The following is a 109,012-nucleotide window of genomic DNA, read 5'->3' on the forward strand; positions in this document are numbered from 1 at the left end:
GCACCGCGGTGAGCGCACCGAGCGTCACGATGAAAGGCGGCAGCTTCACGAAGGCCACGAGCACGCCGTTGATCAGGCCGAAGAGCAGCCCGCACCCCAGGCCCGCGGCAATGCCGAGCATGCCGAACTGCGGCACGTTCGACACCAGCATCGCGACCACGGCGGATGCAGCGAGGATCGAGCCCACCGACAGGTCGATGCCGCCGGTGAGGATCACGAAGGTCATGCCCGCCGCGAGCACGATGTTGATCGACGCCTGCTGCGTCATGATCGAAAAGTTCTGCAGGCTGAAGAAGTTCTCGGTTGCCAGGCTGAACCCGATGCACAGCAGGATCAGCACCGGCAGCATGCCGAGCGCGCGGATGATCTCCTTGCCCGTGGCACCGCGCAGTGCGGGCGGCAGGGCGGCGTTGTCTGCCGCTGCGATGGCGGGCGAGGTCTGCTTGGTCATGGCTTGTGTCTCCTTCGTGGGCAACTGCGGCTTCAGTGCAGCGTCGGCGTGTGGGCGGGGACCGCGCCGGTGGCAAGCGCGACGATGTTTTCCTGCGTGATGGCCAGTCCGCTGCCACCGCCGACCTCGCCAACCAGATGACCTTCCCGCATGACGATCACCCGGTCGCAGATGCCGACCACTTCGGCCAGTTCGCTCGAAATCACCAGCACCGCGACACCGCGGCGCGCGAGTTCGTCGATGAGGCGGTAGATCTCGCTCTTGGCCCCGATGTCCACGCCGCGCGTCGGCTCGTCGAGGATCAGCACGCGCGGCGCGAGTTCGAGCAGTCGTGCGAGCAGCACCTTCTGCTGGTTGCCTCCAGAGAGCGAGCCGACATTGACGCGCGCCGACGGCACGCGGATCGATAGCTGCGAGATCGCGTCGCGTGCGCGCTGCGTCGCACGCTTCGCATCCATCACGCCGCCAGCGCTTGCGTCGCGGGGGCAGACCATCACGTTGATGTTGTCCTTCACCGAAAGATCAAGGAAGAGGCCCTGGCCCTTGCGGTCTTCGGTCAGGTAGAGGATGCCGCAGCGGATCGCATCGATCGGCTTTGAGATCTTCAGCACTTCGCCCGCGCCGTTGAGCGAGACCTCGCCCGCAGTGCGCGGATCGGCACCGAAGATCAGCCGTGCCAACTCGGTGCGGCCCGCGCCGACGAGACCTGCGAGGCCCAGCACTTCGCCCGAATGCAGTTCGAAGCTGCAGTCGCGCACGCGCTTGCCGTCACCCAGGTGGCGCACCGACAGCGCCTTGGCACCAGTGTGCAGCCCGTGGTGTTCCTTGCGATAGAAGCCGGAGAGGTCACGGCCCACCATCATCTTCACGAGCTTGTCACGCGACAGATCGGCGCGCTCCAGCGTGCCGACGTAGGTGCCGTCGCGCAGCACCGTGACCTCGTCGGCCAGCTCGTCGATCTCGTCCATCCGGTGGCTGATGTAGAGGATCGCCAGGCCTTCGCTGCGCAGGCGCTTGATGAGCGCGAACAGGCGGCCGGTCTCGTGCGTGGAGAGCGGGGTGGTCGGTTCGTCCATCACCAGGATGCGGCAGTCGAAGTGAACCGCGCGAGCGATCTCGACGAGTTGCCGCTGCGCGATCGACAGCTCCGCGACACGCGTGGACGGGCCGAAATCCGCGCCGAGGCGCTGCAGGGTGGCCTCGCACGCAGATGACATCGCGCCGCGGTCGACGAGGCTGCCCTTGCGCAGTGGCCGGCCCATGTAGATGTTCTCAGCCACCGTGAGGTTGGGCGCGAGGCTCAGCTCCTGGTAGATCACCGACACGCCGAGGTTCTTCGCGGCCAGCGGACCGTCGATGTGCACTATCTGGCCGTCGATCAGGATCTCGGCACCGGGGTCGGGCATGTACGCGCCCGAGAGCACCTTCATCAGCGTCGACTTGCCGGCGCCGTTCTCTCCCATCAGTGCGTGCACATGGCCGGCTCGCGCGCTGAGGCGAACGTCCTGCAGCGCTTTCACGCCCGGAAAGGTTTTCGAGATCTTGCGCAGCTCGAGCAGTGCCGTCGCGCCTTGTCCTTGTGAATCAGACATTGGCCGTCTCCAGGGAAGTGGGGTGTGAGCGACCGCGCAGCACGTCGGCGCGCGGCGAGAAGTTGAAGAACATCGGCAGGCTCGCCGCGCCGATCGCGCCCGCGTCCGCGCGGAAACTGCCGCGCAGCAGGCGAGGGGTCTGGCGCGCTTCGGGGGCGATCTGGCGCAGGCCCGAATCGATACGTGTCGTCAGGTCGTCGATCAGGCCGTTGTCGATGTCGCAGTCGATGACCACCGCCGGCAGGTCGAGCACCGCGAGTGCTGCGCGCAGCGAAGGCACCAGCGCATCCGCGCAGTCGTCGAGCCATTCGCGCACGGCTCCGTTGCCGGACTTCACGCTGGCTTCGAGGTCGGTGTGGTTGCGCACGGCGGCGCCGTGATGGCGCAGGTGCCGCGCGAGCGAGTTGAGCGACGCGCGGGACAGCAGGATGTCCCAGCGCCGGTCCAGCACCGGCGCCGAGGCGAGGCGGCTCGGCGGCACCGGCATCAGGCCGAGGTCGGCTGCATTGCCGCTGCTGCCGCGCAGGCTTTCGCCGCCGATCACTGCCCCTGCGCCGAGCGCCGCGCCGATGAAGACATAGAGGAAGTCGCTTTCCTCGCGGCCGACGCCGAAGAACAGCTCGGCGATCGCGGCGGCGTTGCCGTCGTTTTCCTTGAACACCGGCTGCTCGACGGCCTGCGAGAGCATGGCGCCGAAATCCACCTCGTCCCAGATGCGGAAGTCGGCCTTCAGGTCGAGCTCGCGCAGCCAGCTTCCGAGGTTGTAGGGCTGCGCGAGCCCCACGCCCATGAGCCGGCGGCGTTGTCCGCGGTCGAGCGCGGAGACCATGTGCGCGACGTCCTTCTTGACGAGGGCGAGTGCGCGCTCGGGCTGCGGCAGGAGGAGGTCGTGTGCTTCGCGGGCGAGGATGCGGCCGCCCAGGTCGATCAGCACTGTTTCGATGCTCGTGCGGTCCAGTCGTACGCCGATGCCGTAGGCGCCTTCCGGATTGATGCGGTAGAGGCTCGCGGGCTGCCCGCGCTGGCCTTCCTGCCGACGGCCCGCCGTCTCGATGAGCCGCGATTCCTCGAGCGACTGCACGATGCTGCCGACGGCGGTGTTCGTGAGCTGCGCCCAGCGCGCCAGATCGGCCTTCGATGCCTCGCCCGCCCGGCGAAGACGCTGGAGCAGCGTCCGCTCGTTGTAGAGGCGGAGGTTCACAGAGTTCGTGCCTCGACCAGGGCCGGATGGCTTCACTGCGTTGTCTCCTCGTGAGCTTTGCGGGTCATTAATTAATTCAAGTTGAATAAAGAGTAGAGAGAAGGCTCTTGCCCGTCTTCGAGGGTTAACCCCGAAAAATGCAAGAAAGTATGTGGGAGCTGCAAGATTCAGGAGAAACCCGGAGAGCGTTCGATCATCGATCGCGCCGGTACGATCATTGATCTGCGTCGCCAGATTTCACTGGGCTCAGCCAGGGGCCGCGCCATACATTCACCGTGCGCACCGCGAACTGCGCGATAGCCGAACGAAGCCGGCCGGACCCGGTCCCAAGTCCGCCGCCCATCGAACCACCATCCGGAGAGACACATGAGCAACCCCTCGGAACCGAAAGGCCGACACCAATCCAAGAAGGCGGCCGCCAGCGGCTGGATCGGCTCGGCATTGGAGTACTACGACTTCTTCATCTATGCGACCGCCGCGTCGCTGATCTTTCCCCAGATCTTTTTCCCCAAGGGCAATCCGACGATCGCCATCGTGGCGTCGCTCGCGACCTACGGCGTCGGCTATATCGCGCGGCCGATTGGCGCCTTCGTGCTCGGCCACTGGGGCGACACCAAGGGGCGCAAGCACATGCTCCTGATCTGCATGTTCCTCATGGGCTTTTCGACCATCGCGGTCGGCCTGCTGCCGACCTATGACCAGGTTGGTCTGCTGGCGCCGGTGCTGCTGGTGCTCCTGCGACTGATCCAGGGCTTCGCGGTGGCGGGCGAGATCTCCGGCGCGAGTTCGATGATCCTCGAGCACGCGCCGTTTGGCCGACGTGGCTTCTTCGCCTCCTTCACGCTGCAGGGCGTGCAGGCTGGCCAGATCCTTGCCGCCGCCGTGTTCCTGCCACTTGCGCACTACATGCCCGACGACGCCTTCCTGAGCTGGGGCTGGCGCATTCCGTTTCTGTTGAGCTTCGTCGTCATCGTGGCTGGCTACATCATCCGCCGTGAAGTCGACGAGACGCCTGCGTTCACCGAGGAAGTCAGTGAGGGCCAAGCCGCACCGAAGGCCCCCGTCATCGAGGCCTTCACGCAGAGCTGGAGGGACATGATCCGCGTGGTCTGCGCCTCGCTGATGAACGTGATCCCGGTCGTCGCCACCGTCTTCGGTGCGGCGTATGCGGTGCAGCCGGCCTATGGCATCGGCTTCCAGAAGGACATCTACCTGTGGATTCCGGTGCTCGGCAACATCCTCGCGGTGGTCGTGATCCCGATGGTCGGCAACCTCTCGGACAAGGTCGGGCGCAAGCCGCCGATCGTGATCGGTGCGCTCGGTGCGGGTCTGCTGTCCTTCGGCTACCTCTATGCGATCAGCATTCACAACGTGCCGCTGGCGATCGTCATGTCGCTGCTGATGTGGGGCATCGTCTACCAGGGCTACAACGCGGTCTTCCCGAGCTTCTACCCGGAACTGTTCCCGACCCGCACCCGCTGCTCGGCCATGGCCATCTCGCAGAACCTCGGTACCGCCGCGACCGCGATGCTGCCGGCGCTGTTCGTTGCTGTGGCGCCTCCCGGTGCGGCCAACATCCCGATGATCATCGGCGCGCTGACCCTCGGCATCACCGCCATCGCCGCCATCGCCGTGATGAGCGCCCGCGAAACCTATCGCATCCACCTCAACGATCTGGGCAAGCCGAATGCGGTGCCCGTTCCGAAAGACGAATACGACCGCCTTCGCGCCCAAACGCTGGCCGAGGCTTCCTTGACCAAGGCCGTTGCTTGAGGTGAAGTGAACCCAGGAACCCCACGGAACCGGCTTTGCCGGGCCGTCGGGGTTGCCCCCTGAAAGGGGGTGGAGAGCGACACGAAGTGCGCGAGCCTGGGGGTTAGATCAAATTCCGCATAGCTTGCGCGGTCTCGCGCAGAACAGGGAGGACGCGGGTGACCGCGTCCTCGCTGCTTTCGTGGCCCATGGGCATCGTGATGTTCAGCGCGCCGACCAGTTCCCCGTGACGATCCCGCAGCGGCACGGCGATGCCGCGTGAATTCAGATCCAGTTGCTGCTCCGACAGCGCCCACCCCTGCGCCCGGATGCGCGCCAACTCCAGCTTCATGCGTTCCTTGCTCGAAATGGTGTGCGATGTGAACACCGCCAGTTCGTGCGTTTCGAGCCATGCGCTCAACTCCTCGTCGCTGCGCATGGCCAGCATCAGCATGCCCGACGCCGTCACCTGCGCCGGTACCCGCGCGCCGAGCACGTAGCCGGTGCTCATGCTCCGGTTCGGTCCGTTGCGCGCGATGTAGACCACCTCGTCCCCGTCCATCACGCTGAGGTAGGCGATCTCGTGCGTGCCGGCGGCGACCCGCTGCAGGAAGGGCTGCACGATGCGCGGCAGCCGCGCCGATTCCAGGTACGACTGCCCCAGGCGCAGCACGCGCGGCGTGAGCCAGAAGAGCTTGCCGTCGCTGGCCACATAGCCCATGTGCTGCAGGGTGAGCAGGTAGCGCCGCGCCGCGGTGCGTGTCATGCCGGTGCGCTGGCCGGCCTCGCTGGCGGTCATGCGCTGGTGCGCGTCGTCGAAGGCTTCGATGATGGAAACGCCGCGCTCGAGACCCGCGATCCAGTCGCGCTTGTCGAGGCCGGTCGGTGCAGGGGAGTTGTCGTTGTCCATGGTGTTTTTGGGACAAACCCTGAAATCGTTCGATGATCGATCAGTGTAGTTCGATAATCGGTTTTTCCATACATCCCTGGCTACGTTCGGTTCACATCGGCCGCTACATTAGCGGCGCCTCCTCGGTGATTCGGTCGATAGTCGAACAACTTGAAGCGAGACACCCGTATGTTCCCTTCCATCGTCGGCAGCACTTCCCTCTACCTCCTTCCGGGCGACCCGGTCACGAACGTGCGCCTGCCGCGAATGTTCAACGCGGTGTTCGAACGCTTTGGCATCGATGCGGTGATGGCGCCGGTGCAAGTCGGGCGGCGCGACCTGGCGGTCTTCGTCAAGGCGGCCTTCCTGGCTCGGAACGTGCGCGGCATGGTGATCGCCCCCCCGCACAAGCCGTCTTTGGTGGATCTGCTCGACGGCTGCGGCCTCTTCGGCCGGGTCGCGGGTTCTGCCAACGTGGTGCGCCGGATCGAGAACGGCGAGCTCGAAGGCGATCTTTTCGATGGCGAGGGCCTGATCGGCGCGCTCGACCGCTACAACATCCCCTTCCGCGGCAAGCGCGTGCTGGTGCTCGGCGCGGGCGTGAGCGCGGCGGCCATCGGCGTCGCCCTGGCTGAAGGCGGCACGGTCAACGGCGCCGAGCACATCGCCTTCTACGACCTCGCCGCCGGCAAGGCGGCCGGTGTCGCGGCCAAGCTCGACGCCTTCTTCGACGCGACGACCGTGGCGGTGGACAGCAACGATCCCGCTGGCTACGACCTCGTCATCAACGCCACCTCGCTCGGCCTCAAGCCCGAGGACCCGCTGCCCGTGGACGTCGCCCGCATGGATTCGCATGCCGCGCTGTTCGACATCCTCCTGCGCGGCCAACCCACACCCATCGTTCGTGCGGCGCGCGGACGCGGCCTCAATGCGCAGGCCGGTTTCGAGATGCTGATCCAGCAGATGCCGCACTACCTCGATTTCTTCGGCCACAAGGACGCCGCCAACGCGGTGCGCCACGACGCCAATTTCTTGCGCGAGCTGATCTATCCGGCTTCCATGGCCGACGAGATCCATACGCCTCTGCGCTATCACTCGGCCAGCGTGGCCTGAAAGACTTCCATGGCGATCGCCCTCGACCGTTTCGGCTTCAACACCGTCACCATGGGGGGCGAGCTCGGCCACAAGCTGGAATGCATGAAGGCGGCCGGCTTCTCCGGCGTCGAACTCTGGGCGCGCGACCTCATCAACCACCCCGCCGGTGTCGAGAAGGCCGCGGAACTCGTGAAGCAGAGCGGCCTCAAGGTCACTGACTTCCAGCCGCTGCGCGACTTCGAGTGCGCGCCTGACGCGATGCGGCCGCACCGGCTCGAAATGGCGCGCGAGCAGCTTCGCCAGATGGCGCTGGTCGGCACCGATCTGCTGCTTTGCTGCTCGACGACTTCGCCGCTCGCGATCGACGACCCCGACCGCGCAGCCGAAGACCTGCGCACGCTCGCCACGCTCGCGACGCCGCTGGGCATCCGCATCTGCTACGAGGCGCTTTCGTGGGGCCGCCACACCAACCGCTGGCACCAGGCGTGGGACATCGTCCGCCGCTGCGACCGCGAGAACGTGGGCCTCAATCTCGACTTCTTCCACATGTCGGTGCACGGCGACGACACGCCCGAGACGCTCAAGCAGCTTGCAGAGGTGCCGGTGGAAAAGATCTTCCTCGTGCAGCTCGCCGACTACTTCTTTGAATACAGCGACCGCCAGTCCGACATGATCGAACTCGCGCGCCACCAGCGCCTCTTTCCGGGCGAAGGCCTGCATGACGTGCGCGACCTCGTGCAGCTTCTGGAGGACAAGGGCTATCGCGGCCACTACACCTTCGAGGTGTTCAACGACGACTACGTCAACTCCGACCCGATGGTGGTCGGACAGCGCGCGATGAAGAGCGCGCGCTGGCTCAGCGAATCGCATGTGGCGGGCGGCGAGCCGGCCCGCGTGCCCCAGCACTGAGCCGCCCACAAGAATCACGACAAACCATCAACCACCAAAGAGGAGACTTCCGATGACCATTCTTCAACCCCGCCGATTCGCGATCCGTCTGGCAGCAGCGTGCGCGCTGGCCGCTTGCGCGAGTGGCGCCTTCGCCCAGGACACCATCAAGGTGGCCAACATCCAGGAGCTGTCGGGCACGGGCGCCACGGCGGGCACGAACTTCAGGAATGGCGTCGAGCTTGCGATCAAGGAGATCAACGCTTCCGGCGGCATCCTCGGCAAGAAGATCGAAAGCGCGATCAGCGACACGCAATCGAACCCCGGCGTCGCGAAGGCGATGGCTGCCAAGGCGGTCGACAACGGCGTAGTCGCTGTCTTCGGTCCGGGCTTCTCGGGCTCGATGATCGTCAGCATGGCCGAGACGCGCCGCGGCGAGACGCCGAACTTCACCGGCGCCGAGGCGACCGCGATCACCGCGCAGGGCAATCCCTTCGTCTTCCGCACGAGCTTCTCGCAGGTCAACGCAATGCCCAAGCTGGCGCGCTACGTGGCTGCGAACCTCAAGGCCAAGACCATTGCGGTGATCTTCGTCAACAACGACTTCGGCAAGGGCGGGCGCGATGCGTTCATGAAGTCCGCCGAAGCGAACGGCATCAAGATCGTGGCCGACATCTCGACCGAGCCGGGCCAGGTCGACTGGTCGGCGCCTGTGCTCAAGGCCAAGCAGAGCAACCCGGATGCCGTGTTCGTCTACACCAACGAGGAAGAGTCGGCACGCGCGCTGCGCGAACTGCGCAAGCAGGGCTGGAGCAAGCCGATCCTAGGAGAGACGGTGCTGCCGAGCCAGAAGGTCATCGAGCTCGCCGGTGATTCCGCCAACGGCATCCTGGCGCACGTGGGCCTCACGGTCGACGCGCCGATCCCGACCATGCGCGCCTTCCGCGCGAAGTTCGAGAAGGAATACAAGTACATCCCCGACCACAACGGCATCAAGGGCTACACCAGCGTCTACATGTTCAAGGCCGGTGTTGAGAAGGCTGGCAAGCTCGACCGCATCGCGATCGCCAAGGCGCTGCACGGGCTGACGATCCCGGTCGCGAAGGAACCCGGCGTGCTGATGGATGTGACCATCGACGAGAAGGGCGACCTCGACCGCGAGAGCTTCATCGTCGAGGTGAAGAACGGCAAGCAGGAAGTGAAGGAAATCCTGCCTGCACTGGGCAAGAAGCAGTGACCGACTTCCTGCAGCTTTTCTTCTCCGGGCTCGCCACCGGCTCGATCTACGCGCTGGCGGCGCTCGGTTTCACGCTGCTCTGGCAGGCCAGCGGCACCATCAACTTCGCCCAGGGCGAGTTCGTGATGCTGCCGGCCTTCGCCATGCTGGCGTTCATGTCCTTCGGCGCGCCGCTGGCGGTGGGCTTCGTGCTCACCATCGCGGTGGCGGTGGTAGTGCTCGGCTGGGCCTTCAAGCGCGGCATCGTCGATCCGCTGCTCAAGTACGGAATGATGCCGATCGTGGTTGCGAGCATCGGTCTCTCGATCGCGATGCGCAACGGCGTGCGCGCGGCCTACAGCGCCGAGGCGCAGCCCTTTCCGAGCCTGTTCCCGGACAAGCTCTTCAACGTCGCCGGCGTGACGATCACGATGGCCGACCTCGGCACCTTCGCACTCGCAGTGGCGATCGTGCTGGCGACGCAGGCCTTCCTCGCGAAGACCGTGACCGGCCGCGCGATGCAGGCGGTGGCGCAGAACACCGAAAGCGCCAGTGTGCTGGGCATCAACGTGCCTCGCATGGTGTTCTATACCTTCGCGATCAACGCCGCGCTCGCCGTGGCGGCGGCCTTGCTGGTCACGCCGACCTACCTCGCCAAGTTCGACATGGGCGAAAGCCTCGGCAGCAAGGCGTTCTTCGCGGCCATCATCGGCGGCTTCAACAACTCGCGTGGCGCGCTGGTGGGCGGCTTGATCGTCGGAGTGGCCGAGAACCTCGCCGCCGCCTACATCTCGCCGGCCTACAAGGACGCGGTGGCACTGGTGATCTTCATGGTCGTCATCCTGTTCAAGCCGCAAGGCCTCCTCGGAAAGAAAGAGGAGCGGAAGGTATGAAAAAGCTCAATGCCTTCTTTATCGTCGCCGCGCTGGCCGCGATGCTCATCGCGCCGCAGTTCCTCAAGAACTACGGGGTGTACCTGCTGAGCTACTGGCTGATCTTCATCATCGCGACGATGGGGCTGAACCTCACCGTCGGCTATGCGGGGCAGAAGTCGCTCGGGCATGCAGCCTTTCTCGGCATCGGCGCGTACACCGTGGCGCTGATGCTCAAGGCGGGCTTCAGCTTCTGGCTCGGGCTGCCGCTTGCCGCCGTGCTGTGCTTCGTCGTTGGGCTGGCGCTCGGCTTTCCGGCGTTGCGCGTGCAGACCATCTATCTCGCCTTCGCGACGCTGGGTTTCAACACCGCGATCTGGCTCGTGATGCGCAATGAGGAATGGCTCACGGGTGGCACCTTCGGCATCAACAACGTGGCGCGCCCGTCGCTCTTCGGGATCTCGCTGGAGGGCAACCGGCCGTACTACTACCTGGTGCTGGCGGTCGCGGTGCTGCTCGCGATTGCGCTGTGGGGCCTGCTCCGCTCGCCGTGGGGCAAGGCCTTTACCGCGCTGCGCGACAACCCGATCCGCGCGGAGAGCCTGGGCATCAGCGTGCGTGGCTACACGTTGCTGAGCTTCGCCATCGGCGCCGCCTACGCGGGCGTGGCGGGCGGCTTGTTCGCTTCGCTGGTGCAGTTCATCGAGCCGGCGCCGTTCACCGTGGCGGCCTCGATCATGATGTACCTCATGGTCGTGGTCGGCGGGCCCGGCTACTTCTGGGGGCCGGTGCTGGGTGCGGCGGTCGGCGTGGTGCTGCCGGAATGGCTGCGCGACGTGCCGGGCGTTTCCGATTGGTACCTGCCGTTGTTCGGCGCGGCCGTCGTGCTGCTGATGGTGTGGCTGCCTGACGGCTTGCTCTCGATCCCCGATCGCATCCGCGCGCGCCGTGAATCGCGCGAAGCATCGGTGGCTCGCGCTGCCATGGCGCAGAAGGTGGGGGTGGTTCAATGAGCGCGCCCGTTCTTCGCGTGACCGATCTGCGCAAGTCCTACGGTGCGATCCAGGCCGTTGGCGGCGTGAGCTTCGAGGTCCGCCCCGGCGAGATCTTCGGCGTGATCGGCCCCAATGGCTCCGGCAAGACCACGCTGTTCAACTGCATGCTCGGTCAGATCACGCCCGATGCCGGACGCATCGAGCTCAACGGGGACGACGTCACCAAGCTCGGGCCACTGGAGCTCAACCGGCGCGGTGTCGGCCGCACGTTCCAGACGCTGCAGGTCTTCGGAAAGATGACCGTGCGCGAGAACCTCATCGTTGCCGCGCAGGAGCATCAGGGCACGATGTGGAGCCGCATGTTCGCGCCCGGCGATTCCGGCCTCGGCCCCAAGGCCGATGCGCTGATCGACCAGTTCCGCATCCGCCACGTCGCAGACAAGAAGGCCGGCACGCTGTCCTATGGCCAGCAGAAGCTGGTGGACATCGGCATGGCTTTCATGAGCGATCCGGAGCTCGTGCTGCTCGACGAGCCTTGCGCCGGCGTGAACCCGAGCCTCGTGAGCGGCCTCTCGTCGCTGCTGAAGGACCTCAACCGCACACGCCGCGGCAGCTTCGTCGTGATCGAGCACAACATGGATTTCGTGATGGACCTGTGCCACCGGATCATGGTGATGGTCGAAGGCAAGGTGATGGCTGTCGGCACGCCGGCCGAAATCCGCGCCAACAAACAGGTGCTCGACGCCTACCTTGGGAACTGAGATGAGCGCGATGAACAACGACACCTGCATCGAGTTCGACAACGTCGTCGCGGGCTACAAGGATTTCATGATCCTCAACAACCTGTCGTTCAAGGCGAAGCGCGGCAGGATCACGCTGCTGCTCGGGCCCAACGGCGCGGGCAAGTCCACGGTGCTGAAGACGATGTTCGGCCTGCTCAAGGTGCGGCAGGGCGCGATCCGCCTCGACGGGCAGGACATCACCGGTGCCAGTGCGCGCGACTTGCTTGTAAAGCATGGCGTCGCCTTCGTCCCGCAGGGACGCAACCTGTTCGGCCAGCTCACCGCCTTCGAGAACCTGGAGCTCGGTGGCATCACGCTGGGCATGAAGACCACCCACGAGCGCATCCCCGAAGTGCTGGAGTTCTTCCCGCGCGTCAAGGAGCGCATGCACAGCGCGGCGTCGTCGCTTTCGGGCGGCGAGCAGAAGCAGCTCGAGGTCGGCCGCGCGCTGCTGCTCCGGCCGAAGGTGATCCTGATCGACGAGCCTTCCATCGGCTTGTCGCCGATCGTGGTTCAGGACGTCTTCAAGCTGCTGCGCCGGCTGGCCGACGGCGGCACCACGGTGCTGATGGTCGAGCAGAACGTGAAGAGCGCGCTGCGCATGGCGGACGAGGCGATCGCCCTCGAATCGGGCCGCCTCGTGCTGCACAAGCGGGCCGACGAACTGCTGGCCGACCCCAACATCGAGCGACTTTTCCTCGGCGGCGCCCATGCGGCAGCAGCGGTGACCGCCTGATTCATCCATAGGACCACTGCAATGATTTCCGGCAAGACGACCCTCATCGCCCACCTGGGCTATCCGACGGAGAGCTTCAAGGCTCCCATGATCTACAACCCCTGGTTCGACAAGCAGGGCATCGACGCCGTCGTCATTCCGATGGGTGTGAAGCCCGAGGACTATCCCGAAGCGTTCGCGTCGATCTTCAGGTTCACCAACCTGCGCGGCGCGCTGGTGACCATGCCGCACAAGATCACGACGATGTCGCTGGTCGACGAGACCACGCCGACCGCCAAGATCGCGGGCGCCTGCAACGCGGTGCTCAAGCGGGCCGACGGCAAGCTGATCGGCGACCAGTTCGACGGTGCCGGCTTCGTGCGCGGCGTGCAGCGCAAGGGCCGTTCGCTCGACGGCACGTGCGTGCTGGTGTCGGGCAGCGGCGGCGTCGGCTCGGCCATCGCGGCCTCGCTCGCGGCGGCCAATGTCGCGGAAATGGCACTGTTCGACATGAACGGGGCATCCGCCGACGCGCTCGCGGAGCGGCTGCGCACGCATTACCCGAAGCTCAAGGTCACCACCGGTTCCAAAGACCCGGCTGGGTTCGATCTCGTGGTCAACGCCACGCCGCTCGGCATGAAGGAAGGCGATCCGCTGCCCTTCGACATCGACCGCATCGCGCCGACCACTTTTGTCGGCGAGGTGGTGATGAAGAGCGAATACACGCCGCTCCTGCGCGCCGCCAAGGAAAAGGGCTGCTCGGTGCAGGTCGGCACCGACATGCTCTTCGAGATGATTCCGGCCTATCTCGAATTCTTCGGCTACGGGAGCGCCACGGCCGAGGAACTGCGCGCCGTCGCCACCCTGGCTTACTGAACAGCCGAGCGCCATGAGCGTCTTCGAAGGATTCCTCTCCAGCTCCGAAACGCTGGCAGCCTTCAGCGACCACAACTTCGTCGATGCGATGTTGCGCTTCGAGGCCGCGCTGGCGCGCGCGCAGGCGCAGGTCGGGCTCATCCCCGAATCGGCCGCGCATTCGATCGTTGGAAGCTGCAAAGTCGAGCTCTTCGATGTCGCGAAGATCGTGCGCGACAGCGGCCGGGCCGGCAGCATCGCCATCCCGCTCGTGAAGAGCCTGAAAGAGGCGGTGGGCCTCTTCAACGCCGACGCGGTGCCGTACGTGCATTTCGGCAGCACCAGCCAGGACGTGATCGACACCGCCATGGCGCTGGTCACGCGCGAGGCGGTGTCGCTGATCCAGGCTGATCTCACCAAGGCCGCGCAGGCGTTGCTGCGGCATGCCGAGCAGCATGCGACTACGCCGATCCTGGCGCGTACGCTGATGCAGCCGGCCTCGGTCACCAGCTTCGGCCTCAAGTGCGTCGGATGGGCAGCGCCATTGGTGCGCAGTCGTGATCGCATTGCGCGGGCCGCGCGCAGTGCGCTGAACGTTCAGCTCGGCGGCGCGGTTGGAACGCTGGCGCAGATGAAAGGGCAGGGCCCGCAGGTGCGGCGGCGCATGGCCGAGGCGCTGGGGCTCGGCGATCCGGGCGCGACCTGGCACACGCAGCGCGACGAATGGATTGCACTGGGCTGCGAGCTCGGCATCATGGTCGGCAGCCTCGGCAAGATCGCGAAGGACATCTCCTTGATGGGCCAGTACGAGGTCGGCGAACTGACCGAGCCGAATGAACCCGGTCGCGGCGGTTCTTCGGCGATGCCGCACAAGCGAAACCCGGTGGCGTCGATGGTCGCCATTGCTGCTGCCGAACGCGCGCCGCAGCGCGTCGCCGCGCTTCTCCAGGCGATGCCGCAGGAACATGAGCGCGCCCTCGGCGCATGGCAGGCCGAGCTTGGGGAATGGCCGCAATTGCTGATGTCGGCGCACGGCAGCGTGCGTGCGCTTGCAGGGGCATTGCCGGGACTTCAGGTGGACGCGGCGCGGATGCGGTCCAATATCGACCGCCTGCGCGCCGAGCTTCCGCGCGAAGCGGCCGACGAATGGTTCGATCCGGCGCTCGCCGCGCCCGCGGGCGAAATGGCACTGGCGCAGGCGTTGGTGCTGCAAGCCCAACTCAACCCACCCCAACTGGCCAAATGACTTCCGCTTCGACACCGCCGCAGGACGAATCCAACAACTCGTACGAAAGCGGCCTTCTCAATCGCCGCCGTGTGCTGGGCGATGCCTGGGTCGACAAATCGCTCGCCAACCGCAACGCCTTCAACAGCGAGTTCCAGGAACTCATCACCCGTCACGCCTGGAACGACATCTGGGGCCGCCCTGCACTGGGCGACAAGACACGCCGCTTCATGGTGCTGTCGATGCTGCTCGGAATCCATGCCTACGACGAGTTCGCGCTGCATGTGCGCGCGGCGCTCGATGGCCCACCGGACTCGCGCCTTTCGCCTGAAGAGATCAAGGAAGTGATCATGATGGCCGCCATCTACTGCGGCGTGCCGGCTGCCAACCACGCCTTCGTCATTGCCACGGGGATCCTGCGCGAAAAGGGCCTGCTCGCGGACGCACCCAAGTGAGTGGGCGACATCAGAGAAAGGAGACAACATGACCCATCTGAATGTCCTCCGCGAAGGCAACGGCCCCATCGTCGTGCTGAGCCACGCACTGGGCTGCGACCTGCACATGTGGGATGGCGTGGCCGAGCAACTTGCCCGCGCGCACACGGTGCTGCGCTACGACCACCGCAATCACGGCAAGTCCGAAGTGGTGGCAGGTCTCACGATGCAGACACTGGCCGACGATGTCGCGGGACTCATCACGCGCGAAGCGGGTGGCGAACCCGTGCATTTCGTCGGGCTCTCGATGGGCGGCATGACCGCACAGGCGCTGGCACCGAAGCACCCGAAGCTGCTCAGGAGTGTGGTGATCGCGAATTCGTCTTCGCACTATCCCGACCAGGCGCCGTGGCGCACGCGCGTCGAGACCGTGCAGGCCCAGGGCGTCGCCGCGATCGCGCCCGGCGCGGTGGGGCGCTGGCTCACGCCGGAATACGCCTCGACACCGGAAGGCGCCGAAGCCGCCCGCAAGCTCACCGAAACACTCGTCGCCAACGATGCCGGCAGCTACATCGCGAGTTGCAATGCGGTGGCGGCGATCGATTTCCGCGAGAGCAATCGCTCCATCGCCGTGCCGACGCTGGTCATCGCCGGCAAGCGCGACGAAGCGACGCCGCCAGCCATGTCCGAAGCCATGGTGGCGGCGATCCCGGGTTCGCGCCTGGCCACCATCGACGCCGCGCACCTGACCGCGGTGGAGCGTCCGGTGGAGTTCAGCCAGCTATTGGTGGACTTCTGGCGCAGCCTCTGAAGCCTCAGCTGCCTCGATAGGTCGAGCAGCTCCACGGCGTGCACAGCATCGGCACGTGGTAGTGCTGCTGCGTATCGAAGATCGCGAATCGCACCGGCACCGTGTCGAGGAAAGGCGGATCGCTTTCGCCGCCTGGCTGTTTGCGGAAATAGTCGCCGACGTGGAAGAGCAGCTCGTACTGTCCGACCTTCGCGGCGTCGGGCGCGAGCACCGGCTGGTCGGTGCGCCCGTCGGCGTTGGTGGTGACGGTCTTCACCAGCTTCCAGCCGTCGCCGTCGCGCACCGAGAAATCGATGCGCATGCCCGCGCCGGGGCGCCCGGTGCCGCTGTTGAGTACATGGGTGGAAATGCCGGCCATGTCTTGTCTCCTTGATATGTGTGATCTGCCGGTCTAGCTGCCGCGGTAGTACGAGTAGCCCCAGGGCGTAAAAAGGATTGCCAGGTGGATGCGCTCCGCCGGGTTGCTGATGCGGAAGCGCACTGGCACTTGCGAGAGGAAGTTCGGCTTCGGCAACTGCGTGCCGCGTGCGTTGAAGTAGTCCTCGAACATCAGCAGCAACTCGTAGCGGCCTGGCTGATACGTTGCATCGACCAGCAACGGCTCATCCGTGCGGCCGCCCTTGTTCGTCTCGAAGCGACGCAAGACGCGCAGGTCGTCGCCGTCGTACTTCGAAAGCTGCACTTTCATACCCGCGCCGGGCGAGCCGTTGTGCGTGTCGATTGCATGCATCGTGAGGCGCGGGCTCAGGTTGAGCTGCGATACCGGTGCGGTGGTCAGTGCGGCCGGCGCGTTCTGGGCGACTGCGCTGCCGGCGGCGATGCTGCCGAGTGCGAGTCCTGCAGGCAGGAACGCACGGCGGGTGAGGGTGGGCGAAGTCATGGTTGTCGATCCGGCGATGTGTTCAGTGGGCCAGGAGCCTGCCGAGACGCAGGCGCGTGATGATCGAGATCTGCTCGATGGCGGCCTCGAGCTCGGTGTCCGTATCGCGCTGGATGCGCGTGCGCAGGGCGTCGAAGATCTGCGAGCGTGTGTTCTTGAGCACCGCGATGATGAAAGGGAAGCCGTGCTTCTCTGCGTACTCTGCGTTGAGCCGGCGCAGGGCCAGGAGCTCGTCGCGTGTCAGCGCATTGAGGCCCGCCTGCTCGGCGGTCGAATGGTTCGTCATCGTGCCGGCCTGCGCTTCCTTGCCGGCGAGCTCGGGGTGCATGCGCAGGAAGTCGATGCGCACCTCGCGGGACGTCGATCGCACCACGCCGATCATCGTGCGATGCAGGTGGTCGATGCTCGCGAAAGGCCGCTCGGCCCACGCCTGGGTCGCGACCCACGGCGAATGCTCGAACACACCACCCAGCGCGGCGACGAAGCGCACGCGGTCGAGCCGGTTGATGTCGGCCAGCGTGAGAGCCGCGGGCACTTCTGAAGTGGAAAGTACAGCGCTCATCACTTCACCGCCTTCTTCGTGAAGCGGGGGATGAAGGCAATGATCAGCACCGTCGCGAGGATTTCGATCCCCGCCACGATGAAGAGGCCCGGCGAAAGCAGTCCGGTCGACGTCTTGATCGCGCCGAGCATGGATGGTGCTCCGAAGCCAGCGAGGTTGGCGATCGAATTGATCAGCGCCACGCCGCCCGCAGCCGCCGCACCGGCGAGGAATCGGCCGGGCATCTGCCAGAAGACGGGGATCGCGCTCATCGTGCCGACGATGGCAAGCGTCTGTGCCGCCAGCGCGAGCATCGGGCTCTGCTTCATGAAGAGCGCTGTCAGCGCGAGGCCGGCTGCACCGAGTGCCGCCGCGAAGGCGCAATGCAGGCGGCTTTCCTGGTGACGGTCCGAATGCAGGCCGTTGTAGATCATGCCGACTGCGCCGCAGAGGTACGAGAAGGCCATGATCCAGCCGACCGTCGCGGGATTGGTGAAGCCGACTTCCTTGACCACCGAGGGGCCGAAGAAAGTCAATGAGGAGTTGGCCGCGATGATGCAGAAGAAGATCAGGATCAGCAGCCACATGCGGCTGTCCTTCAGCGAAGCGAGCAGGCTCTCTTCGCGATGGCCGAGCGCCTTGGCGTCGCGGGCCATGTCTTCATGCACGAGGCGGCGCTGTTCGGCGGTGAGCCACTTGGCCTGCTCGGGACGGTCGGTCAGGTAGAACCAGGTCACGAGGCCTGCGAGCACGGAGGGAATGCCTTCGATCAGGAACACCCACTGCCAGCCCGACCAGCCGTTCACGCCGTGCATGTTGTTCATGATCGTGCCGGCCAGCGGACCGCCGATCACGCCGGCGATTGCAGAGGCCGACATGAACATGCCGAAGGCCTTCGCGCGCCGCTCGCTCGGGTACCAGTAGGTGAGGTACAGGATGATCCCGGGATAGAAGCCCGCCTCGAACACCCCCATCAGGAAGCGCAGGAAGTAGAACATCCCGGCCGTCTTCACGAACATCGTCGCGATGCAGACGATGCCCCAGCCGATCGTGATGCGCATGATGGTCTTCTTCGCGCCGATCTTCTGCAGCAGCAGGTTCGAGGGCACTTCGAAGAAGAAGTAGCCGAGGAAGAAGATGCCGGCACCGAGGCCGTAGATCGCTTCGCTCCAGCCGAGCTCGTCGAGCATCGTGAGCTTGACGAAGCCGACGTTCACGCGGTCGACCCAGGCCAGGACCCAGAGCACGAAGATGAACGGAATGATGCGCCACGTGATGCGGCTGTAGGCCGCATCGAGCGCGCTGGCCGCTGGCGCATTGGGCGCGACGGCTGTTTGAGGGACTTCCAGGGTGGCCATACAACAAACTCCTTGGCGGTTCACGGGGGTGTCATCGAAAGGGTGGTTGGATTGGGCCAGCCGAGCCCCTGCGCTGTCGATACCGGCGCGGCATGTGAATCGCTATAGACTGCATCGGGCATAGCGATAGGACTAGGGTTAACACCAGAAAAACACCATGCAACGTGGCGCCGATCTGCTCGACGGACACCTGCTGCGCGTGCTCGCGACCTTGGTGGAGGAGCGCAGCGTCTCGCGCGCCGCGGCACGCCTGCGGCAGACACAGCCCGCGGTGAGCGGCTCCCTCAAGCGGCTGCGCGAGATCTTCGGCGACGCACTTCTGGTGCGAGATGGCACGACCATGGTGCCCACCGCGCGTGCTGCCGGCCTCGCGGTCCAGGCGCGGCGCGCGCTCGGCGAGATCGAGGCGCTGCTGGTCGAGCCGGAAACCTTCGTCGCCGCGAATGCGGAGCAACGGTTTCGCATCGCATCGCCCGACTACATCGCCCCCTCATGGATCGCCCGGCTCGCGCAGCATGTGAGCCTCGAGGCGCCGCGCTGCCGCATCGAACTGCGTGCACTCGGCCCCACCTTCGACTTCGAACGCGCGCTGGCCGACGACGAACTCGACCTCGTCATCGGCAACTGGCCTTCGCCGCCGGAGCATCTGCACATCTCTCTGCTGCTGGAGGACGAGCTGGTCTGCGTGATGGCGCGAGACCATCCTCTGGCCCAGGAGGGTGCGACGCAAGTCGACGAGGCGGACTACCTTGCGGCCGGGCATGTCGTGCCGGTGCCCTACGCGATGGGCCAGCGCGGCGTGGTCGAAACCTACCTGGGCGAGCGCCGCCTGGCACGCGATGCGCGCATGCAGGTGCCTTACTTCGGGCTCGCGCCTTCGATTGCCGCGAGCACGGAGCTGATCTTCACCACGGCGCGCCACTTTGCCGAATACCACGCCGGACTGCTTCCCCTTGCGGTGCTTCAGGCGCCGGAGGGCTTCCCGCGTATGCGCTTCTACCAGCTATGGCACGACCGGGTGCACCATTCGGCCGCGCACCGGTGGCTGCGCGCGCTGGTGGCGCAGCTCGGACGCAAGCTGGCGGAGCCGCGATGACATGGCGCGCGTGGGGTGATCGGGCGCGCACGGGTTGAAAGTGACGCATCCGGCCCCATGATGCGGGTCATGCCTACCCGACTCCACATCGATTTCGTATCCGACGTGTCGTGCCCCTGGTGCGCCGTCGGCCTTGGCTCGCTCGAAGCCGCATTGAAGAATCTCGCGCCGGACATCACCGCCGAGCTTCGCTTCCAGCCTTTCGAGCTGAACCCCGCCATGCCGCCCGAAGGCCAGGACGCCTTCGAGCATCTCAACGAGAAGTACGGCAGCACGCGCGAGCAGCAGGCCCAGGCCCGTGAAGCCATTCGCGCCCGCGGCGCTTCGGTCGGCTTCGAGTTCCGCCGCGAAGGCCGCTCGCGCGTCTACAACACCTTCGACGCGCACCGGCTGCTGCATTGGGCCGAGCAAGAGGATGTCGCCAAGCAGGTCGCGCTGAAGAAGGCGCTGCTCAAGGCCTGCCACACCGATGGCGAGAACCCTTCGGACCACGAAGTGCTGGTGCGCCTCGCGACCGAAGCGGGGCTCGATGCGCAGCGTGCGCGCGAAATTCTCGACAGCAACGAATTCGCCGCCGAGACCCGCGCGCGTGAACGGCTCTACACCGAAGCGGGCATTCATTCGGTGCCGGCCATCATCATCGACAACAAGCACCTGATCTCGGGTGGGCAGCCGGTCGAAGTGTTCGAGCGCGCGCTGCGGCAGATCGCCGGCGCCGCGCCGCCGACCGTGGCGGTGGCCTGAGCGGCGCCTGACCGTCGTGTAAAGACCGTCAACCGGCAGAGGCGCTGGCCGGTTGAGTGGGGCAGTCCCGGCGGTGCTCCGGGGCGAGGAAGACCCGATGAGAACCCCATGTCGCTCTGCGGTGCCCGGACTCCTGCTGGCTTCGTCGCTGCTGTTCGTCGCCTGCATGGCATCGGCCGGGCAGGGATCGCTCCCGAAGGTCGCGGCACCTGACGAAACCACTCAGCTTCATTGGCTCGACCGGGTCACCTGGGGAGCCGACGCCTCCAGCGCCCAGGACCTGAAGCGCCTCGGCCTGCCCGAATGGCTGCGCGAGCAGTTGCATCCGCGGCCCGCCGCGCTGCCGCCTGCAGCCCAGTCGCAGATCGACGCGATGACCATTTCGCGGACACCTGTGGAGACCATCGTCACGGAGCTTCGCGCGCAGCGGCGGGCCATGAACGACGTGGCCGACGAGGAACAGAAGAAAGAGGCGAGGAAGACCCTCCAGCAGGACCTGACCCGCCTCACCCGCGAGGCGCAGCAGCGCTTCGTGCTGCGCGCGCTCTATTCGCCGAACCAGCTCGAAGAGCAGATGACGTGGTTCTGGATGAACCACTTCAACGTGAACGCACGCAAGGCCAACCTTCGCGCGCTCGTTGGCGACTACGAGGAAACCGCGATCCGTCCGCATGCGCTGGGCAAGTTCCGCGACCTGCTCGGTGCCACGCTGCACCACCCGGCGATGCTGCTGTACCTCGACAACGCGCAGAACGCTGCCGACCGGATCAACGAGAACTACGCGCGTGAGCTGATGGAGCTCCATACCCTGGGCGTCGGCAGCGGCTATTCGCAGGCCGATGTGCAGGAGCTGGCCCGGGTGCTCACGGGCGTGGGGATCCGCGTGCGCGGCCCCGATGCGCCGCCGCCCCGCATGCAGCCGGATGTGCGAGGCGACTATGTGGAGCAGGGCCTGTTCGTCTTCAATCCGACCCGCCACGACTACGGTCCGAAGACCCTGCTGGGCCAGCCGATGACACAGCGCGGCCTCGCCGAAGTGGATGAGGCGCTCGACCGGCTGGCGCGCGCACCGGCGACCGCGCGATTCATTTCGCGCAAGCTCGCGGTGTACTTCGTGGCGGACGATCCATCGCCTGCCCTGGTGGGCCGCATGGCCGACACCTTCCGCAAGTCCGACGGCGACATTGCCGCGACGCTGCAGACGATGTTCGAGTCGCGTGAATTCGCCGCATCGCTCGGCAGCAAGTTCCGCGACCCGGTGCACTACGTGATTGCGAGCGTCCGGCTCGCGGACGATGGCCGCATCGTCACCAACGTGAATCCGATGCTGCAGTGGATGGGCCGCATGGGCGAGCCGCTCTACGGCCATGAGACGCCCGATGGCTATCCGATGACGCAGGAAGCCTGGGCCAGCGCAGGGCAGATGACCACCCGCTTCGAGATCGCCCGCGCCATCGGGACGAACGGCGGCGTGCTGTATCGCCGCGACGATGGTGTGCCGGGTGAGCGTCCTGCGCCGCCCGCGTTGGCCGATTCGCCCGTCGTGCGTGTGAGCCTGCCGTCGATGAGCGCCGACACGCGCGAGGCGCTCGCGCAGGCGAAGTCGCCACAGGACTGGAACATCTTCCTGCTCGCGTCGCCCGAGTGGATGCATCGTTGAAGGAGGCTCTCATGCAACGACGCGATGTACTCCGACTCCTTGGCGCGACCGCTGCTTCGGGCGCGGCCGGCCACCTCGTCGCCGCACCGGCTGCTGGTGGTTCGAAGCTGCTCGTGGTCTTCCTGCGCGGCGCGTATGACTGCGCGAATGTGCTCGTTCCCACGTCGAGCGACTTCTACTACGCCGCGCGGCCGAATATCGCGATCGCGCGCCCCGGTGCACCGGACGGTGCGCTCGCGCTCGACGGGTCGTGGGGCCTGCACCCCGTGCTTGCGCCGAGCGTGATGCCCCTGTTCCAGCAGCGGCAGGCCGCCTTCATCGCTTTCGCGGGCACAGACGATCTCACCCGCAGCCATTTCGAGACGCAGGACTCGATCGAGCTCGGTCAGGCGCTCGACAAGCGGCGCGACTACCGGACGGGCTTCCTCAACCGGCTCGCGACGGTGCTGGGCGCGGGTCCGCGCGTCGACGTGTTGCCGATCGCCTTCACGAACCAGTTGCCGATCATGCTGCGCGGCGATGCGAAGGCGGCCAACATGGCGCTCGCCGGCGTCGGGCGTCCCGGCATCGACGAGCGGCAGAGCCAGGTGATCCAGTCGATGTATCGCAACACATCGCTCGCGCAGCCGGTCTCGGAGGGCTTCCAGGTGCGCGATGACGTGATGCGCTCGATGCAGTCCGAGATGGACGCCGCGAGTCGCGATGCGATGAGCGCCAAGGGCTTCGAGCTCGTCGCGCGCCGCATGGCGCGCCTCATGCGCGATCGTTTCGATCTGGCCTTCGTCGACATCGGCGGCTGGGACACGCATGTGGGGCAGGGCGGCGCGACCGGTTATCTCGCGAACCGGCTCGACGAGCTGGGGCGCGGGCTTTCAGGCTTCGCCGCGGAGATCGGTCCCGACAGCTGGCGCAACACCGTGGTGGTGGTCATCAGCGAATTCGGCCGCACCTTCCGCGAGAACGGCAATCGGGGCACCGACCACGGCCACGGCACGGTCTACTGGGTGCTCGGCGGCGGGCTCGCCGCGCAGGCCGGAGGACGGGTGATCGGCGAGCAGGTCGCGGTCACGCAGGAGAGCCTCTTCCAGAACCGCGACTACCCGGTGCTCAACGAATACCGGGCGGTGTTCGGCGGCCTGTTCAAGCGCATGTACGGGCTTTCGCCCGCGCAGCTCGGCCGCGTGTTCGACGGCGTGACGCCGAAGGACCTCGGGGTGATCTAGGCCGAGAGTTCGACTTCGCCCTCGATCTCCACCGGAATGTCGAATGGCAGTTCGGCCACGCCGATCGCACTGCGTGCGTGCGCGCCGGCATCGGGGCCGTAGAGCTGCAGGATCAGGTCCGAGAAACCATTGATGACCGCGGGCGTGCGGTTGAAGCCCGGCGCCACGTTCACCATGCCGAACACGCGCACCCAGGCGGTGATGCGGTCCAGGTCGCCGATGGCGCGCTGCAGGCTCGCGAGGATGCCCAATGCCGTGAGTCGCGCGGCCTCGTAGCCCTGTTCCACGGTGAGCTCGCGGCCCACCTTGCCGCGCGGCTGCGGGATGCTGCCGTCGCTTGCCTGCGGCCCGTGCCCCGAGATCAGCGCGCGCCGGCCGACCACGCGCACCCAGGGAAACGGGAGCACCGCGCCGGGCGGCATGGCGAGTTGCGGCGGCAGCACGAGGCCGAGGGATTGGAGCTTGCTTTCGATGCGTGACATAGGCGTTCAGGGCATGGCGGCCAGTTCGGCTTCGAGGCGGTCGAGGTTCTGTTCGTTGGCTGGTTCGATGAACGGGCGAACGCGTTCGCATTCCTCTGCCTCGTCGAAGACCTGTCGCCAACCGATGCGTGTGCCTGCGCCTTCGGCATCGAGCGAAATCGTGAGCGTGAACCGGTGACCCGAGAGGTGCCGGACGACGACCCGCTCCGGCCCGACTTCGATGAATTCGCTCTCGTTCGGATAGTCCTTGCCGTCCGGTCCGTGCATCGTGAAGCGCCAGTCACCGCCGGGGCGCACATCGATTTCGCGGAAGCTGTTGGTGAAGCCCGCAGGGCCCCACCAGCGGGCGAGGTGCGTCGGATCGGTGATTGCGCGAAGCACCTTCGACGGCGCATGGCTGACGACACGCGTCGTGAAAGCCTCGGGGCTGGGTGCGGGCGCTGCGTTGCTCATGGTTGCTTCTCTTTTGCGGGCGCTGCCGTGACTGCCGTGGCATCAGCCACCACGCGCGCATAGCGCTGGAAGCTCCAGTAGGCACTGGCCCAGTCCATCAGCACCACGAAGCGGTTGCGGAAGCCGATCAGGAAGTAGACGTGCGCGAACAGCCAGAACAGCCACGCCGACTTGCCCGAGAAGCGCAGGTGGCCGAAGGGTGTCTCCAGGTCCACCACTGCCGAGTTGCGGCCGATGGTCGCCAGGTTGCCGTAGTCGCGGTAGCGGAAGGGTTCGGTCGCGTGGCCCGCGATGCGGCGCAGGATGTTCGTGGCCGCGGCGCGGCCCATCTGCTTGGCGCCGGGTGACACGCCGGGGACCGGCTTGGGGTCGTGACCCGGCCTGTGGCTCATGGCGGCCGCGAGATCGCCCACCACACTGATGTTCGGGTAGCCCGGCAGGCTGAGGTCGGGCAGCACCTTCACGCGGCCGGCACGGTCGGTCTCGGCGCCGGTGACGCTCGCCAGCATCTTTCCCAACGGCGATGCGGCGACACCGGCTGCCCACACCACGCAGTTGCAAGGAATGTGGTGGGTGCCGACGCCCGCCCCGCCGTCGCTGAAGGGCGATTCGACCTGCAGACCGTGGGCCTCGACGTTGGTGACCCGCGCATTCAGCCGCACCTGCACGCCGAGCTTCTGCAACTGCTCCAGCGCGCGCTGGCTGAGCGATTCGGGCATGGCTTGAAGCACCCGCGGGCCGCCCTCGATCAGCAGCACTTCGGCGCTTGCAGGATCGATGCGCCGGAATTCACCGGACAACGTATGCCGTGCGATCTCCGCCAGCGTGCCTGCCATCTCGACGCCGGTCGGGCCGCCGCCGATCACCGCGAAGGTCAGCAGCGCGCGGCGCCTGGCCGGATCGGTCTCGACCTCCGCCTGCTCGAAGCTCAGCAGCACGCGGCGGCGGATCTCGAAGGCGTCCGCCAGCGTCTTGAGGCCGGGCGCGGCCTCTGCCCACTGGTCGTTGCCGAAGTAGCTGTGCGTTGCACCGGCAGCGACGATCAGGTGGTCCCACGAGATCAGGGTGCCGTCGGCCAGTCGCACCTGCTGCGCCTTCGGGTCGATGGCGGCGACTTCACCGAGCAGCGTGGTGATGTTGGCACGGCCCCGGAACAGCACCCGCACCGGCGCCGCGATGGCCGGCGCCGCAAGCCCGGCGGTCGCCACCTGGTAGAGCAAGGGCTGGAAGAGGTGGTGATTGGTCTTGTCGATGACGGTGACATCGACGTCGGCACTCTGCAGCTTGCGCGCCGCTTCGAGGCCGCCGAAACCGCAGCCGACGATGACGATATGCGGGCGGCCGGAAGAGGTGGGCGTGCTCATTCGCCGGATGATACGCAGGGTCATGGCAGCCTCCAGCGACTTGTGACACAGTGCCACGTTCCGCCGCGCCGGCGTTCCGGTTGCCCTGTCCGTCAACGGGCGGGGTCTTGTCCTACGGCGTCCCGTTGTGTGCATGGGCTAAAAAACCACCAACCAACACTGGAGTCCCCATGAACCTGATCCGGCCGGCCGCGCCCGCGGCGGAGGAACTGCGCGAGCGTTTCCAGGCGGTGCGCGCCCACTCGCTCGAACTGGCAGCGCCTCTTTCGGCCGAAGACCAGTGCATCCAGTCCATGCCCGACGCCAGCCCCACCAAGTGGCACCTGGCGCACACCACGTGGTTCTTCGAGACGGTGTTGCTCCAGCCGCACGCCAGTGGTTACCGGTTGTTCGACGAACGGTTTCCTTATCTCTTCAATTCCTATTACGAGGCGCTGGGCCCGCGTCATCCGAGGCCGCAGCGCGGTTTGCTCACGCGGCCTTCGCTCGATGAAGTGCACGCCTACCGCCAGCACGTGGATGAAGCGGTGCTCGCATTGCTCGGCACCGTGGGCGAAGGCGACTGGCCGGCGATCGAACCCATCGTCACACTGGGCTTGAATCACGAACAGCAGCATCAGGAGCTGATCCTCACTGACATCCTGCATGCGCTGTCCTGCAATCCGGTGTTGCCGGCGTATCGCCCCACGTCGGGGCCGGCGTTGCGTCTTGCATCGGTCGCGCCGCCGATGCAATGGATCGAACGTCACGGCGGCGTCATGGAAGCGGGCCACGCTGGCCCCGGCTTTGCCTTCGACAACGAAACCCCTCGACATGCGACCCTGCTGCATCCCCACGCGATTGCGGATCGCCTCGTGAACTGCGGCGAATACGCGCAGTTCATCGCCGACGGCGGCTACCAGCGTCCCGACCTGTGGTTGTCCGATGGCTGGGCCACGGTGCAGGCGCAGGGCTGGCGATGCCCGGCGTACTGGCTCGCGCCCGACGATCCACGGCTCGCGCACCACGGTGCGGCAGCCGGCTGGCAAGTGTTCGGCCTGCATGGCGTGCGGCCCATGGAGCCCGAAGCACCCGTCGCGCAACTGAGCTTCTACGAAGCTGCTGCCTACGCGGAATGGGCCGGCGCGCGCCTGCCCACCGAATTCGAATGGGAAGCCGCGCACGACGTGCCCGGCATCACCCAGATGCACGGCCATGTGTGGCAATGGACGCGCTCGTCCTACGACCCGTACCCAGGCTTCCGTCCATTGGCGGGCGTCGCGGCCGAATACAACGGCAAGTTTATGGTCGGCCAGATCGTGCTGCGCGGCAGCAGCGTCGCGACGCCTCAAGGGCATGCGCGGCCGAGCTACCGCAACTTCTTCCCGCCGGCGGCACGCTGGCAGTTCTCGGGGCTGCGGCTCGCGAAGGATCTCTGATGCGCACACATGCATTCAACGTCCACGCCTTTCGCGCGGCGCAGCGCGCGGCGCCGCTGTCCGACTTTGCACGCGAGCTGCATGCGGGGCTGAACCAGCCGCAGCGCAGCATCTCGCCGAAGTTCTTTTACGACGCAGCGGGCTCGGCGCTGTTCGACCGCATCTGTGAGCTGCCCGAGTACTACCCCACGCGCACCGAGGTGCGCATCCTCACCGAATGCGCGCCCGAGATCGCGGCGCAGATCGGGCCCGACGCGGAGATCGTCGAATTCGGCGCGGGCTCGCTCACCAAGGTGCGACTGCTGCTCGATGCGCTCGAATCGCCGCGCCGCTACGTGCCGATCGATATCTCCGGCGAGCACCTCGAGGCTGCCGCCGACCGCCTTCGCGCTGACTACCCGCGACTCGCCGTGCAGCCCATGGTGGCCGACTACACCATGCCGCTGGTCTTGCCTTCGCGAGAGAAGGGCTTGGGGCAGCGCGTCGGCTTCTTCCCTGGCTCGACGCTAGGCAACTTCAGCCCCGAAGAGGCGCTGGCCTTTCTCCAGCTCGCGTGCCGGCTGCTGCGTGGCGGTGGGCTGTTGCTGGGGGTCGATCTCGTCAAGGATCCGGCCTTGCTGCACGCCGCGTACAACGATGCGCAGGGTGTGACTGCAGCCTTCAACCTCAACCTCCTGGAGCGCGCCAATCGCGAGCTCGACACCGACTTCGAGCCCGACGCCTTCACCCACGCGGCGTTCTACAACGCGCCGCTGCAGCGCATCGAGATGCACCTTGTGAGCCGCTGCGCGCAGACCGTTGCGCTCGACGGCCAGCGCTTCGCCTTCGAGGAAGGCGAGACGATCCACACCGAGAACTCGTACAAGTTCACCGTCGACAGCCTGCGTGCACTGGCGGTCGAGGCAGGCTTCCGGCCCGCCGCAGTGTGGACCGATCCGGATCGGCTCTTCAGCGTGCATTGGTTGCAAGCGAGGGATTGAGCAGGGCTTTCTCAAGTTGCGTCAATGGCGCTCAGAGGAAGATGATTGCTGCCCAGGCTGCGCCAAACACGACAAAAAAAGCGTAGATCGCGCGATAGAGGATTGGATTCGCTGTCGGTGACACGGAAGAACCGTCTCGAACCTTGATCGGCTTCCGGTCTAGGTAGCACTGCAATAGGAACGAAAAGTACGCGATCGCTATGCCGGCTTTCAATGTGACGGTGAGTTGATGCACTCCGAACGCCCAGACGCCCAGCAGAGAGACCAGCGACGCGATCAGGCCGACCAAACCGATCGCCAATAGGGGGCGACGAAGAACATGAGGCAATTTCAACGCTTTTCCTCCTCAGAGACAGGCGCTGGGTGAACCCTTCCAAGCACGTTGCCTAGGGGCTGGCTCGCATACGTGCTGGACGTTGAGACACCGATTCCGGCCGCTGCTCCGTACCCAACCCCGGGGATAGCTTTCAGTGGAACTCCAAGTGAGCCGCTGCTGATCTTCGCTCCTTCGTCAATGGAGCCGGCGATCCCGCCTGACATACCCCAACCGGCGTCGGCTTCGAAGTACCCGGAAGTTGATGTGGTCCACCCCTTCCCGGGTGACGCCTCGGACCGGGAAACACCGGGGGCAAGGCCAATGCCCGCAAACGCGCCGACTCCAACCATCGCATTGGCTTGGACTTGCCCAAACAGTGAGGTGCCAGGCACGGAACCGTCTGTCGAAATACCAATTGAAGCACCTCCACCGATACCGATTGCTGGTATGCCGATAGGGGTTATCGGCACGAAGATCGTCCCGGAAATTCCGATTGAGTACTGCGTCTCAGGGCGAGGGCCGGTGCGTGAAATACGGAGCGGTTCCAGCGAATACGCTGTGAGCGTTTGCATCCGAATCTGAGTCGTCTCCGCACCCGTGCTCCATTCGTAATAGCTCCGACCCTGAGCATTCGTCCCGACGCCAACGATCTTTGGTTCAACTGCGGCGTCGGACTCATTCGCGTTGGCAATCGCCCTCGTTTCCGCAGGAGCGCCTCGCGTTTTCGAGAACGACGTATTGCTGAGGTCCGACCACTCGTGGAGCTTGATGTAGTCGAGGGCGGCGTTGCTGTGGCCGGGCGCTCCTTGGAGGCGGCGGCCGGTCATGAGCTGCCCTTCGCTCTCACCGATTGGGTTCGAAGAACGCTTGGTGTGATCTGCCATCACCGCTGCACGCCGCGAATGACTTGCATATCCGGCAGCCTGCGTCCCCCGCCCGATCATCCCGAACGCGGAGAAAACCTGGAACTGCCCCAGCACGCCCCGGAAGAACGCCGCCGCCATCGGCGGGGTGCTGACGATGAGCGTGGTGAGCACCAGCCCGATGCCGCCTTGCTGCATCGCCAGCGATGTGATGCCTTCTCCCGCTGTGGAAGCATCTCCGAGGGAGCCGGGATCGGCCAGAAGCACCGCAAACCTTGCCAGGAAGGACATCGCCACCGCCTGCACGATGTTGTTGGCAAGGCCAACCATGAAGCTGAGCACGGCCAGCGAGAAAACCGTGCCGATGCCATACAGCAGCCACTTCTCGAACAACGCCCTCGTCTTCTGGAACAGCAGGCAAAGGACGAACAAAGGTCCGAAGCCGACGAACAGCGCAAGAGCAATCTTGTTGAGCAGCAGGAGCGACCCGCCGATCACGCCCGGGCCGGCAATGCCAATGCCGGAGAACCACAAGGCCCGGCTCTTGGCGGACTCGACGGAAGGATCACCGCCACTCGCGAGCGAATCGATCGCCGAGAACATACCTTGCATGTACGCGAGGTTCTTGTCGATGTTCGCGTAGGGGCTGTCGGCGTGCTGCGAGACGAGTGCTGTGATACCGCTGGCGGTGCCGTCGGTGAGCGCCCAGTAGAGGTTGGAAGAGACGCCCGCCGCACCGGTGGCAATGCCCAGGATGAGCACGGCGCGAAGCGAGTCGCCCACCAGCGCCATCATGGGTTGCCGAGAACGGCCCGTGACGACGCGAAAGCCCTGGAGTGCGATCCAGACGGACAGCAGCATCAGGCCAATGGCTCCGATGAACTGGGCCGTGCTGGTCAGCAGGTTCCACTGGAAGGTGTTGATCTCGTCCCGAAGGTAGTCGTTGATCAGTTGGAAGAAAACGAAATTGCTGACGTCCGTGATGGGCATCGGCATCCCCCTGTCTATGGTTCTAGTTCTCACAGTCCGTGCGCGGACAGCTGGGCGACTATACGCAGGGACTGACGCAGACCCTGGGGCACGTGCGGCCGCATCCTCCGAAAGTGCGATGTTCGCCGACGAAACGCTTGTCAATAATCGCAAGAGCCGGAAACCGCCCAACGTCGGGTGGGATCCGAGACAACAGGCGGCCGACCGGGGCATGTGACCGGCGGCGAAGCCGATACAAGCCGAGCTGCTGCTGCGCCGCAACAGGCGCTCCAGATGTCGAGCAAACGGATGGAGGCACCATGAACGAGCTTCGCGACGAGAAGTCGCCGGTGGCAGGCCACCTGACACGGGGCGCGACCCTGACGGGCTACGACGCGCTGGCCCGCTCGGTCGGGCTCGATCCTGTGCGCATGATGAAGCTGGCTGGCCTGCCGCCCTCAATGCTCTCCGACAAGGACACGCTGATCAGCGTCGATTCGGTGGCCACGCTGCTGGAGGCATCGGCGCGCGAATCGGGCCAGGAGGCCTTCGGGCTGCTGCTTGCGGAGACTCGCCGGATCAGCAACCTCGGCGTCCTCGCCGCGGTGGTGCGCGAGGAGCCGACGCTGCGTGCCGCGCTCGAATCGCTGGCCCGCTACCAATGCGTGCAGAACGGCGGCCTGCGCCTGTGGACGGAAGACATGGGCCAGTTCGCGATGGTCTTCCTGCAGCTCAGGTTGCAGAGGCACGGCACTTCGCGCCAGGGGATCGAGATGGCGGCCGGCATCACGCTGCGTACGCTGCGCGCGTTGACGCACGACGACTTCGATCCGGTCAGCATCTGCTTCAGCCATGGGCGGCCGAACAGTCTCGACGTCCACAGTCGGGTGCTGGGGGTACCCATCGATTTCCTGCATCCCTTCAATGCCATCGTCTGCCGCAGCCGCGATCTCGACAGGCCGATTCCCCAGGCCGATCCCGAGTTGGGCCACGCGCTCAAGCGATGGCTGGACCAGCAACTCACCGAATCGAAGGACGAACCGCTCGACCGGGTCCGGCAGGTTGCCCGCGTGCTGATCCCCAGTGGAACCTGCTCGGTCGAGCGTGTCGCGGAGCACCTCGGGACGCACCGCCGAACGCTGAACCGGCAACTGTCGGTCTCGGGTGAAAGCGTGTCGACGGTCATTGAGGGCGTGCGCGCAGAAATGGCGCAGTCGTATCTCACCGGTGGCGCGCGGACCTGCTACGAGGTCGGGCAATTGCTCGGCTTCGCATCGGGTGCCGAGTTCTCGCGCTGGTTTCGCGCGCATTTCGGCATGACGGCCTCGGAATGGATGGCGGTGCGGGGTCTCGGCCGCACGCATCACGCAGCGCACAACGAACAGGCGAAGACGTCGTAGACGCACCCGTACTGATAGCTGCTTTCATTGCGCAGGGCGCTGTCCCAATTCGCCAACAAATTGTCCCGCCGCGCTAATGACGGCCGGATCGCGATTCCTATCATCGCAACCGATCAGCGCTGGTCGATAGCGAGCTGTCAACTCCACACTAGAGGGGGTGTCATGAGGAGATCGCTTTGGACTCTGGCGGTCGTCGGAAGCATGCAGGCCTTGCCCACGGCCCATGCGGCCGACCCGCAGGTCGATGAACTGAAGGCGCAGCTTCAGCAAGCCTTGAAGACGATCGAGGACATGCAGCGGCGTGTCGAGGCGCTGGAGCGGCAGCAGCAGGCTCAGCCTGCGCAGGCGGCGCAACCGGCGGCGGCAGCGGCGGGCGCGCCGGTCGGCGCCGTGGTGATTGCGCCGCGCTCGGTCGCTGACGACAACGCGCCGGACAAGGACAAGGCGCGCGTCGAGTTCTACGGGCAGGTGATGCTTGATGCGATCTACGACGCCAAGCGCATGAACCCGCAGTGGAGCGCGACGCTGAGGCCTTCGCAGATCCCGGTCAACTGCCCGGGCGATCCGGGCTGCGGCAAGGACGGCGCGACCACCTTCAGCGTGCGGCAGTCGAGCCTCGGCTTCAAGAGCTTCATCCCGACCACCTACGGCCAGATCAAGACCGACGTGAGCTTCGACCTCTTCGGCACGGACGGTGGCACTCACGTGCACTGGCTGAACGTGTGGGGCGAACTCGGCGCGATCGGCGTCGGGCAGTACTACTCGAACTTCATGGACATCGACGTGTTCCCCAACACGATCGACTACTGGGGACCGAGCGGCATGATGTTCCTGCGCAACCCGCAGTTGCGCTATACGGCGCTGGATCGTGACGGCATGAAGGTCGCGCTGTCGCTCGAGGCGCCGAACTCGGTGCTCGATACGGGCAAGCTCACGGAAGTCGACCCGGCCTTCGGTGTCGGCGTGCAGCCCTGGAACCGCACACCGGACGCGATCGCATCGTTCCGGCTCGATCGCGACTGGGGCCATGTGCGAGCGGCCGGCATGGTACGCCAGGTGGGCTACCAGTTCGCGAACACGCCGGGTGGCAACCCCTCGGGCCATCAGACCGGCTACGGGGTGAACCTCTCGGGCGCCTTCAAGTTCTTCGGCGGCAAGGATTCGCTGACCTGGCAGGCTGCGTACGGCCATGCGATCGCAAGCTATGCGAACGACGGCGGCGTGGACCTCGCACCGAACGCCACCCTGCGCGCCGAGACCGTGCCGTCGACCGCCTGGCTGCTCTACTACAACCACGCGTGGAACGCGCAGTGGACCAGCGCGATCGGCTACAGCGAGCATCGGCAGAGCAACACGGAGGGCCAACTTGGCAACGCCTTCCGCAAGGGCAGCTACGCGTCTGCCAACCTCCTCTACAACCTGCAGAAGAACATCACGACCGGCCTCGAGTACCTCTGGGGCCGACGAGAGAACAAGGACGGCGCGTCGGAACCCGACTCGCGCCTGCAGTTCTCGACCAAGGTCACGTTCTAGCGGCAGGAACACAGGGAGCAGGGAGGAATTCAGATGGGCACTCGAGTACTCGATCCGATTGACCGCAATTCCGAGATCCTCTTCGGCCTGTTCATGGTCCTGAGCTTCACGGGCACCTTGAGCGTGGCCACCGCCGGCGAGAAAGAGGTGCGCGAGATGCTCATCGCTGCAATCGGCTGCAATCTCGCCTGGGGTTTCGTCGATGCCGTGATGTACGTGTTGCGCAACCTCGTCACGCGGGCGCGGCAGGCCCGCCTCTGGCGCGAGGTGATCGAGGCGCGCGGGACCGAACCGGCCCATCAGCTGATCGCGCAGGAGCTGGGTCCGCTCGCAAGTGCGCTCGGGCCCTCCGATCTCGAACGCACGCGGCAGTGGATGGTCGCGCAGCCCGAGCATGTGGCGCCGGTTGCCGAACTGACACGTCAGGATCTGGTGGGCGGCGTCGGTGTCTTTCTGCTGGTCTTCGCATCGACCTTTCCGCCGGTGCTGCCGTTCTTCTTCTTCACCGAGGTGCGCCCCGCGATGCGCGTGTCGGCAGCCATCGGGATCGCGATGATGTTCCTGTGCGGCCATGAATGGGGGCGCTACGCAGGCCTGAGGCCATGGCGGGCGGCGTTCGTGATGGCGGCGCTCGGGGCCGGCATCCAGGCCGTCATCATCGCGCTGGGCGGTTGAAGCCAACGGGAGACGAGCATGCAGATGCCTGAAGGATCCAACGACGAACTCGTCTCTCGCGGTGCGTCCGCGCTGATGGATGTGCTGATTCGCGCGGGCCTCGTGGTCGTGCTCGCGTTGCTGTGCTACCGCGTCTTCTCGCCGTTCCTGACGCTGATCGCGTGGTCGCTGATCCTTGCGATCACGCTCTACCCGGCGCAGCAGTCGCTGGCGCGACGCATGGGCGGGCGGCAGGGGCTCGCCGCGACCGTGCTGGTGCTCGCGGGCATCGTGCTGATCATCGTCCCGACCGCAGTGCTCCTGAGCTCCATGGGCGATTCGGTGCGGCAACTGATCGCCAACGTGCAGAGCAACTCGCTGCAACTGCCTGCGCCGCGCGAGAGCGTCGCGCAATGGCCGATCGTCGGCAAGAAAGTCTTCGCCATCTGGACGCAGGCCCACGACGACCTGCCGGCGCTGGTGCAGAGCATGCAGCCGAAGATCGGCAACCTTGCGCGCACAGCGCTCGGCGCGGTCGCTGGCATCGGCGGTGCGATGTTGATGTTCCTCGCGGCAATCATCATCGCGGGCATCGTGATGGCCTTCGGCGAGGCCGGCAGCAGGGCCATGCACGCGATCTTCGTGCGCGTCATCGGGCCCGCGCGCGGCGTCGAGTTCGCGAAGCTTTCGACCGCGACGGTCCGCGCAGTGGCACAGGGCGTGATCGGCGTGGCCTTCATCCAGGCCATCATCGTCGGGGTGTGCCTGCTGATCGCGGGCATTCCGTGGGCGGGCGTGCTTTCGGTGATCGTGCTGGTGCTCGGCATCGCGCAGGTGCCGGCGATCATCGTGAGCCTGCCCGCGATCATCTGGCTCTGGACGCGCGGCGACCAAAGCACCACCGCCGGCATCGCCTACACCGTGCTGCTGCTGGTTGCGGGCATGGCCGACAACGTGCTCAAGCCGCTGATGCTCGGCCGCGGCGTCGATGCGCCGATGCCGGTGATCCTGATCGGCGCGCTCGGCGGCATGGCGACTGCAGGCATCCTAGGCATGTTCGTCGGTGCCACCTTGCTCGCGCTCGGCTACCAGATCTTCATGGGCTGGGTTGCGGCGAGTCCGAAGCCGGCCGACTGAAGGCATGCCGGCCACGATCCAGCGTTGGCCCGTTGCGACCCTGATTTGGTCCGCGTGCCTGGCGCTGGGCGGCTGCACCATGCTCGGGCCGGATTTCGCCCGGCCCACGGTGCCGTGGGCGCAAGACTGGTCGGGCGATGCCACGCGCACGCTCTCCACCAACGCGCAGCCACGTGCGAGGCTCGTGGAAGACGACTGGTGGCGCAGCTTCGACGACCCCGTGCTCGACGATCTCGTGGCCGAGGCCCATCGCCGCAATCCCGGCGTGAGACTCGCGGCGATGCGCATCCTCGAGTCGCGCGCGCAGCTCGGCATTGCGGGCAGCGGCCTCTATCCGCAGGTGCAACAGGTCAACGCCAATGCGCTGCGCGCGGGCCAGCGTCAGTCGCGCGGCACGAGCACCGCCTTCTGGAGCGCCAGCGCGGGCTTCAACATTGCCTGGGAGGTGGACTTCTGGGGCAAATACCGGCGTGGCATCGAGTCGGCTGACGCGGCCTATTTCGCGAGCATTGCGCAGTACGACGATGTGCAGGTGTTGGTCGCGGCACAGGCGGCCAGCCTCTACGGCAGCATCCGCACGACGGAATTGCGCCTTCGCATCGCGCACGAGAACGCCGAGATCCAGAAGCGCAGCCTCCAGATCACCGAGCGGCTGTTCAAGAGCGGCAACGAGTCCGAGCTCGATGTGCAGCAGGCGCGCTCGCTGTATCTCGGCACGCTGGCGACCGTTCCTGAGTTCGAGGGCATCTTGCGGCAGACGCAGAACGCACTCGCAGTGCTGCTCGGACGGCCGCCGGGGCCTCTGCCGGAGATGCAGGCAGGGCAGGGCCGCATCCCGCGCGCGGAGCTCGGGCTGATCGTCGACGTGCCCGCCGACCTGCTGCGTCGGCGCCCCGACGTGCGCACGGCCGAGATGCAGCTCGCAGCGCAGTCCGCGCTGATCGGCGTGAGCGAGGCGGCGCTCTATCCCTCGATCGCACTCGGCGGCACGCTCGGCCTCTCGGCGACATCGCTCGCGGGTTCGTCGAACACCGCGAGCTGGGCGATCGGCCCGGTGCTGGTGTGGAACGTGTTCGATCACGGCAACCTCAAGAACCAGGTGCTGGTGCAGGACGCACGCTTCCGCGAGTTGCAGGAGCAGTACCAGAACACGGTGCTGACCGCCGCGCGCGAGATGGACGATGCCGCGGTTGGCTTCGCGAGCAATCGCGCGCAGATCGATCTCCTCCAGGGTGCGGTGCAGGCCGCGCGCCGCTCGCTCGACATCGCGACGATCCAGTACCGGGAAGGGCTGGTCGACTTCCAGCGCGTGCTCGATTCGCAACGCACGCTCTTCAGCCAGCAGGAGCAGCTTGTGAGCACGCAGGGCAGTGTGGTGCAGAGCCTCGTCGATCTCTACAAGGCCCTCGGCGGCGGCTGGCAGGCCGGCCGCGATCGCCCGCTGCCGATCGACGACGAAACGCGCCGTGCGATGACCCAGCGCAGCGATTGGACGCCACTTCTGAACGATCCCCTGCCGCCCCCCGGGGCAGAGCCGCCCTCGCGGCAACGGAGCGATACGCCATGAGCCAGCAACCCGCCACGCCCGAAGCACACGCACCGAAGACCGGAACCGGCTCGCGCATCGCCGCGCTGGTGCTGATCGTGCTCATCCTCGGAAGTCTGGTCATCTACTTCGTCGGCGACCGTCTCACGCCCAGTACCTCTCAAGCGCGCGTGCAGGCCTTCGTGGTCCCTGTAGCAGCGGAGGTCGCAGGCAAGGTGCTGGCAGTGCACGTGCGCGACAACGACGAAGTGCAGCCGGGGCAGCTCTTGCTCGACATCGACCCCGAGCCCTTCCGCATTGCGCTTCGTCGTTCGCAAGCCGACTACGAATCGGTGCGGCGGTCCGTGCAGGGCTCGGTTGCCGCCGTCGATGCAGCACGTGCCGCATTAGGTGCCGCACAGGCCGGCCGCGAGATGGCCGAGCGCGATGCCAGCCGGCAGGAGCGGCTGCACGACGAAGACGCGGGCGCTATCTCCGTACGGCGCCTGGAGATCGCGCAGTCCACGCGCGACCAGGCGCGCAGCCAGGCCAAGCGCGCGGAGGCGGACCTGCGCAAGGCGCAGGAAGCTGCCGGCGGCAGCGGGGACGACAACGCGCAACTGCAAAGCGCACGGGCCGCGATGGAGAAAGCACAACTCGACCTGGCCCGCACCACCATAGTTGCGCCCGCGCGCGGCAGGGTCACCGACCTGACCACCGACGTCGGCCTCTTCGCGCAGCCCGGCGCGCCGCTGCTGACACTGATCGCAATGCACGACCTCTGGATCAGCGCCGAGATGACGGAGAACAACCTCGGCAACATCCAGCCCGGCAATGAAGCCGTCATCGCACTCGACCTGCTGCCCGGGCAGGTGCTCAAGGGACGCGTGCGCAGCGTGGGCCGAGGCGTGAGCAGCGGCAAGCAGGGTTCGCCCGGCGCACTGCCCACGGTGGAGAACAACCGCGACTGGCTGCGGCAGGCCCAGCGCTTTCCGGTGGTGGTGGAGTTCGACCCGTCCGAACTCGATCGCCTGCGCGGCGTCCAGGTGGGTGGCCAGGCCGAAGTGCTCGTCTACACCGGCGACCACCCGGTGATGAATGCCCTCGGCGCGTTCTACATGCGCGTCGTGAGCTGGCTGTCGTACCTCTACTGAGGCGGAGCCATCCATGACACGCGGCGACAAGGCAAGCCTGCGCCTGACCATCGGACTGGGTCTCGCCACGGGGCTGGCCTACGGGTTCGCGGCCAAGCTGCCGTTCGTGGTCTGCGTGATGGCGGTGCTGGTGCTTTGCAAGCCCGGCCCGCCGATGCCGCTGGTGAAGGGCGTCGTCGTGGCGCTGATCCTCGCGGGGCTGGTGGCGGCCGGCGTCGTGATGGTCCCGCTGCTCGAACACTACGCGGTGGCCGGCGTGTTGCTGACGGCCGTGGTGCTCTATGCGGTGTTCTTCGCCGGGCAGGTGCGGGGTGGTCCGGTGACGACCTTGCTGGTGATTTCGTTCGCGATGATGCCCGTGGCCGGCGTGGCGGAGCAATCGCTGATCGCGGTGCTCAGCGTCACGCTCGCGGTCGGACTCGGCGTCGGCACGCTGGTGAGCGGTCTGTCCAGTGCGCTCTTTCCCGATCCGCCGCAGCAGGCGAGGGCGCCTGCGCCGCGTGCCGGCGCCGCGTCTGCCAACTGGATCGCGCTGCGCGGGACGATCATCGTGATGCCGGTGTTCGTGCTGGCCCTGACCAACCCTTCGTTCTACCTCGCCGCCGTCATGAAGACCGCGACGCTGGCACAACAGGCGGGCGAAGCACAGGCGGGCGCTGCCAGCCGTGAACTCGTGGGCTCGACCCTCATGGGTTCCTTCATCGGCATGGTGGTGTGGATGGGCCTGTCGCTGTGGCCCAGCCTCTGGATGCTGGTGCTGTGGCTCATGGCAGCGGCACTGTGGGCTGGCTCGGCCATGTTCGGCGTGCGGCGCACGCGCTTCGGCCCTTCGTTTTGGGCCAATGCGCTGGTGACCGCGCTGATCCTGCTCGGCCCCGCGATCGAAGACAGCGCGAGCGGCAAGAGCGTCCTCAAAGGCTCCGTCATGCGCGTGTGCCTTTTCGTGGGGGTGGCGTTCTACGCGTCCGCCACGGTGTGGGTGTTGGAGCGCTGGAGAAGCCGCGCGCCCCAGCCCGTCTCTCAACCTGATGTTCATCGAGCGAGTACCAAATGAACGCATCCAGGATCATCCGGCGCAGGTTCTTTCGTGAGCTTTGGCGGGGGCTGACCATCGTCTGGCCCGCGCTCTCGGGCTTGCTGGTATTGATGCCGCTGGTTGGCCTGCTCGTCGCCAAGGTGGAGGGGTGGCCGCTGACCGACGGGCTGTACTTCTCGTTCGTCACCGGGCTGACGGTTGGCTACGGCGACCTCGTGCCCAAGTCGGGGCTCGCCCGCGTGCTGGCCATGTTGCTTGGCGTTGGAGGAATCGTCCTGACCGGCCTCGTGGTGGCCGTTGCGGTAGAGGCGCTGCGTGCGGCGTTGAATAGCGAGGAGCGCGGATGACCTGCCTGATGAGGCAGGCCATGGATGCGCTTCAGCAGGGCTTCGGCGGTGGGGTAGGGAGCATCCGTTCGGTCGTTGCCATGACGGCGTCCGAACGCCGCATGAACTCTGTCGTGACCACCGAGATGAGTGCGTTCAGATCGGCCGCACCGACACGGCGCTCCTCGCGATCGCGCGGGAGGTGGCGCATGAGGCTGTCGATGCAGGTGATGGCCGTGTAGGCATCTTGCAATGCTTCGATTTCGGTGATGACTTGAGCGGCGAGATTGGCTTGAGGAAGTGGGCTCTCGCCGCTGGGATGTACGTGAGGGTGGCGCGCGGGCGCGCAGGTAGGGTGTGCCATGAATGGCCTCCAGGGAGTGTGATTGCTGAAACTACCGCTCTCACTTCCACATGAAGGCGGCAGCCCGAACGGGGTGGAAGACCGGTACACCCCTGAGGAAACCGGCAGGGCGCGAGCCCTCCCGCTCGGGCCGCCAAAAAATTGGCGCGAACGAAAAAGCCGCAAGTCCTGCGGAGTCCCTGCGGCTTTCGTCGCAGGGGTGTTGGGCCGGGCTTCCACACCCGATCACGCTTTGTCAACGTGACGCGGGCCAGTATATCGGGCGGTCTGATGACCCTGTCAGAGGCTGGTGTGCGCCCCCATTGCAGATATTGGGCCCTCCTGAAAGCGCTCACTCGACCCCCACAGATTCAAGCTGCGCGTTAGCGAGATCTCCAAGACTCCTGATAGCCCCTTCCAGGCGCGGGTCGTCGAGATACCCGTAGTTGATGCGCAGATGCCGGGTGTATCGGCGGTCGGCTGAAAACAAATGGCCGGGCGCTACGCCTATGCCGAGCCGAAGAGCGTCCTTGTGCAGTGCGAGCGTGTCGACACCTTCTGGCAGCGCGAGCCACAGGAAATAGCCGCCCTCGGGGCGCGTGACCCGCGTTCCAGTCGGAAAGTATCGATCGATAAGTCGCAAGCAGGCAGCCTGCTGGCGGCTGAACGAATGCCGCAGGGCGCGCAAGTGACGATCGAAACTCTTGTGTTGCAGGTACTCCTGCAACGCCAGTTGCGAGGGAAGTGCCGTCGCCAGCGAACTCATCAACTTGTTCCGACCCAAAGTGGCTGCGAAGCGACCGCCCGCTACCCAACCGATGCGATATCCGGGTGCCAGGGATTTCGAGAAAGAACTGCAGTGCAGCACCCAGCCAGCCCGGTCCCAAGCCTTGGCCGGTGGCGGTCTCCGAGGCCCATGCGCGAGCTCGCCGTACACGTCGTCTTCGATCAGCGGTATGCCGCGAGCGGCGAGCATGCTGACCAGTTGCTCTTTGGCTGCGTCGCTCATGGTGCAGCCCATTGGGTTCTGGAAGGTCGGCATGAACCAGCAGGCCTTCACCGGATGCTGGTCGATCACGCGAGCAAGAGAGCCGAGATCCACGCCTGTTCGCGGGTGGGTCTCAACCTCGACCGCGCGAAGACCGCGCCGCTCCAGTGCCTGCAACGCAGCATAAAAAGTTGGCGTTTCGATCGCCACGACGTCGCCTGGCTGCGTCACCGATTCGAGCGCGAGATTGAGTGCTTCCATCGCCCCGCTGGTGATGACCAGTTCTGACGCAGGAACATCCATCCCGATGCTGCCGTAACGCAGGGAGATCTGATGGCGTAAAAGGGCGTTTCCTGGTGACAAATCCTCGACGGTCTGCCAAGGATCCATCCGCTTGAGCGCTCGCGTCAGGCCGGCGGCAAGTTGCTCGAAGGGAAACAACTCTGGCGACGGAAAAGCCGAGCCGAGCGGGACCATGTCACGCTCGCGAGCCTGTGCAAGGACCTGAAAGACCAGCGACGACACGTCGACCGACATGGACCGGAGGACAGGCTCGCTGGCGGCGAGTTCGTTGGCCGGCACTTCCGCGCGCGCTCGGACGAAGTAGCCCGACCGCTGCCGCGCTTCGATAAGCCCTTGCGCCTCCAGCAGGTAGTAAGCAGAGAACACTGTGGACGCACTGATGCCCATCTGCGACTTCAGTTCGCGCACGGAGGGAAGGCGATCGTTCGGCTTCAGGCTGCCCGCGCGAATGCGCTGAGCGATGTTGTCGGCAAGCTTCTCGTAGCGGTTCATGGGCATCTCGCTCTGATACGGTCGTCCTGGACCGCTCCCGAGATTTTCGTATCAGATGTCGGCGTGCCCCGGAGCGACTGCCGGTCTGCTTGCATCTGATACGGAGATTTTCAGGAGATCTGGTTCTGTACGTATCAGCCTGGAAGCTGAACACTCGACAGCACGATGAGAGTGCTTCTGTGGTGCCGGCGGACTGCTCCGCCTTAGATTGTTTTCCGTTTCTTTATCGGTCAATTGAGCTATTCGCCGCAATGGGGCATTTCGCCGTGTCGCCATCAATATCCTTTAAACCATGAATTCAATCCCTATCTCTTTTATTATTTTCAAGGTTCTCGTGCTCAGCGTGGGCATGTATTTGGCCGTCAAGTGGCACTACGATCGGGGACAAAAGGAAAAGAATCAAAAGACAGCTACGGTGGTGCTGACATCTATTAAGGTGGGCGCGGCGTTCGTCGCTTCTGCGTTCCTCATGCTGTTCCTCACTTTTGAATTCTGCAATTGGATGGGTCTGGACCTGGCCATGCGGTGATTGGAAGTTTTTCGAGGACGCGGACAGCCGAAGGGCTCGTCGCATCTCAGAGAAGACCCACCATGCAGACTCTCCATTTGCGTGTCCTCGTCACGGCGACGGCGCTGTCCGCGGTGACCGGTTGTGCGCGGGGATGCTCGCTCAAACCGCAAGCATCCAGCGGGTGAGGACGGTCGGAGGTCTCGCACCCGCCGAGCGCTGCAATGCGACGAATGCCGCGCAGATCGCGCGCATGCCATACACGGCCACGTACTACTTCTATCGCGCGGGTCCGTAGGAAGCCAGGATTCTTCTGACGCTGACGAGCGACGAACTCTCGAGGCGCCGCCGATCACGCTTCGCGCTCGACCCACTGAGCGCGCCAAACGGGGGCGTCAAAGGGATCAGCAAAGTACTGAGTCTCGCGGGACACTTTTCCGTCTCGAAACTCCATGATGCTCACGGTGTAGGCCTGCTTGCCTTCGTAGTTGATCATGTACTCGGTTATCCAGAGATTGCCCTCTCCCACGATCCGCCGGACAACAAACTCCGACGGTTTGCCAGGGTGGTGGCTGCGAAGCGCCTGAAGGTTGTGACGGCCACGGATCACCTCGCCGGACTGTGGGTACGCGCACACAACATCGTCGTGATAAATCTCGTGCTCGACGACTTGTTCACCTGCAGCTGATGCAGCCCAATGTCGATCAATCGCCGTTCGAATGTTCTGCGCTTCCATTTCTCACTTCCCGTCTGCTTGCGTGTGACACAAGCGCAAAACGGAGGACCGTAGCCATCATGGGAAGCTCAAGTCCAAACCGAGCATCCTGCTAAGGCCGAAGGTGAGGAGCGAGAGGCCCAGGAGCGACAGCACGAAGATTGCGGCCACTTTGCCGCCCGCGCGCAGCACTCCGCTCTGCTTCTCCTTCCCCTTCTTCCCTTTCTCGTAGTGCCACTTGATGGCGAAGAACATGCCAGTGACGAACACGAGAACCTTGAACGTAATGAAGACTACAGGGACCCAGTCCATCACTTTGAGTATTTCCAGGCTATTGCTTGACACTATCTATTGTGAGGAGCGCTGCAACCAGTTTCAACGCCGCCGCTTCCAGATCACCCCATCAACCAGATAGTGATGAAAGTTGAGGGTGAAGTGCGTGATGAGCACCATGGGCAGTCCCAGCCAAAGCAATTGCGTACCTGTCCAGTCGGCTGCCTGATAGAGCGCTGCGCCAAGAACCAGACAAACGCCGCCGTACCGGGCTGCATTCCTCCAAAGCCCGGCGACATCGACCTGGGAGGCCATGGCGTCCTGCGCTTGAATGTCGCGGCGAATGTTCTGCATCCAGACAAACAAGAGGTACTGGAGGTTGTGCCAGATGTTGACCACGAGCCATCCCAAAGTGATGTCTGCGATCCAGATGTAGGCGACGAAGGACACACCAAGGTGGGACGCTACAAAGGCGTCGTGCCGCCAGTTGATCTTCCCAGTCAGCGCAGCGCGGCACTGCCTTTGCAGCCACCACACGCCGCAAACGAGGGTCGCAATCCCCGTTGCGTCGACAACCTGAGCCGAGATCGCAGGCAGTTGGATGGGATAGCCCAGAAAGGCTTGAGGGGCATCGGCGCATCGCGCGAGCAATCCCCACGCCGGGAAAAGATAGACGAGCGCTTCAGCCACGCGATCCGGGCGGAACGGGCCTGATTCCGTTCGCCGATAGGCCCTGGCAACACCGAAGGACTGACGTGCGACGTGGTAGGTCTGCGCAACAAAATAAAGGGTGAACAAGCCCGCCACTTCGTACGCCAGGGCCGTGGCCACGACACCCGCCAGGACAATCGCCGGCAGAAAGAAAATCAGGAACCAGTGCCGTCTCACGTCGGCGGCACAAGCACCGATCCGGGTGTAGGTCGCCACTACATGGGGATTGGCGAAGAGCCAGACATCGATCAAGACCATGGCAATCAGCATCGCGGGCGACGTGGACGCCATCATCCCTAGACCAAGGGCCAACGTCAGCGGCCCCAAGATGAGAACCCAGTCGAACCTGGGGCGCGACGCCAGCAGGCCGCCCGGAACCATCAGGCCGTTCACGTGACCACGGGCGGGACGGGACGCGGACGAGGCGACCCTAGTGGCGCAGGCTTTGACGGCACAAAAAACACGGTTCTTGGCCGCAAGTGGCGCTCGGTAGCCCCCTTCAATTGATCAAAAGCGAGACTGCGCGCCGCCGCAAATCGGGGCTCAAGCGACAGTCGGTTCGACATGCCGGAGAGGCCTGCCGCGGGGAGCTGCTGGTAGGGATCGTAGGCTTCCCTCATTTCACAAGGGAAGCAAGCGCCGCGCTCGTCGAGTTGGCTCACAAGCAGGATCTTGTAGACGACCCCAGCGGCCTGATCGGGATCGATGGGAAAAGAGAAAACCAGTTCCGAGCGACCCATGGCCGGGTCTTTCTGGTCGTCGCCCACGAACGTGAAGCCTGCGGCGCGGTAGGAAGCGATGGTTGCGGCTTTCAGGTCGGGCAGGTCAATCCCAACGAATGAGTTCTCGTACAAATTTCGCTCTCCTCGCCACTGATCTCGGTAGTTGAACCCAAAGCGCGCGTCCATAGCGGATTGCCCGTCCGCACGAATCTTGGCAAACGCGCGATCGATCGCCGGAAAGATATGACCGGCTACCTCATACTGGTCCATCCAGGGAAGCTCCTGCAAGGTGGCAAGGTCGGGTAACTCAGCCAACCGCAAGAAACAGTTGGCACATCTCTTGTTCCGGTCCTGGTTCTCGTTCACCCTGACCACGAGTTCGGCGCTCCGGACCTTTTTTCCCACGGGCACGGAATAGGAAAACTTGTACTGAGTTGCCTCATCCTTCGTCTTCGCAATGGTGGTCAGCGAAAACCCGGAATCCTCGAAGGCGCCTATCACCAGCCTTCTGAAATCGTCGACCTTGATGTTCTGGTAAATCGCCACTGGGAGAGTGTTCAACGCATAGCTGGAATGCAACAAGATCGGCGCATTGCCAGATTGGCCAGAAGCGCTTCCGAGCAAGACCATGCCCAAGAAGATGGGTAGCACGAAGCTTCTTATAGATCTCAACATGAGCACTGGTTCCTCCTTCACGACTGCCTCTGAGTTTCTTGTCGGGAATGTAGCCGCGAAAAAAAACGGAGCCGCATCCCTGCATGATCGCAAGGGCGCGCCATCGAAGACTGGGCGCCGAGAACGTTCGCTACCTATTCGGGACGTGCTCGCAGCACCTCGTCAAAAAAATGAAGCAGGTGTCGCGCAAACATGTCCATGTTCGCGGCCCGATCAACATCCCCTGTTTCGATGGTTTTAGCCACAGACGTTGCGCCGACGACCGCGAGGCACACCCGACCGGGTGGGTCTCCGTACGGACTGGCAGAAGGGCCTGACGCGCCACTCTCGCTGAGCCCCCAAGTTGCGCGGTGACTATCGCGCATCCGTCCGGCGACGAGCAGTGCATAGGGCTCGGTTTCACCACGCATGCCCTTGAGATCGGCGGCAGTCAGCCCTAGAAGCGCCCGACCAGCTCGCCTCGAATACACGACGGCACCTCCCAGGTAGAAGGCAGAGGCCCCGGGTATCGCAAGAAGCGATGCGGACACGAGCCCTCCTGCAGAAGATTCAACGACTGCAACCGACTCTCCCCGCCTGCGCAAGGATGCACCCACGCGTTCCGCGAGAACTGCAAGTGATGGAGGGTCAGTTCCGAGAGGAAGCATGCTCAAGCCTTCATTGCTCGGACTGCTCGCTCCAGATTGGCCCGAACAATCAAACGATGAAATGGCGCAATCGTTGCAAGATAGACGCGCCCCAGCCGGTTGTGGCAATGCACCACCGTACTCGTGACCAGCTCGCGCTCATTCTCAGCATCGGCGCGAAGTTGGATGGTGGCGCGGAAGTCTAGGTGCCGGTCATCCGCGCCCACTACCAACTCGGTTGCGGTCTTTGACAGCACCGGCAAGTAGCCGATAACCGGCCCCCGCGCCGCGCCAGCAAGGCCGACGGCGCGCGACGATGTGACGCCGACCGTCATCATCACCACGTCGCGTATGAAGGTGAGCACACGAATCCACCACGCCTGTCGCTCGAATGCGGCGCGTGCCAGCACTTCGACGTCATTGCTGGCCTCCGCCGGCAGTCGAATTGCAAAGGCGTCCAAGAGGTCTGCGCCCGTGTAGAGCGGCGCGAGAACGCTGTTGCTAGGCATGGGCACAGCGCGTGCTTTGGTCAAGGCAGTGTTCCGGGGGGTCTTGGTATGCAGCAGTCTAGGCGAAGCGCGTCAGCCGGCGCGTGAGTGGCTCTCTGTGCTCATTCCGCAGGAAACAGCCACACGCGTTCGATGAGCCCGTTTGCCACGTGGTAGACCGCCACGACGTCGAACGGCTGCTCTCGCAGCCCGAACACACGTTCGTGATCGACGACTTTGGTCCCGCACGCCATTCGACCGAGAAGGTCGGCGGCAACATTGACTGCTCCTTCTGCGGCGGCCTTGTGGCCGCGTGCCATCTACCGCGGCGTGGACCAACGGACCGTGAGTATGCATGCCGGCTGGACGCCAAACGCGCGATGAAACACGCCGGGGCCCCATATGACAAAGTCGCCGTGGGAGCGAAGGGTGTACGACAGGGTGTCTTCCGATGCGAAGTCGGCGGTGGTCGAGAACTCAATCCTGAATTCGCTGGCCGGGCTTACGAGGACCGACATCGTCCGCCCCACGCTCAACGGCTTGGGTTCGCCGTTGGGGTCTCCGGCTGCATGCGAGAACCACTTGACGCACAGCCCAGCGGCAAGCTCCTCGGGCGGAACATGACGAAGGTGCGCTGGCGGGTTCTTGGTCCAATCGCTGAACCCGACAAACCAGCCGGTTCCATTGGTGTCCAGGGTGCCTGCGTTACCGAATTCGACGTTCTGCGCGAGAAGCTGTTTCGATTGCATGCGGAATTCTGCCCTCGGAAGTATTCAATCTTGCTGCCTGGCTGCCGTTATTCAGGGTGCCATGTCAAATCCTCAGCATCCGGCGGAATCCGAGCTCCCAGACCACCCGAACCTCGGTGACCGAGTCGTCCAGGACGACGGGGAATACATGCTCGTTTCGCTGGTCGGAGTGCCTGGCAGCAAAGCCAAGGGGCTGCTCCTGCGTCGAATGTCGCGCAGCTCAAGATCGCCCTATGGCCTCGAATGCCTGGGCCACCACCTGCTGCTCGCCGATGGGAAGTGGTACGCGTCACGGATCGTTGGCGGCGACGGCGAACATGCGAAAAAGACCACCACCGGAATCTTCCAGACGGAGCTCGATGCATTGGTCAATCTCTGGGCCAGCCGGCGTTCTCCAGGCCTCGCGCTGATGGTCTGAGCACAGACGGTCGACACGCGGGCAAGTCGCGACCAGAGGTACGTCAACGTCGGAAGAATCGCCGCCGTTGAGGAGGGGTCGCACCTCGACACCTCAAGGAGTCCAGATGACCAAGTTTCTCGCGATCGCAATTGCAAGCCTGTTCGCAGCGGGCGCCTATGCGCAGAATCCGCCCGGAGCATCTTCGGAGCAACAACCGGTCACAAACACCAAGCCGCAGAACCGCGCCGAATCCAAGGCGGAGGCGCGCCCCCAAGGTATGGTGAAGACGCCAACCGGCGACTCGGCGAACAACACTGAAGTCAACCCACTGGCGACTGGAAAGGCCGGCAGCAAGGCCCAACAGCGCCTCGACTCACGGCCCCAAGGCATGGTGAAGGCGCCGACCGGTGACTCGGCCAACAATGCTGAAGTCAATCCTGTCGGGAGTGGCAAGTCTGCGAATGCCGGGCAGGCGCGCGTCGAAGCACGCAACGCCAAGGCGGCCAAGAAGGCGGCACCGCAGGGAACTACGCCGAACTGAGCGCTGAGTCTCGGCGTGGCGAGAGGCTTTTCTTCATGAGCGCCAGGTAGAAATCGGGAGCGTAGTCGTCAATGCGCGAGTACTCCTCGTAGCCGTGCCTCCGGTAGAACCCTGGCGCCTGCCACTCGAAGGTTTCGAGCTTTGCATGCTTCGCACCCAACTCGATGGCTTGCCGCTCGGCTTCAGCGAGAAGACGACTGCCCAACCCCGAGCCACGCATATCGGCTTCGACGAACAGCACTTCGATGTTGAGCCAGTAGAGAAACACGAAGCCTCTCAGCCCGCCAAGCACGCGGCCGCGCTCGTCTCTGGCGTTGAGGCGGATGTACTGCTGCTCGGGATACTCGCCGACGAAGCCATAGTTGTAGTGGCGCAGCTTGCGCCCGAGTTCACCAGAACGAAGTTCTTCGGGCGTGGCGGCGGTGATGACGACGTTCTTCATGCGGTGTTTGAAGCCGCATCGGCGACGAGCCCGAGGGTGCGCAAGTTTGCTTGCAACTCTGCGACGGTGCTCCAGGGAAGGATGCGGGAGTTTGCACGCTCGTCGGGCGGATTGGACGGCAGTTCGTCGGACCAACCGCCGCAGCCGACGAGCGGGAGCAATGGCCGCTTGTGAAGCCATGCGAGATGAACCTCGGATTTGGTCCCGGCCCGCCCACCAATCACGATGCAAGCATCCCCCGCAAGGGCCATCAGGAGGTTGCGAGCGTCCCCCATACCGCAGGGCAAGACCACCGTGGCTGGCCAATCCGGCGGAGGCATCTCGGCCGGAGGGACGATGCTCAGAACTAGTCCGCCTGCCTGCACGGCGCGTTCCGCGGCAATCCTCGTTGCAGGACTTCCGCAACCGCTAACGAGCGTTACACCGAGCTTCGCCAAGGCCTCGCCCGCTTCGGCTGCGAGGTCGTACGCTCGCGAACCAGGCTCGGCGCTCCCAAGTACGCAAACTTGAGGTTTTCGATGAGTGTTCATGGGGGGCTTGAAAGTTTGTTCCAGCTTACTATGGGCCGCGAGTCGTGCCTGACAATCGCCGCCCGAAAGGGGTTTCCATGACGTCAATCCAAATCACACCCACGATTCGCTGCGGCAACGACCTGCCATTCGTTCTCTTCGGCGGCATGAACGTGCTGGAGTCGCTCGACCTCGCACTTCATGTTTGCGAACGGTACGTGGAGGTAACCCAGCGCCTCGGCATCCCTTACGTGTTCAAGGGCAGCTTCGACAAGGCCAACCGCTCGTCCATCCACTCCTATCGCGGCCCGGCGTTGGAAGAGGGGCTGAAGATTCTGCGGGCCGTCAAAGAGCGCTTTGGCGTACCAGTGCTCACGGATCTCCACGAACCTTGGCAGGCTCAACCCGTGGCCGAAGTGGCCGACGTATTGCAACTCCCCGCGTTCCTGGCGCGGCAGACGGACTTGGTCGTGGCGATGGCGAAGACTGGCCGCGTCGTCAACATCAAGAAGCCGCAGTTCCTGAGCCCATCGCAGGTCACTCACATCGTCGAGAAGTTCCGGGAGGCCGGCAACGATCAGGTGCTGCTGTGCGAGCGCGGAGCGAGCTTCGGCTATGACAACCTTGTGGTGGACATGCTGGGGTTTGGCGTGATGAAAAGGACAACGGGCAACTTGCCGATCATCTTTGACGTGACACATGCGTTGCAGCAACGCGAGGCGGGTGGCGCGGCCTCCGGCGGACGACGCCAGCAGGTGGTGGATCTGGCACGCGCCGGCATGGCGGTGGGTCTGGGCGGTTTGTTCCTGGAGGCACATCCCGACCCGGCCAATGCGAAGTGCGACGGGCCCAGCGCCTTGCCCTTGGACAAGCTGGAGCCATTCCTGAGGCAGGTGAAGGCGGTGGACGAATTGGTGAAGTCATTTGAGCCGCTGGAGATTCAGTAACCGACTCACGTCCGCCTCGGTCTCAGGCGGGCGGACGCTGCTGCATTCGCCGCTCTTCCCGAAGCATGAACAGATAGAGCCCTTCGACTTTCTCTCGAGCCCAGGGCGTCTTTCGCAGAAATTTCAGGCTGGACTTGACGCTGGGGTCATGCGAGAAACAGCGCACCGGTATCCGCTCTGCAAGGCCGGCCCATCCGTAGCGAGCTTCCAGTGCACGAACGATGGCCTCCAGCGTCACGCCGTGTAGCGGATTTCGCGGCTGAGGGGGGTGTGGTGAAGCTTCGTGCATTGGGAGATTTTGCCGCTGAGGTGCGCGGGCCACCGCGTCTCTTCAGTCCTCCGCGCCGGGCAGATTGGCCGGCGCACTGTCAGGCATGCTGTGCCACCAGATGCGCGCCTCGGAGCAAACGTCGCCAGAGAAGGTGGCATGTATGACCCCGTCAAGGACCATCCGCGGGAGAGGGTCGCCCGGTTTGCGGGCGACGAGGTTCGTGCCTGTCGACTGGGCCCAGATCTGGAAGAGTTCTTCGGACGCCACCTGGTACGTGACGTGCCAATGGGCAATGCCAAAGCCCGCTTCATTGACGAGCACCTGATACGTCACGTGGATGTCTTCCTGGAGCTTGACCCGTTTCCAGTACTCCGCCAACTGGCTTGTTCCTCGCTGCACCGCAAACGGCGTGTTGTGATACCGGCCGTCGGGCGCGAAGAGCGCGGCAAACATGGATTCGTCGCGCTGCTCCCAAGCCGCCTTGTAGCCGTCCATGAACTGCGTAATGTCCACTTGGAATCTCCTGCTCAGTCGGTCGCGATTCAACAAACCAGCAATCCGAGCACGTACTCGTCAACGAAGTGTGGCTCCTCCGCCCGCTTGTAGAACTGGCGCAACGTGCCTTCGTGTTCGAAACCCAGCTTCCGGTAGAAGCGCAGTGCTTGCGCGTTGTCGCTCTCGGCATATAGCTCAATGCGCCTGACACCATCCGCCTTGAGTCGCTCAATCGCATCAGTGAGCATGGCGTGTCCGACTCCTTGCCCATGGCATCGCGGGTCGACTGCCAAGGTTCCAAGCAAGGCGACATGCTGCACTCGCCCCGGATAACGGCTCGCCTTGTAGAAGCCAGCAAGTGCGCCTTCAACTTCCCACACGTAGAAGCAACCGCTGTCGAGAAGCTCTTGATAGATGCCCTTGAACTCGTCGAGCGACATCGGCTCGTAAGTCAGGAAGGGCGCCACCTTCTTGTGCGTATAGATCGAGAAAACGGCATCAATGTCTTGAGGCTTGGCGAGTCGGCGCATTCCGGGTCATCCTTCGGGCTGACGAAACAGACGAGGGCGAGTGTACGCAGCGGACGGCCACTCCTAGTTCAAGGCTGCATGTCGATGTTCTGCGTACGCAGTTGGTCGGAAATCGATAACCGGCACAGTTCGCTCTTCATCGGAAAGGATGACCCGGACGTTGGCCTCATCGCGTACCCAGCAACCAGAGGCTACCTCCCCATTCCAGTTCGCCAGAAAGCAAACCCGACGCGGGGCAGGGCACTCGCCGGGCGCATCGGTCAATTGCAAAAGGCGAAGCGGGCTTCCATCTGCCACGAAGAGGACGTTGGGTGTGAGGTCGCAGCCGGCAACGCAGGAACAGCAGATGAAAGCCACCAGTGCTGGCCACGACGAAAGGTTGCAAGTCTGGCCCGGGTGAACTCGTCGGAGCAGAAGCAACCGCATCAAGGAGTTGAGATTGAACATGATTCAGGTCCAAGAAAGCAAAAAGGCAACGAGGTGAACTCGTTGCCTTTGAAGGGGGCGTCTGGCGAAATGAGCGGGCTAACTGCCCCACATAATTCGCCCGCGCTGCTTAAAGGCAACGAAGGTGCGAAAGCTCGAAATCGACAGGCGCTTGGACACGATGAATGCGTTCAATGTGACTGATGCGGAAGAGTCTAGGCTGGCGATGGGTGCTTGTCTACGTGAATATTGCCGAACGGGTTCGACCCTTTTCAGGGGCTTGGCTCAGACGCGCACGCACCCTCTGAATCCTCGCGCGGCATAGTAGGACTCAGCCCCGTTGTGATACACGAAGACCTTGCCGTAACGTCGGTCGCAAAACAGGGCGCCACCGAGCGCTCTGACATCGGGTGGTGTCGCTATCCAGCTGGACGTCTTCGTATCGAACTCCCCGAGCTGCTGAAGCGCGCGATATTGCGCCTCCGTCAGCAACGAGACGCCTATCTCTGCAGCAATGTCGATGGCGCTGCTTTCCGGCTTGTGCTGTTTCCGTGAATTCAACGCTTCCCCGTCGTAGCACAGGCTCCTGCGTCCCTTCGGGCTCTCGGCGGTGCAATCGCAGAAGAGGTAGCCGCCGCCATCGTCAGCTACGCCAATGACATCGGGTTCGCCTCCGGTTTCTTCCATCACGTAGAGCGACCTCAGCTTGTCGGGATTGCCGCGCAAGCGCTCATGGACATCAGCCCATGCGACGCCGGTGTGCCTGTGCATGTTTTGCTCGAACCGCAACTTCAATGTGTCGATGAGCACATCGCGTTGTTCTGCCTTCATGTTGCTCACTCCTGCGGCATTGCCGTCGAAACTTGATACCGCGCATACGAAGTGGTCCCGATCTGGACGACGCCGTGCAGCGTGAATCCGAAGTCTTCGTAGAGATTCCGCAGCCCTTGGCGGTCCGCGACGCAGTCCAGGCGAAGGTGACCGCGCCCGAGTTGCCGCGCTCGGGTTCGCGCATATGACAGCAACTCGGTCGAGACCCCTTTCTTCGCCCACGCTCGGCGTACGGCGAGCTTGTGAACGAAGGCCGAGGTCCCCGGCTGAATCTCAGGCCAGAAATGGGCGTCCTCCAATTCGAACTTCATGACGCCAGCGAGTTGCTCGCCGTCGCGCGCGACGTGGAAGAGTCCGGCGCTTGTGTCGCGTAGAACGCGTTCAGGGCTGATTTCGGTTGCTGACCAAAGGCCTCTTCCGTCGCCGGCCAGCCATTGGGCCGCCTCATGCAGGACGGATGCAATTGCTGGTGCATCTGACGGGTGCGCTTGCTGAATGTTCATGGTCTGTGATTTTGGCAAGCGCCGTCGGCTCGAACCGCGTCAAGCCCGAGGCAACGTGGCTCGCAGGACATCCCTGAACACGTTGAACTGCACCTGGAACGCGTGCGGGCTGTAGTCCTGGTAGTACCCGGCGGTCACCACGACGACCAGATCAAGCGCCGGGACGATGCGAATCGACTGGCCTCCTCGGCCCAGCGCCCCAATCCATTCGACCTCGCGACGGCCGGCCCGGGATCTACCGAGCCACCAGAGGTACCCGTAGCGTTGATCGTCCGTCGCCTCGATCTTCGAGGTCGTCGAGGTTTCGATCCAGTCCTTGGAAACAATCTGGCGATCGTTCCAACGACCGCTCCACAGGACGAGTTGCCCGATCTTGGCCATTTCGCGCGGACGCAAGCGCAATCCGCCTCCTGCGTCGGTTTCCCCTCGGTACCGCGTCCAATCTCCACCGGCGATGCCCAGAGGTTTGAAGAGGTTCGCGCGCGCGAATTCGTCGAGGGGCTGTCCTGTGGCTTTGTGAACGACGGCCGACACCAGCGCGAGCGCACCGGTGTTGTAGTGAAACGCTTCTCCGGCCGGCGAGACCACCGCACGGCTGAGGACGTAGCGACAGGGATCGTCCGCCAGGCGCATGCGCACCTCGTCGTTGGCAAGTCCTGAGGCTGACGGAGTCGCCTCGATCCATTCCAGCCCCATCGTCATGCCGAGCGCATGCCGCAGCAGGATCCGATCCTTCTCCGGCGTGCGCAGGTCCGACAGTTCGGGGAAGAAGCTGAAGATCGGTTCGTCGATGCTGCGTATCAACCCCCGGTCGATCGCGATTCCGACGGCAAGCGAAGCGACGCTCTTTGAAACCGACTTCACGTCGTGCAAGGTATCGGCGTCGAAGGTGACGTTCGACTCACGACGGCGGAAGAAGAAGCTCGGCACTTCGTCGATGCCGCTGAGGTAGCGCTCGAACACCAGCCTTCCTTCGCGAGCGACGAGTACCGAATGGATGTTGGCTCCCGAAGCCGCAAGCTGGTCAGTCATGCGACAGAGCGCACCGCGGTCGATGAGCTTGTCGTCGTCGATCGTGGCAACTGTCCAGCCATCGTTTCGGTCGTCGGGAACTCCACAGCGTTCCGGCGCGTCCGCGTGCGCAGGCAGGCCGGCGAGAGATGCGAGCGCAGTCCCTCCGAGCAATGAGGTGAATCGGCGGCGTCTCATGTTCGATGAATCGGGGTTGGCACTTTAGCTTGCGCAGGCGGGGTGGTTCGAGTCATTGCTTCCGATGACGCAATGTTGGCGGTATTGGCCTAACTTTGCGCATCGGATCGAACCACCAGGAGGAGCCGCCATGAAAGAGCTGACTTACCGGGCCTATCTTGATGACCCTGCCGCGCGCGCCACGCTGGAGCGCGAAGTTCGGCGGCTGCGGCATGAAGCCTTCGACGAGTTCATCTTTGCGCCTGCCTTTGAACTGCTCGATCGCGTCATCAAGCGTTTGCATCTGAAGCCGACGCCTCGTGCGTTGACTCGGCAGACGTAAAGTCACCGGGCTTTACCTTCCGTTCATCAGAATGCCATCTGGCGAGCCCACGATGGAGGGCTCGAATGAAAGCTGAACGGGAGCTAACGCATGGCAAATCCTCCATCGCCATCCATCGCCGACCCTCAAGCGGCTGCTGAACTCGGCTCGGAAACGGCCATCCCGATCCTCGTCGCAGAGGTTTTCGAAGAGGCGCCCCCGAGCGAGCGCTGCAGCCTTGTCGAAGCGCTGATGCGGCCCCTGGGCGTGTTGTCGCTGGTCGCCATTGCCAACGGCATCTTCGCCAAGATCCGGTTTCGCAATGCCGGGCAGGACCCGCATGTGCGGCTCGAGGACATCCAGAACGTGCACACCACCGACGTCATTGCACTGGTGCAGCACGCGCAGCAGGTCAGCGTGGAGACCGTCGATGGTCTGGCGCAACTGTTGCTTTCGTCGGGCGGCCTCACGGGTTCGGCAGCCGCGACGGTGCTGATTGCGCTGCTCGTCAAACGCGCGCGATCACGCCTTCCCTGAAGCCGTCATCGAAGCGGCAGCTCGATCAAACCGGCAAGCGGCACCGAATCGATTTGCGCGGCGCTTGCGACGACGATGGCCTGATCGGGCTGTTCGGCAAGGGTGGCGAGTTCGCGCCACAGGAAACGAATCGATGCGGCGTCGAGTGCGGCCGTGGGTTCATCGAGCAAGATGAGGGGCCGTCCTGATGCGAGCGCAGCCGCCAGCAGGGCCTTGCGCCTCGATCCGGTGGACAGCATGTACATCGGCTTGGCGAGATGCGGGGTCAAGGAGAAGCCCTCGACAAAGGTTCGCCACCTGGCTTCGCTGAAGCGCGCATCGCCAGCGTTGAGCGACGTGGCGCATTCAAGCGCGGTGACTTTGTGGAACGCGTCGGTGTCCGGGTCGCAGAAGAAGACGTTTCGTTGATAGGCGTCGCGCTCGCGGTCGAGGTGTGCACCTGCTAGGTTGAGGCGGCCCTGGGCGGCCAACTGGCCTGCAAGCACGCGAAGGAGAGTCGACTTTCCGGTGCCCGTGTCGCCGTACAACAGCGTGACGCCGGCGCCGATGCGCGTGCTCCATCCGGCCGCGAGTGGTGGCTGTCCCGGGTGGGCGAAGCGCAAGTCCGCAACGTCGAGGATGGGCGAGAGTGCAGTGGTTTCCATGCCGCAACCGTACAGCAACGGGGCGCCCGGGCGGCTCTCCGGGGTTGACCGCGGTCCATGGCCATCGCATATTCCGCGCTTGCATCGAGGGAGACCCGGAAAGCCATGCCATGCATGGCACCTGCGCTGGAGGAACTCGCGATGTCCACTGAGCGTGTCGAAACCATCGTGATCCGCGGTGGCCAGGCAGGTCTGGCGATGAGCTACTACCTGGGACGCCTGGGCCACGAACACCTCGTGCTCGAGCGAGGCGCGCTTGCGGAACGCTGGCGCAGCGAACGTTGGGATTCGCTTCACTTCCAGTCACCCAACTGGAACATGAATCTTCCAGGTTGGCCGCGCATGACGGTCGAACCCGGAGCAGACCCCGATGCCTTTTCGCCTTTGCGCGAGGTGACCGACTACCTCGAGCGCTATGCGGCGGTCATTCGCGCTCCCGTGCGCACCCACTGCGCAGCGCTCTCACTTGCACGCAGGACGGGGTCGCGAGATTTGCTGGTGCAGACGGACGGCATTCTGTATGTGGCCAACAGCGTCGTGGTGGCCACCGGCCCGTACCAGGTGCCGCGCGCAACGCCGCCGCTTGGCGCGGGTGTGTTCGAGCTCCACTCGACCCTGTACCGCAATCCGATGCAACTGCCCGACGGCGCCGTGCTCGTGGTCGGCAGCGGGAACTCAGGCGTGCAGATTGCCGAGGAGTTGTGCCGCGCAGGACGGCGCGTGTTCCTTTCCGTCAGCTCGCACGAGCGGATCCGGCGGCGCTATCGCGGCAAGGATTGCATCTGGTGGCTGATCGCGACGGGCTCCGCCGATTCAACGCTTCGCGAGTGGAGGGGCGCGCGCCTGTCCCGCTTGATGACCGGCGTGAATGGTGGGCATGACATCGACCTTCGCCGGCTGGCGGCCGAAGGTGTCGTTCTGACGGGGCGCGTCAAGGCCGCGGAGAACGGCAGGCTCGACATCGCCGACGATCTTGCCGCCAGCATCGCCCGTGGCGATGAATCGCTGCTTGCGTTCAACAGCCGTTGCGACGACACGGTTCTCGTCCAGCAACTGGACCTGCCGCCCGAGGATTCGCCGGATGAACCGTTGCCGGATCCACCTGAGCTCGATGCACCCATCCGCACACTCGATCTCGCTCGGGAGGGGATCAGGTCGGTGATCTGGGCCAACGGTGCGCATGCTGATTTCAGCTGGATCGATCTGCCGGTCTTCGGCCAGTCGCCTGAGTCAAAGAGGGCGCCCGTGCACGAACGTGGAGTGACGTCCGAAGCCGGTCTGTTCTTTCTGGGGCTGCCCTGGCTGCACAAATGGAAGTCGGGCTTCCTGTTTGGCGCGGACGAGGATGCGGCCTACCTGGCGGAGCACATCGCTCCGCAGGGGCGCTGATCAGCCGACTGTCACCTGCGTCTCGAACAGAAAGGCCGCCAGTGCTTCCTCGACGGCTGGCGCTGCCGATTGGGCCGCATTGGGAAGACCTACCGTCACTCGCATGCCTCTTCGCCCGCCTTCATCGACACGGATCTGCGCGTCGCGAAGCCCGAGCCGATCGTGGACGATGTGCGTCACCAGGCGCGAGGCCGCGTCGCAGCGCAACTGCGGCTTGTAGATCTTGCCGACGGATGTGAGCGGGATGGCGGCGACTATGCAGATCTGCTTCGGCCATGCGGGACGTTCGCCGATCGTTTGCTCGGCGTGTTCCCGAAGCTCTTCTTCCGTCGCGGTGGCGCCGGGTTTCAGCGCCACGTAGCACACGGGCAGTTCGCCGGCATAGGCGTCCGGCATCGCCACGGCGGCGGCCAATGCCACTGCGGGGTGCGCTGCCATTGCGTTCTCGATCATCAAGGGGTCGATGTTGTGGCCGCTGCGGATGATCAGGTCCTTGGCGCGGCCGGCGATGTAGATGCGACCGCGCGCGTCGGTATAGCCAAGGTCGCCGCTGTTGAGCGTTCCGTCGTCGAAGACGCCCGCGTCATGTTCAGGGTTGCGATAGCCGGGCGAGATATGCGGCCCCCGGGCGGTGATGACGCCGATCTCGCCAGGCGCGCAAACCGGGCCGAGCCGACCGCTGGCTTCCAGCCGCCGGACTTCTACGCGCGTGTAGGGCAGGGCCCAGCCGACCGAGCCTGCGCCGCCCTCGCCGGCAACCGGATCGATCGCAATCAGGCCGGAGGCTTCCGTCATCCCGTACACCTCGAACAGGCCGAGGCCGACGACTTGCCTGAAGCGTTCTCTCACGGCCGATGGCAGCGAGGCGGCGCCACTGAATCCGGCGCGCACGGCGCTGAGGTCCGCGCCGTCAAGCGGCACTTCCAGCACGGCGCCGATGGAAGTGGGCACCGCACCCACCAGCGTTGCCCCGTAGCGCGCTGCCAGTCGCCAGTAGCCTTGCACCATCGCCGGGTTTCGCAGGCCGCCGGGCGACATGACCAGCAGGCCGATCCCCGCCATGAACCCGCTCAATCCACAGAAGATGGTTCCGCCGACATGGAACAGCGGCAGGGTGGCGGTGAGCGTATCGGTCGGTCGCAGGTCGCCCAGGACCGCCCCGCCCAGCGCCGCCACGAGCTGGCTGCGGTGGGTGTGCGCCACGAGCTTGGGTGCGCCGGTCGTGCCGCCCGTGTGGAAGTAGGCCGCGATGTCCCCGTCTCGACCCGGATCGCCGAACACGAGCCGGTCTTCGGGCTGCGCCAGCAAAGCGCTGTGAAAGTCGATCACTTCCGGCTCGACCGGGATGCCGGGAGGCGCCACGCGCACCAGTTGCAGCCCGGGCACCGACTCGCGCAGGGCCAGCGCCTTTTGCCAGATGTCCAGTACCGGGTGCGGACCGAGCGCGACGAGGATGCGGGCGCCGGAGGCTTTCAGCAGTCCCGCGATGTGTTCCGGCTGCAGCAGGAAATTGATGGGGACCGCATAGCCCGCGGTCTCGGCACCCCACAGCGTCGCGTGGGTCTCGACCAGGCTCGGCAGCATGTAGGCGACGCCCGGGCGCGGACCGGCGAGGGTGGCGAACAGGTTGGCGGCGCGACGCACCAGCCCGAGCAGTTCGCGGTAGCTGACGCGTCGGGGCTCTTCGTCGGGTGCACCGGTCATCAGCATCGTGATTGCGGTGCGATCGGGCTGGACCTTCGCGCGGTCGATGAAGACGTCGAGGACGCTGCGCTCGGGCAGGCGCTCCTCCAGCGCCATTTCGTTCTCGAAGCGCCGCAGGTCGTCCAGATCACGGATACCGGTTTGGGGAAGGACCGCCATGGTGGTTGCTCCGCACGTTGACGAGCGCGCGACGTTAGCCGATCGGTTTGCAGCGGGCAATGCGGGCTTTGCGCAATGGTGTCGGTGCAGGGCTCGCAAGTGGTGGGCGGCGTGCTATTGGCGACCCAGCTAGCGTTCCAGTAATTTGTTTTGATCGCTCGCCAGCCGCTCCAGCGTCGCGAGCTGCCAGGATTTCTCCGGCACGAACGACTCCGGGTCGCCGACGGCGCCATATCCGCCTTCACCGTAGACGACTGCATAGGCCGCGTAGTCGGCTGCCTGAATTGCCCGGCCAGCCAGGGCGTTGGCCACCGCATAGCTTGCCGACACGGCCGCGTGGCCCACGCCATCGAGTGAACGCGAGCCCTGGTGGTGATTGGCCAGCGCGCCTGCGTCGGATGCGGCACGATCGAGCACGTCTCGATTTACCTGGCCTGCAACGTAGGCACCCAGCGTATCGAGGCAGCGAATGACAGGCTCATCCTCGAGCAGGTGACGAACCCGCTCGACGCACGCAAGGGCAAAAGCAAACCGCAGCGCGTCGGACTGCGCCAGGCGCTGCTCGTGGGCCGCCAGGGTCACGCGAGCGGCAGTTCACGCATGAGATTGCTGCGCACCCAGGTGAACGCACCCGCCTGAACATTGGAGGCCTGCCACTTCCTGAAGTCCGGATCGGCCGAAAGCGGGTCGGTCACCTTGGCGTATTCGGTGGCATTGTCGAAGCGCAGTTCGAGCACGTAGTTGCCCATCTCGCCAGCGGCGACAACCCACAGCTTGGCATTGGTCGCGCCGTGCCGCTTCCAGAGCGCCGCGCCGTGCTGTATCGCTTCCATGACAGCGCCGAGATCGGCACCCGGATTCGGTCTGAAGACATATCGGGCCTCGTATGCCATGACATCCTCCTGTGGGGTGAAGGGGCAGGGCAGCTATTCAAGCACCACGGCAGGCAAGTGGCAACGGGCGGGGGTAGGCGCATTCCGGCAACGAATTTCGTCGCTTGCCGAGTTGCCGGCCGCGAAAGCCGGGTTAATTTGCTTCCACGGACTCGGCAAGACCCCAAAGGTAATAAGGGACCGCGAAGGCCCTCCGATCGGACACAAGTCGTCGGAGGGCCTTTGTCACTGCACGGTCCCCTGGTGCGACGAATGAAACATCCGCATGGCACACATCATCAAGGCCGCGCCGCCGGCAGCTGCGATCAGCGTCGCGCGCACAGGCTGCTCCGCGATGTTTGCCTTGGTGCGCGCCGCGTAGGTGTCGAGCGTGTGCTTCAGCCCGTGCGGCAGGTTCGCGTCGGAAGCCAGCGGGGCGGTCGCCTCGAGCGCCGCAACATCAGCGTCGGTCAAAGGGGGAATGGTGGTAGTGGCGGTGGTGGGTTCGATGTCCAATTTGCTCTCCTGATGCTGTGCAGAAAAGCATCTCAGCAGGACGGGCGGCCCGGATGTCATCGTCTTGTCGGGTTTCCTGTAGGAGGAGGACCGGGGCCATGATTCGCAGCCCCCTGACGACTCTTTGCGAATCCACTTCGTTGTCATTTGAAACCGAACAGGAGAAAGCAATTGGCCAACAAGAACACGATCTGCCTCTGGTATGACGGCACCGCCCTCGAAGCCGCACAGTTCTACGCTAAGACGTTCCCGGACAGCGCCGTGAAGTCCGTGTATCACGCACCCGGCGACTATCCCGACGGCAAGAAGGGCAATGTGCTGACTGTTGAATTCACCGTCATGGGCATTCCGTGCCTCGGCCTGAACGGAGGCCCGGCGTTCAAGCACACCGAGGCCTTCTCGTTCCAGGTCTCGACAGAGGACCAGGCCGAAACCGACCGGCTGTGGAACGCAATCGTCAGCAACGGCGGCGAGGAAAGTGCCTGCGGCTGGTGCAAGGACAAGTGGGGCCTGTCGTGGCAGATCACGCCGCGCGCCCTCATGGAAGCCATCGCCGACCCGGACCCCGCGGCGGCCAAGCGCGCGTTCGACGCGATGATGCAGATGAAGAAGATCGACATCGCAACCATCGAGGCGGCGCGTCGGGGCTGAGCTGCGGCGGGTCAGGGCTCGGCGGCGACCACGCGCGGCACCTTGCCGCTGCGACCTGCGCGGCCGGGCTCGCCCGCGCGGCATTCGATGTGCACGCCGGTGACACCCTGCGTGCGCAGGAATTCGCTCAGCGCACGGTGCGCCTTGTGCAGCGCCAGCTCCGCCTCGCCGCCCTGCAGTCCGGTGCGCATCAGCAGGTCACGCGGTCCCTGCTGCACCAATTGGAAATCGAAGAGGCCTGCGCCATCTTCGATTGCGGTGCTTAGCGCGAGCGGAAGCAGTTGAACGGAGGCAGCACCGTCGCCCTCGATGCGAAGCGTGTCTTCGCAGCGGCCTTCCACTTCGACGACGGGTAGTCGCGATCCGCAAGCACAGCCATGTGCGTGCAAGGAAACGCGATCGCCGAGGTCGTAGCGGATGAGCGGCTGCAGGTGGTTGGCCAGGTTGGTCAGCAGCACCGTCGCACCGGTCTCGCCGCGCGGCACCGGTCGCTGATGCTCATCCACCGCTTCCAGGATGGCCCAGTCGCTGTTGAGGTGCAGCGAGCCCTTTTCGCATTCGAACGCTAGGGACAGGAATTCGGAGGCGCCATAGCTGTCGGCCAATGCGCAATGGAAAGCGCTCTGGATGTACGCGCGCTTTGCGGGACACAGGTTTTCGCCCCCGGTCCACACCTCGCGGGGCGTCGTGCGCATTCGTCCATGCAGACGTTCTTCGGCCAGCATGACTGCAGCGCTCGGATAGGTTGCGATGACGCTCGGGGCCATCGCGTCGATCGCCCTGACGATGGCTTCCGCCGGCTGCATGAACGAGATGCAGCGCAATCGTTGTGCCAGCGCCGGGTTGAGCCGCCGAAGCCGCTCGATCGACACCGTGCTCGCGAAGTGGCCCTCGGTCGCGCCGACGAAGGCAATCTGCTCGCCCCAGCCCCATGGGTCGAAGAGGCGCCGCGCGGGCCGAAGCATCGGCCGGCGTATCGCTTCGAGCGCGTCGAAGACGGCTAGGGCGAGATCGTCCTGCACGAAGATGCCGGGCTCGCCGCTGCTGCCGGAGCTCTCCCAGACCAGGTAGCTGCCGAGGTAGGGCTCGGCGATGCGGTGGCGGTCCGCCACGAAGCGGCGCAATTCGTCGAGACGGATCGCCGGATCGGTGACCCACTCGTCGAAGCGATGCATCAGCTCGGTCTTGTGGACGACCGGTATCTCATGCAGATGAGCGTGGTCGCAGTCGCAGTTTTCAAGCAGGCGGCCATAGAACGGCGAGTGCGCCTTCGCGGAAGCCAGCAATCGCCCGAGACGCTGCCGCTGGCGCACCGTCAGCGCATCGCCATCGGCATAGGAGGCAACGGCCACGTCCGTGGCTACCGTTCCCCAGAGCCAGCCATCGGGCGTCATGAGGGCGCGTCGTCCAAGTTCACCGCAGCTCTCATCGTCTTCATGATCGCTCCATCGTCGCGAGGAGAAGAGTCATTGTGGTGACGTGCGAGGCGGTCCAGGTAGAAGCGTTTCACGCCGATACAGACTGCCCAGGCTTGGCGCGGCGCGGCATGATCGGGCGCTTCCTGCACCATTTCGCACACATGACTTCGCAGCCTCTCGCCTCCCGGTCTTCGTCTCACGCCAGCGGCCGCGCCGTCGCCACCATGGTCGGCGCCATGGGCTGCTTCGTGTTCAACGACGCGACGGTCAAGCACGTGAGCCAGTCGATGCCTTCGGCACAGCTCATCTTTGTGCGCGGCGTGATCGCGACGGTGCTCGTTCTGCTGGTCGCCTATCGGCTGGGAGCGTTGCGGCAGATCGGTGCGGTGCTGCATCCGCGCGTGGCGCTTCGCGGTGCGATCGATGCCTGCGCGACGATGCTGTACCTGGTGTCGCTGTTCCAGCTGCCGATCGCCAACGCGACGGCCATCAACCTCGCGGCACCGCTCTTCATGACGGTGTTCGCGGTGCTCTTTCTCGGCGAGCGCGCGGGCAGGGCGCGCTGGATCGCCGTGGTGCTGGGCTTTGTCGGCGTGGTGTGCATCGTGCGCCCCAGTGGAGACGGCTTCAACGGCTGGGCGCTGCTGTGCCTGCTCGGCACGCTGTTTCACGCTACGCGCGACCTGATGACCCGTCGCATCGATCCGGCGATCCCGTCGATCATCATCACGCTCGCCACCGCGTTAGCGGTGACCCTGCTGTCCGGGGCGCTGACGGTGGCGAGTGGCTGGAAGCCCTTCGCGCTGCGCGAGCTGGCTCTGCTGGGTGTCGCGGCGGCGTTCCTCGCTTCGGGCTACTTCCTGCTGGTGCAATGCATGCGCGCTGGGGAGGTGTCGCTCACGGCGCCGTTCCGCTACACGGCGGTTCTCTTTGCCACGCTCCTGGGCTATGCGATCTGGGACGAGGTGCCGGGCGGATCGGCATGGGCCGGCATCGCGCTGCTTGTCGGCTCCGGGCTGTACATGCTGCACGACGAACGCGAGCGTCGTCGTGCGGCGGTGCTCGACGCGCAGCCCGAGTGAGCGTGGCCGTCAGTCTCCGCGCGCCGTCGGGCTGATGCGATCGAACCAGGGCCTCGCGCGCTCCAGTTGAGCAGCGAGTGCGAACAGCAGGTCTTCGCGTCCAACCGCCGCAGCGAACTGCACGCCGATCGGCAGGCCATCCGCGTTCCAGTGCAGCGGCACCGACATCGCCGGTTGCCCGCTGGCATTGAAGTAGGGCAGGAAGGCGGTGTAGCGCAGGGTGTCGGTCCGGTGGGTCACGTAGTCGCGGTTGGCTGCATAGCGACCGATCAAGGCGGGCGGTGTGGTGAGCGTGGGTGTCAGCAGCACGTCGTAGTCAGCCATGAAGGCGCCCAGCCGGCGCCCGATGCCATGCATGCGCGCGATGGCGTCGGCGTAGTCGACGGCAGAGTGACGCAGTGCGAAGTCCACCGCGGTGAAGATCGATGTCTCCAGTTGGTCGAGGCTGGGGCGGATGCCTTTCATCGCGCAGCCGGCACGTACGGCCTGGGCGGTCCCGGCCGCGACGGCGAGTTGCATCGCGCGTGTGAATCCGTCGAAGTCCAGGTCCGGAAGTCGTGTGGGTTCGACATGGTGGCCCAGCTGCTCGCACAGCGCGGCTGCATCGACGGCTGCGGCGACGCAGTCCGCATGCACGGGTTCGCCGGAGGGCGAGTCGGTGATCAGTCCGATGCGCAGCGCCGACGGGTCGCGGTCGAGCAATTGCAGATAGCTGCCGTCGAAGTGTGGCGCGGCGTAGGGCGCACCGGTGTCGGCGCCGTGCGTGGCGTCGAGCACTGCGGCGGAGTCGCGCACCGAGCGCGAGATGACGTGCTCGACACCGAGTCCGCCCCAGCCTTCGCCGTTGACCGGGCCCATCGGATTGCGCATGCGCGTCGGCTTGAGACCGAAAAGCCCGCAGCACGACGCCGGGATGCGAATCGAGCCGCCGCCGTCGGAGCCGTGCGCCACCGGCAGGATGCCGGCCGCGACCGCCGCCGCTGCGCCGCCGGACGAGCCGCCCGCCGAGTGCGCGAGGTTCCACGGGTTGCGTGTGGGCTCGCCGTAGACGAGCGCCTCGCTCGTGCAGTTGGCGCCGAACTCCGGCGTGGTGGTGCGTCCGAAGAAGTTGAAGCCAGCGCTGCGCAGCCGGGCTGCCAGTTCGCTGTCCTGCTCGCTGCGCACGCCCTCAAACAGACGAGAGCCATGGGTGAGCTGGAAACCGCGTGCGGCCAGCGCCACATCCTTGAGCAGCATCGGCACACCCGCGAAGCTGCCCTCGGGACGCGCGGGGCCTGCGGCGGCTTCGCGCGCGGTGTCCAGTTCGGGCCAGCAGACCGCGTTGATCTGCGGTTGCACGCGCTCCATCTGCGCGATCGCAGCTTCGAGGAGCTCGCTGGAGCTGACATCGCGGTGACGCACCATCTGTGCGAGCGCGAGGCCGTCGTGCCGGAGGTAGTCGGCGTGTTTCATCGGCATGTCTTTCGTTCCTGTTGATTCGTAGCGATCAGCGATCGACCAGCCGTGCCGGCACCGCAAGGGTCGCGAGGCTGCCCGCGGCAATGCAGGCGGCCAGAATGCTTAGGCCCAGCGTCGCGCTGCCGGTGGTGGTGAAGAGCCAGCCGAACAGCGACGGACTCGCGAAGCCGGCGATCTGGCCGAAGGCGTTGATGAAGGCGATGCCGACCGTGGCGGCCGCGCCGGTCAGCACGGCCGTGGGCAGGTTCCAGTACAGCGCGTTGGCGACCACGTTGCCGCCGATGGCGACCGTGCAGGTCAGCAGGAGCAGCGCCGGATCGTGCAGCGCCCATGGCATGGCCGCGATGCCGGCCGCGCACAGCAGGCCCGGCAGCGCGGTGTGCCAGCGGCGCTCGCCGGTGGCGTCCGACGTGCGGCCGAGCACCAGCATGCCGACGATGGCTACGGCGTAGGGCACTGCGACCATCCAGCCGATCTGCACCGTGTCTTTCACGCCGGCGCCCCGCAGCAGCGAAGGCAGCCAGAACGCCAGCGTGATGCCTGCCAGGAACGCGAAGTTGATGAGCGCGAGCAGCCACACCAGCGGCGACTTGAACGCATCGCTCATGCGGTGGGCGACAGCATGCCGCGAGTCGGCATCGACGCGCTGTTGCAGCATCTGCTTTTCGGCGGACGTGAGCCACTTGGCGTGCGCGATCGTGTCCGGCAGGTACCAGAGCGTGACCACGCCGAGCAGCACCGCGGGCACGCCTTCGATCAGGTACAGCCACTGCCACGCCGACAGATGCTGATGGCCGTCGAAAGCACGCAGGATCCAGCCCGACAGCGGGCCGCCGAAGATGCTCGCCACCGGAATGGCCGCCATGAACAGGGTGATGACGCGGCTGCGTCGTTGTGCCGGATACCACTGCGTGAGGTACAGCATCACGCCCGGGAAGAAGCCCGCCTCGGCCGCGCCGAGGAGGACGCGCAGCACATAGAACTGCGTCGGCGTCTGCACGAAGAGCGTTGCCACGGAAAGCACGCCCCACGAAACCATGATGCGCGCGATCCAGCGCCGGGCGCCGAAGCGCGCCAGCATCATGTTGCTTGGCACTTCCAGCACGAAGTAGCTGAGGAAGAAGATGCCCGCGCCCAGCCCGAAGACCGCCTCGCTGAAGCCGAGGTCGGCCTGCATGCCCATCTTCGCGAAGCCGACGTTGATCCGGTCGAGGAAGGCGAAGACGAAGCAGATGAACAGAAAGCCGACCAGTCGGCGAGTGACCTTGGTGTAGACCGCGTCTTCGGCGCGGGCGGCTCGGGCAGCGGCCGGATCGGGTGGCGCCGCACTGGCGGCCGAGGGCGAATACGTCTGTGAAGGCATGCGGGTTGTCTCCTGGGGATTTGCTGTGGCGCACCGTGCGCTTGCGGGCTGGATCGTAGGAAGAGAGGCCCCAGAGGTGGTAGAGATAAGATTTCATCGTGAAAACATTTGGTGTTCACACGAACCATGAAGAACAACCAGTTGCGAGCCTTCGTCGCCGTGGCCGAGCACGGCACCATCCGTGCCGCGGCACGCTCGCTGGCGCTGTCGCAGACGGCAGTGACGAAATCGCTACGTGAACTCGAACTCGACTTGCAGGTTGGGTTGCTGCATCGCAGCCCGCAGGGCGTGCGGCTGACCACGGCCGGCCTGGAGCTGCTGCGGCGGGCCAAGCTGATCCTCGCCGAGCTGGACGAGGCCCGTGCCTCGATCCAGAGCCTGCGCGGGCAGGGCACGCCGCGCGTCAACGCGGCGATGACGCCGGCTTTCTCGGTGTTGTGCCTGCCCGACGCGCTGGAGCGCTTCCGGGTGCGTTATCCGGACGCGCGGCTCGGCATCCGCGATGCCTTCCTGTCGCAGCTGCTGCCGATGCTGCGCGATGGCACGATCGACCTGGCGATCACCGCGCTCCTGCCCGAGGTGCTCGGCGCCGATCTGTCCTTCGAGCCGCTGGGGCGGCTGACGATCGCGTTGTCCGGCCGGCCCGGCCGCTTCGGGCCGGGTCCGCATCGTCTTGCGGATCTGGGCGACGCGGTGTGGCTGCTGGATGAATCGCGCGGCGGCATCAGCGAGGCGGTGCGGCAATGGCTCATGCGCAACCAGGTTCCCACGCCGCGGCAGGTGATCGAATGCCCGTCATCCATGGCGGCGCTGATTCTCTCCACCAGGGGCGATGCGATCGCCCCGGTGCCGCAGGCGATGCTTTCCCAGTCGTGGCTGATGCCCATGACGCAAGAGATCGCATTGCACGAGCCGCTGCCGACGGTGCCGATCGGCATCGTGGTGCGCAAGGACAGCCGGCTCGATGCCGCAGCCAGCTGGTTCGCCGAATGTGCGCGGCTGGCGATCCGGGCGATACCGACGGCGTCGCCGCAGCAACGCTAGGAACCCTGCGGCACATCGCACTGTTTGCGATGTGCTACTTTCGTCCGTCTGAACGGCGCGCATCGCGCCTTGGAGCCACCTCAATGAAAGCAACCTGGAACGGCGTCACCCTCGCCGAAAGCGACGACACCGTGCTCGTCGAAGGCAACCACTACTTTCCGGCCGCGTCGCTCAACCGCGAGCACGTGACCTTCAGCAATCACAAGACGACCTGCCCCTGGAAGGGCACCGCGAGCTATTACTCGCTGCTGGTCAATGGCGAACTCAATCCCGATGCGGTGTGGTACTACGCCGACCCCAAGCCCGAAGCCGAGATGGTGCGCGACCGCGTCGCCTTCTGGAAGGGCGTGAAGGTGACCGAGTGAGCTCGGCCTTCAGTCCACCATTCACACCGCCCGACCGACTCGTCCCCACGCTGCGCCAGGACGGCTATGCCGTGTTGAGTCCCGAGGGTGTGTCCGAATGGCTTGGCGTGCCGGTCGCGGACCTCGATGCGCTACACGCGGACTGGTTCCACCTGCCACCTGACGAGTACCTGAAGGACGGCGGCCGCTATCGCACGCGGCGTCATGCCTGCTTCACTGTCGATGGCGCCGAGGTCGTGCAAGTGCCGCATCGCGCGCACTGGCAACCGGTCGAATACAACGCGCTGCACGGCGGCATGCAGCGCTGGTTCGCGCCGATGCAGGAAGCCACCGTGGCGCAGCCCGCCTGGCAGCGCTTGATGCATGCGCTCGCCGACGCGGCAAGCGGTCTTCGCGGCGTGCAGCGCTGGTATGTCGAGGCACACCAGTTCCGCATCGACACCGCCGACGGCATCGGTCGCCCGACGCCCGAAGGCGCGCATCGCGATGGCGTGGACCTCGTGGCGGTCGCGCTCGTCGGACGGCACAACATCAAGGGCGGCGAGACGCGTGTCTTCGAGGCTGCAGGCCGGCGCGGCGAGCGCTTCACGTTGACGGAGCCGTGGTCGCTCTTGTTGCTCGACGACGCGCGCGTGATCCACGAGTCGACCCCGATCCAGCCGCTGATCGAAGGCGAAGGAGGCTGGCGCGACACGCTGGTCGTGACCTGCCGGGCAGGCGAATTCCAGGGTGATTGAGCCTCGCTGCAGACAGTAGACGTCCTACATCCGGGAGCCTTGCCTTGGATGTACATTCGGGGCCGGTTCGCCCGCGAACCTGGAATCTCTACTCTCTGTTCAAGAGGTCTGCCATGTTCAATCACATCCTGGTGCCCATCGATGGTTCCGAAACCTCGATGCTGGCGGTCAGCAAGGCCAGCGGGCTGGCGCTTGCATTCGGCAGTCGCATCACGCTCATACACGTGGTGGACAACTATCCCTTCATCGGCGTGGGCGCGGACTACGCGCTCGGCCAGAACGAATACCTTGCCGCGGCTACCAGCAGCGCCAACGCAGCGCTCGCGCGTGGCGTCGCCGCGCTCGCGGCCGAAGGCCTTCATAGCGACCAGCGCGTCATCGACGGCCACGTGGTGCACGAAGGCATCGTCGACACGGCGATCGCGGTCGGCGCGGACCTGATCGTGATGGGCTCGCACGGCCGCACCGGCATCGAGAAGCTGCTGCTCGGCAGCGTGACGCAGCGCGTCCTGCAGGATGCGAAGTGCCCGGTGCTCGTGGTGAAGGGCGAGCTCTAGCCGGTTCTAGCCGAAAGGCGGCGCACTCTCGAAACGGCACATGCGCCCGTCGATGGGATGGGCGAACTCCAGCATCGTCGCGTGCAGCAAGAGCCGTGGCGCACGCGCGCGGATGTCGTCGGTGCCGTAGAGCGCATCGCCCAGGATCGGGTGCCCGATGGAGAGCAGATGCACACGCAGCTGATGGCTGCGGCCGGTGAGCGGCTCGAGCCACACATGCGTCGCGTTGCGTTCGGGTAGCAGCTGCTTCACGCGCCAGTGCGTCTGGCTGGGCTTGCCGGCGGCATCGATCTTCTGCAGCGGGCGACGCGGCCAGTCGGCCATCAGGGGTGCATCGATCAGCGACCACTCGTCGCGCACGGGCATCGATCCATCGACGATGGCTTCGTAGCGCTTCTTCACTTGCCGCCCGGCGAACAGGTCGCCGAGCGCTCGCTGCATCTCGAGGCTCCGCGCCATCAGCACGAGACCGCTGGTGGCCATGTCGAGCCGGTGCACGACCAGCGCATCAGGCCAACGGCGCTGGGCGCGTGCGCTCAGGCAGTCCTGCTTGTCTTCGCCGCGACCGGGCACGCACAGCAGGCCGGCGGGCTTGTCGAGCACGAGCAGGTGAGAGTCCTCGTGGACCACTTGCAGGTCATTCATTGGGCGCTAAGTCTAGAAGAGCGTCGCTCGGCTATCCTCGCCCGGATGTCCGTTGCCGCCGCTCCCGATCGAAGTTCCAGTTTTTCAGACCTGACGCGCGAGCGGCCCTTCATGCGACTGTGGTTCGCGCGCCTGTGTGGCACGGCGGCGAGCCAGATGCTATTGGTCGCGATCGGTTGGCACATGTACGACCTCACGCACAGCGCGTGGGATCTCGGGCTGGTCGGGCTCTATCAGTTCGTGCCTGCTCTGCTACTCGCGCTGTGGGCAGGGCATGTGGTCGACAACCATCATCGGGGTCGCATCGTCGCTGCGTGCTTCGCGGTGCAAGGTGCGGTCGCGCTCGTGCTTCTTCTTGCGGTGTACGGCGGCAAGGATTCGCGCGTGCTGCTGCTGGGGCTCTCGCTGGTGCTCGGCGGGGTACGTGCCTTCCAGATGCCGGCGCAGCAGGCGTTGACGCCGCTGCTGGTGTCGCCCGTGATGCTGCCGCGTGCGATGGCCTTCAGTTCCGCCGGCATGCAGGGCGCGATCATCGGCGGGCCGGCCCTTGGTGGGATGCTGTTCGTGGCAGGCATGGGCGTGGTCTATGGCGCCGCGTTGCTGTTCTTCGTGTTTGCGTCCGCGCTGGTGCTGCAACTGAAGTACCGCTACATCGTCACACCGCGCGAGCCCGTGACCGCGAAGACGCTGCTCGCTGGCGTCGAGTTCATCTGGAAGCGCAAGCCGGTGCTCGGCGCGGTGTCGCTCGACCTGTTCGCGGTACTCCTCGGCGGCGCGGTGGCGCTGCTGCCTATCTATGCGAAGGACATCCTCCATACCGGGCCGTGGGGCTTGGGCCTGCTGCGTGGCGCACCGGCGGTGGGCGCGCTGATCATGTCGATCTACCTCACGCGTCACCCGGTCGAGCGTCGCATCGGGCGCACGCTACTGATGGCGGTGGCGATGTTCGGCGTTTGCATGATCGTCTTCGGGCTGTCGCGCACCTTTGCCGTCTCGCTCGTTGCGCTGGCGGTCTCCGGCGGTGCGGACATGGTCAACGTGGTCATCCGGCAGACGCTGGTGCAGCTCGAGACGCCCGACGCGATGCGTGGCCGGGTGAGCGCGGTGAATTCAATCTTCATCGGCGCAAGCAACCAGTTGGGCGAATTCGAATCGGGCGCGACGGCCGCGTTGCTCGGGCCGGTCGGCTCGGTGGTGGCCGGAGGCATCGGCACGGTGCTCGTGGCGGCCTGCTGGTTCCGCCTCTTTCCGTCGCTCGCGCAGCGCGACCGCCTGACGAGGGCGCACGAAGCCTAGAACACGGCGAATGCGTAGGGCACGTCGAGCGTGACGTCGCCCTCAGGCTCCGCGACGCAGGGCAGGATCCAGCCCTCGGCCTTTTCCTCGGCGCTGACGCCGGGCCATTCGATTCGGTAGCGGATGCGGCCCGACACCAGCTTGCACAGGCAGGTTCGGCAGGTCCCGTTGCGGCACGAGCTGGGCAACTCGATACCGCCGGCTTCGGCGGACTGGAGGAGGGTGCGGTCGGCTTCGAGGTCGAAGTGGAAGCCGCCGGGTTGGACGATCGCTTTCATGGCTGTAATGCCCGCGCAGTTTAGCGACCGCCCCCGGTGCTCCGCGGCCAGCGACAATACGCCCCTTTACCGATTCCGTTTCCCTGCATTCATGTCCGATTTCGAAGTTCGCCCCGCCACCCTGCGCGACGCCAAGGCCGTCGCCGAAGTCCATGCCGCCTCTGCACAGGCCGCCTACGCGGACATCCTCCCCGAAGACCAGCTGCGCGCGCTGACGCCCGCCACCCGCGAGGCCAAGTGGCGAGAGGCGATCGAGTACGCCGAACCGCAGGTGCATGTGGTCGAGCTCGGCGGCGAAGTGGTCGGCTTCGTCGGCTTCGACCGTTCGCGCGACCCCAAGACGCCGTCGACCACCGGCGAGATCTGGTCGATCTACGTCAGGCCCGAGCATTGGGACAAGGGCCTCGGCGTGGCGCTCTGGGACGCCGCGCGCGAGGGTCTCGAGGAAGAAGGCTGCACCGTCGTCACCATCTGGGTGCCGCTGCGCAACGACCGCGCGATCCGCTTCTGCGAACTCGCCGGCTTCAAGCGCGAGATGAAGACCGCCAAGACCACCGCGATCGGTACCGTGAAGATCGAGGAAATCCGTCTGAAACGCAGCGTCTGAGGCTCGCCCCCAGGCTCGCGCACTTCGTGTCGCTCTCCACCCCCGACCGGGGGCGACACCAGCGGCCCGGCGAAGCCGGTTCCGCGGTGTCTCCCGCCCTGGGGCTCGGGGTTTCGTCAACCGTTTCCAGCGAAGAATAGACATGGCCACCAGCCTCCTGCTGCTCCTCGATGACATCGCGACGGTGCTCGACGATGTCTCCGTGCTCACCAAGGTAGCGGCCAAGAAGACGGCGGGCGTGCTGGGCGACGATCTCGCGCTGAATGCGCAACAGGTCGCGGGCGTGCGGGCCAGCCGCGAGCTGCCGGTGGTCTGGGCGGTGTGCAAGGGGTCGTTCGTCAACAAGGCGATCCTGGTTCCGGCGGCCCTGATCATCGGGATGTGGCTGCCCTGGCTGGTCACGCCGCTCCTGATGGTGGGCGGCGCGTTCCTTTGCTTCGAGGGTTTCGAGAAGCTCGCGCACCGGTTCCTTCACAAGGCCGAACACGCGATCGAGACGGAGCGGCACGAGCAGGCCATCGCCAACGAGGCGATCGACGTGGTCGCGGCCGAGAAGGCCAAGGTCAAGGGCGCGATACGCACCGATTTCATTCTGTCGGCGGAGATCATCGCGATCACGCTTGGCACGGTGCAGGGGCAACCTTTCCTGACGCAACTCACCGTCCTGGCGGGCATCGCGATCGTGATGACCATCGGCGTCTATGGCCTGGTCGCCGGCATCGTGCGGCTCGACGATATGGGCTTCTACCTCGCCCAACGCGACAACGCCGCCCTGCAGGCGCTGGGCCGCGCGATGGTCGGCGCGGCGCCCTGGCTCATGAAGGCGCTTTCCGTTCTCGGCACGGTCGCGATGTTCCTCGTGGGCGGGGGCATCCTCGTGCATGGCGTGCCGGCCCTCGGGCACGCGATCCAGGCGTGGGGCGCGCTGGCCTCGATGCTCGGCAATGCGGTGGTCGGCGTGATCGCCGGCGCTATCGTGCTGGCGGTGGTCGAGGGCGTGAAGCGGCTTCGCGGACGGCGCTGAAGCGCCGCCAGTTCTAGCGTCGGCCGCCCGAGCGGAAGCGCCCGACGAGATCCACCGCCACCAAGGCAATCCCCAGAACCAGGGCGAACCAGCCGACCAGATAGGCGCCGCCGACGGTCTCGCGCCAGGTTTGCGACTCCAGGAATTGCGGCGAAATCAACACGGCTGCACCAATCAGGATGCACAGGATGCCGCGCTCGATCATGCGCGGCGCTCGGTTCGGTCGGGAGGGCATCGGGCGAGTTTAAGGCGCGCCATTCGTGTGCCGCGCCGTGCACCAATCGGGGGCTGCGGATATGGCCAAAACCGCCTTTGCACTAAGAAGTAGCTGATTTTTGTAACGCTTTCGTTGCAGATTTGCGATTGCGCACCGCTTCCGTGACTTTCTTCCAACGGAAATGAATACCTCGGCATTACATTCGTAAGTATTCATTTTCATCTTTCGAGACCGTTGAAGGGAAGCAAGCTCGTGAATCGCGTTTTCAGGGTCGTTTGGAACTCATCACAACAAACCTGGGCAGTTGCCTCCGAGCTGGCCGCGACCGCCGGCAAATCGAGCCGGGCCGTTTCGACCGCTTCAGCACTCGTTCTTCTGTCGGGCGTGGCGTCGGCTGCCTGCACCCTGACCGGCACCGACTACGTCTGCACGAGCGCCGGCGGAGCCCAGACCACCACGGTCGGCGCGGGGTACGGAACCCCGTTGGGAACCACGGTCGACGTGCAGCAGAACGCGGTTGTCAGCACCGACGGCCTGCCGGCAATCAGCCTTCAGAGTGGCGGCAGCATCACCGTGCGCAGTGGCGCAACCGCCGAGAACAACGCAGTCGGCCTGACCGATGGTCTGTACACCACTGGCGCAAATACGGTGGAGTTCCTGCACAACAACACGCTGACGATCGAACAGGGCGCGCAAGTGCTCTCGAAGGGCACGGCAGGCAACGCCGAGGCGATCAATCCGATCGGCACCGGCAACACCATCATCAACAACGGCACCATCGACTCGCAAGCCGGTGGCGCTGCGATCTGGTTCGAATCGACCTTCGGCAGCAACACCGTCGTGAACGGTGAGACCGGCGTGATCCGCTACAAGGACGGAACCAACGGCAACATCATTGGCGTCAACGGCACGATGGCGATCAACTTCACGAACAAGGGTCAGATCCTTGGTTCGCTGAACTTCGCCGATGGCGACGACACGCTCAACCTGTACGAGCACGGAACGATCTCCGGCGCCATCAACGGCGGCGGTGGCAACAACCTGCTGACGCTCAACGGCACCGGAACGGGCACTTTCAACCACGCGATCTCGAACTTCCAGTCGCTGGTGAAGAACGACAGCGGCACCTGGAACCTCGGCATCTCGCTGCAGGATTCGGGCTTTACCAATGCACGCGTCGCCGGCGGCACGCTGGTGCTTGCGACGGACACCAGCAACTACACCGGCACCATGACCGTGGACCCGGCCGGCACGTTGCAGACGCCCGCCGAGTTTGCGCCGCTCGCCGTCACGAACAACGGTCTCGTGCGCTTCGCGCAGCCGACCGACGCGACCTACAACGGCCTGCTGAGTGGCACCGGCGGCCTGGAGAAGACGGGCGCCGGCACGCTGACGCTCGCCAAGGCGCAGGCGATCACCGGCACGACCACGGTCACTGCAGGCACGTTGAAGGCCGGTGCAGCCGACACTTTCAGCGCGGGCTCCGCGCATGTGGTCGCTGCGGGCGCGACGCTGGACACCGCGGGTTTCAACCAGACGGTGGCATCGCTCCAGAACGCGGGCACGGTGAGCTTGCTCAGCGCGACCCCGGGCAGCACGTTGACGGTCAACGGCGCCTACGTCGGCCAGGGCGGTGTGCTGAGCCTCGGCACGGTGCTCGGCGGCAGCGGCAGCCTCAGCGACCGATTGGTGCTGAACGGCCCTTCGGCGAGCGCGAGCGGCACGACCACGATTCGCGTCACCAATCTCGGCGGGCTCGGCGCGCAGACCACGGGCAATGGCATCGAAGTGGTGACCGCGCTGAGCGGCGCGACCACCACCGCACAGACCACGAAGAGCGCCTTCACGCTGGCCAACGGTCACGTCGATGCGGGTGCCTTCGAGTACCGCCTGTATGCGGCCGATGCCCAGGGCGCGGGCGAGAACTGGTACCTGCGCACCGATGTGCAGGTCAAGCCCCCGGTGACTCCGCCGGTGCTGCCCGAAGTCACGCCGGACCCCGCGCCCGAGGGAAGCCCGAAGCCGCCGGTGGAGACCGTGCCCGGGCCGACGGTGACGGCCTATCGCGCGGAAGTGCCGCTCTTTGCCGCGTTGCCGGCGCAACTGCGCCAGGCGGACCTCGCAATGCTCGGGAACCTGCATCGCCGGGTGGGTGACGAATCCGCTCCTTCGGCTGCGGTGGCGGGCTCGGGCGATGCAGGGCGTCAGGCTTGGGCGCGTGCGGTCTATGCCGATCTCGACATCCATCAGGACGGCGTGGCCGATGCCAGCAGCAAGGGCCATGTCAGCGGCTTGCAGGCTGGCACCGATCTGTTCGCGGCCGGCCCGTGGCGCGGCGGCGTATATGTGGGCTACCTCGACGGCGGCGCCGACGTGACGGGCAATGCGCGCGGCACCATCGGCCGCGTGGGCAGCAACGACCTGCAATCGCGCTACCTCGGTGGCTATGCGACCTGGATGGACGGCAGCGGCTGGTACGCGGACGCAGTGCTGCAAGGCGGCAGCCATCGCTACACGGTGCGCCCGGACCTGAACCTGAGCGCCTCCGGAAAGGCCGACAGCCTGACCGCCTCGATCGAGACCGGCAAGGCCTTCGCGCTGACCGAGCGCTGGACCATCGAACCGCAGGCCCAGCTCGCCTGGCAGCGCAGCAGCTTCGACAACGTGCTCATCAGCGGCGCGGCGGTGCGCCAGGACGCCGACAGCGGCTGGATCGGTCGCGTCGGCGTTCGGGTCAAGGGCGATTTCGCGACCAGCGCGGGCCGCCTGCAGCCCTACGGCCGCGTGAACCTCTACCACGCGGGCTCCGGCACCGACGTGGCGACCTTTGCTTCGCCCGCGGCGAGCACGGCGATCGCAAGCGCCACCGGCTACACCTCGGCCGAAGTGGCGGGCGGCGCGACGCTGGCTCTGTCGTCGTCGACCACGCTGTACGGCGAAGTCGGCCACGTCTTCGACATCGGTGGCGACGCGCGCGTCAAGTCGTCGGTGCAGGGCTCGATTGGCGTGCGGCTGAGCTGGTAAGCCTTCGCCGGACCCGGGCCGGCTTTCGGTTCAAATACGGGGCGATGTCACCCAACCGAAAGCCCATGGAATCTGCCCGTCACCGCGTCCTTCCGTTCACTGCACGCGTCATTGCGCCGTTGCTGCTGGCGCTGTGTGCGTCCGGCGCGTTCGCGCAGGACGCGCGCGAGTTTCCCGGCGCGGCAATGCGCTTCCTGAACGTCGAACTGCCGCAGATGGAAAACGCGATCAAGGAGCGCGACCGCGACTACTTCGAGGACGCCATGTCGCGCATGCTCGATTTCTCGGAACAGTGGGGCTTCAAGGTGCGCGACAACCCGCAGTTGGCGAGCTACCCGATGTGTACCGAGGCGGTGTCGGATTTCCTGGTGGTTGGCATGTGCCGAATCATGACCACCGCAAGCGCCTGCGAACCCGGAATGCAGGAGCGGTTCAACACCAACCTGCAGAAATGCCGGGCTGTGGCTCAGTAAGTTCGCCCCCAGCCTCGCCCACTTCGTGTGGCTCTGCACCCCCTTCCGGGGGCAACCCCGGCGGCCCGGCTAAGCCGGTTCCGCGGGGTTTCCCGCTTAGGCTGCGGTTAGTGGGGTCAGGCGGTTTTTAGGCCTTCGATCGTCTGGAGCAGCACGACGCGGGACTGGCCGAGGATCATGCCTTTCCACTCGTCGTTGTCGCAATAGAAGGCGTCGCGCAGGCCCTGGCGGATGGTGATCTGCTGCGCTTCGGGCGCCTCGGGGTGGCGGCGCAGCCAGGTGTCGGCGCGCAGGCGGTTCATGACCTCCATGTCGGGCAGGGTGCCGAATTCCAGGCCCATGAGTGCGGCGCTGGCGTTGGGGCACTCGTCGTACACCGTCGAGACGACCGGGCCTGACACATCGGGCGATGCCGATTGGCCGTCGTGCACCGAAAAGACGTCCGCGCCCCACCACGCGCGAGCCAGAGCCAGGTCGGCGGCAGCATTGCGGCCGGCGTAGATCTTTTCGCCATGGCCGTACGGGCCGAGGCCGGTGTGCACGTCGATCCAGCCGATGTGCGTGGCCTCCGAAGCGTATTTGCGCAGGATGCCCCGCATCGTCCGATTGCTCCACGACGGCGCCTTGCCGCCATAGAACAGGCCCTGCGGCGAGGTGTACTGGCCCGATGTCACGGCAGTGCGGAAGGCCCGCATGCCGTTCTTCTCGATGTAGGCGGTCATCGTCGCCACGTCCGCGGCGGTCGGCGGCCAGTTGGCGGGCAGCACGAGGGGTTCGACCTCGGAGTAGGCCGCGTTCACCGGCAGCGGAGCGCTGAAGTCGATGTGGTTGCGGTTGAGGTCGATGTTGTCTTCGTTGGTCCGGTGCAGGTGCGAGAAGCCATGCGGATTGACCGCGTGGATCAGCAGGAGGCCGATGCCGGCCTGCTCGATGCGCGAGAGGAGGTCGGCGTCGTTCAGCGTCGAGATCTGGCAGCCGGAGCCGCAGAAGCCTTCAGGGCCATGCGTGCCGGAGCTGACGATCAGCAGCTTGGCCGCGCCCGGCTTGCCGAGATAGGCGACGTCCGTGGCGAGGGTTTCGCCGAGTGCGCCGCGATGCGCTTCGAGCTCGAAGCTTTCGATCGCCGCGCCGCGCTGGGCCGCGGCATCGAGGAATTTCTGCCGTGCCTCGGCATAGGTGCCGGAGAAGTGGCGGGTGGCGGCGGAGTTGTACATCGTGAGGGTCCTTGGAAAGTGTTTGATCAGGCGGCCGGATGCGCATCGGCCGCGTCGATGTCCTTGCCGGTGTAGTCCCGCATCCACAGCAGGCCGAGGAGCGACACCAGCGACACCGCGAGCAGATACCACGCAGGCGCGAGCTTGTTGCCGGTGGCGTTCAGCAGCCAGGTGCTGATGAAAGGCGAGAAGCCGCCGAACAGCGCCACGCCCACGCTGTAGACCAGCGACATGCCCGTCGCGCGAACATGCTTGGGGAACATCTCCGGCAGCATCGTGATGCCCGGCACCGTCTGCAGCACCAGAGTGATGCTCAGCAGCCCGACCACCGTGTACAGCGCAGCAGGCGTCGGCGATGCGTTGAGCCACAGAAAGCCCGGGTAGATCATCAGTGCCAGCAGCACGCGGCTGTAGACGATCAGCCGCTTGCGTCCGATGCGGTCGGACCACACGCCCACCAGCGGCGCGAGTGCGAACGACAGCAGCCCGGTGAGCGCGGCGCCGAACAGCGCGACCGGTGGCGGCAGGCCGAGCTCGCGGATCGCGTAGGTCGGCATGTAGAACGTGACGACATAGGCTGCGGCGGTGCCGCCGATGATGCTCAGGATGGCGGCGAGCACCGTCTTGCCGTGCTCGCGGCAGACGGCAGACAGGCTGCCATGGCGGCGCGGCGCCGCGGCGGTTGCCGGCGCCTCATGGACGTCGAGGGATTCTTCCAGGTGCCGGCGGATGTACATCCCGACCGGCGCGATCAGCATGCCGAGCACGAAAGGCACGCGCCAGCCCCAGCTTTCCATCGCCTGCGGCGACAGGGCGGTCAGCAGCACGCCGACCACCACCGCACCCAGCAGAATGCCGAGGCCCTGGCTCGCGAACTGCCAGCTCGCCATGTAGCCGCGGTTCTTCGGCGTGGCGTGCTCCACCAGCAACGTGGTGGATGCGCCGACTTCGCCGCCGGCCGAGAAGCCCTGGATCAGCCGCGCCAGCACGATCAGGATGGGCGCCGCGACGCCGATCTGCGCGTAGGTCGGCGCGAAGGCGATCATGGCGCAGCCCAGCGCCATCAGGAAGATGGTGAGCGTCATCGCCTTCTTGCGCCCGGCGCGGTCGGCGTAGCTGCCGATCACGATGCCGCCCAGCGGCCGCATGATGAATCCGACCCCGAAGCTCGCCACCGTCAGCAGCAGTTGGCCGTATGAATTGAAGGTGGGGAAGAAGAGCTTGCCGATCACCAGGGCCAGGAAGCCATAGACGGTGAAATCGAAGAACTCGAGCGCGTTGCCGATGGTGGTGGCGACGATGGTCTGACGGCGGGACAAGCGTGCACGGTCGCCGGGGAGGCTATGGCTCGTGGGAACGCGGCCCGAGAGGCCCGGGAGCCCTGAGAGTTCGGTCATGGGATTTGAAATATTCCTGTTGGTAATCGGGATTTCGCGCCGCGATGCTAGGGATTCGGCTCGATCATGAAAAGACAATAATTGATAACCAACGATAACTTTTGGTTTTCATGAAGATCAATCAGCTCCAGGCCTTCGTCGCGGTCGCCGAGCAGTTGAGCATCCGGGGCGCGGCGCGGGTACTTGGCATTTCGCAGCCAGCGGTCACGAAGATCGTGCGCGAACTGGAACGCGCGCTCGGCGCGCCGCTGGTCGAGCGCAGCGTCAAGGGTGTGCAGCTCACCGCCTACGGGCAGGCTTTCGCGCCCCGCGCGCGCCTGTTGCTGGCGGACATGCAACGGGCGCGCGACGAGATCGCGCAGATCCGCGATGGCGCGACCGGCAGGATCGCGGTGGCGGTCAGCACCTCGGCCGCGCTCACCGTGCTTCCGGCGGCATTCAAGGAATTCCACGCGCGCATGCCCGCGGTGGACGTGCATTTCTCGGAGGCGGTGCTGCCGTGGATGCTGATGCGCATGCGGGACGGCAGCCTGGATTTCGCAGTCGCCCATGTAGCGAGGCAAACGCTCGACCCGGAATTCGAAGGCATCGAGCTTTTTCCGGTGCAACTCGCGGTCGGACTACGCGTGGGCCATCCGTTGCGTCACTGCCGTTCCCTGTCGGACCTGCACGACGCCGAGTGGATCCTGCCGGGCGAAGGCGACCTTGCGCGCGAATCCGTCCTGCCGATCTTCTCGCCGATCGGGCTAGCGCCACCGGCGCGCATCATCTTCGGCAACTCGGTCACCGTGGCGCTGGCGCTGGTCGGGGAGATGGACCTGGTCGGCATGTTCGTCGAGCCGTTGGTGGAGGTGGCCTTCAAGCGCTATGGCGTGCGACGCGTCGAGTTGCGGGAGACGCTGCCCACGCTCAGCATGTGCGTGATCAAGCGACGGGACCAGAAGCTCACGCCGGCCGCGCAGCAGTTCGTGGAGTGCGTGCAGCGGGCCGGTGCGCCGCGCGCCGCAGGGGCCTTTCTGCGGTAACGTCGGGGCCATGTCACTCCCTCCGATCGAAATCGAAACCGGCCCGAATCCGAAGGCCGCCATCATCCTCATGCACGGCCTCGGCGCCGACGGCAACGACTTCGTGCCGATCGCCAGCGAGCTCGATCTTTCGCCGGTGGGTCCGGTGCGCTTCGTGTTCCCCAATGCGCCAGTCATGCCGGTGACCATCAACGGCGGCTACCAAATGCCGGCCTGGTACGACATCCTCGGACCGGGCAACCCCGAAGACGAAGCGGGGCTGCGGCGCTCGCAGGCCGCCATCGAGGCGCTGATTGCCAACGAGAAGTCGCGCGGCATTCCGGCCGATCGCATCGTGATCGCCGGCTTTTCGCAGGGCTGCGCGATGACTTTCATGACCGCGCTGCGCCACCCGGAACGGCTGGCGGGCATCGTGGGCCTTTCAGGCTATCTGCCTGTGGCGCAGACCGTGGCCGCCGAGCGCCATCCGGCCAACCAGGCGACGCCGATCTTCCAGGCGCACGGCAAGCGCGACGGCGTGATTCCGATCGCCCGCGCCGCCCACAGCCGCGACGCACTGGTCGCGCTGGGCTACCAGGTCGAATGGCATGAATACGCCATGGAACATTCCGTCTGCATGGAGGAGATCGCCGACCTCAACCGCTACCTGCTGAAGGTGCTCGCCTAGCATCCGGCCGAACGTTCATGTAGGTTGCCGGCGGAATGAGCCGCCGACACCGGGGACAACCATCCCCGGCCAGCAACAGTCTTTTTGGCGTGCTACCTTCCAGCCCCACGAAGAAAGATGGGTTATATCTACATGAATAATTTGAAGGAGCGCATCGAAGCGCTCTCGGCCGCGCGGCTGAGGGGCGTGCGGCGGGGGATCGAGAAGGAAAGCCTGCGCGCCCAGCCCGACGGCAAGCTGGCGCTGACGCCGCATCCGGGCGCCCTGGGGTCGGCGCTGACCCATCCGCACATCACCACCGATTTCAGCGAGTCGCAGGTCGAGCTGATCACCGGCGCGCACAAGGACGTCGAGACGGTGCTCCAGGAACTGGTGCAGATCCATCAGTTCACCTACCGCGTACTGGACGAGGCCGGCGACGAGCGCCTCTGGGTGTCGAGCATGCCGTGCGGCCTGCCCACCGATGAAACCATTCCGATCGGCCGCTATGGCTCGTCGAACGTGGGCCGCGCCAAGAGCGTCTACCGCATGGGCCTGAGCCACCGCTACGGCCGGCGCATGCAGACGATCTCGGGCATTCACTACAACTGGTCGCTCCCGGAAGTGTCGAGCGAACAGTACTTCGCGCTGATCCGCAATTTCCGGCGCCATGCCTTCCTGCTGCTGTACCTGTTCGGCGCCTCGCCGGCCTTGTGTTCGAGCTTCGTCGACGGCCGGCCGCACGAATTGCAGCCGATCGGCGAAGGCAGCATGCACATGCCGCACGGCACTTCGCTGCGCATGGGCCGGCTCGGCTACCAGAGCGAGGCGCAGGCATCGCTCGCCGTGAGCTACAACAGCCTCGACGGCTATGCCGCGTCGCTCCAGGATGCGTTGACCCGTCCCTGGCCCGCCTACGAGGCCATCGGCATCCGCAACCTGGGTGGCGACTACAACCAGCTCGCCACCACGCTGCTGCAGATTGAGAACGAGTTCTACGGGACCATCCGCCCCAAGCGCGTGATCTACCCCGGGGAGCGTCCGCTCCACGCGCTGCGCGAGCGCGGCGTGGAGTACGTCGAGGTGCGTCTGATGGACCTCGACCCGTTCGAGCCGGTCGGCATCAATGCGCAGACGATGCGCTTCCTCGACGTCTTCCTGCTGCACTGCCTGCTCACCGACAGCCCGCCCGATACGCGTGAGGAGATCGCCGATCTCGCGCACAACCAACACCTCACTGCGGCGCGCGGTCGCGAACCCGGGCTGCAACTGAGCCGCGCCGGAAAGCCGGTGTTGCTCACCGAATGGGGCGGCGAACTGCTGCAGGAATTTGCGCCGGTTGCGGCCGCGCTCGATGCAGCGCATGGCGGCTCGAAGCATGCCGAGGCGATCGAGGCCGCGGCAGCCGCGCTGAAGGACCCGTCGATCCTGCCTTCTGCCCGCGTGCTGGCGGCGATGAAGGCATCGCACAACGACTCCTTCGTGAGCTTCGTGCGCGCGCAGTCGGCCCAGACGCGCGAAACCCTGCTGGCGCTGCCGTTCCCGGCCGAGCAGGGCGTCGAGTTCGAGCGCCTCACGCGCGAATCGCTCGACGAGCAGAAGCGCATCGAGTCCAGCGACACCATGCCGTTCGAGATCTACCGCGAGCAGTACGTGTCGCCGGCTCGACTCGGCTTCAAGAACCATTGGCCGGAACTGGCAACCGGCCCGGTGAGCCAGAGCGCAGCGCTTTGAGCCGCCAGGGCGGCGTCGCCGTCATGGCCGGGTAGGTTCCTGCCTACCCGAAGTGGCCGCCAACGCCCACCCGGGCGAGGCGATCGGTGGGGAAGATGGGCACAAAGGCGGTCAAACCGCCATCTCAACAACCGATTGCCCATGCACGCCATGCCCTTCAAGACCTATCTGGTCGAAGACAACCCCGTCATTCGCGAGAACCTGACAGGGTTCCTCGAGGACATCGCCGATGCAGTCGTGGTGGCCCACGCGAGCGGCGAGGACGAGGCGGTCAGGTGGCTCAAGAAGCATCGCGATGCGTGGGATGTGGCCATCGTCGATCTGTTTCTCGACCAGGGCAACGGCCTCGGCGTGATCGATGCCTGCCGACAGCGGCGCGCGGATCAGAAAGTCGTGGTGCTGAGCAACTACGCCACGCCTGACATGCGCGCGCGCTCCAAGGCGCTGGGCGCCGACGCCTTCTTCGACAAGTCGGCCGAGATCGATCTGCTCCTGGACTACTGCGAGCGCCTGAGTCACACACACGACTGAGCGGGGGATGTCACCGGGCCGGGACATCCGCTTTCTGGGGTAAAACGCACCGCGTCAACGATTTCCTCCGAAAGCACTTCCAGCATGAGCAATCTCGATTTCAAGGGCCGTGTCGCCATCGTCACCGGCGCGGGCAACGGCCTGGGCCGCCAGCATGCGCTGGCCCTCGCGGCGCGCGGCGCCAAGGTTCTGGTCAATGACCTCGGCGGTGCGCGCGACGGTTCCGGCGGCTCCGTGAGCGCGGCGCAGGCAGTGGTCGACGAGATCAAGGCCGCGGGTGGCGAAGCAATCGCCAACGGCGCGTCGGTCACCGACTTCGAGGCCGTGCAGGCCATGGTGCGGCAGGCGGTCGATGCCTGGGGCCGCGTCGACATCCTCGTGAACAACGCCGGCATCCTTCGCGACAAGAGCTTCGTCAAGATGGAACTGGCCGATTTCCGCCTGGTGATGGACGTCCATCTCATGGGCGCGGTGCATTGCACGAAGGCCGTCTGGCCGATCATGAACGAGCAGAAATACGGTCGCATCGTGATGACGACCTCGTCCTCGGGCCTCTACGGCAACTTCGGCCAGAGCAACTATGGCGCTGCCAAACTCGCGCTGGTCGGCCTGATGCAGACCCTGAGCATCGAAGGCGCGAAGAACGACATCCGCGTCAACTGCCTCGCACCGACCGCGGCCACCCGCATGACCGAGGACCTGATGCCGCAGGAAGTGCTCGATGCGCTCAAGCCTGAAGCGGTCGTGCCCGCGATGTTGGTGCTTGCGGCGCAAGATGCGCCGACACGCCAGATCCTTTGCGCAGGCGCGGGCGTCTTCGAGGCCGCGAACATCACGCTCACGCAGGGCGCGTGGATCGGCTTCGGCGCCGATGCGCCCGAACAGCTTGCGGAGCGCCTCGCCGAAGTGACCGACCGCAACGGCGAGATCGTTCCGCAAAGCGGCGCGGCGCAGGGCAGCAACGAAGTCGGCAAGGCGATGGCGAACGCGCGCGGGCGCTGATGGACCGGGCGGCAGGGCCGCCTACCTGCTGAGCAGGATGTATTCGTTGTTCCGGGAATAGCGCGCCGGATTCTTGCCCGTCCTGACGCAGAGCGCCTCGCCGCACTGTGTCAGCGTCCCGGTGCGTGTGGCATCGACGATCGCCGCGCTGAATTCAGCCTGCCGTATCGACGCCTTGGCCTGCCATGTGAGGTAGCCGGCGACACCTGCGGCAAGCACCGCGCCGATCGACAGCGCGAATGCACACATCCACAGTGCGCTGCGTTGCGAGCGCCGCACTGCGGCGCAGTGTTCTTGCAGATGGGTCGTCGTTCGCACGGCTTCCTGCTTGACGTCCTGCAGCGCTGCGCGGCATTGCTCGACGGCTTCGTGCAGCCCGCGCTGGATCGTGCTGCCTGCCTGCGCGCCGATGCTGCGGACAGCCTCCTGGGCCAACTGGCGCCCGTGCAGGCCCAATCCGCTGGCGGTCTGTTGAAGTTCGTCCGTGCTCTGCTCCACCTCTCGCACGGCACGTTCACTGCGTTGTTCCAGCAGGTCGGTCAATGAAGCGAGTCTGACGGCCAGCGCCTTGATGTCTTGGCTCTCCATGTTTTTCTCCCTGATTTGGATGGACGGGCTCACATCGACATAACCGGACCGCTGCGGGACTGAACGGCCTGCTGCATGGTGGCCTGAGCTTCCAGAGCGGCCTGACGATCCTGGTCTGCCTGGTTGTGTTCGCGACCACTGCGCAACCATGAACGGCCTTCATCGGAGTGACGAAATTCCGCTGAGACGGTGCGCATCGCGACCACGTCGCGGTTCATCGCGGCGTTGGTGAGGCGGGTGAAGAGGTCGTCGGCGATGGTTCGTGAGAGCGAGGCGTCGATGTTCGCGAGACGTGTCGCCGTTGTCTCCGGTTGGCCGGCGTCGACGAGCGTGAACGGGCTTCTGGCGATCTCGCGATGCGGGTCGAGTGGATGAAACTGCGTCGCCTTCTCTGCTCGTTCAAGCCGTACGGCACGAGCGTCGTCGAGTTCGGCCAGCGTGCGGGCATCCGTGACGCGCATCCTTGTTGGGAAGCCATCCGGGGTGCTCGTGACCGAGGTCCATGCGCGCGATTGCGCGTCGTAGGTGAAGTGGAGGTTGCTACCGCCGATGGTGTCGGGGTCGACGCAGGGAAGATCCCGCGAGGCCGATGCAGCGGCTGCCGCGAGATCGCTCGTATAGGCGAACGCATCGAACTCTCCGTCGTTGTATTGCCAGGCGACCTTGGCCATTGTTCGGCCGGCTCGCGATAAGCCCCATACGCTGGAGTCGAGCATGTCGTTACGCCAGATGTCTTCTGCGGCGGATTCGCCGCCTTGGCGGCGGGCGGCTTCGAGGAGGCGGCGTGGGGTCCAGGCGTCGGGGTTGAGCCCGACGTTTTCGAAAGCTTGGTCGTGGGCAGTCTGGACGTCTTTGACGGGAAGATTCAGCGCCTCAGCTGGTTGTTGTTGCGCCATGTAGTGTTTTCTCAGTGCGAGGTCCTGCTGGATCAAGTCCTGACCGAACTTCTCCCATTCGCGCTCGCTGAGTTTGCGCTTGTCGTGTTCTCTCGCATGGTGTTGGGCATAGGTATTCGCGATGGCTCCAGACATGTCGCTGTTGCGTACGACACCAAGGGCAAGCAGGCCGTAACTGTCGCCACCGTCACGCTGGGCCAGATAGTTCCAGTAAAGCGAGCGATTCCCTTTGTCTGCATAGTGTTGAAGGACATCCAAGTCCCGTTGATTGAGTTCTGCCATTTCTTTTCTCTCCCTTCAAGAACGTCCCCAGAAGACGGCCGATGAATCACTTCAGCGAACGCGATATTTCGTCAGCAACTCCCGGGCGCGGTCCTCAAAGCGCTTCCAGTCTTTGAGGAAGACCCGGCGGTAATCAATCTGGACCATGGTGCTGACCTCGGGCATCACGATGCTCTGGGTACATCCGGTGCTCCAGTGACCCTGGTTCAGCAGGCGGTTTCCCTCGATGACATACCCGTCCGGCCGCAGATGCGAGTCGCATTTGATCACCGTGGTGAGCCGGCCTTTGGCGTCATGGCCGAGATACCAATCGTCCTGCTTTTCCAAAGGCGCCCCAACGGGGATGCCGAGTTCGCGCTCCCGTTTCATCCCAAACGCCTCGAGTCTCTCGGCATTGACGTAGTACGGTGTCAAGCCGAAGCGTTGCGGCTGCCGGTCCCTCAGATCCAGTTGGGCCGTGGGGTCCTGCCGGTCCTTCTGATAGTCCATGGGTTGAATGGATTTCGCCAGCATGTCGTCGATAGGTACGCGGTCGATGTAGTAGAGACGTGCCTTGACGGTCCTAGCCCACCCCTCCACCCCAAGCTCCGACAGCTTGCCCGGCGCCTGCGGCTGCAGGTGGGGCCAAAGCACCACCATGTAGATGCCGCCCTCAAAGTCCGGCCCCATCTGATCGCGGAAGTAGTTCGCTGGAATCCGGTAGTGGTGCGGCCCGAGGCACGCATCCACAGGCTTGTCGTTGTAGCCCTCCCACCGGTAAGGCTCGTACCGCTTCTCGATGCAGGGCGCGGAAAGCGGCCGCACGAGCCGGTCATCGGTGCTGCCGGGCTCCGCAAGGGCCCCGCCGGCAATCAGGAACGTCAGGGCCACGAGCGCGCGCCCGTGCCTGCCGGAAATTCGAATCGTCATGTTGTTGCACGGGCTCTCCGGCCCGTCCTCCGCTGATGCGCGGGGATCATAGAACAGTGGAACCTTGACGATGACTGCAGAGTCGCCGACCATCCGCTGCGCAGGGAGGGCCCTTCGACCGATTGAGGGAGCCCGGCATCAAACTCGAGCAGCTTGTCACGCGGGTATTGAAGCGGTCACCCTTCTCCGGGCTGGTGCAAAGGGTGGCGCGGGTTCGCGCCTCGGTGCACACCAAGCTGCTGCTGGCTTTCCTGATCATCACGCTGCTGTTCATCGCGATGGCGGTGGCGAGCCTCATGATGCTCGTCAACACCACCGAGCAGAGTCGCCTGCTCGACGAGGCACACGAGCGGGTCAACTGGTCGCAGCAGAGCCAGCATGCGCTGGACCGGCAGATGCACTTCACTGCACTCGCGATGCTGTCGAAGGACGAGGCCGCGATCGAGCGCATCCTGCGGGAGAACAACCGCTTCAACGAATCGCTGGCCAAGCTCGACACTGCGACTGGCTCTGGGCAGAAGGGGCTGATCGACCGCATCCGCGCCTCGCAGGACGACGCCATGGGCGTGGTAGCCGACATCGCGAACGCGATCCGCGACGGCAATCTGGAGCGCATCACTACCGATCTTCTCCAGCGCCAGGAGCGGCTCGACGAACAGATTGCGCTCTACATGGGCCAGCTCGTGGAGATGGAGCAAAACCGCATGGGGCGCCTGCGCGACAGCGTGAGCGCAGCCAACCGCCGCTCGCTGATCCTGACCTCCGCCTTCGCTGTGAGTGCGGTGCTGCTCGCGTGGCTGTGCGGGTTCGTGATCTCGTGGTCCTTCATTCTTCCGGTGCGGGCGGCGCATGTGTTTCTCGACGATGTGGCGGCCGGCAACTTCGGGCGCAAAATCTCGGTGCCCAACCGTGACGAGTTCGGTGCGCTCGCCGACCGGATGAATCACATGAGCCAGCAACTGCAGCGCTTCGACCAGTCGCAGCGGCAGGCTGCCACGAAGCTCGTGGATCTCAACGAGCAGTTGTCCAGCGCGAGCAAGGCCAAGTCGGAGTTCCTCGCGAACATGAGCCACGAACTGCGCACCCCGATGAACGCGATCCTCGGATTCAGCGAAATGATGATGGACGGCATCTACGGCGACGTGCCGTCCGAGCTGAAGGAGCCTCTGGCGGACATCCAGGTGAACGGACGCAATCTGCTGCGCCTCATCAACGACGTGCTCGATCTGTCGAAGATCGAAGCCGGGCGCATGGAACTCGCTCTGGAGGATTACGTGGTGAGCGACGTGGTGCACACGGTGCGCACCGCGCTGCGATCGATCGCCGCCGAGAAGGGGCTGGAGTTCAACGCGCATGTGCCGGACGACTTGCCCACGGCCTACGGCGACAGTGGCAGGCTGACCCAGTGCCTCACCAACCTCGCGGGCAATGCGCTGAAGTTCACGCGCAAGGGCAAGGTGGAGATCGCGGTAGTGCTCGCCGGCGACGAACTGGTCTACAGCGTCTCCGACACCGGCATCGGCATTGCGGAGGAAGAGCTCGACAACATCTTTACCGAGTTCAGGCAGGTGGACACCACCATCACGCGCGAGTTCGGCGGAACCGGCCTGGGTCTGAGCATTTCGAAGAAGTTCGTGGAGCGTCTCGGCGGACGCATCTGGGTCGAGAGCGTCGTCGGGAAGGGCTCCACCTTCAGGTTTTCCGTGCCCCTGCGCGCGGGCGGAGCATCACAATGAGCGAGCGCAAGATCCTTTACGTCGAGGACAACGCATACAACCGAAAGATCGTGCGGCAACTCCTGAGCCGCTCGGCCTGCAAGCTCTTCGAGGCTGCCGATGGCGAGACCGGTGTGGCGCTTGCGCGCAGCGAGCTGCCTGACCTGATCCTCATGGATGTGCAGTTGCCCAGGATGTCCGGTCTCGATGCCACCAAGCTGCTGACGACGGAGGTCGGCACGCGGCACATCCCGGTGATCGTCATCACCTCGTATGCGTTGAGCGGCGATCGCGACAAGGCCATGCAGGCCGGTGCTTCGAGCTACATCGCCAAGCCTTACAGCCCGAGCGAGCTCCTGAAGCTGGTCAAGCAATTCCTGCCGGATGTTTGAATATGCACACCCCCAGCCTCGCCCACATCGCGGCTTTGACGATCGGCCTCGGTTTCTTCTTCCCCGCGCACGCCGAGGAAGACCAGGCGCAGCAGTTCACACCGGAGTTTCGCGAGCTGCACAAGGGCTTCGACGGCAAGCACACCCCGAAGATCACGGCGCCGGATAGCGTCAAGCGGGGGGCCTGGTTCAACGTGACCGTCAGCATCGGGGCGGAGTCGATGCATCCGTCGTTGCAGGAGCACTTCGTGCGCTACATCGCGCTCTACAAGGACACGGTGGAGATCGCGCGTGTCTACCTGCATCCCGTGTATTCCGCGCCGACGGTGACCTTCACCGTGGCGCTGGACGAAGGCGGCATGCTGCGCGCGATCGCCGAGCCGACGCATTCCGCCGCCTGGGAAGCGTCGAAGAAGATCACCGTCGTTCCCTAGCGCATCTTCATCTCGACGCTGACCTGCGCCGGCTGTTGCTGCTCTCCCACGGTGACGCTCGCCGGCATGGTTCCGAGTCGCTCGTGCCAGATCTGCAGCTTGTATTGCCCGGGCGGCAGGTCGTCGAAGGCGAAGCCGCCGTCCGGTCCGGTGACCGCATAGAAGCGGTGCGCCGCGACGACCACCCATGCGGTCATCCACGAATGCAGGTCGCAGTTGATGCGCACGATCTCCGGCTGGGCGAAAGTGATCGGGATGGTGCGGCCCATCGGCTGCGTCCGGTTGAACGACACATTGGCCTTCGGCGTCGCGTGGATGTTGTGGAGCAGGCGGTCGCTGTTGAGAAAGTCCACCGTGCCGCCCGCGGGCACCACCACCACGCGGGGCACGAAGGTACAGCCCTTCTGATCGACTTCCACCTTCTTCGTCGAAGCGGGCGTTGAGTCGGGCGGTGCGTTCTCGATCCAGACGACCGCGTTGCGGATCTCGCGTGCGGAAGAGACCTGCAGGTCGTCCGCCGGCTTCTCGTTGCCACAGAGGTACTGGTCGATGGTCACCGGCACCTTCGCGGCAGGGGGCGCGGCGCCGCTGAAGATCACCTTGCCCTTGATGCTGCCCGCGAACGCGCCCTGCGCGAGGCAAGCCAGCAGGAGGCATGTCAGCGCTGCCGGGGCGCGGGGTCCGCCGCGCAGCCTGTGCCTGAAGGGGCTCAAGGGGCGTTCCCCTCGTCGCCCGCTTCTTCGGAGCCGGTGCGGATCGATTCGCGATCGCGGTGGTTGTAGAGGCGGCCGAGCGCGTTGTCGAGCGAACGCCTGAGCTTGTCCGATGCACCGCGGAAGGCCTCGTCGAGGCTCGGGGCGTGCTGGGTGACAGCCAATGGCTGATGATGGACAAGGCGGGCTTCCATGACGCAGCACTTGTCCATGCCGCCACCCTTGGTGTGGTTCTCGTCGCTGAGATGGACCTCGACGCGCGTCACCGCGTCGACGAAGCGGCTGAGGTTCTGCCGAAGCTGGCCGTCGGCCCATCGTTCCAGTGTTTCCTTGTTCTCGACGCCGTTGCTCGTGTTGACCTGGATCTGCATGTTGTGCGCCTTTCGCTGCAGGTGGGCAGGCCTCTAGCATGCGTGTTGCGGCCCTGCGGTTCAAATGCCCACAATGACGGTGCTTCCATTTCGCGAAGCCTGCTTCGGTGCTTGGCGGGGCAGCCCGAAGAGCGGACGCAGCCAGCGCAGGCGGCGGATCAGGGCGTCTGTTAACGCCCAGCACCCGGCCGCCGTCAGAAAGACGATCACTACAGGCTCAAGTACAGGGCCGAGCCGCAGCGGTGCGAGCGCGACGGCCGCCATGATGATCAGCGTCTGGTGCAGCATGTGCCAGGGGTAGACCGATTCGTTGGCCCAGCGCAGCCACGGCCAAGGGCGATTGAGATACCGGTGTGCGAAGCCGAGGACCGCCACGATCGCGCTCCAGAGGTAAGCGGCGCGCAGTGCTCGGGCGATCCAGGCAGGCGCCGTTGCGCCGATGCCGATATATCGAAGCGAGAGGTAAACGCCGATGCATGCCATCGCGAGCGCCAGCGCCGGGCGGCGCAGCCGTGCCAGTTCGAGCCAGATTTCTTCATGGACGCCCATCCAGTAGCCGTAGAGGAAGACGGTGAAGTACAGCGCGTGCAGGTACCAGTCGTGCACCATGTCGTGCGTCGCCGGGAATCGCGGCGACAGCCAGAGCGTGAAGAGCAGCAGCGGCACTGTCGGCACCGCGATCAGCCGCCAGCCGCGAAGGCGGAGGAACGCTGAGCGGAGCTGCAGGCCGGCGGGTGAGCGCAGGACTGGCAGCAGCAGCGCCAGGATCGCCGTGTAGACGAAGAGATAGGCCAGGTACCAGAGATGGTTCCAGGTCATCGGAAATTCCGACCCGTCGAAGGCGCCCTTGGGCCACGGCCCTCCCGACCAGTAGCGCAGCATGAAGGCCATGAAGCCCGGTGCGACGAGCCCGTTCGCGACGCCTTGCGCGTAGGCCTGGTAGGGCACGACGACGGCCATCCCGAAGACGAGCGGCAGCAGAAGCCGGACGGTGCGGTGGCCGATCAGCGACATCGGCCCGCGACCGCGGCTCAGGAAGCCGAAGGCCACGCCGGAGATCAGGAACACGAGGTCCATCCGCCAGACGTTGACGATCACCATGGGCCATCGCAGCCATTCGGCCTCGTGCGGGCTCTTGATGTGCCAGGGCCAGCCGGCCACGTAGTACATGCCTACGTGGTAGAGGATGAGCAGGGTGAAGGCCAGCGCCCGCAGTGCGTCGATGTCGTGTCGCCGTTCAGTGGTCATGGTGTCGCTCCTTGGTTGCCTCGATGCTGGGAGCGGGCCCTTTGCAAGGGGTGGCCGGGGGGACGACGCGCGGCGGTTTTGTGATGAACGGCGGCCTGGAGGGACGAAAAATGCCGCGACACGGGCGGATTCGTGAGAATCCGGGTCGATGACCGAACCCGGAAAGAACCTGTTCGAGCGCTACCAGCCCTATCGGCGATGGGCCGAGGTTGGCTTCTGGGTCGCGGTCATGGCGTTGCAGGCCGCCATCGGCACCGTGATCGCGGTGATCGACGTTCGCCAGTCCGGGCGCGAGATCGCGACCTGGCAGCCGGTGGCCTGGGAACTGACCAGCCATCTCGCGTTGCTGGCCCTGGTGCCGGCCGTGGTCGCTTTCGAGAGGCGGTTTCCGCTCAGCCGGAGCACCTGGCGTCGCAACATCGGCTGGCATGCGCTGGCCAGCGTGGTGTTCAGCCTGGTGCACGTGGCGCTGATGGTCGGGTTGCGACACCTTGTCTATTTCTGGGCGGGCAGCCGCTACGACTTCGGCGACTGGCTCTCGAAGTGGCCTTACGAGTACCTGAAAGACGCGCGGACCTACGTCCTGATCCTGATCGCGCTTTGGAGCTACCGGGTCTTCATGCTGCGGCTGCAGGGCGAGGCTCGGGTGCTGGATCCGCCCGAAGGTCCGCCGGAGCCCGAACCGGTTGCCGACCCGTCACCCGACACGCCCGGCTCGCCGCCGCAGCGGCCCGACCGCTTTCTCGTGCGGAAGCTGCGCCGCGAATTCCTGATCGCGGCCGCCGACATCGACTGGCTGCAGGCGCAGGGCAACTACGTCGGCCTGCGCGTCAACGGCCATGACTACCTGTTGCGCGCGACATTGACGGATTTCCTCACCCAGCTCGATCCGGCGCGCTTCGTTCGCGTGCACCGGAGTTACGCGGCCAATCTCGACCGCATCGCCGAGATCGAGCCGCTCGACGGTGGCGAGGCCCGGCTGCACATGCGCGATGGCACGCACATCCCGTGCAGCCGGCGCTACCGGTCCGCGCTCGGGGCCTGACCGGGCGCGCGACAATCCGCGCTCCGTTTCACCGACAAAAGAAAGACATTCGCGATGGCCATCCAGTGGTTCCCCGGTCACATGCACCTGACCAAGAAAGCCATCGCCGAGCGCATCAAGGAGATCGACGTGGTCATCGAGCTGCTCGATGCGCGGCTGCCCGGCTCCAGTGCGAATCCGATGCTGGCCGACCTCACCGGGCACAAGCCGGGGCTGAAGCTGCTGAACAAGCAGGACTTGGCGGATCCGGCGCAAACCGAAGCCTGGCTGGCGCACTACAACGCCCAGCCAGCGACCCGCGCGATCGGCCTCGACGCAAGCCTGACCGCCCCGGCGCGGCAGCTCATCGATGCCTGCCACGCACTCGCTCCGAACCGCGGCGGCATGGCCAAGCCGATGCGGGTGCTGATCTGCGGAATTCCCAATGTCGGAAAGTCCACGCTCATCAATACGCTGACCGGCACTCGCAAGGCCAAGACGGGTGATGAGGCAGGCATCACCAAGCTCGAACAGCGCATCGTGCTGGCCGACGATTTCTACCTGTGGGATACGCCGGGCATGCTGTGGCCGCGCATCATCGTCGCCAAGAGCGGCTACAACCTCGCGGCCAGCGGCGCGGTTGGGCGCAATGCCTTCGATGAAGAACTGGTGGCGCTCGAACTGCTGTCGTACCTGAAGCAGCACTACGCCGCATTGGTCGAGGCGCGATTCAAGATCGACCCGATCGCGGGGCTCACCGACGACGAGGTGCTCGACACGATCGGCCGCAAGCGCGGGGCGTTGCTCGGCAAGGGCAAGGTCAACACCCAGAAGGCGGCCGAGGTCGTCATGCATGAATTCCGCAGCGGCAACATGGGCCGCATCACGCTTGAAACGCCAGAGGAGTTCGCGCAGTGGCTCGCAGAAGGGCAGCGGCTCGATGCGGAGCGGCAGGCGAAGAAGGACGCCCGAGCCTCTCGCAAGAAGGGCGCGAAGCCGGCAGTGGATCCGACGCCCTCCGAAGAGTCCTAGTGCAGCCCGGCTGCCTCTGCCACGGCACCTTGTCCGGCGCCGCGCGCAATGTCGAAGGCAGTCATTCCACGGTCGTCGCGCAGATCGACCTTTGCGCCACGCGCGAGCAGCAGGCGCACCGTATCGGCATGTCCTTGCCCCGCGGCCCACATCAGCAGCGTGAGGTTGTGTTCGTACATCGCATTCACGTCGACACCCGCGCCCAGCAGGGCATCGAGTGCGGCGGTGTTGCCTTGAGCCGCCGCATACACCGGCGCTGACTTGTTCATGCGGTCCACCGGATCGGTGCGCGCGCCGGCGGCGAGCAGGCGCTTCACGAGTTCGGCCTCGCCGCTGTAGCTCGCGGCCATCAATGGCGTGACGTGGGCCGTCGACGGAATGTTGACGTCGGCCTTGGCATCGATCAGCACGATGCCGAGCGCGGTGTTGCCCTTCTCGCAGGCGATGAAGAGAGGCGTCTTGCCCACTGGATTGCGCGCGTTGACCGAAGCGCCGCTGGCGAGCAGTTCCTTCACGCGCTCGACCTTGCCTTGGCGGGCCGCGACCAGCAGTTGCGCATGAGGACTCGGGTCGGTTTCGGCCTGTCCTGCGGCATCGCCGATCAACGTGGCGAGCGCTAGTGCGAAGGCCCAGGGCATCAGCGATTGCAGCCCATGGCGAAGCAGTGAGGCGGGTCGATTCATGGCTCTTCCTCCAGTCGTCGAATGCTGCGGTGCACCGAAAGAATCCACTATTCAGTGGACCTGAATGTGGCTACGCTTGCAAGCGAGGCGAGGCAGGGCGACCATCTTTCGAGCGGTCGGAGCCTGTCGCGGGCGTGCATCCACCGTCACCCCACATGCGCCTTGCGACGCCGGCTCCCGGGTCGCCGCGGTGGCAAAAGAGGCTCATCACAAGCCTGAGGAGACCCGCGATGAAGAAGACCAAGTTCCCGCACCATCTGCGCCGTTCGCTCGTTGCCGCGCCTGTGCTCGGCCTCGTCTCTTTCGGTGCCTTCGGTCAGGGCGAAGTGCCCAATCAGGGCGCGACAGGCTCGCCGGTGCCCAAGACGATCTCGGTGCCGCAGCAGAAGCTCGACGCCGCGGACAAGGATGCGAACAACTTCCTGCACTCGAACATGAGCTACGCGCAGACCCGGTTCTATCCGGCGAAGCAGATCAACACGGCCAACGTCTCGAAGCTGCGCCCGGTCTTCACCTTCCAGACCGAAGTGGTCGAGTCGATGGAGACGGCCCCGATCGTCGTCGACGGCGTGATGTTCCTCACCACCTCGTACAACCACGTCTACGCGATCGATGCGGTGACGGGCAAGGAGTTCTGGCACTACAAGCACAAGATGGGTCCGGTCACGACCTTCTGCTGCGGACCGAACAATCGCGGCGTCGCGGTCATGGGTGACAAGCTCTACATGGGCACGCTCGATTCGAAGCTGGTCGCCCTCGACGCGAAGAGCGGCAAGCTGCTGTGGTCGTCGCAGATCGCGGATCCCGAGCAGGGCTACTCCGAAACCATGGCCCCGGTGGCGGTGAACGGCAAGATCCTGATCGGCACCAACGGCGGCGAATATGGCGTGCGCGGCTTCGTGAAGGCCTTCGACGCGAACGACGGCAAGCTGCTATGGACCTTCAACACCGTTCCCGAGAAGGGACACGAAGGCGTGTGGGCGCAGAACGATGCGACGCAGCGCAACATGCTCCGCGACATCGCGGCCGAGAAGGCCCAGTTCGAGAAGGCGGGTGGTGACTTCTACAAGACGCTCGGCGGCGGTGTGTGGATGGCGCCCGCGATCGACAAGGAAACCAACACGGTGATCTTCGTGGTCGGCAACCCGAGCCCGGACCTCTACGGCGCAGAGCGCCCCGGGGACAACCTCTACACCGACTCGATCGTGGCGATCGATCTCAACTCCGGAGCCTACAAGTGGCACTACCAGTACGTGCCGCACGATGTCTGGGACCTCGACGCGGCATCGCCCGTGATCCTGACGGAAGCGAAGGACAAGGACGGCAAGATGCGCAAGGTTGCGATCCATGGCGGCAAGACCGGGCACGTCTACGTGCACGACCGCGCCACCGGAGCGCTCATCCGCTACAGCGAAGCAATGGTGCCGCAGGAGAACATGTGGGTGCTGCCGACCAAGGACGGCGCGCGCATGCTGCCCGGCGCCAACGGCGGCGTCGAGTGGAGCCCGATGGCGGTCAACCCGAACCTGCGCATCGCGTACGCGGCGAACCTGCATCAGCCGATGACCTACCACGTCGAGGAAGCCAAGTACCCCGGTGGCAGCAAGCTGTGGCTCGGTGGCGCGTTCAAGGTGATTCCTTCCGAGAAGCAGTGGGGGCGGCTCGCCGCGGTGAATCTCGACACCGGCAAGCTCGCCTGGAAGTTCGACACGGAGCAGCCCCTGATCGGCGGCGTGCTCGCGACGGGCGGCAACCTGGTCTTCAATGGTGAAGGCAACGGCCTGTTCCGCGCCTTCGATGCCAAGAGCGGCAAGAAGCTGTGGGAGTACCAGTGCGGCGCGGGCGTGAATGCACCGGCGGTGTCATACACCGTGAACGGCAAGCAATACATCGCCGTCGCGGCGGGCGGCAACACGCAGCTTGACTTCAAGCGCGGCAATTCCGTGGTCGTGTTTGGGCTTTGATGAGAACACCCCCAGCCTCGTCCACTTCGTGTGACTCGGACACCCCCTCAAGGGGGCGCACCCGGCGGACCGGCGGAGCCGGTTCCGCGGGTGCTCTGGGTTTTAGGGCGCTGGTTCTCGGGGCTTGGGTGGTCTCTGCTAGCGGTCTTGCAGGGGCGCAGCAAGCGGCGGTGCCTGCGAAGGCGGCGGCGTGTGCTGCATGCCACGGTACGGATGGGCAGCCGATCATGCCGGTCTATCCGATCATCGCGGGACAGACGTCCCGCTATCTCTATCTGCAGTTGCGTGACTTCCAGGAAGGGCGCCGCAAGAACGAAGTCATGGCGCCTCTGGTCACGGGCATGAGCCGGGATGAGATGCGCGAGCTTGCGGACTACTTCTCGGCCCAGAAGCCGCCGCGCCAGAAGTTCGCTGCCAATGCTGACAAGGCAAAGCTCGGCAAGGCCAAGTCCGAAGAGACGCTGTGCACGATGTGCCACCTCGGCGGATTTGCCGGGCAGAACGAGATTCCGCGGGTGGCAGGGCAGAACTACGACTACATCGTCAAGCAGCTCACCGATTTCAAGGCCAGGACGCGCACCAACGATGCCGGCAGCATGACCAGCGTGGCGAACACGCTGAGCCCGCAGGACATCGAGAACCTTGCGCACTTCCTGACCGGTCTTTGAGATGTGCTGGCATGCAATCGAGCGGTATATCATCAGCAAGAACCGCGAGTCCGCGAGTGCTGCCGTCCGCGCGATACACCCGCACTGCCGTCTGGTTCCACTGGCTGCTGGGCATCGCGCTGCTTGGGCAGATCGCCTTCGGTTTTCTGCTGGACGAGATTGCGCCGCGCGCCACGCCAGAGCGTTCGGGCGTGGTCAATCTTCACAAGTCGATCGGGATCGTGCTGGGCCTGTTGATCGTCCTGCGCATCGTCTGGCGGTTGTCGCATGCATCGCCGCCCTGGCCGGCGGTGATGGGCGAGATGGAGCGCCGGGCAGCGCGAACGGTGCATGTGGCGCTCTACGTGTGCATGGTGGTGATGCCACTGTCGGGCTATATCGCGTCGAACTTCAGTCGTTTCGGCATCACCTTCTTCGGATTCGCATGGCCGCCCTGGGGGCCGCCGCTTCCTTCGGTCTATGCGTTCTTCGGCCTTGTGCACGTCACGACGGCCATGGTCTTCACCGTGCTCATCGCTGGGCATGTGCTCGCGGCGCTCAAGCATGCGTTCGACCGCGATGGCGTCTTCGGGCGCATGCTGAACCATTGATCAAAACACTCAGAGAGGAGCTCGCATGAAGTCCAGGCGTCTCTTGCGGTACACGTGGCTCGGATGGGTCTTTGCCGCACCGCTTCTTGCTGCGGCTGCCCCGTTCGCCTATGTGCCCAACGAGGGATCGGGCACGCTGAGCGTGATCGACACGGCCACCGACAAGGTGGTCGCCGACATCGAGGCAGGGAAGAAGCCGCGCGGCACGGCCATCGGTGTGGATGGGCGCATGGCCTATGTGAGCGACCAGCCGAACAACCGGCTGGTGCTGGTCGATCTTCCTCGCCGGCAGATGACGGGCAGCATCGATCTTGGCGAATCGCCGGAGGGCGTCGGCATCTCGCCGGACGGCCGCTGGGTCGTAGCGGCGGTGGAGGAGTCGAACGACGTCGCCTTCGTCGATACACGCAGCAACCGCAAGGCCTTCGTCGTGAAGGTGCGTGGCAAGAATCCGGAGCACGCCGTCTTTTCACCCGACGGCAAGATCGTCTTCGTGAGCGCGGAGGATGGCGGGGCGGTCGACATCATCGACGTGCAGAAGCGCAAGCAGGTCGCGCAGGTGCCCGTGGGGTCGCGGCCGCGTGGCATCGGCTTCTCGCCGGACGGACGTCGCGCCTACGTTGCCGCCGAGAACTCGAACGAGGTCTTCGTCATCGACGCCATCACGTTCGGCGTGTTGAAGAAGATCAGCGCCGGCGTGCGCAGCAACGGCATTGCGGTGCATCCGAACGGCAAGCGCGTCTTCGTGTCGAACGGCGGCGATGCCAGCGTGTCGGTGATCGACACCACGACCGACACGGTCGTCGCGACCATCCCCGTGGGGCAGCGGCCGTGGAACATGGCGCTCACGCCGGATGGAGGCAAGCTGTATGTGGCGTGCGGGCGCTCTGGCAGCGTGTCGGTCATCGATACGGTGACGAACACCAAGGTCGCGGATGTCCCGGTCGGCAAGCTGCCGTGGGGCGTGGCGATCCGCTGATCAGCGCGCCAGCACCAGGGCTGCGTCCTCGGCGATGTATTTCACGTAGCGGTAGTCGCGGATGGCGACCACCTGGCCATCGCGCCACTGGAGCTCGACGAAGTAGCCGGGCCGCGCCGCCCCGGATTCGCGCATCACCGCCAGCACTTCGTGGCCGTCGAGGTGGGCGGGCACCAAGTGCCAATCGCTCACGCTCGCGTAGTTGCCGAAATAGAGGCTCACCTCGCGCCGTCCCGCTGCCTTGCGTCGCGAGACCAGATCCAGACGTACATCGTCCGCGAGCATCGCGCGCAGGCTGTCCCAGTCGTGCGCGTTGAAGAGCGTGGCGTAGCGCTGCAGTTCCGGTGAGATGGGTCGCGCGGCAGGATGTGTCTTCGCTTCCGCTGGTGACAGCTCGCTCAGGACTTGCCGGCCGCGATGCAGCGCCGCCTTGACGGCCTGCACGCTCAACTGGAGTTCCTCGGCAATCTCTTCCAGCGAGTGGTCGAGCACGTCCTTGAGGATCACGCAGCCGCGTTGCGCCGGTGCGAGCTGCATGAAGCAGGAGAGCGCCGCATGCACTGCCTGGTTGCGCGCGAGCGCCTGGTCGGGCTCGTGGTCCTCCCGGTCGGCGAGGTCGAGCGCCAACTCGATCGGCTCCGATGCCCGATGCGACTCATGCCGGATGTGGTCGATGGCGCGGTTGTGCGCGATGCGAAAGAGCCAGGGCCGCAGCGGGGGCAGTTCCTTCAGCTCGGGCAACTGGTAGTACGCCCGCGCGAGCGTGTCCTGCACCACGTCCTCGCCGTCGGCGACCGAGCCGGTCATCCGGGTGCAATAGCGATGCAGCTCCGGGCGGATGTCGCCGACCAGCGCCAGGAAGCGCCGGCGGCCCTCCTCGAGCGCCGCGATGATCGAATCCGGTTCATCGGTCGAAGAAGCCATAGGAGCCGATCTCCTTCAGTTCGGTCGTGACCGGCGGATCTTCGCAGCGATCACGCACACCCGCCGTGAAAGCCTTGAAGGACGCAAGCGAAGTCAGGACATCGGTCGCGGTGTTTTCCTCGTACGAGACGAGGTGGACGAAGCTCACCCCGTCGTCGAGCCGGAATGTGGCGTACCGCAGGCCGGCAGGCTTGATGCTGCGCAGCTCCTCATACACGGCGGCGGCGAGGCGCTCGTTCTCGGCCACGCGATCGGCCTTGAGGCGGTATCGGATCATGCGTTTCATGGTGGTTCCTTTCTCCGGCGATGCCGGGCGGGTGGATGTGACATCCACATGACGATCCAGCCGCCCGAAAGGATGCGGTCGCGCCGCCTGCAGGATTCCGCGCCGGCCCCTATGCTCGCGGATTCGCTTCAAGGAGATCCTTTCCATGCGCTATCTACCACTGGGCCGCACCGGCCTCTTCGTGTCCGAACTCTGCCTCGGGACCATGACTTTCGGTGGGGGCGAGGGCATCTGGACACATATCGGCGACCTGCAGCAGGCAGATGCCGAGCGGCTGGTCGGCTCGGCGCTCGATGCCGGCATCAACTTCATCGACACCGCGGACGTGTACTCGGGTGGCCTCTCGGAGCAGATCACCGGGCAGGCATTGAAGAACCTCAAGGTGCCGCGCGAGAACGTGATCGTCGCGACCAAGGTGTTCAGCGAGATGGGTTCGGGGCCGAACGCGCGCGGCGCATCGCGCGGGCACATCATGGACGGCGTGAAGGCGAGCCTGAAGCGCCTCCAGCTCGACCACATCGACCTCTACCAGATCCACGGCTTCGATCCGGCCACGCCGATCGAGGAAACCGTGCGCGCGCTCGACCAGCTCGTGCGCCAGGGGCATGTGCGCTATGTGGGCGTCTCCAACTGGGCGGCATGGCAGATCGCGAAGGCGCTGGGCGTGGCTGAGCGGCTGGGCCTCTCGCGGTTCGAGTCCCTGCAGGCCTACTACACGATCGCGGGCCGCGATCTCGAACGCGAGCTGGTACCGATGCTCGCCAGCGAAGGCGTCGGCCTCATGGTGTGGAGCCCGCTCGCAGGCGGCCTCCTCAGCGGCAAATACGGACGCGAGCAGCAGGCGGAGGAGGGCAGCCGCCGCACCACCTTCGACTTCCCGCCAGTGAACAAGGACCGTGCGTTCGATTGCGTCGATGCGATGCGTCCGATTGCAAAAGCGCACGGCGTGTCGGTGGCGCAGATCGCGCTGTCGTGGCTGCTCCACCAACCGCAGGTGACGAGCGTGATCATCGGCGCCAAGCGACCGGATCAGCTTGCGGACAACATCGCGGCCACGAAGGTGACGTTGACTGCAGCGGAGCTCGAACAGCTCGACGCGGTGAGTCGCCTGCCGGCCGAGTACCCGGGCTGGATGTTCACGCGGCAGGGCGAGTACCGGCGCAAGCAACTTGCGGACGCGAAGCATAGTTTTCCGCAATGAGACCGGATTCGCGAATCAAGATCATTTTCTTGTAATGAGATTTTTGTCTCATTAGAGTTCACGGCAGGCTCCACAACCCCCAGGAGAACTGCCATGGCACTCACGCGCGCGCAAATGGATAGCAAGATGGACGAGCACTTCGGCTTCGAGGCCCGGGACGATGTCGAAGGCGTGCTCGCCACGCTGTCACCCGATGTGGAGCACGACGTCGTCGGTGCGCCGACCGGACCGACGCGCGGCCATGCCGGCGCGCGACCGTTCTATGAAGCGCTCTTCAACGACCTGTCCGACAGCCGCGTCGAAGCCACGCGTCGCCTCTATGGCGACAACTTCATGGTCGATGAATCGATGTGGCGGGGCAGGGCGCCGGGCCGTCCCTTCGGGCTCGAAGGCCGCGACAGGCCACTCGAATTCCGCCTGCTCCATGTGGTCGAGTTCACCGATGGTGGCGACATCCGGCGCGAGAACGTCTGGCTGGACCTCGCGGCGATCATTCGCCAGCTTCCTCAATGAGCGACGCGGAGACGACCGGCCGCCCTAACCAGCGACGCCGAACCCGAAAGGACCTCCTGCAGGCGGCGGCGCGCCTCATGAAGCAGGGGCGCAAGCCGAGCCTGGAGGAGATTGCCGAAGAGGCAGCGGTGTCGCGCGCGACCGCGTACCGCTACTTTCCGAACGTGGATGCGCTGCATCACGAGGCCTCGCTCGATGTGGCGGTGCCGGAGCCCGTCGAGGTGCTTCGCGACGCACCTGCGCAAGACCCGGTTCAGCGTCTGGAGCGCGTCGACGGTGCGCTCCACGGCATGATCCGCGCCAACGAGGCGGCGCTGCGGCTGCTGCTGGCGCGTTCGATCGAAGGCGCGATGCGGGACGAGCCGGACGGACTTCCTGCGCGGCAGAACCGCCGCACGCCGCTCATCGAGGCGGCGCTGGAGCCGACCCGCGATCAATTCAAGCCCGCCGCTTTCAGGAACCTCAGCCGTGCACTCGCACTCGTGATCGGCACCGAGGCGATGGTCGTCTTCAAGGACGTGCTTCAGCTCGACGATGCCGAAGCGCAGAAGGTCCGGCGGTGGGCCATCCGTGCGCTGGTGGATGCTGCGAAGAAGGCCGGCTGATGCGGCTGATCAGCCAAAGACCTTCGCCAGCAACGACGCCAGCGTGGCTTCGGCTTTCGAGATCATTGCCGCCTCCATTCCTCTCGCGGATGCGGTGAAGTCGGCGTAGCGCGCGAAGGCGGCCTGTTTGTCGAGCGGCGGCAGCATGATCGGCACCGTCCTCAGGTCCTTCTGGTTCAGGCTCGCCTGGTTGACCGCGCGCTTGGCATTGAGTGCGAAGTGCTGCCGCGTCCTTGCCGTCTGCAGTGCCGAGAAGACGTATTGCGGAAACGCACGTTCCGGATCGATGACCAGCCGCATCATGTTCGACTCGAACACGGTGGGCTCCGGCAGCGTGCGGATCATGACGCTCTTGCCCAGATGCTCCGCACTGTTGACGCGATTGACGAGGATGTCGCCCTCGGCCAGCGTGTACTGCGCTGCCTCGTCCTCGTCGAGGCGAAGCCGCTTCAGGCTTGCGGGTTCGCAAAGGGCGCCGTCACGGAAGCTGTCGATCCGCACGATCGGCGTGCCGTCGCCATACGTCGACTTGTGTTTGTACAGGCCGTTCTGCGGTGAAGTCCGCAACAGGCTTTCGAGCGGCACCACGGGCCAGTGCTTTGGATTGGCGAGCGAGTCGCCGAAGGTGTTGGTATGGAGCGCGGGCAGCAGTCGTCCCGTGCGCTCCCGTATTTCGCGACGCATGCGCAGCGCACGTTGCGCACACAGCAGCATGTCGACGATGCGTCGCTGCTTTTCGATCGACGGAAGCGGTATCGCCTGGTCGAACACGCATGCCTCGGTGACGGCCGGATAGAGCGCGCCTTTTGCCAGACGCTCCAGGCCGCGAACGAAGCCTGCGGATTGAACGAAGAAGTAGATGTATTCCGGCAGCACGCGCGGCGTTGCGCGAAGCACGCAGAACGCAGTGCTCGCCACGTTGCCATCGAGCGAATCGGGCACCAGCGCCACCGCGTTGAGATTGGGCCGCACCGTGGAGACCAGCACGTCGCCAGTGCGCAGCAACCTGCGCGCGCGGCTCGGCGCTTCGGCGCCACGCATGGTCCGGGCGCCGCTGATGGACTTGGTCTTGTTGTCGACGGCCGTGACGTCGACGTAGGTGATCGGATCGTCGGGCCAGGCAGTCGGGTTCATCGTGCCCGTTTTCGCCTCGACCACCTCCCGCAGCGCGATCCGGGGCGCTGTCACGGCTTGTACTCCCTGACCATGTCTCGCAGGGTCTCCATCACCTTGACCAGTTCGAGCTCCCGCACGATCACGTCGTCGAGCAGTTCGAGGAAGTCCTGGTGCTCGGCCTCGCTGCTTCCCAGCGGGCGGTAGCGGCTTGCGGTGAGGTTGTAGCTGTTGTCGCGCAGCGCGGCTGCATCGGCGAACCACCACTTCTCGTTCCAGTCCGCATCGGGCTCGCGCGCCTCCCAGCGCGACAGCGAGGCTTCTCGCTGTGCATACGCCATGGCCAGCCGCGGCAGATCGTCGTCCTCGTTGGGCGTGTCGTGGTTGGCGTCGAATTCGTAGCCGTCCTCGTCGACGTGGAGGAACAGCACGCGCCGGGTGGCGCCGCCCTTGCGGAAGAACAGCACCGAGGTCTTCACGCCCGAATAGGGCTGGAAGACGCCACTGGGCAGGCTCAGCACGGCATCGATCTGGTTGCTTTCGACGAGCTGGCGCCGCAGTTCAAGATGGGCGCTCGACGAGCCGAAGAGCACGCCCTCGGGCACGACGACCGCGGCGCGGCCGCCGTCGCGGAGGCTGTCGAGCAGGTACTTGAGGAACAGCAGCTCGGTGCTGCTGGTGGTGCCCACGCGCACCGAATCGACGATGCGTTTCTTGTCGACGCGGCCGGAGAAGGGCGGATTCGCCAGCACGAGGTCGTAGCCTTCGGGCGGCAGGCCGAGCTCTTCCTTGCTGGCTTCGTCGAGGACCGAGGTCAGCACGTTGCGCTGCAGGATGCGCACGTTGTCCAGCCCGCGCAGGCGCAGGTTCATCGTGGCGAGCCGCACCATCTTCGGGTCGACGTCGTTGCCGTAGAAGGTCTTGTTGCGCAGGACGTCGAGGTCCTCGGCCGTGAGCAGATCGCCGAGGCCGCGCCGCTGGGTCTTGCCTTCCACTTCGACCTCGACGATGGTCTCGGGCGACGAACGTCCGAGCCGGATGTGGTTGTACGCCGCCACCAGAAAGCCCGCGGTGCCCGCGGCCGGGTCGTAGATGGTCTCGCCGATGGTCGGGTCCACCATCTCGACGATGCGCCGGATGATGTGGCGCGGCGTGCGGAACTGCCCGAGCTCGCCCGCCTGCTTGATCTGCCGCAGCACATGCTCGAAGAGATCGCCCTTGGTGTCGGAGTCGGCATCGGCAAGGCCCAGTCCGTCCACGAGGCGGACGACCTGCGTCAGCACCGTCGGGTCGTGGATGCCGAGGCGCGCGCTGCGCATGAAGTCGTGCGCGCCGGCCGCACCGATCTCCGCGAAGAACGGGAAGACCTGGTCACCCACGAAATCCACCAGTGCCTGGCCTGACATTTCCCGCGCCCAGACGGTCCAGCGAAAGCGGTCGCGCGGAATCGTCCGCTCTGCGGTCCGCAGCACGGTGGCGATGCGACCACCTTCGCGCGCGGAAGTCTCGGCACTCCGGAGCGTCCATTCGCCATCGAAGATGCCGCCATAGGGCTCTTTCAGGACCTCGGCGCGCCTTCTGTTCTCGTCGTCGATGGTCTCCAGCAGGAAGAAGAAAAAGAGGAACGACAACTGCTCCGCATTGCTGACGGGATCGGGATAGCCGCCGCCAAAGAGGTAATCGCGAATCTGGTCGATCGACCGTCGCATTTCAGCGGTCAGGGGCATGGAAAAGCTTCTTGATGCGGGTACTCATGGATGGCCCGCGAGTCTACGGCCCAATCGGCGGCGCCTCAGGCACTGCCTGCGCGCGGCGCCAAGGTGTAGCAAACTCGCGCAATGACACAGAACCCTGATCTCGAAGTGCTCCCACGCGACATTTCGGCCTATCGCCAAGGCAACACCGGCATCGACTACGTCCACCGCTTCGAATCCGGCAAGCCCGGCCCGCATGTGCTGATCAATGCGCTGACCCATGGCAACGAAATCTGCGGGATGGTGGCGGCGACTCATCTGCTCGATACGGGCGTCCGTCCGCTCATCGGTACGCTCACCGTGAGCTTCGCGCATGTGGAGGCCTACAACGCCTTCGATCCGGCCAAGCCCTTCGACAACCGGCAGATCGTCCATAACCTCAACCGTGTTTGGTCCGACGAGTGGCTCGATGGCCCCGAGGACAGCCCCGAACTGCGCCGCGCACGCGAGCTGCGTCCGGTGGTGGCGGCGGCGGATCACATCCTCGACATTCATTCGACGAGCCAGGACGTGGTGCCCTTCTGGGTGTACCCCGCCTACGAGCGCAACGCGAAGGTGGCGATGGCGATCGGCCTGCCGCCGGTTCATCTGGTGATGCCGGCCGGACTGGGCTCCGGCACGCCATTGATCCAGCATGGGCTGCATGCCGGTGCCGATGCGCCGGGCGCGGCAGTGGTTGTGGAGTGCGGCCAGCACTTCAAGCAGTCAGCGGCCGATCTCGCGACCGAAGTGACGCTGCGTTTCCTTGCGCATTTCGGGTTGATCGAGAGGGCGCCCACCGCTCCGCCGGCACCACAGCGGCGTTACGAGCTGCTGGAGACGCATGTGATCAAGTCGGAGGACTTCCGCTTCGTGCGGCCGTTGATCGGGTTCGAGACCTTTGCCAAGGGCGAGCTCATCGCGAACAACGGCCCCGACGAGATCCGTGCGCCCTGCGATGACTGCACCGTGTTCATGCCGGCGCAGCGTGCGATCGTGGGGCGCGAAGCGGTCTATCTCACCAAGCCGCTCTGACTTATTTGCCCCAGCTGTCCCGCATCCCGGCCGCGCGGTTGAACACGCGCTGGCCGTTTGCGCCCACGTGCGAATCGAGCACGAAGTAGCCGTGGCGCTCGAACTGGTAGGGCGCGCCCGGCGCGGCCGACGCCAGTGACGGCTCGGCGTAGCCCTGCGTCACGACGAGGCTGTCGTTGTTGAGTTCGTCGAGCAGTTCGCCGCTTCCGGGTTGCGCGGCTGCGAAGAGGCGCTCGTAGAGACGCACCTCGGCCGGCAGCGCATCGGCGGCCGCGACCCAGGTGATGTTCCCCTTGACCTTGATCGCGTCGGCGCCGGGTGTGCCGCTCTTCGTGTCGGGCACCAGCTTGGCTTGCACTTCGACGAGCTTGCCGTCGGCATCGCGCGTCGCGCCGGTGCATTCGATCACGTGGCCGTACTTGAGGCGCACCTTGTTGCCGGGGAAGAGGCGGAAGAAGCCCTTGGGCTGCACGTCTTCGTAGTCGGTGCGCTCGATCCACACTGCGCGGCCGAGCTTGAAATTGCGGCGGCCCATCTCGGCGTGGTGCGGATGCACGGGCGCCGTGCATTCGTCGAGCACGTCGTCGCCGCCCATCAACTCGCCCCAGTTGGTGATGACGAGCTTGACCGGGTCGAGCACCACCATCGCACGCGGGGCGACCGGGTCGAGCGTGTCGCGCAAAGCGGCTTCGAGGCTCGCGTAGTCGATCCAGCCACCGGACTTGGTCACGCCGGAGCGTTCGCAGAAGAGCTTGAGTGCTTCAGGCGTGTAGCCGCGGCGGCGCAGCCCGGCGAGCGTGGGCATGCGCGGATCGTCCCAGCCATCGACATGTCCGTCTTCCACCAGTTGGCGCAGCTTGCGCTTGCTGGTGATGACGTGCGTGACGTTGAGCCGCGCGAATTCGTATTGGCGCGGATGCGGCGAAGCGATCAGGCCGCCTTCGGCGAGCCGGTCGAGCAGCCAGTCGTAGAACGGGCGCTGGTCTTCGAATTCCAGCGTGCAGATGCTATGGGTGATCTGCTCCAGCGCGTCCTCGATCGGGTGCGCGAAGGTGTACATCGGATAGATGCACCACTTGTCGCCGGTGTTGTGGTGCGTCGCGCGGCGGATGCGGTAGAGCGCCGGGTCGCGCATGTTGATGTTGGGGCTCGCCATGTCGATCTTCGCGCGGAGCACCGCGGCGCCGTCGGGCAGCTTGCCGTCGCGCATTTCGCGGAAGCGCGCGAGGTTTTCCTCGGGCGTGCGGAAGCGGAAGGGGCTGTCGGTGCCCGGCGTGTTGAAGTCGCCGCGATTGGCCCGGATCTCCTCGGCACTCTGCTCATCGACGTAGGCATGACCGGAGGTGATCAAGTACTCGGCCGCGCGGTACATGAAGTCGAAGTAGTTGCTCGCGAAGTAGACGTGGTCGTTGCGCGCGCCGGGGTGGGCCGGGTCGTCGGCCATCACGGGTTCGTAGCCCATCCATTGCACGGCGTCGCGGATCGCGTCGACGTATTCCTGCTCTTCCTTTTCGGGATTGGTGTCGTCGAAGCGCAGGTGGCACACGCCGCCGTATTCCTTGGCGAGCTCGAAATTCAGCCAGATGCTCTTGGCGTGGCCGATGTGGAGGTAGCCGTTGGGTTCTGGCGGAAAACGCATGCGGACCTTGGCCGGGTCTTGCATGCCTTGGGCGTGGTGAGCGGCATCGCCGGGGTCGCCACCCCATTTGCGGTCGGAATATGTGCCCTGCTCGAGATCGTTTTCGATGACGTGGCGCAAGAAATTGCTAGGCTTGGCGGTATCGTTGTCGGCTGCGGCGGAAGTCATTCACGCATTCTACGTGCCGCTGGAGGCACGTTACCTTTGGCAACCTTCTTCACAGAGCGGCGTACACCGCCTTGACACTTGCCGCGTTGAATACGCACATGGGCGATCGATACGCCCGCTTTAAACAGGAGTCCAGACATGAGCACAACTCGATCCACACTCTTCAAATGGGCCGCTGCAGGCGCTGTCGCCGCAGGTGCGCTCTTTGCCGCAGCGTCCGCGAGCGCAGCCAATGTTGCCTGGTCGGTCGGTGTCAACGTCCCTGGCGTCGCCGTCGGTGTCGCATCGCCGCAACCGTATTACGTCGCCCCGGCGCCGGTCTATTACCCGCCAGCGGCCTATGTGGCTCCGGCACCGGTGTATGTCCGCCCGGCACCCGTTTATTACGCACCGGCGCCGCGTTACTACCGTCCGGCTCCCGTGTACTACCCGGGGCCGTACTACCACGGCCACGGCCACCGTTACTACCGCTGAGCGAACGGCTCACACCTATAAATAGCCTGCTGTCACATGAAAAGGCCGGCCCCGTCAAAAGGGCCGGCCTTTTCTTTGGTCCGTTGGCCTCGTTCTTGCGGTGTCAGAGCCGGACTACATCGCCCTGAATAGATGGGCATACAGGCGGCTGACCGGGATTTTTTCGGTCCGTCCGCGCAGCGTCAGATGCTGCTTGCCCGCCTCGTCGCGGTGGACTGCTTCGATCGCATCGGCGCGCACCACCGCCGCACGGTGAACCTGCCAGAAGGCCTGCGAATCGAGTTGCGGCAGCAATTGCTTGAGCGGTGTGCGAATAAGGTATTCGTTTTGTGCGGTGATCACTCGGACGTACTTGTCGGCCGCTTCGAAGTACTGCACCTCGTCGATCGGCACCATCCGGACCGTGTTGCCTGACGATCCCGCCTCGCTCGCAGGAATCAGCTTGAGCGGTGCGACACCGGTGGATGCGGATTCGGCGGCCCCGAGCACCTTTCGCCATTGCGCGAGCGTGCTGGCGAGCGCATCGTCCGCAGGCAGGGACGACGATGAACGCTGGTCCAGCGCCGCGCGCACGCGGGTCACGGTGCGGCGCAGCCGGTCGGACTGCACCGGCTTGAGCACATAGTCGATCGCCTGCGCATCGAAGGCGCGCGCGGCGTATTCGTCATAGGCGGTCACGAAGACGAGTTGCGGCATGGGCGCCTCGTCCACCGGCCAGGCGTCGGCCAGTTCCGCCGCCGCGCCGAGTCCGTCGAGTCCGGGCATGCGGATGTCGAGAAAGAGCACCTGCGGAAGCTGCTCCAGCGCTTCGCGCACTGCACTGCGTCCGTCGCCGACGGTGGCGACCACCTGCAATTCAGGCCATACGGCGGCCAGTTCGGCGCGAAGGGCTTGTGCGAGCAGCGGCTCGTCTTCGGCGATGAGTGCGGTCGGATTCATTCAGTTCAGGCAGACAGGGGGAAGCTGATGGCTGCACGGGTCCCGCCGGTCGGCAGCGGGGCCATCGTCATGGTGCTTTGCGGGCCGTAGACGGTCTGCAGCCGTTCGCGCACCTGCGCAAGCCCGAAGCCGCCTTCCTTGGACGGCGCAGCCGCTTCGGCATCGATGCCGACGCCGGTGTCCGTCACTTCGATGAGCAGGGTCGTGCCGTTGCGTCGGGCGCGTACGACGATCTCGCCGCCTTCCACGCGGGGCTCGAGGCCGTGGCGAATGCTGTTTTCAACCAGCGGTTGCAGCATCAGCGGCGGCACCGGTACGTCGCGCAGCCCATCGGGCAGGTCGAGCGTATAGCGCAGCCGGTCGCCCATTCGCACGGACATCAGTTCGAGGTAGTCGCGCAGC

At 65.3% G+C, this 109,012-nt stretch carries 123 protein-coding genes (1 of these 123 cut by a window edge); 65 read left to right on the forward strand and 58 right to left on the reverse strand.

The window, feature by feature from the left end; all coding sequences use genetic code 11:
* From FHW64_RS00005 to FHW64_RS00015, 3 genes are all read right to left on the reverse strand, one after another.
* The coding region (locus FHW64_RS00005; RefSeq protein WP_409350581.1) for an ABC transporter permease subunit at positions 1-451 on the reverse strand (451 nt) is incomplete at its 3' end.
* 32 nt (positions 452-483) lie between these two features.
* Positions 484-2,043 carry a sugar ABC transporter ATP-binding protein gene (locus FHW64_RS00010; protein WP_184521658.1) on the reverse strand — a complete coding sequence of 520 codons (1,560 nt, stop codon included), beginning with the start codon at positions 2,041-2,043 and terminating at the stop codon, positions 484-486.
* On the reverse strand, positions 2,036-3,280 hold the full coding sequence (locus FHW64_RS00015; protein WP_184521660.1) for an ROK family protein: 1,245 nt from the start codon (positions 3,278-3,280) through the stop codon (positions 2,036-2,038). Before FHW64_RS00015 ends, FHW64_RS00010 begins: the two co-directional genes overlap by 8 nt.
* A 330-nt stretch (positions 3,281-3,610) precedes the next feature.
* Between FHW64_RS00015 and FHW64_RS00020 the strand changes: the two genes are divergently transcribed.
* On the forward strand, positions 3,611-5,017 hold the full coding sequence (locus tag FHW64_RS00020; RefSeq protein WP_184521663.1) for an MFS transporter: 1,407 nt from the start codon (positions 3,611-3,613) through the stop codon (positions 5,015-5,017).
* Between the two features lie 103 nt (positions 5,018-5,120).
* Here the strand turns inward: FHW64_RS00020 and FHW64_RS00025 are convergent, their stop codons facing one another.
* On the reverse strand, positions 5,121-5,906 hold the full coding sequence (locus FHW64_RS00025) for an IclR family transcriptional regulator C-terminal domain-containing protein (protein ID WP_184521665.1): 786 nt from the start codon (positions 5,904-5,906) through the stop codon (positions 5,121-5,123).
* Positions 5,907-6,074: 168 nt separating this feature from the next.
* Between FHW64_RS00025 and FHW64_RS00030 the strand changes: the two genes are divergently transcribed.
* From FHW64_RS00030 to FHW64_RS00080, 11 genes are read left to right on the forward strand one after another with little or no spacing between them, the layout of a single operon-like run.
* A complete protein-coding gene (locus FHW64_RS00030) occupies positions 6,075-6,998 on the forward strand; it encodes a shikimate dehydrogenase (protein ID WP_184521667.1) in 924 nt (307 codons plus the stop codon).
* A 9-nt stretch (positions 6,999-7,007) separates the two neighbouring features.
* Positions 7,008-7,889 (forward strand): sugar phosphate isomerase/epimerase, encoded by an 882-nt coding sequence (locus tag FHW64_RS00035; protein ID WP_184521670.1) that lies wholly within the window; start codon positions 7,008-7,010, stop codon positions 7,887-7,889.
* A 52-nt stretch (positions 7,890-7,941) separates the two neighbouring features.
* Entirely contained in the window at positions 7,942-9,105 is a 1,164-nt protein-coding gene (locus tag FHW64_RS00040; protein ID WP_184521673.1) for an ABC transporter substrate-binding protein, read from the forward strand.
* Positions 9,102-9,977, forward strand: a complete 876-nt coding sequence (locus FHW64_RS00045; protein ID WP_184521676.1) for a branched-chain amino acid ABC transporter permease — start codon at positions 9,102-9,104, stop codon at positions 9,975-9,977. The genes FHW64_RS00040 and FHW64_RS00045 overlap by 4 nt, the downstream gene beginning before the upstream one ends.
* Positions 9,974-10,969, forward strand: coding sequence for a branched-chain amino acid ABC transporter permease (locus FHW64_RS00050; RefSeq protein ID WP_184521679.1), 996 nt, complete (start codon positions 9,974-9,976; stop codon positions 10,967-10,969). The genes FHW64_RS00045 and FHW64_RS00050 overlap by 4 nt, the downstream gene beginning before the upstream one ends.
* Positions 10,966-11,712, forward strand: a complete 747-nt coding sequence (locus FHW64_RS00055; protein WP_184521682.1) for an ABC transporter ATP-binding protein — start codon at positions 10,966-10,968, stop codon at positions 11,710-11,712. The genes FHW64_RS00050 and FHW64_RS00055 overlap by 4 nt, the downstream gene beginning before the upstream one ends.
* Positions 11,713-11,722: 10 nt before the next feature.
* Positions 11,723-12,469, forward strand: coding sequence for an ABC transporter ATP-binding protein (locus tag FHW64_RS00060; RefSeq protein ID WP_184521684.1), 747 nt, complete (start codon positions 11,723-11,725; stop codon positions 12,467-12,469).
* A 21-nt stretch (positions 12,470-12,490) separates the two neighbouring features.
* The gene (locus FHW64_RS00065; RefSeq protein WP_184521686.1) at positions 12,491-13,324 is read left to right on the forward strand and encodes a shikimate dehydrogenase; all 834 of its coding nucleotides are present in this window, start codon (positions 12,491-12,493) and stop codon (positions 13,322-13,324) included.
* Positions 13,325-13,337: 13 nt separating this feature from the next.
* Entirely contained in the window at positions 13,338-14,549 is a 1,212-nt protein-coding gene (gene pcaB, locus FHW64_RS00070) for a 3-carboxy-cis,cis-muconate cycloisomerase (protein ID WP_184521689.1), read from the forward strand.
* Positions 14,546-14,983: a carboxymuconolactone decarboxylase family protein gene (locus FHW64_RS00075; protein WP_184521692.1), complete on the forward strand. Its 438-nt coding sequence runs from the start codon at positions 14,546-14,548 to the stop codon at positions 14,981-14,983. The genes pcaB and FHW64_RS00075 overlap by 4 nt, the downstream gene beginning before the upstream one ends.
* Before the next feature lie 28 nt (positions 14,984-15,011).
* Positions 15,012-15,773, forward strand: a complete 762-nt coding sequence (locus FHW64_RS00080; protein ID WP_184521695.1) for an alpha/beta fold hydrolase — start codon at positions 15,012-15,014, stop codon at positions 15,771-15,773.
* 4 nt (positions 15,774-15,777) lie between these two features.
* Here FHW64_RS00080 and uraH (FHW64_RS00085) read toward each other — a convergent pair whose 3' ends face one another.
* From uraH (FHW64_RS00085) to FHW64_RS00100, 4 genes are read right to left on the reverse strand one after another with little or no spacing between them, the layout of a single operon-like run.
* The gene (gene uraH / locus FHW64_RS00085; protein WP_184521698.1) at positions 15,778-16,131 is read right to left on the reverse strand and encodes a hydroxyisourate hydrolase; all 354 of its coding nucleotides are present in this window, start codon (positions 16,129-16,131) and stop codon (positions 15,778-15,780) included.
* A gap of 33 nt (positions 16,132-16,164) precedes the next feature.
* On the reverse strand, positions 16,165-16,653 hold the full coding sequence (uraH, locus tag FHW64_RS00090; RefSeq protein ID WP_184521701.1) for a hydroxyisourate hydrolase: 489 nt from the start codon (positions 16,651-16,653) through the stop codon (positions 16,165-16,167).
* Positions 16,654-16,675: 22 nt separating this feature from the next.
* A complete protein-coding gene (gene uraD / locus FHW64_RS00095; RefSeq protein ID WP_184521704.1) occupies positions 16,676-17,215 on the reverse strand; it encodes a 2-oxo-4-hydroxy-4-carboxy-5-ureidoimidazoline decarboxylase in 540 nt (179 codons plus the stop codon).
* Entirely contained in the window at positions 17,215-18,552 is a 1,338-nt protein-coding gene (locus FHW64_RS00100) for an MFS transporter (protein WP_184521707.1), read from the reverse strand. Before FHW64_RS00100 ends, uraD begins: the two co-directional genes overlap by 1 nt.
* 157 nt (positions 18,553-18,709) lie before the next feature.
* On the opposite strand from FHW64_RS00100, the gene FHW64_RS00105 reads away from it, so the two are divergent.
* The 4 genes from FHW64_RS00105 to FHW64_RS00120 all read left to right on the forward strand — a co-directional run bounded on the left by FHW64_RS00105 (position 18,710) and on the right by FHW64_RS00120 (position 23,275).
* Entirely contained in the window at positions 18,710-19,648 is a 939-nt protein-coding gene (locus FHW64_RS00105) for a LysR family transcriptional regulator (RefSeq protein WP_184521710.1), read from the forward strand.
* 69 nt (positions 19,649-19,717) lie between these two features.
* Entirely contained in the window at positions 19,718-20,392 is a 675-nt protein-coding gene (locus FHW64_RS00110) for a DsbA family oxidoreductase (protein ID WP_184521713.1), read from the forward strand.
* A gap of 97 nt (positions 20,393-20,489) precedes the next feature.
* Positions 20,490-22,052, forward strand: coding sequence for a DUF1800 domain-containing protein (locus FHW64_RS00115; RefSeq protein ID WP_184521716.1), 1,563 nt, complete (start codon positions 20,490-20,492; stop codon positions 22,050-22,052).
* An 11-nt stretch (positions 22,053-22,063) separates the two neighbouring features.
* On the forward strand, positions 22,064-23,275 hold the full coding sequence (locus FHW64_RS00120; protein WP_184521719.1) for a DUF1501 domain-containing protein: 1,212 nt from the start codon (positions 22,064-22,066) through the stop codon (positions 23,273-23,275).
* On the opposite strand, the gene FHW64_RS00125 is transcribed toward FHW64_RS00120, so the two are convergent.
* The 3 genes from FHW64_RS00125 to FHW64_RS00135 are packed head-to-tail and all read right to left on the reverse strand — an operon-like array spanning position 23,272 to position 25,598.
* Positions 23,272-23,757 carry a RidA family protein gene (locus FHW64_RS00125; protein WP_184521722.1) on the reverse strand — a complete coding sequence of 162 codons (486 nt, stop codon included), beginning with the start codon at positions 23,755-23,757 and terminating at the stop codon, positions 23,272-23,274. The genes FHW64_RS00120 and FHW64_RS00125 overlap by 4 nt on opposite strands.
* 6 nt (positions 23,758-23,763) lie before the next feature.
* Positions 23,764-24,210: an SRPBCC family protein gene (locus FHW64_RS00130; RefSeq protein ID WP_184521725.1), complete on the reverse strand. Its 447-nt coding sequence runs from the start codon at positions 24,208-24,210 to the stop codon at positions 23,764-23,766.
* Positions 24,207-25,598, reverse strand: coding sequence for an NAD(P)/FAD-dependent oxidoreductase (locus FHW64_RS00135; protein WP_409350582.1), 1,392 nt, complete (start codon positions 25,596-25,598; stop codon positions 24,207-24,209). Before FHW64_RS00135 ends, FHW64_RS00130 begins: the two co-directional genes overlap by 4 nt.
* A 146-nt stretch (positions 25,599-25,744) precedes the next feature.
* On the opposite strand from FHW64_RS00135, the gene egtB reads away from it, so the two are divergent.
* Together egtB and egtD are read left to right on the forward strand one after the other, a co-directional pair.
* The gene (egtB, locus tag FHW64_RS00140) at positions 25,745-26,992 is read left to right on the forward strand and encodes an ergothioneine biosynthesis protein EgtB (protein WP_184521727.1); all 1,248 of its coding nucleotides are present in this window, start codon (positions 25,745-25,747) and stop codon (positions 26,990-26,992) included.
* A complete protein-coding gene (gene egtD, locus FHW64_RS00145) occupies positions 26,992-27,972 on the forward strand; it encodes an L-histidine N(alpha)-methyltransferase (protein ID WP_184521730.1) in 981 nt (326 codons plus the stop codon). The genes egtB and egtD overlap by 1 nt, the downstream gene beginning before the upstream one ends.
* Positions 27,973-28,003: 31 nt before the next feature.
* Here egtD and FHW64_RS00150 read toward each other — a convergent pair whose 3' ends face one another.
* Positions 28,004-28,306, reverse strand: coding sequence for a hypothetical protein (locus FHW64_RS00150; RefSeq protein ID WP_184521733.1), 303 nt, complete (start codon positions 28,304-28,306; stop codon positions 28,004-28,006).
* Positions 28,303-30,141 (reverse strand): type IV secretion system protein, encoded by a 1,839-nt coding sequence (locus tag FHW64_RS00155; RefSeq protein WP_221210189.1) that lies wholly within the window; start codon positions 30,139-30,141, stop codon positions 28,303-28,305. Before FHW64_RS00155 ends, FHW64_RS00150 begins: the two co-directional genes overlap by 4 nt.
* A 299-nt stretch (positions 30,142-30,440) precedes the next feature.
* Here FHW64_RS00155 and FHW64_RS00160 point away from each other — a divergent pair, with 299 nt between their 5' ends.
* From FHW64_RS00160 to FHW64_RS00195, 8 genes are all read left to right on the forward strand, one after another.
* Entirely contained in the window at positions 30,441-31,520 is a 1,080-nt protein-coding gene (locus FHW64_RS00160; protein ID WP_184521738.1) for an AraC family transcriptional regulator, read from the forward strand.
* Positions 31,521-31,682: 162 nt separating this feature from the next.
* A complete protein-coding gene (locus tag FHW64_RS00165; RefSeq protein ID WP_184521741.1) occupies positions 31,683-33,053 on the forward strand; it encodes a DcaP family trimeric outer membrane transporter in 1,371 nt (456 codons plus the stop codon).
* 33 nt (positions 33,054-33,086) lie between these two features.
* Positions 33,087-33,728 carry a VIT1/CCC1 transporter family protein gene (locus tag FHW64_RS00170; protein WP_184521744.1) on the forward strand — a complete coding sequence of 214 codons (642 nt, stop codon included), beginning with the start codon at positions 33,087-33,089 and terminating at the stop codon, positions 33,726-33,728.
* Positions 33,729-33,752: 24 nt separating this feature from the next.
* Entirely contained in the window at positions 33,753-34,844 is a 1,092-nt protein-coding gene (locus tag FHW64_RS00175; RefSeq protein WP_184521747.1) for an AI-2E family transporter, read from the forward strand.
* 4 nt (positions 34,845-34,848) lie between these two features.
* On the forward strand, positions 34,849-36,411 hold the full coding sequence (locus FHW64_RS00180) for an efflux transporter outer membrane subunit (RefSeq protein WP_184521750.1): 1,563 nt from the start codon (positions 34,849-34,851) through the stop codon (positions 36,409-36,411).
* On the forward strand, positions 36,408-37,523 hold the full coding sequence (locus tag FHW64_RS00185) for an HlyD family secretion protein (protein WP_184521753.1): 1,116 nt from the start codon (positions 36,408-36,410) through the stop codon (positions 37,521-37,523). Before FHW64_RS00180 ends, FHW64_RS00185 begins: the two co-directional genes overlap by 4 nt.
* 13 nt (positions 37,524-37,536) lie before the next feature.
* Entirely contained in the window at positions 37,537-38,577 is a 1,041-nt protein-coding gene (locus tag FHW64_RS00190; RefSeq protein ID WP_184521756.1) for a DUF2955 domain-containing protein, read from the forward strand.
* Positions 38,574-38,906 carry a potassium channel family protein gene (locus FHW64_RS00195; RefSeq protein ID WP_221210188.1) on the forward strand — a complete coding sequence of 111 codons (333 nt, stop codon included), beginning with the start codon at positions 38,574-38,576 and terminating at the stop codon, positions 38,904-38,906. Before FHW64_RS00190 ends, FHW64_RS00195 begins: the two co-directional genes overlap by 4 nt.
* A gap of 31 nt (positions 38,907-38,937) precedes the next feature.
* Here FHW64_RS00195 and FHW64_RS00200 read toward each other — a convergent pair whose 3' ends face one another.
* Positions 38,938-39,249 (reverse strand): hypothetical protein, encoded by a 312-nt coding sequence (locus FHW64_RS00200; RefSeq protein WP_184521759.1) that lies wholly within the window; start codon positions 39,247-39,249, stop codon positions 38,938-38,940.
* A 331-nt stretch (positions 39,250-39,580) separates the two neighbouring features.
* Positions 39,581-41,011, reverse strand: a complete 1,431-nt coding sequence (locus FHW64_RS00205) for a PLP-dependent aminotransferase family protein (RefSeq protein ID WP_184521762.1) — start codon at positions 41,009-41,011, stop codon at positions 39,581-39,583.
* Positions 41,012-41,303: 292 nt separating this feature from the next.
* Here FHW64_RS00205 and FHW64_RS00210 point away from each other — a divergent pair, with 292 nt between their 5' ends.
* Positions 41,304-41,540: a hypothetical protein gene (locus FHW64_RS00210; RefSeq protein WP_184521764.1), complete on the forward strand. Its 237-nt coding sequence runs from the start codon at positions 41,304-41,306 to the stop codon at positions 41,538-41,540.
* Positions 41,497-41,817 carry a DUF3455 domain-containing protein gene (locus tag FHW64_RS00215; RefSeq protein WP_184521767.1) on the forward strand — a complete coding sequence of 107 codons (321 nt, stop codon included), beginning with the start codon at positions 41,497-41,499 and terminating at the stop codon, positions 41,815-41,817. Before FHW64_RS00210 ends, FHW64_RS00215 begins: the two co-directional genes overlap by 44 nt.
* A 54-nt stretch (positions 41,818-41,871) precedes the next feature.
* Here the strand turns inward: FHW64_RS00215 and FHW64_RS00220 are convergent, their stop codons facing one another.
* The 8 genes from FHW64_RS00220 to FHW64_RS00255 all read right to left on the reverse strand — a co-directional run bounded on the left by FHW64_RS00220 (position 41,872) and on the right by FHW64_RS00255 (position 46,478).
* A complete protein-coding gene (locus FHW64_RS00220; RefSeq protein ID WP_184521769.1) occupies positions 41,872-42,255 on the reverse strand; it encodes a nuclear transport factor 2 family protein in 384 nt (127 codons plus the stop codon).
* Positions 42,256-42,312: 57 nt separating this feature from the next.
* On the reverse strand, positions 42,313-42,546 hold the full coding sequence (locus FHW64_RS00225; RefSeq protein ID WP_184521772.1) for a hypothetical protein: 234 nt from the start codon (positions 42,544-42,546) through the stop codon (positions 42,313-42,315).
* A gap of 63 nt (positions 42,547-42,609) precedes the next feature.
* Entirely contained in the window at positions 42,610-43,611 is a 1,002-nt protein-coding gene (locus FHW64_RS00230) for a hypothetical protein (protein ID WP_184521775.1), read from the reverse strand.
* Positions 43,608-44,591, reverse strand: coding sequence for a hypothetical protein (locus FHW64_RS00235; protein WP_184521778.1), 984 nt, complete (start codon positions 44,589-44,591; stop codon positions 43,608-43,610). Before FHW64_RS00235 ends, FHW64_RS00230 begins: the two co-directional genes overlap by 4 nt.
* A 158-nt stretch (positions 44,592-44,749) precedes the next feature.
* Positions 44,750-45,262, reverse strand: a complete 513-nt coding sequence (locus tag FHW64_RS00240) for a CinA family protein (protein WP_184521781.1) — start codon at positions 45,260-45,262, stop codon at positions 44,750-44,752.
* Between the two features lie 2 nt (positions 45,263-45,264).
* Entirely contained in the window at positions 45,265-45,774 is a 510-nt protein-coding gene (locus FHW64_RS00245) for a DUF2867 domain-containing protein (protein ID WP_184521784.1), read from the reverse strand.
* Positions 45,775-45,851: 77 nt separating this feature from the next.
* A complete protein-coding gene (locus FHW64_RS00250) occupies positions 45,852-46,049 on the reverse strand; it encodes a hypothetical protein (RefSeq protein ID WP_184521786.1) in 198 nt (65 codons plus the stop codon).
* A complete protein-coding gene (locus FHW64_RS00255; protein WP_184521789.1) occupies positions 46,050-46,478 on the reverse strand; it encodes a hypothetical protein in 429 nt (142 codons plus the stop codon).
* 61 nt (positions 46,479-46,539) lie between these two features.
* On the opposite strand from FHW64_RS00255, the gene FHW64_RS00260 reads away from it, so the two are divergent.
* Together FHW64_RS00260 and FHW64_RS00265 are read left to right on the forward strand one after the other, a co-directional pair.
* Positions 46,540-46,896, forward strand: coding sequence for a hypothetical protein (locus tag FHW64_RS00260; RefSeq protein WP_184521792.1), 357 nt, complete (start codon positions 46,540-46,542; stop codon positions 46,894-46,896).
* Between the two features lie 106 nt (positions 46,897-47,002).
* Entirely contained in the window at positions 47,003-47,419 is a 417-nt protein-coding gene (locus FHW64_RS00265; RefSeq protein WP_184521793.1) for a hypothetical protein, read from the forward strand.
* Here FHW64_RS00265 and FHW64_RS00270 read toward each other — a convergent pair.
* Both FHW64_RS00270 and FHW64_RS00275 read right to left on the reverse strand, forming a co-directional pair.
* The gene (locus tag FHW64_RS00270; RefSeq protein ID WP_184521796.1) at positions 47,406-47,861 is read right to left on the reverse strand and encodes an N-acetyltransferase; all 456 of its coding nucleotides are present in this window, start codon (positions 47,859-47,861) and stop codon (positions 47,406-47,408) included. The genes FHW64_RS00265 and FHW64_RS00270 overlap by 14 nt on opposite strands.
* Positions 47,858-48,391 (reverse strand): Rossmann fold nucleotide-binding protein, encoded by a 534-nt coding sequence (locus FHW64_RS00275; RefSeq protein WP_184521799.1) that lies wholly within the window; start codon positions 48,389-48,391, stop codon positions 47,858-47,860. Before FHW64_RS00275 ends, FHW64_RS00270 begins: the two co-directional genes overlap by 4 nt.
* Before the next feature lie 77 nt (positions 48,392-48,468).
* Here FHW64_RS00275 and kdsA point away from each other — a divergent pair, with 77 nt between their 5' ends.
* Positions 48,469-49,317, forward strand: a complete 849-nt coding sequence (gene kdsA / locus FHW64_RS00280) for a 3-deoxy-8-phosphooctulonate synthase (protein WP_184524135.1) — start codon at positions 48,469-48,471, stop codon at positions 49,315-49,317.
* Positions 49,318-49,339: 22 nt separating this feature from the next.
* Here the strand turns inward: kdsA and FHW64_RS00285 are convergent, their stop codons facing one another.
* The 3 genes from FHW64_RS00285 to FHW64_RS00295 are packed head-to-tail and all read right to left on the reverse strand — an operon-like array spanning position 49,340 to position 50,613.
* Positions 49,340-49,606, reverse strand: coding sequence for a VF530 family DNA-binding protein (locus tag FHW64_RS00285; protein ID WP_184524137.1), 267 nt, complete (start codon positions 49,604-49,606; stop codon positions 49,340-49,342).
* 42 nt (positions 49,607-49,648) lie between these two features.
* Positions 49,649-50,083 carry a nuclear transport factor 2 family protein gene (locus FHW64_RS00290; protein WP_221210187.1) on the reverse strand — a complete coding sequence of 145 codons (435 nt, stop codon included), beginning with the start codon at positions 50,081-50,083 and terminating at the stop codon, positions 49,649-49,651.
* A gap of 47 nt (positions 50,084-50,130) precedes the next feature.
* A complete protein-coding gene (locus tag FHW64_RS00295) occupies positions 50,131-50,613 on the reverse strand; it encodes a GNAT family N-acetyltransferase (protein WP_184521805.1) in 483 nt (160 codons plus the stop codon).
* A 78-nt stretch (positions 50,614-50,691) separates the two neighbouring features.
* Between FHW64_RS00295 and FHW64_RS00300 the strand changes: the two genes are divergently transcribed.
* A complete protein-coding gene (locus FHW64_RS00300) occupies positions 50,692-51,243 on the forward strand; it encodes a hypothetical protein (RefSeq protein WP_184521808.1) in 552 nt (183 codons plus the stop codon).
* Positions 51,244-51,324: 81 nt separating this feature from the next.
* On the opposite strand, the gene FHW64_RS00305 is transcribed toward FHW64_RS00300, so the two are convergent.
* From FHW64_RS00305 to FHW64_RS00315, 3 genes are read right to left on the reverse strand one after another with little or no spacing between them, the layout of a single operon-like run.
* On the reverse strand, positions 51,325-51,870 hold the full coding sequence (locus FHW64_RS00305; RefSeq protein ID WP_184521811.1) for a DUF4256 domain-containing protein: 546 nt from the start codon (positions 51,868-51,870) through the stop codon (positions 51,325-51,327).
* A gap of 5 nt (positions 51,871-51,875) precedes the next feature.
* Positions 51,876-52,373, reverse strand: a complete 498-nt coding sequence (locus tag FHW64_RS00310) for a GNAT family N-acetyltransferase (RefSeq protein WP_184521814.1) — start codon at positions 52,371-52,373, stop codon at positions 51,876-51,878.
* Between the two features lie 39 nt (positions 52,374-52,412).
* Entirely contained in the window at positions 52,413-53,582 is a 1,170-nt protein-coding gene (locus FHW64_RS00315; RefSeq protein WP_184521817.1) for a serine hydrolase, read from the reverse strand.
* A gap of 130 nt (positions 53,583-53,712) precedes the next feature.
* Here FHW64_RS00315 and FHW64_RS00320 point away from each other — a divergent pair, with 130 nt between their 5' ends.
* Both FHW64_RS00320 and FHW64_RS00325 read left to right on the forward strand, forming a co-directional pair.
* The gene (locus FHW64_RS00320) at positions 53,713-53,904 is read left to right on the forward strand and encodes a hypothetical protein (RefSeq protein WP_184521820.1); all 192 of its coding nucleotides are present in this window, start codon (positions 53,713-53,715) and stop codon (positions 53,902-53,904) included.
* A gap of 90 nt (positions 53,905-53,994) precedes the next feature.
* Positions 53,995-54,420, forward strand: coding sequence for a hypothetical protein (locus FHW64_RS00325; protein ID WP_184521822.1), 426 nt, complete (start codon positions 53,995-53,997; stop codon positions 54,418-54,420).
* Positions 54,421-54,425: 5 nt separating this feature from the next.
* Here FHW64_RS00325 and FHW64_RS00330 read toward each other — a convergent pair whose 3' ends face one another.
* Positions 54,426-55,064 carry an ATP-binding cassette domain-containing protein gene (locus FHW64_RS00330; protein WP_184521824.1) on the reverse strand — a complete coding sequence of 213 codons (639 nt, stop codon included), beginning with the start codon at positions 55,062-55,064 and terminating at the stop codon, positions 54,426-54,428.
* Positions 55,065-55,205: 141 nt separating this feature from the next.
* On the opposite strand from FHW64_RS00330, the gene FHW64_RS00335 reads away from it, so the two are divergent.
* Positions 55,206-56,453 carry an NAD(P)-binding domain-containing protein gene (locus FHW64_RS00335; RefSeq protein WP_184521827.1) on the forward strand — a complete coding sequence of 416 codons (1,248 nt, stop codon included), beginning with the start codon at positions 55,206-55,208 and terminating at the stop codon, positions 56,451-56,453.
* Here the strand turns inward: FHW64_RS00335 and FHW64_RS00340 are convergent, their stop codons facing one another.
* The 4 genes from FHW64_RS00340 to FHW64_RS00355 form a co-directional block, all read right to left on the reverse strand.
* On the reverse strand, positions 56,454-58,316 hold the full coding sequence (locus FHW64_RS00340; RefSeq protein ID WP_184521830.1) for an AMP-binding protein: 1,863 nt from the start codon (positions 58,314-58,316) through the stop codon (positions 56,454-56,456).
* Positions 58,317-58,445: 129 nt separating this feature from the next.
* Complete coding sequence (locus FHW64_RS00345) at positions 58,446-58,898, reverse strand: putative immunity protein (RefSeq protein ID WP_184521833.1); 453 nt, start codon at positions 58,896-58,898, stop codon at positions 58,446-58,448.
* Positions 58,895-59,209, reverse strand: a complete 315-nt coding sequence (locus FHW64_RS00350) for a hypothetical protein (protein WP_184521835.1) — start codon at positions 59,207-59,209, stop codon at positions 58,895-58,897. The genes FHW64_RS00345 and FHW64_RS00350 overlap by 4 nt, the downstream gene beginning before the upstream one ends.
* A 225-nt stretch (positions 59,210-59,434) precedes the next feature.
* Positions 59,435-59,704: a hypothetical protein gene (locus FHW64_RS00355; RefSeq protein ID WP_184521838.1), complete on the reverse strand. Its 270-nt coding sequence runs from the start codon at positions 59,702-59,704 to the stop codon at positions 59,435-59,437.
* 171 nt (positions 59,705-59,875) lie between these two features.
* On the opposite strand from FHW64_RS00355, the gene FHW64_RS00360 reads away from it, so the two are divergent.
* Positions 59,876-60,355 carry a VOC family protein gene (locus FHW64_RS00360; protein WP_184521841.1) on the forward strand — a complete coding sequence of 160 codons (480 nt, stop codon included), beginning with the start codon at positions 59,876-59,878 and terminating at the stop codon, positions 60,353-60,355.
* Between the two features lie 11 nt (positions 60,356-60,366).
* On the opposite strand, the gene FHW64_RS00365 is transcribed toward FHW64_RS00360, so the two are convergent.
* Entirely contained in the window at positions 60,367-61,749 is a 1,383-nt protein-coding gene (locus tag FHW64_RS00365; RefSeq protein ID WP_184521844.1) for a phenylacetate--CoA ligase family protein, read from the reverse strand.
* Between the two features lie 185 nt (positions 61,750-61,934).
* Here FHW64_RS00365 and FHW64_RS00370 point away from each other — a divergent pair, with 185 nt between their 5' ends.
* Positions 61,935-62,855 carry a DMT family transporter gene (locus FHW64_RS00370; RefSeq protein WP_184521847.1) on the forward strand — a complete coding sequence of 307 codons (921 nt, stop codon included), beginning with the start codon at positions 61,935-61,937 and terminating at the stop codon, positions 62,853-62,855.
* Between the two features lie 9 nt (positions 62,856-62,864).
* Here FHW64_RS00370 and FHW64_RS00375 read toward each other — a convergent pair whose 3' ends face one another.
* Together FHW64_RS00375 and FHW64_RS00380 are read right to left on the reverse strand one after the other, a co-directional pair.
* Positions 62,865-64,313 (reverse strand): amidase, encoded by a 1,449-nt coding sequence (locus FHW64_RS00375; protein WP_184521850.1) that lies wholly within the window; start codon positions 64,311-64,313, stop codon positions 62,865-62,867.
* Positions 64,314-64,341: 28 nt separating this feature from the next.
* Complete coding sequence (locus FHW64_RS00380) at positions 64,342-65,676, reverse strand: MFS transporter (protein ID WP_184521853.1); 1,335 nt, start codon at positions 65,674-65,676, stop codon at positions 64,342-64,344.
* A gap of 111 nt (positions 65,677-65,787) precedes the next feature.
* Between FHW64_RS00380 and FHW64_RS00385 the strand changes: the two genes are divergently transcribed.
* The 4 genes from FHW64_RS00385 to FHW64_RS00400 all read left to right on the forward strand — a co-directional run bounded on the left by FHW64_RS00385 (position 65,788) and on the right by FHW64_RS00400 (position 68,379).
* Entirely contained in the window at positions 65,788-66,720 is a 933-nt protein-coding gene (locus FHW64_RS00385) for a LysR substrate-binding domain-containing protein (protein ID WP_184521855.1), read from the forward strand.
* An 83-nt stretch (positions 66,721-66,803) separates the two neighbouring features.
* Positions 66,804-67,085 (forward strand): DUF427 domain-containing protein, encoded by a 282-nt coding sequence (locus tag FHW64_RS00390; RefSeq protein ID WP_184521859.1) that lies wholly within the window; start codon positions 66,804-66,806, stop codon positions 67,083-67,085.
* A complete protein-coding gene (locus FHW64_RS00395; RefSeq protein ID WP_184521862.1) occupies positions 67,082-67,822 on the forward strand; it encodes a 2OG-Fe dioxygenase family protein in 741 nt (246 codons plus the stop codon). The genes FHW64_RS00390 and FHW64_RS00395 overlap by 4 nt, the downstream gene beginning before the upstream one ends.
* Before the next feature lie 113 nt (positions 67,823-67,935).
* Positions 67,936-68,379: a universal stress protein gene (locus tag FHW64_RS00400; RefSeq protein ID WP_184521865.1), complete on the forward strand. Its 444-nt coding sequence runs from the start codon at positions 67,936-67,938 to the stop codon at positions 68,377-68,379.
* Between the two features lie 6 nt (positions 68,380-68,385).
* On the opposite strand, the gene FHW64_RS00405 is transcribed toward FHW64_RS00400, so the two are convergent.
* The gene (locus tag FHW64_RS00405) at positions 68,386-69,024 is read right to left on the reverse strand and encodes an RluA family pseudouridine synthase (protein ID WP_184521868.1); all 639 of its coding nucleotides are present in this window, start codon (positions 69,022-69,024) and stop codon (positions 68,386-68,388) included.
* A gap of 111 nt (positions 69,025-69,135) precedes the next feature.
* On the opposite strand from FHW64_RS00405, the gene FHW64_RS00410 reads away from it, so the two are divergent.
* Positions 69,136-70,320, forward strand: a complete 1,185-nt coding sequence (locus tag FHW64_RS00410) for an MFS transporter (RefSeq protein ID WP_409350583.1) — start codon at positions 69,136-69,138, stop codon at positions 70,318-70,320.
* Here the strand turns inward: FHW64_RS00410 and FHW64_RS00415 are convergent.
* Positions 70,317-70,598 carry a 2Fe-2S iron-sulfur cluster-binding protein gene (locus FHW64_RS00415; RefSeq protein WP_184521873.1) on the reverse strand — a complete coding sequence of 94 codons (282 nt, stop codon included), beginning with the start codon at positions 70,596-70,598 and terminating at the stop codon, positions 70,317-70,319. The genes FHW64_RS00410 and FHW64_RS00415 overlap by 4 nt on opposite strands.
* 91 nt (positions 70,599-70,689) lie before the next feature.
* Here FHW64_RS00415 and FHW64_RS00420 point away from each other — a divergent pair, with 91 nt between their 5' ends.
* Complete coding sequence (locus FHW64_RS00420; protein ID WP_184521876.1) at positions 70,690-71,205, forward strand: GNAT family N-acetyltransferase; 516 nt, start codon at positions 70,690-70,692, stop codon at positions 71,203-71,205.
* A 142-nt stretch (positions 71,206-71,347) separates the two neighbouring features.
* Complete coding sequence (locus FHW64_RS00425; RefSeq protein ID WP_184521879.1) at positions 71,348-72,229, forward strand: DUF808 domain-containing protein; 882 nt, start codon at positions 71,348-71,350, stop codon at positions 72,227-72,229.
* A gap of 13 nt (positions 72,230-72,242) precedes the next feature.
* On the opposite strand, the gene FHW64_RS00430 is transcribed toward FHW64_RS00425, so the two are convergent.
* The gene (locus FHW64_RS00430; RefSeq protein WP_260303589.1) at positions 72,243-72,434 is read right to left on the reverse strand and encodes a hypothetical protein; all 192 of its coding nucleotides are present in this window, start codon (positions 72,432-72,434) and stop codon (positions 72,243-72,245) included.
* 264 nt (positions 72,435-72,698) lie between these two features.
* Between FHW64_RS00430 and FHW64_RS00435 the strand changes: the two genes are divergently transcribed.
* Both FHW64_RS00435 and FHW64_RS00440 read left to right on the forward strand, forming a co-directional pair.
* Positions 72,699-75,470, forward strand: a complete 2,772-nt coding sequence (locus FHW64_RS00435) for an autotransporter outer membrane beta-barrel domain-containing protein (RefSeq protein WP_184521886.1) — start codon at positions 72,699-72,701, stop codon at positions 75,468-75,470.
* A 65-nt stretch (positions 75,471-75,535) separates the two neighbouring features.
* Positions 75,536-75,943, forward strand: coding sequence for a hypothetical protein (locus FHW64_RS00440; RefSeq protein ID WP_184521889.1), 408 nt, complete (start codon positions 75,536-75,538; stop codon positions 75,941-75,943).
* Positions 75,944-76,059: 116 nt separating this feature from the next.
* Here FHW64_RS00440 and FHW64_RS00445 read toward each other — a convergent pair whose 3' ends face one another.
* A complete protein-coding gene (locus FHW64_RS00445; RefSeq protein ID WP_184521892.1) occupies positions 76,060-77,157 on the reverse strand; it encodes a M14 family metallopeptidase in 1,098 nt (365 codons plus the stop codon).
* A 26-nt stretch (positions 77,158-77,183) separates the two neighbouring features.
* Complete coding sequence (locus tag FHW64_RS00450) at positions 77,184-78,554, reverse strand: MFS transporter (protein WP_184521895.1); 1,371 nt, start codon at positions 78,552-78,554, stop codon at positions 77,184-77,186.
* A gap of 110 nt (positions 78,555-78,664) precedes the next feature.
* Between FHW64_RS00450 and FHW64_RS00455 the strand changes: the two genes are divergently transcribed.
* The 5 genes from FHW64_RS00455 (at position 78,665) to FHW64_RS00475 (ending at position 83,492) form a co-directional block, all read left to right on the forward strand.
* Positions 78,665-79,579 (forward strand): LysR substrate-binding domain-containing protein, encoded by a 915-nt coding sequence (locus FHW64_RS00455; RefSeq protein ID WP_184521898.1) that lies wholly within the window; start codon positions 78,665-78,667, stop codon positions 79,577-79,579.
* 10 nt (positions 79,580-79,589) lie between these two features.
* Positions 79,590-80,246, forward strand: a complete 657-nt coding sequence (locus FHW64_RS00460) for an alpha/beta hydrolase (protein WP_184521901.1) — start codon at positions 79,590-79,592, stop codon at positions 80,244-80,246.
* Positions 80,247-80,378: 132 nt separating this feature from the next.
* Positions 80,379-81,959, forward strand: a complete 1,581-nt coding sequence (gene gshA, locus FHW64_RS00465; RefSeq protein WP_260303590.1) for a glutamate--cysteine ligase — start codon at positions 80,379-80,381, stop codon at positions 81,957-81,959.
* Positions 81,960-82,109: 150 nt separating this feature from the next.
* Positions 82,110-82,490: a response regulator transcription factor gene (locus tag FHW64_RS00470; RefSeq protein WP_184524139.1), complete on the forward strand. Its 381-nt coding sequence runs from the start codon at positions 82,110-82,112 to the stop codon at positions 82,488-82,490.
* Positions 82,491-82,574: 84 nt separating this feature from the next.
* On the forward strand, positions 82,575-83,492 hold the full coding sequence (locus FHW64_RS00475; protein ID WP_184521910.1) for an SDR family oxidoreductase: 918 nt from the start codon (positions 82,575-82,577) through the stop codon (positions 83,490-83,492).
* 21 nt (positions 83,493-83,513) lie between these two features.
* Here the strand turns inward: FHW64_RS00475 and FHW64_RS00480 are convergent, their stop codons facing one another.
* The 3 genes from FHW64_RS00480 to FHW64_RS00490 are packed head-to-tail and all read right to left on the reverse strand — an operon-like array spanning position 83,514 to position 86,167.
* Complete coding sequence (locus tag FHW64_RS00480) at positions 83,514-84,080, reverse strand: hypothetical protein (RefSeq protein WP_184521912.1); 567 nt, start codon at positions 84,078-84,080, stop codon at positions 83,514-83,516.
* Between the two features lie 29 nt (positions 84,081-84,109).
* A complete protein-coding gene (locus tag FHW64_RS00485; protein WP_184521915.1) occupies positions 84,110-85,258 on the reverse strand; it encodes a hemolysin in 1,149 nt (382 codons plus the stop codon).
* Between the two features lie 51 nt (positions 85,259-85,309).
* Entirely contained in the window at positions 85,310-86,167 is an 858-nt protein-coding gene (locus FHW64_RS00490) for a hypothetical protein (RefSeq protein WP_184521918.1), read from the reverse strand.
* A gap of 203 nt (positions 86,168-86,370) precedes the next feature.
* On the opposite strand from FHW64_RS00490, the gene FHW64_RS00495 reads away from it, so the two are divergent.
* Genes FHW64_RS00495 through FHW64_RS00505 form a run of 3 tightly spaced genes read left to right on the forward strand, consistent with a single transcriptional unit; the run spans position 86,371 to position 88,708 of the window.
* On the forward strand, positions 86,371-87,903 hold the full coding sequence (locus FHW64_RS00495) for an ATP-binding protein (RefSeq protein ID WP_184521921.1): 1,533 nt from the start codon (positions 86,371-86,373) through the stop codon (positions 87,901-87,903).
* The gene (locus tag FHW64_RS00500; RefSeq protein WP_184521924.1) at positions 87,900-88,274 is read left to right on the forward strand and encodes a response regulator; all 375 of its coding nucleotides are present in this window, start codon (positions 87,900-87,902) and stop codon (positions 88,272-88,274) included. Before FHW64_RS00495 ends, FHW64_RS00500 begins: the two co-directional genes overlap by 4 nt.
* Positions 88,275-88,276: 2 nt before the next feature.
* On the forward strand, positions 88,277-88,708 hold the full coding sequence (locus FHW64_RS00505) for a desulfoferrodoxin family protein (RefSeq protein WP_184521927.1): 432 nt from the start codon (positions 88,277-88,279) through the stop codon (positions 88,706-88,708).
* On the opposite strand, the gene FHW64_RS00510 is transcribed toward FHW64_RS00505, so the two are convergent.
* Genes FHW64_RS00510 through FHW64_RS00520 form a run of 3 tightly spaced genes read right to left on the reverse strand, consistent with a single transcriptional unit; the run spans position 88,705 to position 91,040 of the window.
* Positions 88,705-89,421 carry a carboxypeptidase regulatory-like domain-containing protein gene (locus tag FHW64_RS00510; RefSeq protein WP_184521930.1) on the reverse strand — a complete coding sequence of 239 codons (717 nt, stop codon included), beginning with the start codon at positions 89,419-89,421 and terminating at the stop codon, positions 88,705-88,707. The two genes, FHW64_RS00505 and FHW64_RS00510, sit on opposite strands and share 4 nt — an antisense overlap.
* Positions 89,418-89,792, reverse strand: a complete 375-nt coding sequence (locus FHW64_RS00515) for an HPF/RaiA family ribosome-associated protein (RefSeq protein ID WP_184521933.1) — start codon at positions 89,790-89,792, stop codon at positions 89,418-89,420. The genes FHW64_RS00510 and FHW64_RS00515 overlap by 4 nt, the downstream gene beginning before the upstream one ends.
* A 60-nt stretch (positions 89,793-89,852) precedes the next feature.
* On the reverse strand, positions 89,853-91,040 hold the full coding sequence (locus FHW64_RS00520) for an acyltransferase family protein (protein WP_184521936.1): 1,188 nt from the start codon (positions 91,038-91,040) through the stop codon (positions 89,853-89,855).
* 148 nt (positions 91,041-91,188) lie between these two features.
* On the opposite strand from FHW64_RS00520, the gene FHW64_RS00525 reads away from it, so the two are divergent.
* Positions 91,189-92,085 (forward strand): LytTR family DNA-binding domain-containing protein, encoded by an 897-nt coding sequence (locus tag FHW64_RS00525; RefSeq protein ID WP_184521939.1) that lies wholly within the window; start codon positions 91,189-91,191, stop codon positions 92,083-92,085.
* A 54-nt stretch (positions 92,086-92,139) separates the two neighbouring features.
* Positions 92,140-93,096 (forward strand): ribosome biogenesis GTPase YlqF, encoded by a 957-nt coding sequence (gene ylqF / locus FHW64_RS00530; protein WP_184521942.1) that lies wholly within the window; start codon positions 92,140-92,142, stop codon positions 93,094-93,096.
* Here the strand turns inward: ylqF and FHW64_RS00535 are convergent.
* The gene (locus FHW64_RS00535; protein WP_184521945.1) at positions 93,093-93,779 is read right to left on the reverse strand and encodes an ankyrin repeat domain-containing protein; all 687 of its coding nucleotides are present in this window, start codon (positions 93,777-93,779) and stop codon (positions 93,093-93,095) included. The genes ylqF and FHW64_RS00535 overlap by 4 nt on opposite strands.
* A gap of 230 nt (positions 93,780-94,009) precedes the next feature.
* Here FHW64_RS00535 and FHW64_RS00540 point away from each other — a divergent pair, with 230 nt between their 5' ends.
* The 4 genes from FHW64_RS00540 to FHW64_RS00555 all read left to right on the forward strand — a co-directional run bounded on the left by FHW64_RS00540 (position 94,010) and on the right by FHW64_RS00555 (position 97,980).
* Positions 94,010-95,743, forward strand: coding sequence for a PQQ-binding-like beta-propeller repeat protein (locus FHW64_RS00540; RefSeq protein ID WP_184521948.1), 1,734 nt, complete (start codon positions 94,010-94,012; stop codon positions 95,741-95,743).
* A 170-nt stretch (positions 95,744-95,913) separates the two neighbouring features.
* Positions 95,914-96,411 carry a c-type cytochrome gene (locus tag FHW64_RS00545; RefSeq protein WP_311733237.1) on the forward strand — a complete coding sequence of 166 codons (498 nt, stop codon included), beginning with the start codon at positions 95,914-95,916 and terminating at the stop codon, positions 96,409-96,411.
* Positions 96,412-96,467: 56 nt separating this feature from the next.
* The gene (locus tag FHW64_RS00550; protein ID WP_311733238.1) at positions 96,468-97,001 is read left to right on the forward strand and encodes a cytochrome b; all 534 of its coding nucleotides are present in this window, start codon (positions 96,468-96,470) and stop codon (positions 96,999-97,001) included.
* Between the two features lie 25 nt (positions 97,002-97,026).
* On the forward strand, positions 97,027-97,980 hold the full coding sequence (locus FHW64_RS00555) for a beta-propeller fold lactonase family protein (protein WP_184521957.1): 954 nt from the start codon (positions 97,027-97,029) through the stop codon (positions 97,978-97,980).
* Here the strand turns inward: FHW64_RS00555 and FHW64_RS00560 are convergent, their stop codons facing one another.
* Both FHW64_RS00560 and FHW64_RS00565 read right to left on the reverse strand, forming a co-directional pair.
* Entirely contained in the window at positions 97,981-98,904 is a 924-nt protein-coding gene (locus FHW64_RS00560; RefSeq protein WP_184521960.1) for a sigma-70 family RNA polymerase sigma factor, read from the reverse strand.
* On the reverse strand, positions 98,885-99,190 hold the full coding sequence (locus FHW64_RS00565) for a hypothetical protein (RefSeq protein ID WP_184521963.1): 306 nt from the start codon (positions 99,188-99,190) through the stop codon (positions 98,885-98,887). Before FHW64_RS00565 ends, FHW64_RS00560 begins: the two co-directional genes overlap by 20 nt.
* A gap of 145 nt (positions 99,191-99,335) precedes the next feature.
* Here FHW64_RS00565 and FHW64_RS00570 point away from each other — a divergent pair, with 145 nt between their 5' ends.
* From FHW64_RS00570 to FHW64_RS00580, 3 genes are all read left to right on the forward strand, one after another.
* A complete protein-coding gene (locus FHW64_RS00570) occupies positions 99,336-100,391 on the forward strand; it encodes an aldo/keto reductase (protein ID WP_184521966.1) in 1,056 nt (351 codons plus the stop codon).
* 93 nt (positions 100,392-100,484) lie between these two features.
* A complete protein-coding gene (locus FHW64_RS00575) occupies positions 100,485-100,904 on the forward strand; it encodes a nuclear transport factor 2 family protein (protein WP_184521969.1) in 420 nt (139 codons plus the stop codon).
* Positions 100,901-101,509: a TetR/AcrR family transcriptional regulator gene (locus tag FHW64_RS00580; protein ID WP_184521972.1), complete on the forward strand. Its 609-nt coding sequence runs from the start codon at positions 100,901-100,903 to the stop codon at positions 101,507-101,509. The genes FHW64_RS00575 and FHW64_RS00580 overlap by 4 nt, the downstream gene beginning before the upstream one ends.
* Positions 101,510-101,518: 9 nt before the next feature.
* Here the strand turns inward: FHW64_RS00580 and FHW64_RS34670 are convergent, their stop codons facing one another.
* Positions 101,519-102,697 carry a restriction endonuclease subunit S gene (locus FHW64_RS34670; protein ID WP_184521975.1) on the reverse strand — a complete coding sequence of 393 codons (1,179 nt, stop codon included), beginning with the start codon at positions 102,695-102,697 and terminating at the stop codon, positions 101,519-101,521.
* Positions 102,694-104,349, reverse strand: a complete 1,656-nt coding sequence (locus FHW64_RS00590; protein ID WP_184521978.1) for a class I SAM-dependent DNA methyltransferase — start codon at positions 104,347-104,349, stop codon at positions 102,694-102,696. The genes FHW64_RS34670 and FHW64_RS00590 overlap by 4 nt, the downstream gene beginning before the upstream one ends.
* 111 nt (positions 104,350-104,460) lie before the next feature.
* Between FHW64_RS00590 and FHW64_RS00595 the strand changes: the two genes are divergently transcribed.
* Complete coding sequence (locus tag FHW64_RS00595; protein WP_184521981.1) at positions 104,461-105,390, forward strand: succinylglutamate desuccinylase/aspartoacylase family protein; 930 nt, start codon at positions 104,461-104,463, stop codon at positions 105,388-105,390.
* Between the two features lies 1 nt (position 105,391).
* On the opposite strand, the gene FHW64_RS00600 is transcribed toward FHW64_RS00595, so the two are convergent.
* Positions 105,392-107,197, reverse strand: coding sequence for a glutamine--tRNA ligase/YqeY domain fusion protein (locus FHW64_RS00600; protein ID WP_184521984.1), 1,806 nt, complete (start codon positions 107,195-107,197; stop codon positions 105,392-105,394).
* 138 nt (positions 107,198-107,335) lie between these two features.
* Between FHW64_RS00600 and FHW64_RS00605 the strand changes: the two genes are divergently transcribed.
* A complete protein-coding gene (locus tag FHW64_RS00605; protein ID WP_184521987.1) occupies positions 107,336-107,671 on the forward strand; it encodes a hypothetical protein in 336 nt (111 codons plus the stop codon).
* Positions 107,672-107,785: 114 nt separating this feature from the next.
* Here the strand turns inward: FHW64_RS00605 and FHW64_RS00610 are convergent, their stop codons facing one another.
* Together FHW64_RS00610 and FHW64_RS00615 are read right to left on the reverse strand one after the other, a co-directional pair.
* Positions 107,786-108,610: a LytTR family DNA-binding domain-containing protein gene (locus FHW64_RS00610; protein WP_184521990.1), complete on the reverse strand. Its 825-nt coding sequence runs from the start codon at positions 108,608-108,610 to the stop codon at positions 107,786-107,788.
* A 5-nt stretch (positions 108,611-108,615) separates the two neighbouring features.
* On the reverse strand, positions 108,616-109,012 hold the end of the coding sequence (locus tag FHW64_RS00615; protein ID WP_260303591.1) for a sensor histidine kinase. 671 nt of this gene lie beyond the right edge of the window; 397 of the gene's 1,068 nt are visible here — the last part of the coding sequence; the start codon falls outside the window, past its right edge; it ends in the stop codon at positions 108,616-108,618.

The sequence above is a fragment of the Variovorax sp. Sphag1AA genome (assembly GCF_014192575.1).
Taxonomy (GTDB): Bacteria; Pseudomonadota; Gammaproteobacteria; order Burkholderiales; family Burkholderiaceae_C; genus Variovorax.

Coding starts and splice junctions, on each gene's coding strand:
- FHW64_RS00455 (WP_184521898.1), top strand. CDS start 78,665: ATGAAGATCAATCAGCTCCAGGCCTTCGTCGCGGTCGCCGAGCAGTTG.
- FHW64_RS00415 (WP_184521873.1), bottom strand. CDS start 70,598: ATGAAAGCGATCGTCCAACCCGGCGGCTTCCACTTCGACCTCGAAGCC.
- FHW64_RS00565 (WP_184521963.1), bottom strand. CDS start 99,190: ATGAAACGCATGATCCGATACCGCCTCAAGGCCGATCGCGTGGCCGAG.
- FHW64_RS00210 (WP_184521764.1), top strand. CDS start 41,304: ATGAATTCAATCCCTATCTCTTTTATTATTTTCAAGGTTCTCGTGCTC.
- FHW64_RS00310 (WP_184521814.1), bottom strand. CDS start 52,373: ATGAACATTCAGCAAGCGCACCCGTCAGATGCACCAGCAATTGCATCC.
- FHW64_RS00335 (WP_184521827.1), top strand. CDS start 55,206: ATGTCCACTGAGCGTGTCGAAACCATCGTGATCCGCGGTGGCCAGGCA.
- uraH (WP_184521701.1), bottom strand. CDS start 16,653: ATGACTTCGCCCACCCTCACCCGCCGTGCGTTCCTGCCTGCAGGACTC.
- FHW64_RS00605 (WP_184521987.1), top strand. CDS start 107,336: ATGAGCACAACTCGATCCACACTCTTCAAATGGGCCGCTGCAGGCGCT.
- FHW64_RS00580 (WP_184521972.1), top strand. CDS start 100,901: ATGAGCGACGCGGAGACGACCGGCCGCCCTAACCAGCGACGCCGAACC.
- uraD (WP_184521704.1), bottom strand. CDS start 17,215: ATGAGCGCTGTACTTTCCACTTCAGAAGTGCCCGCGGCTCTCACGCTG.
- FHW64_RS00165 (WP_184521741.1), top strand. CDS start 31,683: ATGAGGAGATCGCTTTGGACTCTGGCGGTCGTCGGAAGCATGCAGGCC.
- FHW64_RS00115 (WP_184521716.1), top strand. CDS start 20,490: ATGAGAACCCCATGTCGCTCTGCGGTGCCCGGACTCCTGCTGGCTTCG.
- FHW64_RS00350 (WP_184521835.1), bottom strand. CDS start 59,209: ATGGCATACGAGGCCCGATATGTCTTCAGACCGAATCCGGGTGCCGAT.
- FHW64_RS00400 (WP_184521865.1), top strand. CDS start 67,936: ATGTTCAATCACATCCTGGTGCCCATCGATGGTTCCGAAACCTCGATG.
- FHW64_RS00330 (WP_184521824.1), bottom strand. CDS start 55,064: ATGGAAACCACTGCACTCTCGCCCATCCTCGACGTTGCGGACTTGCGC.
- FHW64_RS00450 (WP_184521895.1), bottom strand. CDS start 78,554: ATGACCGAACTCTCAGGGCTCCCGGGCCTCTCGGGCCGCGTTCCCACG.
- egtD (WP_184521730.1), top strand. CDS start 26,992: ATGCGCACACATGCATTCAACGTCCACGCCTTTCGCGCGGCGCAGCGC.
- FHW64_RS00525 (WP_184521939.1), top strand. CDS start 91,189: ATGACCGAACCCGGAAAGAACCTGTTCGAGCGCTACCAGCCCTATCGG.
- FHW64_RS00100 (WP_184521707.1), bottom strand. CDS start 18,552: ATGGCCACCCTGGAAGTCCCTCAAACAGCCGTCGCGCCCAATGCGCCA.
- FHW64_RS00425 (WP_184521879.1), top strand. CDS start 71,348: ATGGCCACCAGCCTCCTGCTGCTCCTCGATGACATCGCGACGGTGCTC.
- FHW64_RS00570 (WP_184521966.1), top strand. CDS start 99,336: ATGCGCTATCTACCACTGGGCCGCACCGGCCTCTTCGTGTCCGAACTC.
- FHW64_RS00370 (WP_184521847.1), top strand. CDS start 61,935: ATGACTTCGCAGCCTCTCGCCTCCCGGTCTTCGTCTCACGCCAGCGGC.
- FHW64_RS00190 (WP_184521756.1), top strand. CDS start 37,537: ATGACACGCGGCGACAAGGCAAGCCTGCGCCTGACCATCGGACTGGGT.
- FHW64_RS00440 (WP_184521889.1), top strand. CDS start 75,536: ATGGAATCTGCCCGTCACCGCGTCCTTCCGTTCACTGCACGCGTCATT.
- FHW64_RS00260 (WP_184521792.1), top strand. CDS start 46,540: ATGTCAAATCCTCAGCATCCGGCGGAATCCGAGCTCCCAGACCACCCG.
- FHW64_RS00390 (WP_184521859.1), top strand. CDS start 66,804: ATGAAAGCAACCTGGAACGGCGTCACCCTCGCCGAAAGCGACGACACC.
- FHW64_RS00560 (WP_184521960.1), bottom strand. CDS start 98,904: ATGGCTTCTTCGACCGATGAACCGGATTCGATCATCGCGGCGCTCGAG.
- FHW64_RS00380 (WP_184521853.1), bottom strand. CDS start 65,676: ATGCCTTCACAGACGTATTCGCCCTCGGCCGCCAGTGCGGCGCCACCC.
- FHW64_RS00320 (WP_184521820.1), top strand. CDS start 53,713: ATGAAAGAGCTGACTTACCGGGCCTATCTTGATGACCCTGCCGCGCGC.
- FHW64_RS00025 (WP_184521665.1), bottom strand. CDS start 5,906: ATGGACAACGACAACTCCCCTGCACCGACCGGCCTCGACAAGCGCGAC.
- FHW64_RS00195 (WP_221210188.1), top strand. CDS start 38,574: ATGAACGCATCCAGGATCATCCGGCGCAGGTTCTTTCGTGAGCTTTGG.
- FHW64_RS00430 (WP_260303589.1), bottom strand. CDS start 72,434: ATGATCGAGCGCGGCATCCTGTGCATCCTGATTGGTGCAGCCGTGTTG.
- FHW64_RS00315 (WP_184521817.1), bottom strand. CDS start 53,582: ATGAGACGCCGCCGATTCACCTCATTGCTCGGAGGGACTGCGCTCGCA.
- FHW64_RS00445 (WP_184521892.1), bottom strand. CDS start 77,157: ATGTACAACTCCGCCGCCACCCGCCACTTCTCCGGCACCTATGCCGAG.
- FHW64_RS00020 (WP_184521663.1), top strand. CDS start 3,611: ATGAGCAACCCCTCGGAACCGAAAGGCCGACACCAATCCAAGAAGGCG.
- FHW64_RS00535 (WP_184521945.1), bottom strand. CDS start 93,779: ATGAATCGACCCGCCTCACTGCTTCGCCATGGGCTGCAATCGCTGATG.
- FHW64_RS00200 (WP_184521759.1), bottom strand. CDS start 39,249: ATGGCACACCCTACCTGCGCGCCCGCGCGCCACCCTCACGTACATCCC.
- FHW64_RS00410 (WP_409350583.1), top strand. CDS start 69,136: ATGCGACTGTGGTTCGCGCGCCTGTGTGGCACGGCGGCGAGCCAGATG.
- FHW64_RS00250 (WP_184521786.1), bottom strand. CDS start 46,049: ATGGCACGCGGCCACAAGGCCGCCGCAGAAGGAGCAGTCAATGTTGCC.
- gshA (WP_260303590.1), top strand. CDS start 80,379: ATGAATAATTTGAAGGAGCGCATCGAAGCGCTCTCGGCCGCGCGGCTG.
- FHW64_RS00475 (WP_184521910.1), top strand. CDS start 82,575: ATGAGCAATCTCGATTTCAAGGGCCGTGTCGCCATCGTCACCGGCGCG.
- FHW64_RS00555 (WP_184521957.1), top strand. CDS start 97,027: ATGAAGTCCAGGCGTCTCTTGCGGTACACGTGGCTCGGATGGGTCTTT.
- FHW64_RS00175 (WP_184521747.1), top strand. CDS start 33,753: ATGCCTGAAGGATCCAACGACGAACTCGTCTCTCGCGGTGCGTCCGCG.
- FHW64_RS00185 (WP_184521753.1), top strand. CDS start 36,408: ATGAGCCAGCAACCCGCCACGCCCGAAGCACACGCACCGAAGACCGGA.
- FHW64_RS00305 (WP_184521811.1), bottom strand. CDS start 51,870: ATGAAGGCAGAACAACGCGATGTGCTCATCGACACATTGAAGTTGCGG.
- FHW64_RS00160 (WP_184521738.1), top strand. CDS start 30,441: ATGAACGAGCTTCGCGACGAGAAGTCGCCGGTGGCAGGCCACCTGACA.
- FHW64_RS00610 (WP_184521990.1), bottom strand. CDS start 108,610: ATGAATCCGACCGCACTCATCGCCGAAGACGAGCCGCTGCTCGCACAA.
- FHW64_RS00225 (WP_184521772.1), bottom strand. CDS start 42,546: ATGGACTGGGTCCCTGTAGTCTTCATTACGTTCAAGGTTCTCGTGTTC.
- FHW64_RS00375 (WP_184521850.1), bottom strand. CDS start 64,313: ATGCCGATGAAACACGCCGACTACCTCCGGCACGACGGCCTCGCGCTC.
- FHW64_RS00600 (WP_184521984.1), bottom strand. CDS start 107,197: ATGACTTCCGCCGCAGCCGACAACGATACCGCCAAGCCTAGCAATTTC.
- FHW64_RS00265 (WP_184521793.1), top strand. CDS start 47,003: ATGACCAAGTTTCTCGCGATCGCAATTGCAAGCCTGTTCGCAGCGGGC.
- FHW64_RS00595 (WP_184521981.1), top strand. CDS start 104,461: ATGACACAGAACCCTGATCTCGAAGTGCTCCCACGCGACATTTCGGCC.
- FHW64_RS00170 (WP_184521744.1), top strand. CDS start 33,087: ATGGGCACTCGAGTACTCGATCCGATTGACCGCAATTCCGAGATCCTC.
- FHW64_RS00420 (WP_184521876.1), top strand. CDS start 70,690: ATGTCCGATTTCGAAGTTCGCCCCGCCACCCTGCGCGACGCCAAGGCC.
- FHW64_RS00065 (WP_184521686.1), top strand. CDS start 12,491: ATGATTTCCGGCAAGACGACCCTCATCGCCCACCTGGGCTATCCGACG.
- FHW64_RS00490 (WP_184521918.1), bottom strand. CDS start 86,167: ATGACGATTCGAATTTCCGGCAGGCACGGGCGCGCGCTCGTGGCCCTG.
- FHW64_RS00205 (WP_184521762.1), bottom strand. CDS start 41,011: ATGAACCGCTACGAGAAGCTTGCCGACAACATCGCTCAGCGCATTCGC.
- FHW64_RS00035 (WP_184521670.1), top strand. CDS start 7,008: ATGGCGATCGCCCTCGACCGTTTCGGCTTCAACACCGTCACCATGGGG.
- uraH (WP_184521698.1), bottom strand. CDS start 16,131: ATGGCCGGCATTTCCACCCATGTACTCAACAGCGGCACCGGGCGCCCC.
- FHW64_RS00470 (WP_184524139.1), top strand. CDS start 82,110: ATGCCCTTCAAGACCTATCTGGTCGAAGACAACCCCGTCATTCGCGAG.
- FHW64_RS00120 (WP_184521719.1), top strand. CDS start 22,064: ATGCAACGACGCGATGTACTCCGACTCCTTGGCGCGACCGCTGCTTCG.
- pcaB (WP_184521689.1), top strand. CDS start 13,338: ATGAGCGTCTTCGAAGGATTCCTCTCCAGCTCCGAAACGCTGGCAGCC.
- FHW64_RS00155 (WP_221210189.1), bottom strand. CDS start 30,141: ATGCCCATCACGGACGTCAGCAATTTCGTTTTCTTCCAACTGATCAAC.
- FHW64_RS00275 (WP_184521799.1), bottom strand. CDS start 48,391: ATGAACACTCATCGAAAACCTCAAGTTTGCGTACTTGGGAGCGCCGAG.
- FHW64_RS00295 (WP_184521805.1), bottom strand. CDS start 50,613: ATGCGCCGACTCGCCAAGCCTCAAGACATTGATGCCGTTTTCTCGATC.
- FHW64_RS00040 (WP_184521673.1), top strand. CDS start 7,942: ATGACCATTCTTCAACCCCGCCGATTCGCGATCCGTCTGGCAGCAGCG.
- FHW64_RS00365 (WP_184521844.1), bottom strand. CDS start 61,749: ATGACGCCCGATGGCTGGCTCTGGGGAACGGTAGCCACGGACGTGGCC.
- FHW64_RS00485 (WP_184521915.1), bottom strand. CDS start 85,258: ATGGCAGAACTCAATCAACGGGACTTGGATGTCCTTCAACACTATGCA.
- FHW64_RS00300 (WP_184521808.1), top strand. CDS start 50,692: ATGTCGATGTTCTGCGTACGCAGTTGGTCGGAAATCGATAACCGGCAC.
- egtB (WP_184521727.1), top strand. CDS start 25,745: ATGAACCTGATCCGGCCGGCCGCGCCCGCGGCGGAGGAACTGCGCGAG.
- FHW64_RS00080 (WP_184521695.1), top strand. CDS start 15,012: ATGACCCATCTGAATGTCCTCCGCGAAGGCAACGGCCCCATCGTCGTG.
- FHW64_RS00270 (WP_184521796.1), bottom strand. CDS start 47,861: ATGAAGAACGTCGTCATCACCGCCGCCACGCCCGAAGAACTTCGTTCT.
- FHW64_RS00240 (WP_184521781.1), bottom strand. CDS start 45,262: ATGCTTCCTCTCGGAACTGACCCTCCATCACTTGCAGTTCTCGCGGAA.
- FHW64_RS00290 (WP_221210187.1), bottom strand. CDS start 50,083: ATGGACGGCTACAAGGCGGCTTGGGAGCAGCGCGACGAATCCATGTTT.
- FHW64_RS00110 (WP_184521713.1), top strand. CDS start 19,718: ATGCCTACCCGACTCCACATCGATTTCGTATCCGACGTGTCGTGCCCC.
- FHW64_RS00055 (WP_184521682.1), top strand. CDS start 10,966: ATGAGCGCGCCCGTTCTTCGCGTGACCGATCTGCGCAAGTCCTACGGT.
- FHW64_RS00075 (WP_184521692.1), top strand. CDS start 14,546: ATGACTTCCGCTTCGACACCGCCGCAGGACGAATCCAACAACTCGTAC.
- FHW64_RS00340 (WP_184521830.1), bottom strand. CDS start 58,316: ATGGCGGTCCTTCCCCAAACCGGTATCCGTGATCTGGACGACCTGCGG.
- FHW64_RS00030 (WP_184521667.1), top strand. CDS start 6,075: ATGTTCCCTTCCATCGTCGGCAGCACTTCCCTCTACCTCCTTCCGGGC.
- FHW64_RS00515 (WP_184521933.1), bottom strand. CDS start 89,792: ATGCAGATCCAGGTCAACACGAGCAACGGCGTCGAGAACAAGGAAACA.
- FHW64_RS00135 (WP_409350582.1), bottom strand. CDS start 25,598: ATGACCCTGCGTATCATCCGGCGAATGAGCACGCCCACCTCTTCCGGC.
- FHW64_RS00540 (WP_184521948.1), top strand. CDS start 94,010: ATGAAGAAGACCAAGTTCCCGCACCATCTGCGCCGTTCGCTCGTTGCC.
- FHW64_RS00460 (WP_184521901.1), top strand. CDS start 79,590: ATGTCACTCCCTCCGATCGAAATCGAAACCGGCCCGAATCCGAAGGCC.
- FHW64_RS00520 (WP_184521936.1), bottom strand. CDS start 91,040: ATGACCACTGAACGGCGACACGACATCGACGCACTGCGGGCGCTGGCC.
- FHW64_RS00125 (WP_184521722.1), bottom strand. CDS start 23,757: ATGTCACGCATCGAAAGCAAGCTCCAATCCCTCGGCCTCGTGCTGCCG.
- FHW64_RS00255 (WP_184521789.1), bottom strand. CDS start 46,478: ATGCAATCGAAACAGCTTCTCGCGCAGAACGTCGAATTCGGTAACGCA.
- FHW64_RS00010 (WP_184521658.1), bottom strand. CDS start 2,043: ATGTCTGATTCACAAGGACAAGGCGCGACGGCACTGCTCGAGCTGCGC.
- FHW64_RS00590 (WP_184521978.1), bottom strand. CDS start 104,349: ATGCCCCTGACCGCTGAAATGCGACGGTCGATCGACCAGATTCGCGAT.
- ylqF (WP_184521942.1), top strand. CDS start 92,140: ATGGCCATCCAGTGGTTCCCCGGTCACATGCACCTGACCAAGAAAGCC.
- FHW64_RS00325 (WP_184521822.1), top strand. CDS start 53,995: ATGGCAAATCCTCCATCGCCATCCATCGCCGACCCTCAAGCGGCTGCT.
- FHW64_RS00130 (WP_184521725.1), bottom strand. CDS start 24,210: ATGAGCAACGCAGCGCCCGCACCCAGCCCCGAGGCTTTCACGACGCGT.
- FHW64_RS00285 (WP_184524137.1), bottom strand. CDS start 49,606: ATGCACGAAGCTTCACCACACCCCCCTCAGCCGCGAAATCCGCTACAC.
- FHW64_RS00050 (WP_184521679.1), top strand. CDS start 9,974: ATGAAAAAGCTCAATGCCTTCTTTATCGTCGCCGCGCTGGCCGCGATG.
- FHW64_RS00105 (WP_184521710.1), top strand. CDS start 18,710: ATGCAACGTGGCGCCGATCTGCTCGACGGACACCTGCTGCGCGTGCTC.
- FHW64_RS00180 (WP_184521750.1), top strand. CDS start 34,849: ATGCCGGCCACGATCCAGCGTTGGCCCGTTGCGACCCTGATTTGGTCC.
- kdsA (WP_184524135.1), top strand. CDS start 48,469: ATGACGTCAATCCAAATCACACCCACGATTCGCTGCGGCAACGACCTG.
- FHW64_RS00575 (WP_184521969.1), top strand. CDS start 100,485: ATGGCACTCACGCGCGCGCAAATGGATAGCAAGATGGACGAGCACTTC.
- FHW64_RS00060 (WP_184521684.1), top strand. CDS start 11,723: ATGAACAACGACACCTGCATCGAGTTCGACAACGTCGTCGCGGGCTAC.
- FHW64_RS00500 (WP_184521924.1), top strand. CDS start 87,900: ATGAGCGAGCGCAAGATCCTTTACGTCGAGGACAACGCATACAACCGA.
- FHW64_RS00405 (WP_184521868.1), bottom strand. CDS start 69,024: ATGAATGACCTGCAAGTGGTCCACGAGGACTCTCACCTGCTCGTGCTC.
- FHW64_RS00480 (WP_184521912.1), bottom strand. CDS start 84,080: ATGGAGAGCCAAGACATCAAGGCGCTGGCCGTCAGACTCGCTTCATTG.
- FHW64_RS00505 (WP_184521927.1), top strand. CDS start 88,277: ATGCACACCCCCAGCCTCGCCCACATCGCGGCTTTGACGATCGGCCTC.
- FHW64_RS00220 (WP_184521769.1), bottom strand. CDS start 42,255: ATGGAAGCGCAGAACATTCGAACGGCGATTGATCGACATTGGGCTGCA.